This window comes from Marinovum sp., from assembly GCF_048263515.1.
GTDB lineage: Bacteria > Pseudomonadota > Alphaproteobacteria > Rhodobacterales > Rhodobacteraceae > Marinovum.
In genome coordinates, this window is the sequence record NZ_JBLXEC010000017.1 from 1 (window position 1) to 100,496 (window position 100,496).

The 100,496-nt window shown below is 66.9% G+C and carries 81 protein-coding genes and 3 tRNA genes; 40 read left to right on the plus strand and 44 right to left on the minus strand.

Going from position 1 to position 100,496, the window contains the following annotated elements; all coding sequences use genetic code 11:
* Positions 1–356: 356 nt before the first annotated feature.
* Both ACN0SE_RS14960 and ACN0SE_RS14965 read right to left on the minus strand, forming a co-directional pair.
* Positions 357–563 carry a hypothetical protein gene (locus ACN0SE_RS14960; protein WP_417525336.1) on the minus strand — a complete coding sequence of 69 codons (207 nt, stop codon included), beginning with the start codon at positions 561–563 and terminating at the stop codon, positions 357–359.
* A gap of 208 nt (positions 564–771) precedes the next feature.
* Positions 772–847 (minus strand) — tRNA-Thr (locus tag ACN0SE_RS14965).
* Positions 848–971: 124 nt separating this feature from the next.
* On the opposite strand from ACN0SE_RS14965, the gene ACN0SE_RS14970 reads away from it, so the two are divergent.
* The 4 genes from ACN0SE_RS14970 to ACN0SE_RS14985 all read left to right on the plus strand — a co-directional run bounded on the left by ACN0SE_RS14970 (position 972) and on the right by ACN0SE_RS14985 (position 5,953).
* Positions 972–1,853, plus strand: a complete 882-nt coding sequence (locus ACN0SE_RS14970) for a hypothetical protein (RefSeq protein WP_417525337.1) — start codon at positions 972–974, stop codon at positions 1,851–1,853.
* Between the two features lie 104 nt (positions 1,854–1,957).
* Entirely contained in the window at positions 1,958–5,404 is a 3,447-nt protein-coding gene (locus ACN0SE_RS14975) for a pyruvate carboxylase (RefSeq protein WP_417525338.1), read from the plus strand.
* 366 nt (positions 5,405–5,770) lie between these two features.
* A tRNA-Gly gene (locus ACN0SE_RS14980) sits at positions 5,771–5,845 on the plus strand.
* A 33-nt stretch (positions 5,846–5,878) separates the two neighbouring features.
* Positions 5,879–5,953 (plus strand) — tRNA-Gly (locus ACN0SE_RS14985).
* A 44-nt stretch (positions 5,954–5,997) separates the two neighbouring features.
* Here the strand turns inward: ACN0SE_RS14985 and ACN0SE_RS14990 are convergent.
* A complete protein-coding gene (locus tag ACN0SE_RS14990; RefSeq protein ID WP_417525339.1) occupies positions 5,998–6,237 on the minus strand; it encodes an Lrp/AsnC ligand binding domain-containing protein in 240 nt (79 codons plus the stop codon).
* Positions 6,238–6,369: 132 nt separating this feature from the next.
* Between ACN0SE_RS14990 and hisB the strand changes: the two genes are divergently transcribed.
* The 3 genes from hisB (at position 6,370) to hisH (ending at position 8,346) form a co-directional block, all read left to right on the plus strand.
* The gene (gene hisB, locus ACN0SE_RS14995) at positions 6,370–6,957 is read left to right on the plus strand and encodes an imidazoleglycerol-phosphate dehydratase HisB (protein WP_417525340.1); all 588 of its coding nucleotides are present in this window, start codon (positions 6,370–6,372) and stop codon (positions 6,955–6,957) included.
* A 203-nt stretch (positions 6,958–7,160) separates the two neighbouring features.
* Complete coding sequence (locus ACN0SE_RS15000; RefSeq protein ID WP_417525341.1) at positions 7,161–7,643, plus strand: GFA family protein; 483 nt, start codon at positions 7,161–7,163, stop codon at positions 7,641–7,643.
* Positions 7,644–7,707: 64 nt separating this feature from the next.
* Complete coding sequence (gene hisH, locus ACN0SE_RS15005; RefSeq protein WP_417525342.1) at positions 7,708–8,346, plus strand: imidazole glycerol phosphate synthase subunit HisH; 639 nt, start codon at positions 7,708–7,710, stop codon at positions 8,344–8,346.
* Positions 8,347–8,370: 24 nt separating this feature from the next.
* On the opposite strand, the gene ACN0SE_RS15010 is transcribed toward hisH, so the two are convergent.
* Positions 8,371–8,748 (minus strand): DUF2147 domain-containing protein, encoded by a 378-nt coding sequence (locus tag ACN0SE_RS15010; protein WP_417525343.1) that lies wholly within the window; start codon positions 8,746–8,748, stop codon positions 8,371–8,373.
* 59 nt (positions 8,749–8,807) lie between these two features.
* Positions 8,808–9,194 carry a DUF2147 domain-containing protein gene (locus tag ACN0SE_RS15015; RefSeq protein ID WP_417525344.1) on the minus strand — a complete coding sequence of 129 codons (387 nt, stop codon included), beginning with the start codon at positions 9,192–9,194 and terminating at the stop codon, positions 8,808–8,810.
* 134 nt (positions 9,195–9,328) lie between these two features.
* Between ACN0SE_RS15015 and hisA the strand changes: the two genes are divergently transcribed.
* Positions 9,329–10,051: a 1-(5-phosphoribosyl)-5-[(5-phosphoribosylamino)methylideneamino]imidazole-4-carboxamide isomerase gene (gene hisA, locus ACN0SE_RS15020; protein WP_417525345.1), complete on the plus strand. Its 723-nt coding sequence runs from the start codon at positions 9,329–9,331 to the stop codon at positions 10,049–10,051.
* Between the two features lie 80 nt (positions 10,052–10,131).
* Here hisA and ACN0SE_RS15025 read toward each other — a convergent pair whose 3' ends face one another.
* Entirely contained in the window at positions 10,132–11,907 is a 1,776-nt protein-coding gene (locus ACN0SE_RS15025; RefSeq protein ID WP_417525346.1) for a PQQ-dependent methanol/ethanol family dehydrogenase, read from the minus strand.
* A gap of 253 nt (positions 11,908–12,160) precedes the next feature.
* Between ACN0SE_RS15025 and ACN0SE_RS15030 the strand changes: the two genes are divergently transcribed.
* Together ACN0SE_RS15030 and ACN0SE_RS15035 are read left to right on the plus strand one after the other, a co-directional pair.
* Entirely contained in the window at positions 12,161–13,132 is a 972-nt protein-coding gene (locus ACN0SE_RS15030; protein ID WP_417525347.1) for an ABC transporter substrate-binding protein, read from the plus strand.
* Positions 13,133–13,142: 10 nt separating this feature from the next.
* Entirely contained in the window at positions 13,143–13,835 is a 693-nt protein-coding gene (locus tag ACN0SE_RS15035; protein WP_417525348.1) for an ABC transporter ATP-binding protein, read from the plus strand.
* Here the strand turns inward: ACN0SE_RS15035 and ACN0SE_RS15040 are convergent.
* From ACN0SE_RS15040 to ACN0SE_RS15065, 6 genes are read right to left on the minus strand one after another with little or no spacing between them, the layout of a single operon-like run.
* The gene (locus ACN0SE_RS15040; RefSeq protein ID WP_417525349.1) at positions 13,775–14,311 is read right to left on the minus strand and encodes a tetratricopeptide repeat protein; all 537 of its coding nucleotides are present in this window, start codon (positions 14,309–14,311) and stop codon (positions 13,775–13,777) included. The two genes, ACN0SE_RS15035 and ACN0SE_RS15040, sit on opposite strands and share 61 nt — an antisense overlap.
* Positions 14,312–14,371: 60 nt before the next feature.
* Complete coding sequence (locus tag ACN0SE_RS15045; protein WP_417525350.1) at positions 14,372–15,163, minus strand: ABC transporter permease; 792 nt, start codon at positions 15,161–15,163, stop codon at positions 14,372–14,374.
* Positions 15,160–15,876 (minus strand): ABC transporter ATP-binding protein, encoded by a 717-nt coding sequence (locus ACN0SE_RS15050; protein ID WP_417525351.1) that lies wholly within the window; start codon positions 15,874–15,876, stop codon positions 15,160–15,162. The genes ACN0SE_RS15045 and ACN0SE_RS15050 overlap by 4 nt, the downstream gene beginning before the upstream one ends.
* On the minus strand, positions 15,873–16,307 hold the full coding sequence (locus ACN0SE_RS15055) for a hypothetical protein (RefSeq protein WP_417525352.1): 435 nt from the start codon (positions 16,305–16,307) through the stop codon (positions 15,873–15,875). Before ACN0SE_RS15055 ends, ACN0SE_RS15050 begins: the two co-directional genes overlap by 4 nt.
* Positions 16,308–16,330: 23 nt before the next feature.
* Positions 16,331–17,290, minus strand: a complete 960-nt coding sequence (locus ACN0SE_RS15060) for a YVTN family beta-propeller repeat protein (RefSeq protein WP_417525353.1) — start codon at positions 17,288–17,290, stop codon at positions 16,331–16,333.
* The gene (locus tag ACN0SE_RS15065) at positions 17,287–18,459 is read right to left on the minus strand and encodes an ABC transporter substrate-binding protein (RefSeq protein WP_417525354.1); all 1,173 of its coding nucleotides are present in this window, start codon (positions 18,457–18,459) and stop codon (positions 17,287–17,289) included. Before ACN0SE_RS15065 ends, ACN0SE_RS15060 begins: the two co-directional genes overlap by 4 nt.
* Before the next feature lie 148 nt (positions 18,460–18,607).
* On the opposite strand from ACN0SE_RS15065, the gene pedF reads away from it, so the two are divergent.
* Positions 18,608–19,306 (plus strand): cytochrome c-550 PedF, encoded by a 699-nt coding sequence (gene pedF / locus ACN0SE_RS15070; protein WP_417525355.1) that lies wholly within the window; start codon positions 18,608–18,610, stop codon positions 19,304–19,306.
* A 3-nt stretch (positions 19,307–19,309) separates the two neighbouring features.
* A complete protein-coding gene (locus ACN0SE_RS15075) occupies positions 19,310–20,212 on the plus strand; it encodes a substrate-binding periplasmic protein (protein WP_417525356.1) in 903 nt (300 codons plus the stop codon).
* 4 nt (positions 20,213–20,216) lie between these two features.
* Here ACN0SE_RS15075 and ACN0SE_RS15080 read toward each other — a convergent pair whose 3' ends face one another.
* Positions 20,217–21,089 carry an FAD:protein FMN transferase gene (locus ACN0SE_RS15080; protein ID WP_417525357.1) on the minus strand — a complete coding sequence of 291 codons (873 nt, stop codon included), beginning with the start codon at positions 21,087–21,089 and terminating at the stop codon, positions 20,217–20,219.
* On the minus strand, positions 21,086–23,179 hold the full coding sequence (locus ACN0SE_RS15085) for a 4Fe-4S binding protein (RefSeq protein ID WP_417525358.1): 2,094 nt from the start codon (positions 23,177–23,179) through the stop codon (positions 21,086–21,088). The genes ACN0SE_RS15080 and ACN0SE_RS15085 overlap by 4 nt, the downstream gene beginning before the upstream one ends.
* A gap of 136 nt (positions 23,180–23,315) precedes the next feature.
* Here ACN0SE_RS15085 and ACN0SE_RS15090 point away from each other — a divergent pair, with 136 nt between their 5' ends.
* The 4 genes from ACN0SE_RS15090 (at position 23,316) to ACN0SE_RS15105 (ending at position 26,557) form a co-directional block, all read left to right on the plus strand.
* A complete protein-coding gene (locus ACN0SE_RS15090; RefSeq protein ID WP_417525359.1) occupies positions 23,316–24,041 on the plus strand; it encodes an ABC transporter permease in 726 nt (241 codons plus the stop codon).
* Positions 24,042–24,098: 57 nt separating this feature from the next.
* Positions 24,099–24,860: an imidazole glycerol phosphate synthase subunit HisF gene (gene hisF / locus ACN0SE_RS15095; protein ID WP_417525360.1), complete on the plus strand. Its 762-nt coding sequence runs from the start codon at positions 24,099–24,101 to the stop codon at positions 24,858–24,860.
* Positions 24,857–25,165, plus strand: a complete 309-nt coding sequence (locus ACN0SE_RS15100) for a phosphoribosyl-ATP diphosphatase (protein ID WP_417525361.1) — start codon at positions 24,857–24,859, stop codon at positions 25,163–25,165. Before hisF ends, ACN0SE_RS15100 begins: the two co-directional genes overlap by 4 nt.
* A 63-nt stretch (positions 25,166–25,228) precedes the next feature.
* Complete coding sequence (locus tag ACN0SE_RS15105) at positions 25,229–26,557, plus strand: CoA transferase (RefSeq protein WP_417525362.1); 1,329 nt, start codon at positions 25,229–25,231, stop codon at positions 26,555–26,557.
* Positions 26,558–26,607: 50 nt separating this feature from the next.
* On the opposite strand, the gene ACN0SE_RS15110 is transcribed toward ACN0SE_RS15105, so the two are convergent.
* Genes ACN0SE_RS15110 through ACN0SE_RS15125 form a run of 4 tightly spaced genes read right to left on the minus strand, consistent with a single transcriptional unit; the run spans position 26,608 to position 30,053 of the window.
* The gene (locus ACN0SE_RS15110; RefSeq protein ID WP_417525363.1) at positions 26,608–27,441 is read right to left on the minus strand and encodes a metal ABC transporter permease; all 834 of its coding nucleotides are present in this window, start codon (positions 27,439–27,441) and stop codon (positions 26,608–26,610) included.
* Entirely contained in the window at positions 27,438–28,295 is an 858-nt protein-coding gene (locus tag ACN0SE_RS15115; RefSeq protein ID WP_417525364.1) for a metal ABC transporter permease, read from the minus strand. The genes ACN0SE_RS15110 and ACN0SE_RS15115 overlap by 4 nt, the downstream gene beginning before the upstream one ends.
* Positions 28,292–29,182, minus strand: a complete 891-nt coding sequence (locus tag ACN0SE_RS15120; RefSeq protein ID WP_417525365.1) for a manganese/iron ABC transporter ATP-binding protein — start codon at positions 29,180–29,182, stop codon at positions 28,292–28,294. Before ACN0SE_RS15120 ends, ACN0SE_RS15115 begins: the two co-directional genes overlap by 4 nt.
* A complete protein-coding gene (locus ACN0SE_RS15125) occupies positions 29,175–30,053 on the minus strand; it encodes a metal ABC transporter substrate-binding protein (RefSeq protein WP_417525366.1) in 879 nt (292 codons plus the stop codon). The genes ACN0SE_RS15120 and ACN0SE_RS15125 overlap by 8 nt, the downstream gene beginning before the upstream one ends.
* 176 nt (positions 30,054–30,229) lie before the next feature.
* Here ACN0SE_RS15125 and ACN0SE_RS15130 point away from each other — a divergent pair, with 176 nt between their 5' ends.
* The 5 genes from ACN0SE_RS15130 to ACN0SE_RS15150 all read left to right on the plus strand — a co-directional run bounded on the left by ACN0SE_RS15130 (position 30,230) and on the right by ACN0SE_RS15150 (position 39,037).
* Positions 30,230–31,666 (plus strand): pyridoxal phosphate-dependent decarboxylase family protein, encoded by a 1,437-nt coding sequence (locus tag ACN0SE_RS15130; protein WP_417525367.1) that lies wholly within the window; start codon positions 30,230–30,232, stop codon positions 31,664–31,666.
* Between the two features lie 11 nt (positions 31,667–31,677).
* Complete coding sequence (locus tag ACN0SE_RS15135; protein ID WP_417525368.1) at positions 31,678–32,916, plus strand: aminotransferase class V-fold PLP-dependent enzyme; 1,239 nt, start codon at positions 31,678–31,680, stop codon at positions 32,914–32,916.
* Between the two features lie 43 nt (positions 32,917–32,959).
* Positions 32,960–34,594 (plus strand): thiamine pyrophosphate-binding protein, encoded by a 1,635-nt coding sequence (locus ACN0SE_RS15140; protein ID WP_417525369.1) that lies wholly within the window; start codon positions 32,960–32,962, stop codon positions 34,592–34,594.
* 199 nt (positions 34,595–34,793) lie between these two features.
* On the plus strand, positions 34,794–37,736 hold the full coding sequence (locus ACN0SE_RS15145) for an error-prone DNA polymerase (protein WP_417525370.1): 2,943 nt from the start codon (positions 34,794–34,796) through the stop codon (positions 37,734–37,736).
* A 404-nt stretch (positions 37,737–38,140) separates the two neighbouring features.
* The gene (locus ACN0SE_RS15150) at positions 38,141–39,037 is read left to right on the plus strand and encodes a DUF2189 domain-containing protein (protein WP_417525371.1); all 897 of its coding nucleotides are present in this window, start codon (positions 38,141–38,143) and stop codon (positions 39,035–39,037) included.
* Here ACN0SE_RS15150 and ACN0SE_RS15155 read toward each other — a convergent pair whose 3' ends face one another.
* From ACN0SE_RS15155 to ACN0SE_RS15165, 3 genes are read right to left on the minus strand one after another with little or no spacing between them, the layout of a single operon-like run.
* Positions 39,038–40,144 carry a CaiB/BaiF CoA transferase family protein gene (locus ACN0SE_RS15155; protein ID WP_417525372.1) on the minus strand — a complete coding sequence of 369 codons (1,107 nt, stop codon included), beginning with the start codon at positions 40,142–40,144 and terminating at the stop codon, positions 39,038–39,040. It abuts the gene before it with no gap.
* The gene (locus ACN0SE_RS15160; protein ID WP_417525373.1) at positions 40,141–40,815 is read right to left on the minus strand and encodes a DsbA family protein; all 675 of its coding nucleotides are present in this window, start codon (positions 40,813–40,815) and stop codon (positions 40,141–40,143) included. Before ACN0SE_RS15160 ends, ACN0SE_RS15155 begins: the two co-directional genes overlap by 4 nt.
* A 23-nt stretch (positions 40,816–40,838) precedes the next feature.
* The gene (locus ACN0SE_RS15165; RefSeq protein ID WP_417525374.1) at positions 40,839–41,348 is read right to left on the minus strand and encodes a DUF721 domain-containing protein; all 510 of its coding nucleotides are present in this window, start codon (positions 41,346–41,348) and stop codon (positions 40,839–40,841) included.
* An 82-nt stretch (positions 41,349–41,430) separates the two neighbouring features.
* On the opposite strand from ACN0SE_RS15165, the gene mutY reads away from it, so the two are divergent.
* Positions 41,431–42,477 (plus strand): A/G-specific adenine glycosylase, encoded by a 1,047-nt coding sequence (gene mutY, locus ACN0SE_RS15170; RefSeq protein WP_417525375.1) that lies wholly within the window; start codon positions 41,431–41,433, stop codon positions 42,475–42,477.
* A 270-nt stretch (positions 42,478–42,747) separates the two neighbouring features.
* Complete coding sequence (locus tag ACN0SE_RS15175; RefSeq protein ID WP_417525376.1) at positions 42,748–43,875, plus strand: alkane 1-monooxygenase; 1,128 nt, start codon at positions 42,748–42,750, stop codon at positions 43,873–43,875.
* Between the two features lie 39 nt (positions 43,876–43,914).
* On the opposite strand, the gene queG is transcribed toward ACN0SE_RS15175, so the two are convergent.
* Both queG and ACN0SE_RS15185 read right to left on the minus strand, forming a co-directional pair.
* Positions 43,915–44,958, minus strand: coding sequence for a tRNA epoxyqueuosine(34) reductase QueG (gene queG, locus ACN0SE_RS15180; protein ID WP_417525415.1), 1,044 nt, complete (start codon positions 44,956–44,958; stop codon positions 43,915–43,917).
* Positions 44,959–45,045: 87 nt separating this feature from the next.
* Positions 45,046–45,711 carry a glutathione S-transferase family protein gene (locus ACN0SE_RS15185; protein ID WP_417525377.1) on the minus strand — a complete coding sequence of 222 codons (666 nt, stop codon included), beginning with the start codon at positions 45,709–45,711 and terminating at the stop codon, positions 45,046–45,048.
* Between the two features lie 169 nt (positions 45,712–45,880).
* Here ACN0SE_RS15185 and ACN0SE_RS15190 point away from each other — a divergent pair, with 169 nt between their 5' ends.
* Positions 45,881–46,504, plus strand: a complete 624-nt coding sequence (locus ACN0SE_RS15190; protein ID WP_417525378.1) for a trimeric intracellular cation channel family protein — start codon at positions 45,881–45,883, stop codon at positions 46,502–46,504.
* A 123-nt stretch (positions 46,505–46,627) separates the two neighbouring features.
* Here the strand turns inward: ACN0SE_RS15190 and ACN0SE_RS15195 are convergent, their stop codons facing one another.
* On the minus strand, positions 46,628–47,653 hold the full coding sequence (locus tag ACN0SE_RS15195) for an NAD(P)/FAD-dependent oxidoreductase (RefSeq protein WP_417525379.1): 1,026 nt from the start codon (positions 47,651–47,653) through the stop codon (positions 46,628–46,630).
* Positions 47,654–47,709: 56 nt separating this feature from the next.
* On the opposite strand from ACN0SE_RS15195, the gene mnmD reads away from it, so the two are divergent.
* Positions 47,710–48,378, plus strand: coding sequence for a tRNA (5-methylaminomethyl-2-thiouridine)(34)-methyltransferase MnmD (gene mnmD, locus ACN0SE_RS15200; protein WP_417525380.1), 669 nt, complete (start codon positions 47,710–47,712; stop codon positions 48,376–48,378).
* A complete protein-coding gene (locus tag ACN0SE_RS15205; RefSeq protein WP_417525381.1) occupies positions 48,375–49,274 on the plus strand; it encodes a DMT family transporter in 900 nt (299 codons plus the stop codon). The genes mnmD and ACN0SE_RS15205 overlap by 4 nt, the downstream gene beginning before the upstream one ends.
* Positions 49,275–49,589: 315 nt before the next feature.
* On the opposite strand, the gene ACN0SE_RS15210 is transcribed toward ACN0SE_RS15205, so the two are convergent.
* Positions 49,590–51,791 carry a lytic transglycosylase domain-containing protein gene (locus ACN0SE_RS15210; protein ID WP_417525382.1) on the minus strand — a complete coding sequence of 734 codons (2,202 nt, stop codon included), beginning with the start codon at positions 51,789–51,791 and terminating at the stop codon, positions 49,590–49,592.
* A 142-nt stretch (positions 51,792–51,933) separates the two neighbouring features.
* Between ACN0SE_RS15210 and dapA the strand changes: the two genes are divergently transcribed.
* Positions 51,934–52,809: a 4-hydroxy-tetrahydrodipicolinate synthase gene (dapA, locus tag ACN0SE_RS15215; protein WP_417525383.1), complete on the plus strand. Its 876-nt coding sequence runs from the start codon at positions 51,934–51,936 to the stop codon at positions 52,807–52,809.
* Between the two features lie 353 nt (positions 52,810–53,162).
* On the opposite strand, the gene ACN0SE_RS15220 is transcribed toward dapA, so the two are convergent.
* The 8 genes from ACN0SE_RS15220 to ACN0SE_RS15255 form a co-directional block, all read right to left on the minus strand.
* Positions 53,163–54,485 (minus strand): M16 family metallopeptidase, encoded by a 1,323-nt coding sequence (locus ACN0SE_RS15220; protein WP_417525384.1) that lies wholly within the window; start codon positions 54,483–54,485, stop codon positions 53,163–53,165.
* Entirely contained in the window at positions 54,482–55,867 is a 1,386-nt protein-coding gene (locus ACN0SE_RS15225) for a M16 family metallopeptidase (RefSeq protein WP_417525385.1), read from the minus strand. Before ACN0SE_RS15225 ends, ACN0SE_RS15220 begins: the two co-directional genes overlap by 4 nt.
* Before the next feature lie 108 nt (positions 55,868–55,975).
* Entirely contained in the window at positions 55,976–56,512 is a 537-nt protein-coding gene (locus ACN0SE_RS15230; RefSeq protein WP_417525386.1) for a DUF3035 domain-containing protein, read from the minus strand.
* A 55-nt stretch (positions 56,513–56,567) separates the two neighbouring features.
* On the minus strand, positions 56,568–57,077 hold the full coding sequence (lspA, locus tag ACN0SE_RS15235; protein ID WP_417525387.1) for a signal peptidase II: 510 nt from the start codon (positions 57,075–57,077) through the stop codon (positions 56,568–56,570).
* A 33-nt stretch (positions 57,078–57,110) separates the two neighbouring features.
* Positions 57,111–58,709: a bifunctional phosphoribosylaminoimidazolecarboxamide formyltransferase/IMP cyclohydrolase gene (gene purH, locus ACN0SE_RS15240; RefSeq protein ID WP_417525388.1), complete on the minus strand. Its 1,599-nt coding sequence runs from the start codon at positions 58,707–58,709 to the stop codon at positions 57,111–57,113.
* A gap of 18 nt (positions 58,710–58,727) precedes the next feature.
* Positions 58,728–60,476 (minus strand): heparinase II/III family protein, encoded by a 1,749-nt coding sequence (locus ACN0SE_RS15245; protein WP_417525389.1) that lies wholly within the window; start codon positions 60,474–60,476, stop codon positions 58,728–58,730.
* Positions 60,477–60,609: 133 nt separating this feature from the next.
* Positions 60,610–61,200, minus strand: a complete 591-nt coding sequence (locus tag ACN0SE_RS15250; protein ID WP_417525390.1) for a LysE family translocator — start codon at positions 61,198–61,200, stop codon at positions 60,610–60,612.
* A 70-nt stretch (positions 61,201–61,270) separates the two neighbouring features.
* A complete protein-coding gene (locus ACN0SE_RS15255; protein ID WP_417525391.1) occupies positions 61,271–62,530 on the minus strand; it encodes an RsmB/NOP family class I SAM-dependent RNA methyltransferase in 1,260 nt (419 codons plus the stop codon).
* Between the two features lie 73 nt (positions 62,531–62,603).
* Between ACN0SE_RS15255 and ACN0SE_RS15260 the strand changes: the two genes are divergently transcribed.
* Positions 62,604–62,795 (plus strand): DUF1674 domain-containing protein, encoded by a 192-nt coding sequence (locus ACN0SE_RS15260; RefSeq protein WP_417525392.1) that lies wholly within the window; start codon positions 62,604–62,606, stop codon positions 62,793–62,795.
* A gap of 267 nt (positions 62,796–63,062) precedes the next feature.
* Here the strand turns inward: ACN0SE_RS15260 and dapB are convergent, their stop codons facing one another.
* Positions 63,063–63,881, minus strand: a complete 819-nt coding sequence (dapB, locus tag ACN0SE_RS15265) for a 4-hydroxy-tetrahydrodipicolinate reductase (protein WP_417525393.1) — start codon at positions 63,879–63,881, stop codon at positions 63,063–63,065.
* Between the two features lie 82 nt (positions 63,882–63,963).
* On the opposite strand from dapB, the gene rbfA reads away from it, so the two are divergent.
* Both rbfA and ACN0SE_RS15275 read left to right on the plus strand, forming a co-directional pair.
* Entirely contained in the window at positions 63,964–64,359 is a 396-nt protein-coding gene (gene rbfA, locus ACN0SE_RS15270) for a 30S ribosome-binding factor RbfA (protein ID WP_417525394.1), read from the plus strand.
* A complete protein-coding gene (locus ACN0SE_RS15275) occupies positions 64,359–65,096 on the plus strand; it encodes a phosphodiester glycosidase family protein (protein WP_417525395.1) in 738 nt (245 codons plus the stop codon). The genes rbfA and ACN0SE_RS15275 overlap by 1 nt, the downstream gene beginning before the upstream one ends.
* A gap of 3 nt (positions 65,097–65,099) precedes the next feature.
* Here the strand turns inward: ACN0SE_RS15275 and ACN0SE_RS15280 are convergent, their stop codons facing one another.
* Positions 65,100–65,912: a class I SAM-dependent methyltransferase gene (locus tag ACN0SE_RS15280; RefSeq protein WP_417525396.1), complete on the minus strand. Its 813-nt coding sequence runs from the start codon at positions 65,910–65,912 to the stop codon at positions 65,100–65,102.
* A gap of 137 nt (positions 65,913–66,049) precedes the next feature.
* Between ACN0SE_RS15280 and truB the strand changes: the two genes are divergently transcribed.
* From truB to rpsO, 4 genes are all read left to right on the plus strand, one after another.
* A complete protein-coding gene (gene truB / locus ACN0SE_RS15285; protein ID WP_417525397.1) occupies positions 66,050–66,967 on the plus strand; it encodes a tRNA pseudouridine(55) synthase TruB in 918 nt (305 codons plus the stop codon).
* Positions 66,967–67,488, plus strand: coding sequence for a DUF1643 domain-containing protein (locus ACN0SE_RS15290; RefSeq protein WP_417525398.1), 522 nt, complete (start codon positions 66,967–66,969; stop codon positions 67,486–67,488). Before truB ends, ACN0SE_RS15290 begins: the two co-directional genes overlap by 1 nt.
* A 91-nt stretch (positions 67,489–67,579) precedes the next feature.
* Positions 67,580–68,590 (plus strand): calcium-binding protein, encoded by a 1,011-nt coding sequence (locus ACN0SE_RS15295; RefSeq protein WP_417525399.1) that lies wholly within the window; start codon positions 67,580–67,582, stop codon positions 68,588–68,590.
* A gap of 151 nt (positions 68,591–68,741) precedes the next feature.
* Entirely contained in the window at positions 68,742–69,011 is a 270-nt protein-coding gene (rpsO, locus tag ACN0SE_RS15300; RefSeq protein ID WP_417525400.1) for a 30S ribosomal protein S15, read from the plus strand.
* Positions 69,012–69,096: 85 nt separating this feature from the next.
* On the opposite strand, the gene ACN0SE_RS15305 is transcribed toward rpsO, so the two are convergent.
* Positions 69,097–69,942 carry a PilZ domain-containing protein gene (locus tag ACN0SE_RS15305; protein WP_417525401.1) on the minus strand — a complete coding sequence of 282 codons (846 nt, stop codon included), beginning with the start codon at positions 69,940–69,942 and terminating at the stop codon, positions 69,097–69,099.
* A 353-nt stretch (positions 69,943–70,295) separates the two neighbouring features.
* Between ACN0SE_RS15305 and pnp the strand changes: the two genes are divergently transcribed.
* Positions 70,296–72,428 (plus strand): polyribonucleotide nucleotidyltransferase, encoded by a 2,133-nt coding sequence (gene pnp / locus ACN0SE_RS15310; RefSeq protein ID WP_417525402.1) that lies wholly within the window; start codon positions 70,296–70,298, stop codon positions 72,426–72,428.
* A gap of 387 nt (positions 72,429–72,815) precedes the next feature.
* Here pnp and ACN0SE_RS15315 read toward each other — a convergent pair whose 3' ends face one another.
* The 3 genes from ACN0SE_RS15315 to ACN0SE_RS15325 form a co-directional block, all read right to left on the minus strand.
* Positions 72,816–73,601, minus strand: coding sequence for a TIGR00266 family protein (locus ACN0SE_RS15315; protein ID WP_417525403.1), 786 nt, complete (start codon positions 73,599–73,601; stop codon positions 72,816–72,818).
* Between the two features lie 92 nt (positions 73,602–73,693).
* On the minus strand, positions 73,694–74,737 hold the full coding sequence (locus tag ACN0SE_RS15320) for a succinylglutamate desuccinylase/aspartoacylase family protein (RefSeq protein ID WP_417525404.1): 1,044 nt from the start codon (positions 74,735–74,737) through the stop codon (positions 73,694–73,696).
* A gap of 166 nt (positions 74,738–74,903) precedes the next feature.
* Complete coding sequence (locus ACN0SE_RS15325; RefSeq protein WP_417525405.1) at positions 74,904–75,557, minus strand: peroxiredoxin; 654 nt, start codon at positions 75,555–75,557, stop codon at positions 74,904–74,906.
* A 121-nt stretch (positions 75,558–75,678) separates the two neighbouring features.
* Between ACN0SE_RS15325 and ACN0SE_RS15330 the strand changes: the two genes are divergently transcribed.
* Both ACN0SE_RS15330 and ACN0SE_RS15335 read left to right on the plus strand, forming a co-directional pair.
* The gene (locus tag ACN0SE_RS15330) at positions 75,679–77,106 is read left to right on the plus strand and encodes an aldehyde dehydrogenase family protein (protein WP_417525406.1); all 1,428 of its coding nucleotides are present in this window, start codon (positions 75,679–75,681) and stop codon (positions 77,104–77,106) included.
* 472 nt (positions 77,107–77,578) lie between these two features.
* Positions 77,579–77,701, plus strand: a complete 123-nt coding sequence (locus ACN0SE_RS15335; RefSeq protein ID WP_323765941.1) for a hypothetical protein — start codon at positions 77,579–77,581, stop codon at positions 77,699–77,701.
* Between the two features lie 148 nt (positions 77,702–77,849).
* Here ACN0SE_RS15335 and ACN0SE_RS15340 read toward each other — a convergent pair whose 3' ends face one another.
* The 5 genes from ACN0SE_RS15340 to ACN0SE_RS15360 form a co-directional block, all read right to left on the minus strand.
* On the minus strand, positions 77,850–79,502 hold the full coding sequence (locus ACN0SE_RS15340) for an ABC transporter ATP-binding protein (RefSeq protein WP_417525407.1): 1,653 nt from the start codon (positions 79,500–79,502) through the stop codon (positions 77,850–77,852).
* A gap of 5 nt (positions 79,503–79,507) precedes the next feature.
* Positions 79,508–80,569, minus strand: coding sequence for an ABC transporter permease (locus ACN0SE_RS15345; protein ID WP_417525408.1), 1,062 nt, complete (start codon positions 80,567–80,569; stop codon positions 79,508–79,510).
* Positions 80,570–80,581: 12 nt separating this feature from the next.
* Positions 80,582–81,538, minus strand: a complete 957-nt coding sequence (locus tag ACN0SE_RS15350; RefSeq protein WP_417525409.1) for an ABC transporter permease — start codon at positions 81,536–81,538, stop codon at positions 80,582–80,584.
* A 113-nt stretch (positions 81,539–81,651) separates the two neighbouring features.
* Entirely contained in the window at positions 81,652–83,259 is a 1,608-nt protein-coding gene (locus ACN0SE_RS15355) for an ABC transporter substrate-binding protein (RefSeq protein ID WP_417525410.1), read from the minus strand.
* A gap of 628 nt (positions 83,260–83,887) precedes the next feature.
* Complete coding sequence (locus tag ACN0SE_RS15360; RefSeq protein WP_417525411.1) at positions 83,888–84,847, minus strand: sugar phosphate isomerase/epimerase family protein; 960 nt, start codon at positions 84,845–84,847, stop codon at positions 83,888–83,890.
* A gap of 467 nt (positions 84,848–85,314) precedes the next feature.
* Here ACN0SE_RS15360 and ACN0SE_RS15365 point away from each other — a divergent pair, with 467 nt between their 5' ends.
* From ACN0SE_RS15365 to ACN0SE_RS15375, 3 genes are read left to right on the plus strand one after another with little or no spacing between them, the layout of a single operon-like run.
* Positions 85,315–91,449 (plus strand): DUF6531 domain-containing protein, encoded by a 6,135-nt coding sequence (locus ACN0SE_RS15365; protein ID WP_417525412.1) that lies wholly within the window; start codon positions 85,315–85,317, stop codon positions 91,447–91,449.
* Positions 91,449–95,360: a PEGA domain-containing protein gene (locus ACN0SE_RS15370; RefSeq protein ID WP_417525413.1), complete on the plus strand. Its 3,912-nt coding sequence runs from the start codon at positions 91,449–91,451 to the stop codon at positions 95,358–95,360. Before ACN0SE_RS15365 ends, ACN0SE_RS15370 begins: the two co-directional genes overlap by 1 nt.
* Before the next feature lie 10 nt (positions 95,361–95,370).
* Complete coding sequence (locus tag ACN0SE_RS15375; RefSeq protein WP_417525414.1) at positions 95,371–100,236, plus strand: hypothetical protein; 4,866 nt, start codon at positions 95,371–95,373, stop codon at positions 100,234–100,236.
* Positions 100,237–100,496: the final 260 nt, after the last annotated feature.

Below are 100,496 nucleotides of genomic sequence, written 5' to 3' on the forward strand. Positions count from 1 at the left end.
CACATCAGTGTAAGGGGGTCATTTTTGGACGCCGATCACCCCGTTACGGGGTCAAAATTGCACGCCTGTTCACATTCCAGGACTTCGTGACCAGAGTACGCGTGAAGGTGATTTCTGAGGACACGAGGTGGCCCCGGGGAAATCTGTTCCCACGTCGTTCAGCAGAACCTGTTTCGATTGTTGCAGGCGGTCAGCATAAGTCTCTGTCGCAGTGCGAACTGAGGCGCTATCGAGACGCTTCGACCTTCTCTTTCCCCTGAGGTTCATGGCACCAAGATTCGGCGGCGTTCCGTCATTTGACAACGACTTCTGGCTCTGACAGCCCCCAGAAGAACGAGGGTTGTCTGATGTCGTGCCTAAGCTTGGCTCGCAGCTCCTCGAGCTGCGCCGCACTCCGCAAGTCGGCGCATTTTGTCCATGTAGTTTTCGCTGGCTCGCAGCGCCGCGATTTCGGCCTCCAGACGCTCACAGATCGGGAGATACGTTTCTCCGTCGGCACGAGTGGTGATCATCCTTGCCATGATAATCAAGGCGTTTTCCAAGCGTTCGATAGAAGGTTTCATCCGTTTTCTCCAATCCATTGATTGGAGGGAATTCGGTCCGCTGGAGCGAAATGCTGCGCAGGTTTGTTTCACGGTCGAAAGATGACAGTGCATCTCTGGACCGTCGCAGAAACGGCTGCCCGTGTGTGGCAGTTTGTGTGGCAAAAATTTGCAGCAGACAAAGAAAAACCCTCGAAACCTGAAGTTTCGAGGGTTTTTTCTTGACAAGTGGTGCCCCCACACGGACTCGAACCGCGGACCTACTGATTACAAATCAGTTGCTCTACCAGCTGAGCTATAGGGGCACGTCGCAACCCTCTAAATCGTCGCCGCTTGCAGGGCAAGAGGAAATCTGGCGGCCGGGCGGCGGGGCTTTCAACCGCCGGCGGCTCCAGTATAGTGCCGCCAAGCGCAGGAAACGGAGCCCGCATGAAAGTCATTCTCCACGCCGGAGCCCATGCCACCGACGACGGCAAGCTCCTGCGATGCCTGCTGCGCAATGCCGACGATCTCAGGGCCCGCGCCGTCGCCGTGCCGGGGCCCAGCCGCTACCGGCAGCTGCTCAGCGGCGCGCTCAATGCGCTCAGCAAGGCCGATCCGTCGCCCGATGCCCGCGACATCCTGCTGGAAAACGTGCTGAGCGAGGATCCCGACAGTTTCGGCCGCGTGGTCTTCAGCCATGAACACCTGTTCTGCGTGCCCAAGATCGCGCTTGGGGCCGGGCGGATCTATCCGCGCGCCGAAGAGCGGATGCAGAATGCCGCGCGTTTGTTCGAGAGCGACCAGATCGAGCTGTTCCTCGGCATCCGCAACCCGGCGACCTGGCTGCCGGGGGTCTATGCCGAGACGCCGCACCAGAGCTTCGAGAGCTTTCTCAACGGCGCCGAGCCCGCCTATCTGCGCTGGTCGGAGGTGATCGAACGCATCCAGATTGCCCTGCCCGACCTGCCGATCACCGTCTGGTGCAACGAGGACAGCCCGCTGATCTGGGGCGAGATCCTGCGCGCGCTTGGCGGCCTGCCCAGCGGCGCCAAGATCGCCGGGGCCTTCGACCTGTTGTCGCGGATCATGTCAGAGGAAGGGATGAAGCGGTTCCGCGCCTTCCTGCACGAGCATCCCGGCATTTCCGAGCCGCACAAGCGCAAGGTGATGGTGGCCTTTCTCGACAAATACGCGCTGGAGGATGCGGTCGAGGAAGAGCTCGATATTCCCGGCTGGACCGACGACTATGTCGACACTCTGACCGACCTTTACGAGCATGATGTCGAGATCATCGCCAACATGCCGAATGTGACGCTGATCGCGGCATAGGCCCCTCAAACCGATTTGAAGTCACGTTTGAACCCGTCAGGTATGTTTACCTACCGTCGCCGACCGTCTAAGCATGCTGCAATGCAACAAACGGAAAGCCTGCCATGTCCGACTTTCACAAGATCCTGATTGCCAACCGGGGCGAGATCGCCATCCGCATCATGCGTGCGGCCAACGAGATGGGCAAGAAGACCGTCGCGGTCTACGCCGAGGAAGACAAGCTCGGTCTGCACCGGTTCAAGGCGGACGAGGCATATCGGATCGGCGAGGGTCTCGGTCCGGTGGCGGCTTACCTGAGCATCGAAGAGATCATCCGCGTCGCCAAGATGTCGGGCGCCGATGCGATCCATCCGGGCTACGGCCTGCTGTCGGAAAACCCCGATTTCGTCGATGCCTGTGACGCCGCCGGCATCACCTTCATCGGTCCCAAGGCCGCCACCATGCGCGCCCTGGGCGACAAGGCCAGCGCGCGGCGCGTGGCGATCGAGGCCGGCGTGCCGGTGATCCCGGCGACCGAGGTGCTGGGCGGTGACATGGCCGAGATCAAGAAGCAGGCGGCCGAGGTGGGCTACCCGCTGATGCTCAAGGCCTCCTGGGGCGGCGGTGGCCGCGGCATGCGACCGATCGCCTCCGAGGACGAGCTCGAGGACAAGGTGCTCGAAGGCCGTCGCGAGGCCGAGGCGGCCTTTGGCAATGGCGAAGGCTATCTGGAAAAGATGATTACCCGCGCCCGCCACGTCGAGGTTCAGATCCTCGGCGACAAGATGGGCAATATCTACCACCTCTACGAACGTGACTGCTCGGTCCAGCGCCGCAACCAGAAGGTCGTGGAACGGGCACCGGCGCCCTACCTGTCGGAAGCTCAGCGCGAGGAAATCTGCGAGCTTGGCCGCAAGATCTGCGCCCATGTGAACTATGAATGCGCCGGTACCGTCGAATTCCTGATGGATATGGAGACCGGCAAGTTCTACTTCATCGAAGTGAACCCCCGTGTACAGGTCGAGCACACCGTCACCGAGGAAGTCACCGGCATCGACATCGTGCAGGCGCAGATCCTGATCGCCGAGGGCAAGAGCCTCGCCGAGGCCACCGGCAAGGCCAGCCAGTATGACATCCGCCTCAACGGCCACGCGCTGCAGACCCGCGTCACCACCGAGGACCCGCAGAACAACTTCATCCCCGACTACGGCCGGATCACCGCCTACCGCTCGGCCACCGGCATGGGCATCCGGCTTGATGGCGGGACGGCCTATGCCGGCGGCGTCATCACCCGCTACTACGACAGCCTGCTGACCAAGGTCACCGCCTGGGCGCAGACCCCGGAAAAGGCCATCGCCCGCATGGACCGCGCGCTGCGCGAATTCCGCGTGCGCGGTGTCAGCACCAACATCGCCTTTGTCGAGAACCTGCTCAAGCACCCGACCTTCCTGAACAACCAGTACCACACCAAGTTCATCGACGAGACGCCCGAGCTCTTCAACTTCCAGAAGCGCCGCGACCGCGGCACCAAGGTGCTGACCTATATCGCCGACATCACGGTGAACGGTCACCCCGAGGTGCAGGGCCGCCCCAAGCCGCATCCCGACCTCAAGCCCGCGCGTCCGCCGCAGGTGCCCTTCGACGAGACGCCGGCCTATGGCACCCGCAACCTGCTCGACGAAAAGGGCCCCAAGGCCGTGGCCGAGTGGATGGCAGCGCAGAAGCAGGTGCTGATCACCGACACCGCGATGCGCGACGGTCACCAGTCGCTCTTGGCCACGCGGATGCGCTCGATCGACATGATCAAGGTGGCGCCGGCCTATGCCCACAAGCTGCCGCAGCTCTTCTCGGTGGAATGCTGGGGCGGCGCGACATTCGACGTGGCCTATCGCTTCCTGCAGGAATGCCCCTGGCAGCGCCTGCGCGACATCCGCGCCGCCATGCCGAACGTGATGACGCAGATGCTGCTGCGCGCCTCGAACGGCGTGGGCTACACCAACTATCCCGACAACGTGGTGCAGTTCTTCGTCAAACAGGCCGCCGAATCCGGCGTCGACGTGTTCCGCGTCTTCGACAGCCTCAACTGGGTCGAGAACATGCGCGTGGCGATGGATGCGGTGCAGGAGGCCAACAAGGTCTGCGAAGGCACGATCTGCTACACCGGCGACTACCGCGATCCCGACCGGTCAAAATACGACATGAAATACTATGTCGAGATGGGCAAGGAGCTGCGTGATGCCGGTGCCCATGTGCTGGGCCTCAAGGACATGGCCGGGCTGCTGAAGCCCTCGGCCGCCGGCGCGCTGATCCGGACGCTGAAGGAAGAGGTCGGCCTGCCGATCCACTTCCACACCCACGACACCTCTGGCGCTGGCATCGGCACGATCATGGCCGCCGCCGAGGCCGGGGTGGATGCGGTCGATGGCGCGATGGATGCGCTCTCGGGCAACACCTCGCAGCCGACGCTCGGCTCGATCGTCGAGGCGCTGCGCTTTACCGAGCGCGACACCGGTCTGGATGTGGCCGCGATCCGCGAGATCTCGAACTACTGGGAAGCGGTGCGCGGCCAGTATGCGGCTTTCGAGTCGAGCCTGCAGGCCCCGGCCTCGGAGGTCTATCTGCACGAGATGCCCGGCGGCCAGTTCACCAACCTCAAGACCCAGGCGCGGTCGCTGGGGCTCGAGGAACGCTGGCATGAGGTGGCACAGGCCTATGCCGACGTGAACATGATGTTCGGCGATATCGTCAAGGTCACGCCGTCCTCCAAGGTGGTGGGCGACATGGCGCTGATGATGGTGAGCCAGGGCCTGACCCGTGAAGAGGTCGAGGACCCCAAGGTCGACGTCAGCTTCCCCGATTCGGTGATCGACATGATGAAGGGCAATCTCGGCCAGCCCCCGGGCGGCTTCCCCACCGGCATCCTGAACAAGGTGCTGAAGGGCGAGAAACCCAACACCGAGCGCCCCGGCAAGCACCTCAAACCGGTCGATCTCGAGGCCACCCGCGCCGAGCTCTCGAAGGAGCTCGAGGGCTATACGGTCGATGACGAGGACCTCAACGGCTACCTGATGTATCCCAAGGTCTTCCTCGACTACATGGGTCGCCACCGGCAATACGGCCCGGTCCGCGCCCTGCCGACGCATACCTTCTTCTACGGCATGCAGCCCGGCGACCAGATCACCGCCGAGATCGACCCCGGCAAGACGCTGGAGATCCGCCTGCAGGCGGTGGGCGAGACCGGCGAGGACGGCAACGTAAAGGTCTTCTTCGAGCTGAACGGCCAACCCCGGGTGATCCGCGTGCCCGACCGCAAGGCGGCGGCCTCTTCGGCCGCGCGGCCCAAGGCCGAGCTGGGCAACGACAAGCACATCGGCGCGCCGATGCCCGGTGTCGTGGCCACGGTTGCGGTCAAGGCCGGTGACGCGGTCAAGGAAGGCGATCTGCTGCTAACCATCGAGGCGATGAAGATGGAAACCGGCATCCACGCCGAGCGCGACGCGACCGTCAAGGCGGTCCACGTGACCCCCGGCGGCCAGATCGACGCCAAGGACCTGCTGGTCGAGCTGGAGTAAGCTTCGGGACAGTCTTATGCAGGCCCCCTCCTCGCGGAGGGGGCCTTTTTCTTTGCTCAGGGGCTTCGCACAAGCCGCGCATCGCCGCGCCGCGGTGCGGCGATCCTCGATGGGTTCAGTGGCACTTTATATCTGCCACATCCGAAGAAGATCAAATCGACGCGCTGGTGGTTGTCCAATCGCCGTGCCGTGGATGCGGCCCGGCGATGCGCGGCGGCCTTTGGCCGCTGTTAACGCGCTGGGGCGCTTTCATCAGGCCAGGACATCGCCGCCCCACCGGCCCCACGCTCTTTTTTCCGCCAATCCCGCATTTTCCACTTGCAGCCCAGCCCAACACTTTATAAATCCGCCACACCCAATGGATATGCGGGCGTAGCTCAGGGGTAGAGCATAACCTTGCCAAGGTTAGGGTCGGGCGTTCGAATCGCCTCGCCCGCTCCATAGGGACCCCAGGCCAGAGATGGCCAAACGGATGCGGGCGTAGCTCAGGGGTAGAGCATAACCTTGCCAAGGTTAGGGTCGGGCGTTCGAATCGCCTCGCCCGCTCCAAACTCTCTCGATCGGATCAGCAAATTGCCCTGCGGGGCCGAGCCTCAGAACGCCTTGAAGGTCAGCGTCGTGCGCGAGCGTTCGATGCCGGCAATGTCGAGCAGGCGGTCGTTGATGTATTTGCCGACATCCTCATCCTCGGGAATGTAGAGCTTGAGCATCAGGTCGAAATCACCGCTGGTGGAATAGAGCTCGGAGTGGATCTCGCGCAGGACGATCTCCTCGGCCACCCGGTAGGTGGCCCCAGGGGTGCAGCGCAGCTGGACAAACACGCAAGTGGTCATGAGCAATCCTCCCTCGATGTATCGGATGCTGGCACAGTGGCCCGTCGCGCACAAGCGGCGAAAACCGCAGACCTGCCTCTTGGAGTGACGCCGCACCCGGCCTATAAGGCGCTGACTTTGAAGGACGAGCCCATGCGCACAGCCACGATCACCCGCAAGACCGCCGAGACCAGCATTTCCGTGACGCTCGATCTCGACGGCACCGGCACCTATGACAACCAGACCGGCGTCGGGTTCTTCGATCACATGCTCGACCAGCTGTCGCGGCATTCGCTGATCGACATGACGATCCGCGCCGAGGGTGACCTGCATATCGACGATCACCATACTGTCGAGGACACCGGCATCGCCATCGGCCAGGCGCTGGTTCAGGCACTGGGCGACAAGACCGGCATCCGCCGCTACGGCTCTTGCCTCTTGCCGATGGACGACGCTCTGGTGCGATCGGCGCTCGACCTTTCGGCCCGGCCTTACCTAATCTGGAACGTCGATCTGCCGACCCACAAGATCGGCACCTTCGACACCGAACTGGTGCGCGAATTCTTTCAGGCGCTGGCCACGCACGGCGGCATCACCCTGCACATCGACGCGCTGCATGGCTTTAACAGCCACCACATCGCCGAGGCGGCCTTCAAATCGGTGGCCCGCGCCCTGCGCGAGGCGGTGGAAGTGGATCCGCGCAAGGCGGATGCGATTCCCTCGACCAAGGGTGCGCTCTGAACCAGCGGTTCGTGGCACTTGGATTTTCGCCGTGCCTGTGCACGTCGACCGGTTGGGGGGCCAGCCCCCCAAACCCCCCGAGGGTATTTTCAAACAGAAGAAGCAGGGGATCGGGGTATTTGGCCTGCGCTGGGCTTTGGGGGCCCGGCGGGGATGGAAACGTGGTATGGTTTTCCGGGTGACACATCTCGGAGGGACGGGCCATGGGCGAGCATTTCGGCGGCTGTCTCTGTTGTGGGTTGAGGTACAGGGTGACGGCGGCGCCGCTCTGGGTCACGGCCTGTTTCTGCCGGTTCTGCCAGCGGGCCACCGGGGCCAAGGGGATGGTCGAACCGATCTTTGACCTGCCCGCCTTTGCCATGACGCGGGGCACGCCGCGGCGCTACGTGCATGTCTCGGGCGGCAGCGGCAAGCAGGTCTTCGTGCATTTCTGCGCCACCTGCGGCACCAAGACCCATCTGACCTTCGAGCGCTGGCCGGACCGGCTGGGGGTCTATTGCGGCACCTTCGACGATCCCGGCTGGTTCGAGTTCACGCCCGAGAACAGCCGCTATATCTTCCTCGACGAGGCCACCCGAGGCACCCTGGTGCCACCGGGGTTTCCCACCTTCGCCCGCCATGCCGCCATGCCCGATGGCGCGGCGCTGGAGCCCGAGGTGCTGTCGGAGGTGCTGCACATCCGCTAGGCGGGCCTTGACCTCGCGGGCGTTTCGCGCCACGCCACCGGCAGACTTCGGAAAGGCGCGGCCCATGCTCACAGCACTCATCGATTACGAATCCGGCAACCTGCATTCGGCCGAGAAGGCCTTTCAGCGGATGGCCCGAGAGGTCGACGCCGGCGAGATCGTGGTGACCGGCGATGCCGACGTGGTGGCGCGGGCCGATCGCATCGTGCTGCCGGGCGATGGTGCCTTCCCGGCCTGCATGCGCGAGCTGAAGGGCCATTCCGGCCTGTATGACGCCATGGTCGAGGCGGTCGAGGTCAAGGGCCGGCCCTTCATGGGCATCTGCGTCGGCATGCAGCTGATGGCCAGCTGGGGGCGGGAATACGAGGATACGCCGGGGCTCGACTGGATCGGCGGCGAGGTGGTCAGGATCACGCCCGCGGACCCAGCGCTCAAGGTGCCGCACATGGGCTGGAACGACCTGGTGATCGACAACCCGCACCCGCTGCTCGACGGGATCGAGAACGGGCAGCATGCCTATTTCGTGCATTCCTACCACGTTCGCGTCGCCGATCCGGCACAGCGTCTCGCGCACGTGGAGTATGGCGGCGATGTCACCGCGGTGATCGGGCGCGGCACCATGGTGGGCACGCAGTTTCACCCGGAAAAGAGCCAGGGCAACGGGCTGCGGATGATTGGCAACTTCCTGCGCTGGGCCCCTTGAGGACTATTGCGCGCGGAGCCATTTCTATGTCTTGCAGGCCACCGCGGCGCAGCCCTTGACGGTCATCTGGTTGCCGGTGAGCCTGACCTCGGCCGGGAAATCCTTGCCGAAGATCGGCACATGGACCCGGCCGCCATAGAGGCCGCCGCCCTTGGGCTTCATGTCCCAGAGCAGGCGCTTGCCGACGTTTTTCGTGACGATCTGCTTGCCCTTGGGATCAAACGCCTTGATCAGCGTGCCGCAAAAGGCCGGCCCGCAGGGCTTGATCTGGACGATGCCGGTCTGGCCCTTGCCATCAGGTGGCGAGGCCCAGAGGCCCACCAGCGGATCGGCACCGGCCATCCCGGCCAGACCAAGGATCAGGGCGCCGGCAAGGACGGCGCGGATCGGATAGCGGCGCATTGCGCCCTCCTGTCACACGTCGGGAGCGCGCCGATCGCGCCCCCGCCCCATGATGATCATCACTTGAGTCTTGTCCAGACCTGAGAGCTGCAGAGCAGCCCGCCGGCGATGCAGCCGGACATCTTCAGCGTCTTGCCGTTCAGCTCCATCTTGCCGTTGTAGACCTTGCCGTTCGACGGGCGCCAGACCTTGCCGGTATACTTGCCGTTGCCGGTGGGGGTCATGCCCATGACCAGCTGCTTGCCCTTGTTGGGCGAATTGTATTCCGAGCTGCCCTTGAAAGTGCGGCTGATGACACCGCAGAGCTTGTTGCCGCAGGGCGCAATCGTCACATGCGCATAGGCGCCATCGTCGGGCTGGGTCTGCCAGACGCCGGTCGCCGGGTCGGCCGCTGCCGCGCCTGCGGCCAGACCGAAGGCCACGACCGCCAGTGCAAGTCTCTTCATTTCCATCTCCTCCCTGAGTGTGGACAGAGCCTGCGACCCATGGACCCTGCCGCGCAACTGTGACGTCGGGTCCATTGCATTCGCTGACGTTACGTGCCACACGCCGCCGAACTGCGAGTGAAGGTAGACTGCCCATGATCCTCTATCCCGCCATCGACCTCAAGGACGGCAAGGCCGTGCGCCTGCTTCGCGGCGACATGGACAAGGCCACCGTGTTCAACGAAGACCCGGCCGATCAGGCCCGCGCCTTTGTCGAGGCCGGTTGTGAATGGCTGCACCTCGTGGACCTGAACGGCGCCTTTGTCGGCGGCCCGGTCAACGCCGGCGCGGTCGAGTCGATCCTCGCCGCCACCGCCGTTCCGACGCAGCTGGGCGGCGGCATCCGCGACATGAAGACGATCGAAAGCTGGCTCAACAAGGGGCTGGCGCGGGTCATCCTCGGCACCGCGGCGGTCGAAGACCCCAAGCTGGTGCGCGACGCCGCCAAGGCCTTTCCGGGCCAGGTGGCGGTCGGCATCGACGCACGCAACGGCATGGTCGCCACCAAGGGCTGGGCCGAGGAGACCAATGTCGAGGTCACCGATCTGGCGCGCAGTTTCGAAGATGCCGGCGTGGCCGCGATCATCTACACCGACATCAACCGTGACGGCGCCATGCAGGGGCCCAACATCGAGGCCACCGCGGCGCTGGCCCGCGCCGTCTCGATCCCGGTGATCGCCTCGGGCGGTGTCTCGTCACTCGACGATCTGCGGGCGCTGCGCAACTGCGGTGCGCCGCTCAATGGCGCGATCTCGGGCCGGGCGCTTTATGACGGCGCCTTCACCCTGCGCGAGGCGCTGTCGGTGATGGCGGGCTGAGGCCACCTCTCCTGCCCCCCACAACGAAAAATGCCCCCGCCAGTTGGCAGGGGCATCGCAAGCAGCAGTTTTGAGCGCCGTCAGTTGGCGGCAAGCTGTTTCGGCAGACGGAAGGTCCAGAGCGTGCCGCCTTGGTTGAGGTAGTTGACCTTCTTGGCCACCTCGCCGCCCCAGAGCGGCACCGCGCCGCCCCAGCCGGAAATCACCGTCACATATTGCTCGCCGTCCTGTTCCCAGGTGATCGGCTGGCCGACGATGCCGGAGCCGGTCTGGAACGACCACAGCACTTCGCCGGTCTCGTCGTCAAAGGCGATGAACTTGCCTTCGGGCGTGCCGGTGAACACCAGGCCGCCGGCGGTGGTCATGACACCGGCCCAGAGCGGCGCGTCGTTCTTGTACTCCCACTTGATCTCGCCGCTGTCAGGGTCGATCGCCTTGAGGCTGCCGATGTGGTCTTCGTAGTTCGGCTTGATGGTAAAGCCCGAGCCGAGGTAGGCCGCGCCCTTCTTGTAGGTGATCGGCTCGTTCCAGATGTCCATGCCCCATTCGTTCGACGGCACGTAGAACAGGCCGGTGGTCGGCGAATGCGCCATCGGCATCCAGTTCTTGCCACCAAGGAAGGAGGGCGAGGAAAAGACCACTTCGCCTTTCTTGCCGTCGGCCGCCGCCGAGGGATCGCCGGGGCGGTTGTCCTCGACAAAGATCGGACGGCCGGTCTCGTCGATGCCTTCGGCCCAAGTGATGTCCTTGACGAAGGGCGTGGCCGAGACGAAGGCGCCGTCTTCGCGGTTCAGCACGTAGAAGAACCCGTTGCGGTCGGCGGTGGCAAAGCGCTTGTTGCCCTCGCGGTCGGTATAGGCCACGACCTCGTTCACGCCGTCATAATCCCAGCCTTCGCGCGGGGTGGTCTGGAAGTGCCACTTGATCTCGCCGGTGGCCGGGTCGATGCCAAGGCGCGAGGCGGCATAGAGGTTATCACCGGAATTGTCGTCCTTCGGCGTGCCGGCATCGCGCAGGTGGCTGTTCCAGGGCGCCGGGTTGCCGGTGCCGAACACCAGCGTGTCGGTGTCGGCGTCATACGAGCCGCCCAGCCAGGTGGCGCCGCCGCCGGTCTTCCACATGTCGCCGGGCCAGGTGGCGTTGAGCTCACCGGTCATGGTGCTTTCTTCGCCGTTGAGCATGCCCATGTGGCCTTCGATCACCGGGCGTTCCCAGACCAGTTCGCCGGTCTCGGCGTCGCGCGCCTGGACCGAGCCGACAATGCCGAATTCGCCGCCGGAATTGCCGGTGACGACCAGGCCTTTGACGATCAGCGGCGCGGCGGTGTAGCTGTAGCCGGCCTTGTAATCGGCGATCTTCTTGTTCCAGACGGTGTCGCCGGTCTTGGCGTTCAGCGCCACGATCCGCGCGTCGAGCGTGCCGAAATAGATGTTCTCGCCGTAGATCGCCGCGCCCCGGTTGACCACGTCGCAGCAGGGCAGGATGCCCTCGGGCAGGCGGGCGTCATACTGCCAGAGCTCTTCGCCGGTCTTCACGTCGATCGCATAGAGCCGCGAATAAGAGCCGGTGATATACATCACGCCGTCATGCACCAGCGGCTGGGTCTCCTGGCCGCGCTGCTTTTCGCCACCAAGCGAGAAGGCCCAGGCCGGCACCAGGTTCTTGACGTTGTCCTTGTTGAGGATGTCGAGCGGCGAATGGCGCTGCAGATGCCGCCCCATGCCGTTGGTCAGCACGTCACCGGTGGATGCGGTATCGTTGGCCAGCATCTCCTCCGTCACGCCCATGCCGTGACTTTCCGCAAATGCGGATGTCGCCAGCAACCCTGCGGTGACGGCGATGATGAATCTGTTCATGTCAGGTCTCCTCCCATGGCCCTGCACTAGGACCGGATCAGTCGGGCCGCGCCCAAAAGGCGGGCGCAGGGCCCCGCTTCATCATTCTCGCAAAGCCCCTGCGCAGGTATTGGATATTGGTCGTAAGACCCATTGTCCGTTGACAACGTCGAAAATACCCTGTCTCCAAACGCGATTCGCACCGGCGCAAGCCTATGGTCGTATTTGAGGGATCGCCGCTTTCGCTCATCCTGCGACCAAACGGGAGGATCACATGACCATTACACGGATTCTGGGCGGCGCCGCGGCGGCCGTCATCATGGCAACCGCCGCCCTCGCCGAGACCCCGGTGCTGCGCGCCTCGGTGCTCAAGTTCGGCACCGTCAACTGGGAGCTCGACACCATCACCCACCATGGGCTCGACGCCGAACAGGGCTTCGACCTCGAGGTGCAGGGCGTCGCCGGCAGCAGCGCGGCGCAGATCGCCTTTCAGGGCGGCGAGACCGATGTCATCGTCTCTGACTGGCTCTGGGTGGCGCGGCAGCGCGCGGCGGGGCGGGATTACGTCTTCATCCCCTATTCCAAGGCCGTGGGCGGCGTGATGGTGGCCAAGGACAGCCCGGCGCAGAGCCTTGCCGACCTCAAAGGCACCAAGATCGGCATTGCCGGCGGGCCGCTCGACAAGAGCTGGCTGATCCTGCGGGCCTATGCCGAGAAAACCCATGGCATGGATCTCGCCGGTGAGACCGAGCAGGTCTTCGGCGCGCCGCCGCTGATCTTCAAGTCGGCGCTCTCGGGCGAGGTCGGCGCGGCGATCAACTTCTGGCACTTCATGGCCAAGATGGAAGCCTCGGGCATGCGCACGCTGATCGACGTGGCCGAGGCCGCCACCGATCTGGGACTCGACCCGGAGACGCCGCTGCTGGGCTATGTGATCACCGGCGAGATGCTGCGCGAGCAGCCTGATCTGGTGAACGGGCTTGCCGCTGCCTCGCGCGCGGCCAAGGACATGCTGGCCAGCGACGATGCCGAATGGGACCGGCTGCGCGCACGGATGAACGCCAAGACCGACGCCGAGTTCGAGGCGCTCAAGGCCGGCTTCCGCGCCGGCATCCCGGCCCCCGGCCCGGTGGACGAGGCGGCCGCGGCGCGGATGCTGGCGCTGATGGCGGACCTGGGCGGCGAGGCACTGATCGGCGAGGCCACCGAGCTGCCGCAAGGGACCTTCCTGCAAAGTGGCAGCTGAACGGACCCTCGTGCAGGACAGCACAGGCCCGGCCGACCAGCCGGGCCCGTTGCTCGACCTGCATCTCACCCGGCTGGACTATGGCCCCGCGCCAGTGCTGGGCGAAATCACCCTGCAGGTGCGGCGCGGCGAGACGCTCGCGCTGGTCGGCCCTTCGGGCATCGGCAAATCCTCGATGCTGCGGGTGATGGCCGGGCTGCATGACGATTTCAGCGGTCACTGCCATGTCGCCGGCAAAACGGCGATGATCTTTCAGGAGCCGACGTTGCTGCCCTGGCGCAGCGTCCGCGACAATATCCGCATTCCCACCGGCGCCTCGCAGGCCGAGGCCGAAGCCGCCCTGGCCGAGGTTGGCCTTGCCGGGCGCGAGGGCGACTATCCCGGCCAGCTGTCGCTCGGCCAACAGCGTCGGCTGTCGCTGGCGCGGGCCTTTGCGGTCAGGCCGGACCTTCTGTTGATGGACGAACCCTTCGTCTCGCTCGATCCCGAGCTTGTCGAGGAAATGATGGTACTCTTCGCCCGCCTGCGCGCCGCGCATGGCGTGACCACGATCCTCGTCACCCATGTCGAGGCCGAGGCCAAGCGATTGGCCAGCCGCATCGTGACCCTGGGCGGCAGCCCGGCGCGGGTCACCGGCGATGTTCAGAACAGGGGCGCGTATTTCCAGTTGTCGGCGTCCGGCGTCACCTCGTCGGGATCGTAACCCGCCGCCTGCAGCCGCTGCGCCGCCGGCAGACCATCGCGCGCCGCCTCATCGACATAGCGCTTTCCCAGGCCCTGATCCTGCGCCACGCCGTGGCCGCGCAACAGGTCGAGCCCGTAGTTGAACTTGCCCACCGGATCGCCCAGCTCTGCCGCGCGCCGGTCCCATTCGGCGGCGGCGTCGGGGTTGTATTCGCCGCCCAGACCGTTGTTGTCGAGCTGGCTCATCCAGGTCATCGCGCCGGTGTAGCCCGCCGCGGCGCAGTTCTGGAACAGCCGCCGCGCGGCGGCGTGATCGCCGGATTTCGTCAGCATGTAACCAGTGGCGCACAGCACCATGCCGGTCTCGCCCCGCTCGGCGCGTTCGGTGATCGACTGCCAGGTCATCTCGTCGGGATTGAGGGTGCCAAACGGCTCGTCCCCCTCGGCAAGGGCGGGGGTGGCAAGGCAGATCAGGGCGCAGAGAAGCTGTTTCATGCTCTTGAAGCTAGCGCAGAGGCAGTGAATTTTCATCCCTTTATGGTCGTAGACCCGCCCTCAACCCCGCCGCGCGATCCGCGTGCGCGCCGGATCGTAGCCCCAGAGCGCCAGCGCGGTGAAGACCAGCGCGGCCAGCAGCACCCAGATCAGCGCTTTGCCGTTGAACTGCGCATAAAGCGCAAAGCGGATCAGCTCGACCGCATGGGTAAAGGGGTTGGCGGCGCAGATGTCGTGCAAAAGCTTCGAGCTTTCGGCCATCTTCCACAGCGGGTAGAGCGCCGAGGACAGAAAGAACATCGGAAAGATGACGAAGTTCATCACGCCGGCGAAGTTCTCCAACTGCCGGATGAAGCTCGACAGCACCAGCCCCAGCGCGCCCAGCATCAGCCCCGCCACCACCAGCGCCGGCAGCGCGGTGACATAGCCCCAGGCCGGCAGGGTGATGCCAAAGGCTGCGGCGATGGCGAGGAAGGCATAGACCTGCAGCACCGAGATCACGGTCGAGCCCGCCAGCTTGGCAAAGAGCAGCCACCAGCGCGGCAGCGGCGAGGTCAGCAGCAGCTTCATCGAGCCCATCTCGCGGTCGTAGACCAGCGAAAGCGAGGATTGCATGCCGTTGAACAACAGGATCATGCCGCAGAGGCCGGGGACGATATAGGTCTCGTAAGTGATGTAGGTCTGGTAGGGCGGGATGATGCTGAGCCCCAGCGCGGCGCGAAACCCGGCGGCGAAGACCAAGAGCCAGACCAGGGGCCGCACCAGCGCCGCGATGAAGCGCTCGCGCTGGTGGACAAAACGCAGCGCCTCGCGGCCGACAATGGCGCGCAGCGAGGTGAGATAGGCCCTCATGCCGGCGCCCCGGTGAGCGCGAGGAAACGCGCCTGCAACGTCTGGTCACCGGCGATGTCCCGGGCGGTGCCGCTGGCCAGCACCCGCGCGCGGTGCAGCAGCACCAGCCGGTCGTCGGGCCGCACCTCGTCGGTCAGATGGGTGGCCCAGAGCACGGTGACGCCCTCGTCGGCCAGCCCGTGCACGTGATCGGTGATCGCCGCGCGGGCGGCAGCATCGAGGCCAACGGTCGGCTCGTCAAGCAGCAGAACGCTCGGGTCATGCACCAGCGCGCGGGCAATCTCGGCCCGCCTGCGGTGGCCGCCGTTGAGCGCGCGGCATTTCTCGCCGGCGCGCTCCAGCATGCCGAGCCGCGCCAGCGCGGCGTCGATCCTCTGCCGCGCCCTGCGCCCCGAGAGCCCGTGCAGGGCGGCGAAATAGGCAAGGTTCTGGCGCACCGTCAGGTCGAGATCGAGCGTTGTCTGCTGGAATACGATCCCCAGCCGCGCCAGCGCCGCGCGCGGGTTGGCCGCGAGGTCCTGCCCGGCGATGGTGATCCGCCCCTCGGGGCTGACGAACAAACGGGTCAGCAGGTTGAAGAGTGTCGACTTGCCGGCGCCATTGGGGCCCAGAAGCGCGCAGAAAGCGCCGGGCGGCACCTCGAAGGACACGTTGTCCAGCGCCTGTCTGGCACCGTAGCAATAGCTCAGCCCGGCGACCGTCAGCCCGGTCATTCTATCGTGATGTCAAGGCGTTGGGTCTCTCCGGTGGTGCCGGGGATCTTGATGTAATAGCGCCCCGGCTTGATCGCGACAAAGCCGATCTCCATCTCGCCGGCCTCGTCGAATTCGACACTGTCGAGGCCGAGGGGCCGGATCTCCAGCCCTTCCACGACGATCTCGTCGATCCAGATGGCGCGAAAGAACTCTGGCCCCACCAGCGCCAACTCCTGGCTGCCGTCGCCCTGGATCTCGACCTCGTAATAGGTCCCGGATTGCAGCACCCATGGCGCCTCCGACAGGGGTTCGCCGGCCGACAGGATGATCGGCGGCAGGTCCTGCTTGTTCTTGCCCGAGAGCAGCCCCGCCGCGCCAAAGCCCTGGGCCGGCGCGGCCAGCGGTGCAATGACAAGGGTCGCAACAAGGGCCAGGGAACGAAGGGTCATGCGGGTCTCTCCATGTCAGGGGGTCAGTCGGTCGGACGGAAAGCCGCGCCCCAGGGGAAGCGGCCGACCTTGATGGATTTGAGGGCCTTGCGGCTGGCCACGTCGATCACCGTGACATCGCCCGAGACGCCGTTGGTGGTGAACAGCCGCGAGCGGTCCTCGTTGAAGGCCATGTGCCAGACGCGGCGGCCGACGAGGATGTACTCCTCGACCTCGTAGGTCTCGGCATTGACCACGGCGACGTGGTTCGACGGGCCGAGGGCGACGAAGGCATGGGTGTCGCCTGCCGTCAGCTCAAATCCCACCGGCTGCACCCGGTCGGGGTGGACGCCCTGCACCTCGAAGCTGATCTTGGCCTTCTCGGACTGGGTGGCGGTGTCGAACACGGTGAGCGTGCCGCCAATCTCGGAGCTGACCCACATCTCGGCGCCGTCCTTGACGAATTCGGCGTGGCGCGGGCGCGAGTCGACAAGAGTGTTGGCGAAAAGTTCCTGCGTCTCGGTGTCGATCCAATGCGCCATGTTGGTGGTTTCCGAGGTGGTGATGGCGATCTTGCCGTCGGGCGAGACGGCCATGCCCTCGGGTTCGACGCCCACGTCGATCTGGGCGATGACCTTGCGGGTCTCGGTGTCGACGACGGTGGTGATCGCGTCATCCTCATTGGCGATGTAGAGGTGCCGGTCGTTGGGGTGCAGCACGAATTGCTCGGGGTCCTCGCCGGATGGCAGGTCGTGCAGGATCTCGCCGGTCGCCGGGTCCATCACCTGCACCGCGTCGCTGTCCGACGCGCAGATGTAGAGCCGCGAATAATCGCGCGAAAAGGTGATGCCGCGCGGGCGCTCGCCGGTGGGATAGGTGCGGACCACCTCGAGCGTCTCGGTCGAGATCACCGAGACGCTGTCGTCCTTTTCGTTGGTCACCCAGATCTCGCCGGCGGCGAGCGGCTGCGCCAGCAGCAGGGTGGCGATGGCGGTGCGGATCATTGAAAGGCCTCGCATTGGCTTTCGAGGCGGTCGAGCCCCAGGGTGTCGAGCTCGTTGCTCTGGTGCAGGAAGCCCTCGAGCGGCGCCTGCGCCACCAGCGCGCGGGGATGGGCCACGGCGATCGGCTGACGCAGCTGGCCGTTCCAGTCTCGCCAGGTCAGCGGCCGGCCCTTGAAGCCGGCCAGCTCGAAGGCGTCGGACAGGATGTAGGCGCGCAGGGTCTCGGCATCGGTGGCGCCGGTGCGGGTCACGGCCTCGCCCAGGGTGCGCAAGGCGGCCCAGGCGGCGTAGTCCTGCGAGGTCATCTGCCGCCCGTGCTGGTCGCGAAAGCGCGATTGCAGCTGCGCCGCGCCCCATTGCTCGATCACCGGTGCCCAGGTCACGGCACTCAGCCCTTCGGACCCCACAACCGGCCGCGCCGCCCAGGTGTTGTAAAGCACGTAGCGGCCAAAATCGTGGTGTTCGTCGGCGAGGATCAACGCGTCGTAATCACCGAAGCCTTGGGTAAACAGCGGAATTTCCTGCGCAGCGGTGCGGCGCATGTCGGCGTCAAACGCCCACTCTTTTTCATCAGACAGCTTCAGGCCGAACTTGGTGAGCGAGCGGCGCATCGCCTGCGCATAGGCCCGGTCGCGCGGGCGGGTGCCGGCGATCATCACCAGGTCGGTCAAGCGCTTCTGCACCAGCACCTGCGCCAGCGCATCGGTGCGCATGGCATCCGACGGCAGGCTGTGAAACAGGTTGCCGCGGCACTCGGCGTCGCGCAAAGCCACATCGCCGGCACTGGTGTTGAAAAGCAGCGCGCCTTGCGCCTCCGGCAGGTCGGCAATCGCCGTCAGCGCCACGGCGGGTGCGTCGATCACCAGGAAAGGCGTCACCGCCAGAAGCGCCCTGGCGGCGGCCAGCGGGTCTTCGCCCTCGGGCACGTAAGCCTCTGACATCTCGTAGCTCTGGCCCAGAAACTTGCCGGTGGTCTGGTTGTCCTGCAAGCCGGTGCGTGCCCCGGCGAGGCCATTGTCGACAGGCGCAGGGTCAAGGTTCGACAGCACCGGCGGGCGCGGCACCTCGACGCCCAGGTATCCGATCGCAAGCCGCACCTCGGCCCCGGCGGCAGGCGCCTGTGAGAGGGCCAGCAGGGCGAGGCAGGCTGATGCGACAACGGATTTCATGCCGGTGACGCTAGCAAGCCGCGGCGCGCGCGCGGAATGAGACTTTGGTCGCGTTACGCCCCATTCGCAACCAAAGTCCAATATCACCGGCCCCCGGCAGCAGCGTAATTTTCAGCCAACGGACGAGACCAGTTCTGGGAGGAAAACCATGTACTCGACACCGCTCACGGGCCTTTTGACGGCTGCGGCCCTGATCGCCGCCACCACGCTTGTTCATGCCCATGGAGACGTGGCGCCACAGGCGGTCGACACCACCGGCCTGCCCGAAACCGGCGAGGAGTGGCTGACCGAAAACCCCTACCGCGTCGATGACGTTGGCGAAGAGACCTGGCTGCGGGCGATCGAGATCGGCGCCTCGGGCTACAACCAGAACTGCGCGCGCTGCCACGGGCTCGAGGTCGTCTCGGGCGGGCTGGCGCCCGATCTGCGCTTTCTCGAGGCCGAGGAATACGGCGACGAATGGTATGTCGAGCGGTTCCGCACCGGCTATACCCAGAACGGCACCACCAAGATGCCGGCCTTTGGCGAGCTTCTGGGTCAGGACGCCGCCTGGGCGATCCGCACCTATATCGAGACCCGCCCCGACGGTGACCAGATGGAGGAACACGCCGACGAGCTGCGCGCCCTGCGTGACGAGCTGGCGGGCTATGCCGAGGATGCCGGCGGCGCCGATGCCGAGGCGCTCAAGACGCGGCTGAGCGAGATCGCCGAAGCCATCGACACGCTGTCCGGCGCGCCGGTGGCCGACAGCGTGGCCTTTCGCGCCGCCAACCTGATCGACGGCACCCCGGCCTCTTACAAGGCGGCGGCGGAGACCCTGACCATCGGTCTGTCGGCCGCGCACTAGGTCATGTTTCACAGGGCCCTCTCTCTCTCCCTGTTGGTTCTGGGCCTGTCCTTTTCGGGGCAGGCCCAAGCCGCTGATCCCTGCGCCGATTACGTGCCCCAGCCCAAGCCGCAGAACACCGGCCGCGACGTGGTGGGACAGGACCTCGACACCATCCAGGAGCGGGGGCACATGCTCTTTGCGCTCTACGAGGACTACCCGCCCTACAGCTGGGAAGAGGCCGGCCAGCCCCGCGGTGTCGATGTCGAGATCGCCCGGCTGATTGCCGAGGATCTGGGCGTCGAGGCGCGGTTCAACTTCGTCGCCGCCGGCGAGAACCTCGAAGCCGACCTGCGCAACAACATTTGGAAGGGCGCGGTGATCGGCGGGCGGGTGTCCAACGTGATGATGCGCATCCCCTACGACAGCGCCTTCAAATGCCGCGTCGAGCAGGTGGTCTTTACCGGGCAATACGCCGCCGAGAGCATCGCCATTGCCTATGACAGCGCGAGCTATCCCGACGACAAGCCGGTGCCGGCCTATTTCCGCTTCGACACCGTCGGCGTCGAGAACGACTCGATTTCGGATTTCTACCTGTCGGGTTTTGCCGGCGGGCAGATGCAGGCCAACATCCGGCGCTATCCCGACATGGTGCAGGCGATGGCCGCGCTCGAGGCCGGCGAGGTCAAGGCCGTGACCGGCCCACTGGGCCAGCTGGAACACGGGCTGACCGAGGCCTCTGGCGTGCATCAGCCGCCCCTGGCCGGATTTGCCGTCAGCAAGTGGACGCTGGGGGTGGCGGTGAATTTCGCCTACCGGCCGCTGTCTTACGCTGTGGATGACGCGATCAACTATGCGCTGCAGGACGGGCGGATCGCGCAGATCTATGCGGACTATGGCCTGACCCACCAAGAGCCGGAGCGCTGAGCGCTCAGACGGTGATCAGATCACCTGCGGGGTCGACGAGGATCACCCGGCGCAGGCCCGCCGCCCGCCTCAGCTCCCGCACCTGCTCAAAGGGCGCCAGTACCAACGCAGTCGACAGCGCATCGGCCTGCGTCGCCGTCTCGGCCTCGACTGTCACGCTCGACCATTTCGGCGCGGCTTGCTGGTGCAAGATATGGCCCTTGTCGCCCAAGGGGGTCGCTTGCGGGCTCGAGGTCGCGACCGCCCCGGAGGTCAGGCTCAACGCGCCCAGCGCGCCGTGGCGCGGGTCCGACAGGCCAAGCCGCCAAGGCCCGCCAAGCCCGCGATGTTCGCCGATATTGACCAGCGTCTTGGTCACGCCGCGCGCCGCCAACTCTTCGCTCACCAGATCGGTGGCAAAGCCCTGTGCGATGCCGTTGAAGGTCAGCGCCTGACCGGGGGCCAGACGCACCTCCTGCGAATTGAAACGCACGCGGTCCCAGCCGATCAACACCTCGGCTGCGCCAGGGTCTTCACCCCGCGCCAAAGCCGCCCACAGCGGCTGCACCGTGGGATCGAAGAGCCCGCCGGTCAGGTGATACGCCCGGTCCGCCGCCTGCATCAACGCAAGGAACTGCGGGCGCGGCGCAATCCGCCTGTCCCGGTTCAGTCGCACCAGATCGGAGCCGGGATCGAACAGGCTGAACATCCGCTCGACCTCGACAATCCTTTGCCGCGCCGCCGCCAGCGCCGGCTCTGCCAGCGCGGCGGGCCCATGCACTTCGATGCCGATCTCGGCGCCAAAGGCCCGGCCGCGCCAGCTGTGACGGGCGGCCATGGCGGGCGTGGCGGCAAAGGCGGCGGCGATGGTCAGGAAACGGCGACGATTCAGGCTCATTCGGCGGCAAACCCCATCTTGCGCCCCTTGGCCGCGAGGATCAGCGGCACGCACTGGCGCGGGTCGTCATGGATCGTCACGCAGTCAAGGCACTGGAAACACTCGGAATAGGCAATTTCGCCGCTCTTCTTGATGGCGCCGTAGCTGCATTTCACCCGGCAAAGCTGGCAGGGCGACCCGCATTCCGCCCGCCGCGCGATCCAGTCACGGCCGCGCATGAGCCCGCCAATCGCCATCACCGCGCCCAGGGGGCAGAGATAGCGGCAGAAGCCCTTGAACAGCACCATCGACAGCAGCAGCAGCGCCAGTGCATAGGCGACGTAATACCATTCGCGCACAAAGAAGGTGGTGATCGCGGTCTTGAAGGGCTCGACCTCGATCGCCGTATCCAGCGCCGCCGGCGCGGCGAAGAGCAGCGCCACGAGGCTGGCCAGAACCACGTACTTCAGCGCCTTAAGCCGCCGGTCCCAGGCGGCACTCGGCTCGATCTGTGGCAGGCGGAGCAGGCGACCGAGGTGATGGGCAAACTCCTGCAAGGCACCGAAGGGGCAGAGCCAGCCGCAGAACAGCCCCCGGCCCCAGAGCAGGAAGCCAGCGATCGTCACGCCCCAGATCAACAGCGAAAACGGATCGTAGAGCAGGAAGGCCAGGCTGCCGCCGTCAACCGCGGTCCGCGCCACGGCGAGCGGCGTGGCGATGGACAGTTGCCCCTGCCCCCACCAGCCGATGAAGCCGGTGACGAAGGCCAGGATACCCAGCCGGATCGGCGTGAACAGATGATGCCCGGCCAGCCAGTTCATTCCCAACCCCAGCGCCGCCAGCAGCCCCGCAAGGAACACCCCCAGCACGATCAGATCGCCCTGACGGTTGCGCAAGGCGTCCACCCAGGGCGGCACCGGCTTGATCACCTCGGGGCGGGCATAGAACCGCTCGGGCGTCTGGTGCGTGACCTCGAGCGTGACGCTGCCAAGCTCCGGCTGGAACGAGCCATGGGCGCGCAGGGCCTTGATCTGCAGGGTCCATTCCGCCGTCGGGTCAAACCCCAGCCGACGGTCGGTGCGCAGGATCAGCGCCGCGCCGTCATGCAGCGCCTCGGGCAGGGCGTCGTTCAGCTCGATGTAGATATCGGCATCGCGAAAGGCGATGGGAAAGCCGCCCTGCCGGGCACTGATCAGGTCGGGCGAGGTGTTGCGCACGAAGGCCTCGGTCACCAGCCCGTGGCGCGCGGTGTCGATCACCAGCACCGGCTCGTCGGTGGTGGCAATCGCCATCAGGTCCTGCAATTCCTCGTAGCTGCCGGGGCTCAGCACCGCTTCGGCAATCGACGGCGCGCCGAGGTCGACCAGCCAGAGATCGAGGTAAGGTGCCTCGGGGTCGTCGCGCGCCTCGGGGTCGTCATCCTCCCACAGGGTGCCGGCAAAGGCGGCGTCGATTTCGGCATTGCTGACGGTCTTGCGGGTGACGATGCCCTGCGCCACCAGATCGTCCCACGTCAGGTCTTCGCGGTAGTCGCGGTCGGGATAGGCCGGCGGGCCGGTGGAAATGCCGCTCATCTTCTCCCGTGCGACCTGAAGCGCGGCGGCCAGAATGCTCTCATGCGCAATCCTGACCGAGGCGGTGCCCTTGGTCACCCCGTCGAGATAGACCAGCGCCGAGCCTTCGCCGCCGGCTCCATAAGGCGAGCCGACGACCAAGGTGTCCGAGATCGAATGGCCGCGATACTGCTTGAAGAAGTCGTAGAACAGCTTCTCCGGCAGGCCCGAGACAAAGATCGGCTCGTTGTGCGACAGCAGCTGCACGTCGAGGAACCGCCCGTCGAGGTCGAGCACCACCAGCATGTTGATCGCCGCGCCCGAAAACCCCGGCAGTGGCGCCATCGGCTCGGTCTCGAACACATAGCCGGCCTCGGCGCCACCCGAGTTGAGCAATTGCCAGACGCCCTTGTCGTTGATCGGCGCGCCGAGGCTCATCGGCGGCACGATGTAGGACTCAAGCTCGGCCCGGCCCAAGGGTTCTGCCGCAGCGCCAAGCCCCGCGCTGCACAGCGCTATCGCAAGGGCCAGCGCCCTTATGATCCGTCCTCCCGTCATGGGCGATACGCTACGCCCGGCGCGGCCACGGCCCTATGCGACCATGGTATGACCGCGCGGCTTTGCGCTTTGGCACCACTGCCATTTGTGACAGGTTCACCGCATGCAAGAGCCAAGGCCACAGACCCCGGTTGTCGTGATCTCCCTGCTCGGGCTGGTGGCGTTCTGGGCGCTGGCAGCCTGGTGGGGCGATGACCCCTTGGTGCTGCCCGGCCCGGTCGAGGTCTGGCAGATCTTCGAACGCGAAACCGCCTCGGGTGAATTGCAACGCCACCTGGTGGCGACGCTGACCCGGGTGCTGGCGGCCTTTGCGCTGGCGATGGGGTTTGGTCTGGTGATCGGGCTGGCGATGGGGCTGACCCCCTGGCTCAACCGCTGGTTCTCGACCTGGCTGGTGGTGCTCTTGAACGTGCCGGCGCTGGTGGTGATCGTGCTCTGCTATCTCTGGATCGGCCTGAACGAGACCGCGGCGATCACCGCCGTCGCCCTGAACAAGACCGCCATGGTCGCCGTCACCATCCGTGAAGGCGTGCATGCGCTCGACCCCAAGCTGCGAGACATGGCACGGGCCTTCGACATGTCGTTTGCCGCGCGGCTGCGCCACGTGATCCTGCCGCAGCTCTGGCCCTATGTCGCGGCCTCGACCCGCAACGGGCTGGCGATCATCTGGAAGATCGTGCTGGTGGTCGAGTTCCTCGGCCGCAGCAATGGCGTGGGCTTTCAGATCCACCTCTATTTCCAGCTGTTCGAAACCGGCCATGTGCTGGCCTATGCGCTGAGCTTCGTGGCGCTGATGCTGCTGCTGGAGCTGACGGTAATCAACGGCTTCGAGGCGCGGGTCACCCGCTGGCGCCGCGCCTGAGGGCGTCACGTCAACAGCCAGCTTGCCCCGCCCTCTGTCAGGCCGTAAGAGACCCCCATGCTCAAGACCCGCATCATCCCCTGCCTTGATGTCGCCGACGGCCGTGTCGTCAAAGGCGTGAACTTCGTCGACCTGCGCGATGCCGGCGACCCGGTGGAATCAGCCCGCGCCTATGATCTGGCCGGTGCTGACGAGCTTTGCTTTCTCGACATCCATGCCACGCATGAAAATCGCGGCGTGATGATGGAGGTGGTGCAGCGCACCGCCGAGCAGTGTTTCATCCCGCTGACCGTGGGCGGCGGTGTCCGCACCGCGGCTGACGTGCGCAAGCTGCTGCTGGCCGGCGCCGACAAGGTGAGCTTCAATTCCGCCGCCGTGGCCAACCCCGATGTCATCGCAGAGGCCGCCGATCAATTCGGCAGCCAGTGCATCGTCTGCGCCATCGACGCCAAGACCGTGAGCCCCGGCAAATGGGAGATCTTCACCCATGGCGGCCGCAAGCCCACCGGCATCGACGCGGTGGAGTTTGCCCGGCTGGTGACCGAGAAGGGCGCGGGTGAAATCCTGCTGACCTCGATGGACCGCGACGGCACGCGGGCGGGCTTCAACCTGCCGCTGACGCGCGCGATCTCGGATGCGGTCTCGGTGCCGGTGATCGCCTCTGGCGGTGTCGGCACGCTCGATCACCTGGTCGAAGGCGTGACCGAGGGCGGTGCTTCCGCCGTGCTGGCCGCCTCGATCTTCCATTTCGGCGACCACACCATCGCCGAGGCCAAGGCCCATATGGCCGCCGCCGGCATCCCGATGAGGCTGACATGAGCGTTCTCCACGAACTGGCCGCCACCATCGAGGCGCGCAAGAGCGCAGACCCCGAAAGTTCCTGGACCGCCAAGCTGCTGGCCAAGGGCCCCGGCAAATGCGCCGAGAAGTTCGGCGAGGAATCGATCGAGGCGATCATTGCCGCCGCCACCGGCGACCGCGAGAACCTGACCTACGAGGCGGCTGACGTGCTCTATCACCTGCTGGTCATGCTCGCCGCCCGCGACATCAAGCTCGACGACGTGCTGGCCGAGCTGGCCCGCCGTCAGGGCCTGTCCGGTCTGGAAGAGAAAGCCAGCCGCTAGGCGACGCTTGCCCTCCGCCCTGCCCCGCGCCTACCCTGCGCCGAGGCAGCCCCGGAGCCCCAGATGTCCAATCCCTACTGGCCGCAGATCGCGCAAGCGCTGGCCCTCGACCTCGCGCCTTTTGTCGAGACCGGCGAGGGCGATCTCCCCTCGGTCTATGCGGTGAGCGATTTCGCCTCGGCTTGCGTCGCGGCCGCAGGTACCGCCCTTGCCGCGCTGACGAGTCAAGGGGCCGAGGCCGTCACCGTCGACCGCCGCCGCGCCTCTCTCTGGTTCGACATGACGCTGCAACCGCAGGGCTGGGAGTTGCCCTCGATCTGGGATCCGCTGGCGGGGAACTACACCACCGGTGACGGTTTCATCCGCCTGCACACCAACGCGCCACACCACCGCGACGCCGCGCTCTCGGTGCTGGACTGCCCCGCCGCGCCAGAGGCGGTGCGCGCCGCCGTGGCTAAATGGCAGAGCGAGGCGCTGGAAAGTGCCATCGTCGCCGCCAATGGCTGCGCCGCTTTCCTGCGCAGCGCCGCGGACTGGCGGGCCCATCCGCAGGGAAAAGCGGTCAGGGCCGAGCCGCTGGTGCGCTGGCATGCGCCACAGGCGTGCACGCCTGAGCGACAGGGCCTCGCCGGGCTCAAGGTTCTCGACCTGACGCGGGTGCTGGCGGGGCCGGTGGCGACACGTTTTCTGGCCGGGTTCGGCGCGCAGGTTCTTAGGATTGATCCGCCGCATTGGTCCGAACCTGCCGCCGAGGCCGAGGTCAATCTCGGCAAGCGCTGCGCCGGGCTCGACCTGCACCGCGCCGAGGATCGCGCCACCTTCGAGGAATTGCTGGCCTCTGCCGACATCCTGCTGCACGGCTACCGCCCCGGCGCGCTCGAAGGTCTGGGCTACGGCCCCGAGGCGCGTCGCGCGAGGAACCCCGCGCTGATCGACGTCAGCCTTTCGGCTTATGGCCGCAGCGGCCCTTGGGGCGACAGGCGCGGCTTCGATTCGCTGGTGCAGATGTCCTGCGGCATTGCCGCCGAGGGCATGCGGCAGGCCGGTCTCGACCGGCCTTTGCCGCTGCCGGTGCAGGCGCTGGACCACGGCACCGGCTACCTGCTCGCCGCCACGGCGCTCCGCGGCCTCGCGCAGAGGGCCTGGGGCGAAGCCGTCCGCGCCGAGCTGTCGCTGGCGCGCACCGCAGATTGCCTGATGTCCGCGCCCGGGAGCTTGACCCCCGAGACACCGATCACCGCGACAGACGCAGACTATTCGGGCCGCATCGAAGACACCGGCTGGGGCCCGGCGCAGCGCATGCTGCCGCCGCTCACGGTCGCCGGCGAGCCCCCGGAATGGCGGCTCCCTTCAGGCCCCGTGCGCCGCCATTCGGCCAGCTGGACCGCCTGACCCTACGCCAAACGCCGTCCCGGGCTTGACCCGGGACCTATCCTCAGACGTCAAACCGCGCTTTCGCGCCGGGCATTTCGCCATTGCCGCCAGGAGAAGGCCAGGATGAACCAGATCGTCAGCACCAGAATGATCGTCGGCGCCGGCGCGGAATCGAGCCAGAAGCTGGCATAAACCCCGCCGACCATGGCGCTCAGGTTGACCAGCACCGCCGCCGCCAGCATGTGCCGGAACTCGCGCGTGAGAAGAAAGGCCACCGCTCCCGGCGCGATCAGCAGGCCGATGGCGAGGATCAGGCCGACCGCGCTCAGCACCGCGACGATGGTCAGCGACAGGATCGACAGCATGCCGTAATGCAGCCAGCCCACCGGCAGCCCGATGGCCTGGGCCTGCGCCGGATCAAAGGCATGCAGCAGCAGGTCCTTCCACTTCAGCACCAGCACCAGGGTGACAAAGGCGCCGACGATGCCGGCGGTCCAGAGGTCGGCAGAGCCCACCCCCAGCATGTTGCCGAAGAGGATGTGATCGAGGTGCACGTTGGTCCGCACCTTGACGTAGAGCACCATGCCAAGGCCGAACATGCCGGAAAACACCACGCCCATCACCGTGTCCTGCTTGATCCGGCTGTTGGCGTTCAGATAGCCGGTGGCCAGAGCGCAACTCATCCCCGCGACGAAGGCGCCGATGATCAGCGGGATGCCCAGCATGTAGGCGATCACCACCCCGGGCAGCACCGCATGGCTCACCGCGTCGCCCATCAGCGACCAGCCCTTGAGAACCAGGAAACAGCTCAGGATCGCCGTCGGCGCCGCCAGCAGCAGCGCCACGAGAAAAGCGTTCTGCATGAAGGGAAACTGGAAGGGGATCAGCAACTGGTCCATCACGCCGCCTCCTCGAGCGCGCTGGCCGCGCGTCTGCGTGCCGCCAGAAGGCCGTGCTTGGGTGCGAAGAAGAAGGCCAGCAGGAAGACCAGGGTCTGCAGGGTGATGATGATCCCGCCGGTCGCCCCGTCGAGGAAATAGGAGGTATAGGCCCCGACGAACGAGGTCACCGAACCGATGGTGACGCTGATCACCAAGAGCACCGGAAAGCGGTCGGCCAGCAGATAGGCGGTCGCGCCCGGGGTCACCACCATGGCGATCACCAGAAAGGCCCCAACCGTCTGCAATGCCGCCACGCAGGAGGCCGAGAGCAGCACGAAGAAGATGAAGCGCAACCGTTCGGGCTTGAGCCCGATCGACCGGGCGTGGTTTTCATCGAAGAAGGCAACCATCAGGTCCTTCCACTTCACCAGCAGCACCGCCAGCGAGACAAAGCCGATCACCGCCAGTTGCAGCGTGTCCTCGGGCGTGATCGCCAGCACGTTGCCCAGGATGATGGTCTGCACGTCGACCGAGACCGGCGAAACTGACACCATGAAGAGCCCGAGGCCAAAGAAGCTGGTGAAGATGATGCCGATGATCGCATCTTCCTTGAGCCCCGAGCGCTGGTTGAGAAACAGCATCGCCGCCGCCGCCAGCCCGCCCGACAGGAACGCGCCCAGCGCGAAGGGCAGGCCCAGCATGTAGGCGCCGGCGACGCCCGGCACGATGGAATGGCTCAGCGCATCGCCGATCAAGGACCAGCCCTTGAGCATCAAATAGGCCGAGAGAAAGGCGCAGACCGCGCCGACCAGCGCGCTGACCCACATCGCATTGGTCATGTAGCCGTAGGAGAAGGGTTCGAGCAGCAGGCTCATTCCTCCTCCTCGCTCTTGGGGCCGACGGTGCGGGCCTGATCGTCGTACATGACAAAGGGCCGCTCGTCGTCCGACAGGATGGTGATCGCCCGCTCGTCGGCGTCGTCGTGCAGGTCGGTGCCGCCCAGAACGAAGTGCCGCAGCACGCCGCCAAAGGCCGCTTCGAGGTTTGCCTGGGTAAAGACCTCTGCGGTCGGGCCGTAGTTCAGCACCGTGCCCTTGACCAGAACCACCTGGTCGCAGAATTCCGGCACGGAGCCCAGGTTGTGGGTCGAGACCAGCATGACCTTGCCTTCGTCGCGCAGCTCGCGCAGCAGGGCGATGATCGCCTCTTCGGTCTGGACGTCGACGCCGGTGAAGGGCTCGTCGAGCAGGATCACCTGCCCCTCCTGCGCAAGCGCGCGCGCCAGGAAGACCCGCTTGCGCTGCCCGCCCGAAAGCTCGCCGATCTGGCGCTTGCGGTAGGACTGCATGCCGACGCGTTCCAGAGCCCCGGCGACCGCCGCCTTGTCGGCGGCAGAGGGGATGCGCAGCAGGCCCATGCGGCCGAAACGGCCCATCATCACCACGTCCTCGACCAGCACCGGGAAGGTCCAGTCGACCTCTTCCGACTGCGGCACATAGGCGACAAGCCCCTGTTTCAGAGAGGCTTTCACCCCCTGCCCCAAAATGCCGATCTCCCCCCGCGCGGCGGGCAGGAACCCCATGATCGCCTTGAACAGCGTGGATTTCCCAGCGCCGTTCACCCCCACCAGGGCGGCGATCGAGCCGCGCGGCACGGCAAAGTTCGCGGATTTCAGCGCCGTGACCCCGTTGCGGTAGGTCACCGCCAGGTCGCGGACCCAGAGGCCGGCGTCGTCGAAATCCTCGAGCGCGATCTTACCCACCGGTCAGCCCCTTCGCCACGGTCTCGGTCGTCACCCGCAGCAGGTCGAGATAGGTCGGCACCGGCCCGTCAGGCCCCGAGAGCGAATCGACGTAAAGCTCGCCGCCATAGCGCGCGCCGGTTTCCCGGGCGACCTGCTTGGCGGGGTCGGTGTTGACCGTGCTTTCGCAGAAGACAACGGGAATCTCGCGGTCGCGGATGGTGTCGATCATCCGGCGCACCTGCTGCGGCGTGCCGGTCTGGTCGGCGTTCATCGGCCAGAGATAAACCTCCTGCAGGCCGAAATCCCGCGCGAGATAGGAAAACGCCCCCTCGCAGGTCGCCAGCCAGCGCTGGCCTTCGGGCACCTCGTCGATCAGCGCGCGCAGCGGGGCGATGGCCTCGGTGATCTCGGCCTTGTAGCGCTCGGCATTGGCGGCATAGGTCCCGGCGTTCCCGGGGTCATGTTCGGACAGCGCATCGCGGATGTTGTCGACATAGATCAGCGCATTGTCGAGCGACATCCACGCATGCGGGTTGGGCTTGCCCTCGTAGGAGCCTTCCGAGATCGGGATCTCGTCGACCCCTTCGCTCACCACCGCCGAGGGCTTTTCGCCGAGGTTGTCGAGGAACTGCTCGAACCACAGTTCCAGGTTCATGCCGTTCCACAGCACCAGATCGGCATCGATCGCGCCCACCAGATCGCGCGGCGTCGGCTCGTAGCCGTGGATCTCGGCCCCCGGCTTGGTGACCGAGACAACCTCGGCCGCGTCGCCGGCGACGTTCTGCGCCATGTCGGCAATGACGGTGAATGTGGTCACGACCTTGAAGTCCTGAGCGGCGACCGGGCCGGCAAAGGCCAGCACCATCGCGGCAATCGTCCGTTTCAGCATGGAAATCCCCCTGAGATAACGGTTGTGTTGGCCAATATGCGGTTCGCCAGCGGGATGTCAATGAAATTGAGAACCATTCTCATTATAAACCGCGAGCTGCCCGACGTCTGCCCAAGGTCTGCGCTTGCACGGCGCGGCGGCGTCCCTATGCTCCGCAGAAAACGCGAGACGCCAAGATGACCGACACGCTTGACCCCGAGAACTGGGACGATTTCCGCGCCAGCGCCCATGCGCTTCTCGATGCCTGCATCGATCATCTTGCCGATGCCCGCGCCCATCCCTGGCAACCCCTGCCCGAGGAGACCCGTCAGGGCTATGCGCTGAGCGGTGAGGCCCGGGGCGAGGCCGCCACGGCAAGACGGCTGATCGACGACATGCTGCCCTATGGCACCGGCAACACCCATCCGCGGTTCTGGGGCTGGGTGCATGGCACCGGTCTGGCCTCGGGGCTCTTGTCCGAAATGGCCGCCGCCACCATCAACGCCAATTGCGGCGGGCGCGATCACGGCATGATCCATGTGGAACACGCGGTGATCGACTGGGCGCGCGGCATCATGGGCTTTCCTGAGACCGCCTCTGGCGTGCTGGTCACCGGCACCTCGCAGGCCACGGTGATTGCGCTGGCCACCGCGCGGCAGCGGGCGCTGGGGCCGGAGGTGCGCCACAAGGGTCTGAGCGGCCGGCTGACCGCCTATGCCGGCGCCGGGGTGCACAATGCCACTCGCAAGGCGATCGAACTGCTGGGCATCGGCGCCGACAACCTGCGCCGCATCCCCGAAGATGACAGCGGCCTGCAGATCGACGCCCTGCGCGCCGCCATCGCCGAGGATCGCGCAGCCGGTGCCACGCCCTTTGCCATCGTCGGCACCGCCGGTTCAGTGGATTTCGGCCGTTTCGACGATCTGAATGCCCTGGCCGATGTGGCGCGGGACGAGGCGCTCTGGCTGCATGTCGACGGCGCCTTCGGCGCCTGGGCGCGGCTGGCCGAAGACCCCTGGCGCGGGCTGACCGACGGGATCGAGCGCGCCGACAGCCTGGCCTGCGATTTCCACAAGTGGATGTATGTGCCCTATGACTGCGGTCTCTGCCTGATCCGCGATGGCGCCGAGCATTACGCCGCCTTTGCCGCCCGCCCCGCCTATCTTGCCAGCCATGGCGAGGGTCTGTCCGGCGGTGACCCCTGGTTCTGCGATTTCGGCACCGACCTGTCGCGCGGTGCCCGGGCGCTCAAGGTCTGGACCGCGGTCGAGAGCTATGGCGCGGCCGGTTTCGGCGCCGCGATCACCGCCAATTGCCGCGCCGCCGCCCGCATGGGCGCGGCCGTCACCGATGCGCCCGCCATGGCGCTGATGGCGCCGGTGATCTCCAACCTCTGCGTCTTCACCGCCGATGCCAGCCTGCCGGCCGCGGCGCAATCGACCCTCAACAAGGCCATCGCATCGGCGCTGCAGCTCGACGGCACCGCGGTGTTTTCCACCACCGAGGCCGGCGGCATCACCTGCCTGCGCGCCGCCATCACCAATCACCGCACCACGCCCGAGGACATCGACGCCGCCATTGCCGCCGTCGCCGCCCGGGCGCAGGCGCTCTCCCCCCATCCATCAGCCCAGTGACCCGAGGCCCCATGTTTACCGATTCCCTTCTGACAGACGTCCGTTCTCGCTTTGCACATGTCGACAGCTGCCCCTTTCAGGGACCGCGCATCTTCTTTGAAAACGCCGGTGGCGCGCTGACGCTGAATTCCGTGGTCGAGACCTCGACCAGGTTCGCCGCGATCCCCGACAACCAGGGCCGCGACAACCCTGCCGCCCATGCGCTTGTCGATGCGATCAACCGCGCCAAGGCCGACATGGCGACCTTCTTCGGGGCCTCGTCGGGCCAGTTCTTTGTCGGCGAAAGCGGCACCGAACTGACCTTCCGCCTGTTGCGGGCGATGATCCTCGGCGCCCACCCCGGCCCGGTGCTGGGCTCGACCGTCGAACACCCGGCCTCGCGCTCGGCGGCTGGCAAATGGGCGCATGTCGCGGGCCGCGACTACATCTCGGTACCGCATGACGATGCCACCGGTCTGGTGACCGCCGAGGCCTATGCCGCCAAGGTCACCGCCGACACCGCCGTTGCCACCATCCTGCACACCTCGCCAGTCACCGGCATGGCGATGGACCTCGCGGCCATCACCGCCGCGATCCGCGCCAAGGCGCCCGACTGCCTGATCTTTGTCGACGGCATCCAGCATGCCAGCCACGGCTTGATCGACATCGACAGCTACGACATCGACGGCTACGTGATCTCGCCCTACAAGGTGTTCTCGCGCCATGGCTATGGCATCGCCTGGGTCTCTGACCGGGTGTCGAAACTGCGGCTTGAGGGCCTGCAGGGCGGCCCCGAGGAGAACTGGGAGTTCGGCACCCGCGACACCGGTGCCTATGCCACCTTTTCCGATGTGGTCAGCTACTTCGACTGGCTCGGCGGCGAAGTCTCCGAAGAGACCCACCGCCGTGCCCGCATCCTCGCCGCCGGCGCCGCGATCCACGACCATGAACAGGCGCTGACCCAGGCCATGCTGCACGGCACCGGCAACCTGCCCGGCCTGTCGGAACTGCCCGGCGTGCAGATCGTCGGCGGCACCGACAACCCTGCGCGCGAGGGCCTCGTCAGCTTCTGGCGCGAGGGCACCCCGTCGGAAGAGATCGTCGCCGCGCTGAATGCCCAGGGCATCCGCACCCATACCCGCAAGGCCGATCACTACTCCGGCAATATCCTCGACCCGCTGGGCCAACCCTCCTGCATCCGCGTCTCGATGTGCCATTACAACAGCCTGGCCGAGGTGGCCGCCTTCCTCGCCGCGATGAAGGACATGTAAGCCCCGCGCCCGCGCCCCTTCTGCAACCAAACGGAGCCTCCCCATGCCCCACGGCGGCCAAATCCTCGTTGACGCGCTCAATGCCCAAGGCACGACCCGGGTCTTCTGCATCCCCGGCGAAAGCTATCTCGCCGCGCTCGACGGGCTCTACGAGTCCGGCATCGACACCGTGGTCGCCCGGCAAGAGGGCGGCGCGGCGATGATGGCCGAGGCGCAGGGCAAGCTCACCGGTCGCCCCGGCGTCTGTTTCGTCACCCGTGGCCCGGGGGCCACGAACGCCAGCGCCGGGGTGCATGTGGCGATGCAGGACAGCACGCCGATGGTGCTCTTCATCGGCCAGGTGGCCAGCGACCAGCGCGACCGCGAGGCCTTTCAGGAGGTCGACTACCGCGCCATGTTCGCGCCGCTGGCCAAGTGGGTGGGCGAGATCGACCGGACGGAGCGCATTCCGGAATATGTCTCCCGCGCCTTCCACGTGGCGCAATCGGGCCGCCCCGGCCCGGTGGTGCTGGCGCTGCCGGAAGACATGCTCTCGGCCGCCTGCGAGGCCGAGATCGTGCCCGCCGCCAACCCGCCCTCGGGCCGCGCCGCCGAGAGTGACATCACCGCAGTGCTCGACCTGCTGGCCGAGGCCGAGCGCCCGCTGATCCTCGCCGGCGGCCCGCTCTGGTCGGAAGAGGCGCGGCTGGCCCTGCAGAGCTTTGCCGAGACCGCGCAAATTCCCGTCGCCACCTCGCTGCGCTGCCAGGACTACTTCGACAACACGCACCCCGCGTATGCCGGCGACATGGGCATCGCCGCCAACCCGGCGCTGGCCACCCGGCTACGCGAGGCCGACGTGCTGCTCTGCCTCGGCGCGCGGCTGGGCGAGATGACCACCGCCGGCTACACCCTCGTCACCCCGCCGGTGCCGGCGCAAAAGCTGATCCACGTGCACCCTGACCCCAGCGAACCGGGCCATGTCTATTACCCGACCCTCGCCGTCGCCGCCCAGGCCGGCGAGGTCGCGCAACAACTGGCCGCCGCTGCCCGCCCCCCGGCGCAGGACCGGCGCGCCTTGATCACCGAGGCCCACAGCGCCTACCTGGAATGGCAGGCGCCCGAGGAAACCCCCGGCACGCTGCACATGGAACAGGTCCTAGTGCACCTGCGCGACACCCTGCCCGAGACCGCGATCCTCACCAATGGCGCCGGCAACTACTGCGGCTGGCTGCACCGCTACTATCGCTGGCGCCGCTACCGCACCCAGCTGGCCCCGACCTCCGGCTCGATGGGCTACGGGTTGCCCGCCGCTGTCGCCGCCGCGCTGGAGCATCCCGACCGCCCGGTGATCTGCTTCGCCGGCGACGGCTGCTTCCAGATGACCATGCAGGAATTCGGCACCGCCTGCGACTACGGCGCCAGGGTCATCGTCCTGCTGGTCAACAATGGCATGTACGGCACCATCCGCATGCACCAGCAGGCACATTACCCCGGCCGGGTCTCCGGCACCCGGCTGAAGAACCCCGACTTCGCCGCCTGGGCCCGCAGCTACGGCGCCCTCGGCCTCACCGTCACCCGGGACGCGGAATTTCCCGAGGCCATCACCCAGGCCCTCGCCGCCGAGACCCCCGCCCTGATCGAGCTCAAGACCGACCCCCGCGCCCTCTCCACCAGGCTCATCCTCAAGGATCTCTGACCCCCCTTCGTCTTTCCTCTTGCGCCAAATACCCTCGGGGGAGTCGCCAAAGGCGACGGGGGCAGAGCCCCCAAAATCCGCCCCGGCGCTAGCGCCGCCGCCCGAACCCCGGCGCGCGCGCCAAGCGCCATTTCCGGACTCCCCCCAAGAACAAAACGTGAATATACTGGCGGTCCTTCCCGGAGATTCGCCCCATCCCATGTTCGCCGAGCTGTCGATCACCTCGAATTTCACCTTCCTCACCGGGGCCTCCCACCCCGAGGAGTTCATGCAGCGTGCCGCAAGCGTCGGCCTGCCGGCGATTGCCATCGCCGATGACAATTCCGTCGCCGGCATCGTCCGCGCCCATACCCAGGCGCGCGAGATCGCCCGCGCGGTCCGCGAACGTCAGGCCTTCGACGCCGCCAACGGCCTGATCGGCCCGCCGGCGCCCGATCCCGCGCCCCCGGCCCCCCTGCTCAGCGCCATGCCGCGACTGATCCCCGCCGCCCGGCTGGTCTTCACCGATGCGCCGCCGGTCACGGCCCTGGTGCAAAGCCGCCGCGGCTGGGCCCTGCTCTGCCGCCTGCTCTCGCGCGGCCGGCTCAGGGCAGACAAGGGCAGCTGCCTCCTGCACCTCGCCGACCTCATGGAAAGCGGCGCCGAGGGTCTTCACCTGGCCCTGCACGGCCCGCCAGAGGCACAGGCCTCACCGCCCGGCGCGGGCACATGGGCGACAGCGGCGCAGCGTCTGACGCGCCGCTTCGGCGGGCAGATGTCGCTCTTGATGACGCCGGCCTATGACGGCGCCGATGCCGCCCGCTTCGACCATCTCGCCGGTCTCGCCGCGGAACTGGGCCTGCCCACCCTGGCCTCCGCCGCGCCGCTGATGCATGCCGGTCCGCGCCGTCGGCTGGCCGATGTGCTCAGCGCCATCCGCGAGGGCACCACCGTCGAACGCCTCGGCGCCCTGGCCCAGCCCAATGGCGAGCGTCGCCTGCGCTCGGAGGCCGAGATGCGCCGGCTGTTCCGCGGCCACGAGGAGGCCGTCAGCCGCGCCGGCGCGCTGGCCGCCGCCTGCAGCTTCTCGCTCGACGCGCTGCGCTATGAATATCCGTCAGAGATCGCCGAGGGCGAAACCCCGGCCGGCCGGCTGGCGCGGCTTGCCCACCAGGGGCTGCGCTGGCGCTATCCCGACGGCGCGCCTGACAAGGTGCGCGCCATGCTGGAACATGAGCTGCGGCTGATCTCCAAGCTGAAGTACGAGCCCTATTTCCTCACCGTCCGCGACATCGTGGCCTTTGCCCGCGAACGCAACATCCTCTGCCAGGGCCGGGGCTCTGCCGCCAATTCCGTGGTCTGCTTCTGTCTCGGCGTCACCTCGGTCTCGCCCGAGATCGGCACCATGGTCTTCGAGCGGTTCGTGTCAGAGGCGCGCGACGAGCCGCCCGACATCGACGTCGATTTCGAGCATGAGCGCCGCGAAGAGGTGATCCAGCATATCTACGAACGCTACGGCCGCCACCGCGCCGGTCTCTGCGCCACGGTGATCCATTACCGCGGCAAGCGGGCCATCCGCGAGGTCGGCAGCGCCATGGGCCTCAGCCAGGACACCATCGGCGCCATGTCCTCGCAGCTCTGGGGCTTCTGGGGCGCCGACGGGTTGCAGGACCAGCGGCTGCGCGAGATCGGGCTTGATCCGCAGGACCCGCAGATCCGCCTGACGCTGTCACTGATGCAGGAGATCATCGGCTTTCCCCGGCACCTGAGCCAGCACGTCGGCGGCTTCATCGTCACCGAGGGCCGGCTCGACGAGCTGGTGCCGATCGAGAATGCCAGCATGGAGGACCGTACCGTCATCTGCTGGGACAAGGACGATATCGACAGCCTCGGCATCCTCAAGGTCGACGTGCTCAGCCTCGGCATGCTCACCTGCATCCGCAAGGCCTTCGACCTGTTGCAGCAGCACAAGGGGCAGGAGTGGCAGTTGGCCACCCTGCCGCCGGAGGACTCGGCGGTCTATGACATGCTCTGCCGCGCCGATACCATCGGCGTCTTCCAGGTGGAATCACGCGCCCAGATGAACTTTCTGCCGCGGATGAAGCCGCGCTGTTTCTACGACCTGGTGATCGAGGTCGCCATCATCCGCCCCGGTCCGATCCAGGGTGACATGGTGCATCCCTACATCCGCCGCCGCAATGGCGAGGAAAAGGTGCAGTTTCCCTCCGATGCGCTGGGCGAGGTGCTGGGCAAGACGCTGGGCGTGCCGCTGTTTCAGGAACAGGCGATGCAGATCGCCATCGTCGGCGCGGGGTTTTCCCCGGAAGAGGCCGACCGGCTGCGCCGGGCGCTTGCCACCTTCAAGAAGAACGGCAATGTCAGCGAGTTCCGCAGCCGTTTCATGCGCGGGATGAAGAAGAACGGCTATGACGAGGAGTTCTCGGAACGCTGCTTCTCGCAGATCGAGGGCTTCGGCTCCTACGGCTTCCCAGAAAGCCATGCGGCAAGCTTCGCGCTGCTGGTCTATGCCTCGGCCTGGATCAAGTGCCACCACCCCGGGATCTTTGCCTGCGCGCTGCTGAATTCCCAGCCGATGGGCTTCTACGCCCCGGCGCAGATCGTCCGCGACGCCCGCGAGCATGGCGTGGTGGTGCGCCCGGTCTGCATCCAGTCCAGCTACTGGGACAACGTGATGGAGCCCGACGGCCGCGGCGGGCTGGCGCTGCGGCTGGGGTTTCGCCAGATCAAGGGTCTGGCCGAGGAGGATGCCGGCTGGATCACCGCCGCGCGCGGCAACGGCTATCGCTCGGTCCGCGATGTCTGGCGGCGGGCCGGGCTGACCGCGCCGGTGCTGGCGCGTCTGGCCGAGGCGGATTGCTTTGCCGAGCTGATGCGCCGCCGCGAGGCGCTCTGGGAAGCCAAGGCGCTGACCGCCGCCAGGCCGCTGCCATTGTTCGAGGGCGATCTCGACGGCGAGGCGATCGACGAGCCCGCGGCCAGCCTGCCGGCGATGACCCTTGGCGAGGAGGTCGTCGAGGATTACGTCGCCCTGCGCCTGACCCTGCGCGCCCATCCGATGGCCCTGCTGCGCGACCGGCTGACCCCCCGCGATCCCGTCGCCGGCCTGCGCGTCACATCGGTGCCAGTGCCGTCCCGGACCTGATCCGGGACCTCGCCCTCAACCATTCGCACAAGCCGCGCCATCGCCGACCCGTGGGGTGGCGATCTGACACTCGTTCGGCAGTGCTTTATTTCGGCCAAATCCGAAGAAACTCGGAGCGAAGCGCAGGTATCAGCCAAATCGCCGCCCCGGGGGGCGGGTCGGCGATGGCGCGGCGGCCTGCGGCCTTGATTCCGCGCCTTCAGCTCCCCTACCCCCACACCCCGCACCACCGCCGTTCCGGACCTCCTCACCCCGCCCGCACCCGCAAGCAAACCTTCGTGACACCGCCTGCAACACCAGACAAACCCCTGAAAACCTGCTACACTTCCCCATGCTCCCAAGGTTTCGGACACCGAAACCACTTGTCCGAACCTCCTGTTTTCAACCGGCGGAAGGACAAGATCATGACCCAAACAATCGGCAATCCCCTCTCATGGTCGGCGCAGGCCCTGGGCAAGGGCCTCACGTCGACCGGCGACATCGTCGAGGAACTGCACCCGCACGAAGCCAGCCCGATCGTCATCCGCGACATCGAGATCGCCGACCTGCGCCATGCGCTCTCCAAGGGCTACGAGGATTTCCTCGCCATGCGGACCGACGTCATGTGGATGGTGCTGATCTATCCGGTCATGGGCTTTGTCATGGTCTGGTTCGCCTCGACCCAGAGCCTGCTGCCGCTGCTGTTTCCGCTGGTCTCGGGCTTTGCCCTGTTGGGCCCGGTCGTCGGTGTCGGCCTCTACGAAATGAGCCGCCGCCGCGAGGCCGGGCTCGAGACCCACTGGAGCGATGGCTTCAACATCGCCTTCTCGCCGGCGGCCGCCCCCATGGTGGTGCTCGGCGGCTATCTCATGGTGCTCTTCGTCGGATGGATGATGACCGCGCTGGTGCTCTACAACGTGACGCTGGGGCCGGCGGCACCGGTCTCGGCCAGCGCTTTCCTCGATGACATCTTCACCACCCCGGCGGGGCTGCAGATGCTGGGCTTCGGCGTGGCGCTGGGCTTTGTCTTTGCCGCGCTGGTGCTGACCACGGCGCTGATTTCCTTCCCGATGCTGGTCGATCGCCGGGTCGGCCTGCCGCTGGCGGTGGCCACCTCGGTCGAGGTCGCCTGGCGCAACCCGATGACCGTCGCGGTCTGGGGGATCATCGTGGCGGCCCTGCTGGCGCTGGGCTTTGCCACCTTCTTTGTCGGGCTGATCTTCGTGCTGCCGATCCTCGGCCATGCCACCTGGCATCTCTATCGCCGGGCGGTGGCCCCGGCCGGTCCGGCGATGCCCGAGGCCGAGATCCTCGAGCCCTGATCAGCCTTCGCCCAGCTTCGGCGCGCCCTTGCCCAACGCAAGCTCCGCGCCGGAGAAGCGGAAGGGCGAGCGTACGCCCGGCACGCCATCGGCCTCGATTTGCAGGCCGCGCGCCTGCACCTGCGGATCGGCCATGACCTCTGCCAGGTCATTGATCGGCCCCGCCGGCACGCCCTGCGCCTCGCAGGCCGTCAGAAGTTCGCTCTTGGACCATTGCGCCGTCGCCGCGCCCAGCAGTTCGGTCAGCACCTCGCGATGGTCGAGTCGGTCGGCATTGGTGGCGAACCGCGGATCGCTCCCCAAATGTGCCAAGTTGAGCAACTTGCAGAACCTCCGGAACTGCGCGTCATTGCCCACCGCGATGATCAGGTAGCCGTCAGAGCAGTCGAACACCTGGTAGGGCGCGAGGTTGGCATGGGCATTGCCCATCAGCCCCGGCGCCCGGCCGGTGCTGAGATAATTCATCGCCTGATTGGCGGTCACCGCCACCGCGCAATCAAGCAGGCTCATGTCGATCCACTGCCCCTCGCCGGTCACGCCGCGCTGGTGCAGCGCCGCGAGGATCGCGGTGGAGGCATAGACGCCGGTAAAGATGTCGGTGATTGCCACGCCGGTCTTCTGCGGCTGGCCGCCCTTTTCGCCGGTGACCGACATCAGCCCGGACATGCCCTGGATGATGTAGTCATAACCTGCGCGATGGGCATACGGCCCGTCCTGGCCGAAACCGGTGATCGAGCAATAGATCAGGCCGGGATTCACCGCTTTCAGACTGTCGTAATCCAGCCCGTATTTCTTCAGACCGCCGACCTTGAAGTTCTCGATCAGGATATCGGCGTCAGACACCAGCTCGCGCACCCGGGCCTGGCCCTCTTCGGTGCGGAAATCGACGATCTCGCTGGTCTTGCCGCGGTTGCAGGCGTGGAAATAGGCCGCCGAACGGTCGCCCTCGCGCTCGATGAAGGGCGGCCCCCAGCGGCGGGTGTCATCGCCTTCGGGGCTTTCCAGCTTGATCACCTCGGCGCCGAGATCGGCAAGGGTCTGACCGGCCCAGGGGCCGGCCAGGATACGCGCAAGCTCGATGACCTTGAGCCCGGCGAGTGGGCTCATGCGTCGTCCAGCTTCTTGTCGAGGATCGCCTTGAACTCGGAATACGGCATGTTGGTATAAAGCTCGCCGTCGATCACGAAGGAGGGCGTGGAGCGGATGTCATCCGCCTTGGCGTTCTCTTCGAACCAGGCCACTAGGGTGCGGGCCTTGTCGCCGTCCTGCAGGCAGCTTTCCAGCGTCTCTTCGGTCAGGCCGGCCAGACGGCCGATCTTGCGCAGTTCGCCCACGATGGTGGCCGGATCGCCCGAAGCCACCCAGTCCTTCTGACCCTTGTAGATCAGGTCGGTGATGCCGAAGAACCGCTCTTCGCCGCCGCAGCGCGCGATCATCGAGGCCCAGAGACCGTAGCGGTCGAAATAGACCTCGCGGTAGACGAACTTGATCTTGCCGGTGTCGATGTAATCGGCCTTCAGGTCCTTGTAGGTGCCGGCATGGAAGTTGGCGCAATGCGGGCAGGTGTAGCTGGCGTATTCGATCACCGTCACCGGCGCATCCTCGGCGCCTTGCACCATCTCGACGATGGAGGAGGTGTCGACCTCTTCAGAGGCTTCCTGAGCATCGAGCGCCCCGGCGGGGATCTGCGTGCTGCCGGCGCCCTGGTTGAGCAGCCACCAGCCGCCACCGGCCAGCAGCACCAGCGCCAGCAGCGCGGCAGGGATCATACGCTTCATATCTTGTTTCCTCTCGGGGTCAGTCATGTCTTCGCCTTGGATAGAACGTTCCGGGCGAGGGCTTCAAGCGCCCCCTTGAGGCCTTCATCGGTCACATTTTCGGCATAAGCCCGCGCTTCGGCAAGGATTTCCGGGTCCGGCGGCGGCGGCGCCTTGGGCTTCTGGTTGTAGGTGAACTGCGCCTGCCCCTCGGCAAAGCCGGTGGGCGCGGTCTGGGTGATCTTGACCCGGGCGATGGCATTGTAGCCATAGACCGCGTTGACCCGCTCGCGCAGCTTGTCCTTCTGCATCTCGAGCATCGGAGCATTGGCACCGGTGGTCAGCAGGGTCAGCGTCGCGCCCAGGCCGCCCCGGCCGAAGGAGACATTCACCGGTCTGGCGATCTTGGCGATGTCTTCGCCGGCGACCTCGGGCCAATGGGTCAGCAGCCGGGTCTCGGCAAAGCCCCGGCTTTCGCTGGCCCGCTGGATGCGCTGGCTCAGAAGTTTCGAAGTGCGGGCAAAGCCCCGTGTGGTCGGTCTCCGCTGCGGCACGATTGACTCCCTCTCTCTGGCGCTATTCTAGTGGCCCGCGCGCCCTGCGCCAGCAAAACCCGACAACATCCGGCATACACTCTTGCGTGACCCTGACCTCCTCAGCTCGGACCTTCTGACCTGGTACGACCGCCATGCCCGCGCCATGCCCTGGCGCGTCGGGCCAAAGGCGCGTCAGGCCGGTGTCTTGCCCGATCCCTACCGCATCTGGCTGTCAGAGGTGATGCTGCAGCAGACCACCGTGGCCGCCGTGCGCGACTATTTCACCCGCTTCCTCGCGCGCTGGCCGACCGTCGCCGATCTGGCCGCCGCCGAGGATGGCGACGTGATGGCCGAATGGGCGGGTCTGGGGTATTACGCCCGCGCCCGCAACCTGCTGAAATGCGCGCGTGCAGTGGTGGCCGATCATGGCGGGGTCTTTCCTGCCGACCACGCCGCCCTGCTGGCCCTGCCCGGCGTCGGGCCTTATACCGCCGCCGCCGTCGCCGCCATCGCCTTCGACCTGCCGGAGACCGTGGTCGACGGCAATGTCGAGCGGGTCATCGCCCGGCTGCGCGACGTGCATACGCCGCTGCCACAGGCCAAGCCCGAGCTGACCGAACTGGCCCGCGCGCTCACCCCCGAGGCCCGGCCCGGCGATTACGCCCAGGCGATCATGGACCTCGGCGCCACCATCTGCACGCCGCGCAATCCGGCCTGCGGGCTCTGCCCGTGGCGCGACGATTGCGCCGGCCGGCTGGCGGGCACCGCCACCGAGCTGCCGAAGAAGACCCCGAAGAAGCCCAAGCCCGTCCGCCACGGCATCGCCTATATCGCCCGCCGGGTCGACGGCGCCTATCTTCTCGAGCGCCGACCCGACAGCGGGCTTCTGGGCGGTATGCTGGGCTGGCCGGGATCTGACTGGAGCGAGGCACCCGGAGAAGACCCGCCGATCCGTGCCGAGTGGAAGGCGCTGAACACCGAGGCACGGCACACCTTCACGCATTTTCACCTGCGGCTGACGGTCAAGACCGCGCTGGTGCCGATGGACCGCGCGCCGAAGCGGGGGGATTTCCTGCCGGAAAAAGAGTTCAACGCCTCGGACCTGCCGACGGTGATGCGCAAGGCGTATGATCTGACGCAGGGGTGAGGTCTGCCGCGTGGTTCTGACCGGCACCGCGCCCTGCCGCACCGCGCCACCGAAGCCCCGGACCTGATCGGATACCCAAGCGGCAGAGCGAATGAAAGGACACGCCTCCCAGGCTCTGCTAGAAAGTGACGCCGCGGGATGCTTCGCGTCAAACCCCCGCCACGATGCAGGGACACCTTGCGGCCCCGCGCGCCCGGGGCGATACTCCTCGCCGCAGAACTGCCGCAATGCGCAGGCAGGATACGACAGAACAGGCAATATCCCGGGCCCATGACCGCCAAATTCTCCGCCTTGCAAAATGCCCTGCCGTTCTGGGCCTCGTTCCTGCTGATCCCGCTGGCCTGGCTCTCGGCGCTCTGGGGCGGCTGGTGGGTGCTGCTGCTGCCGCTGTGCACCTGGTACCTTTTCTCGGCGCTCGACGCGCTCACCGGGCTGAACCTCGACAACCCAGATCCCGCGACGCCGGAGGCGCAGCTCACCTGGTACAAGCGCCTTACCGCGCTCTGGGTGCCGGCGCAGTTCGTCACCCTCTTTGCGCTGATCTGGTACGCCCCGCGCGCTGACCATCTGGGCACTTGGGAGCTCATCGGCCTGTTCTTCGGCGTCGGCGTGCTGACCGGCACCATTGGCATCAACTACAGCCACGAGCTGATGCACCAGCGCAACCGGCTCGAGCGCTGGCTGGGCGATCTCCTGCTCGCCATGGTCCTCTACAGCCACTTCCGCTCGGAGCATCTGCTGGTGCATCACCGCTACGTCGGCACCCCGCGCGACCCGGTGACCGCGCGTTACAACGAGAACTTCCACCGCTTCTTCCCGCGCGTGCTGCGCCAGTCGCTGGTCTCGTCGTTCAAGGCCGAGGCCGCGCTGCTCGCCCGCAAGGACAAGCCCTGGCATGACCGCACCAACCCCTTCTGGCGCTACTGGGCGCTGCAGGGCGCGATGCTGGCGCTGGCCGCGGCCCTGTCCGGCTGGGCCGGCCTCGGTCTCTTCCTCGTCCAGGGCCTCACAGCGATCTGGCAGCTGGAGCTGGTGAACTACGTCGAACACTACGGTCTGACCCGCAAACACCTCGGAGACGGCAAATACGAACACGTCCAGCCCCGCCACTCCTGGAACGCGGCGCATCGCGCCTCGAACTGGCTGCTGATCAACCTGCAGCGCCACTCCGATCACCACTACAAGCCCGACCGCCGCTTTCCGCTGCTGCAGACCTATGACAACGACGAGGCGCCGCAACTGCCCTTCGGCTATCCGGTAATGACGGTGGCAGCGCTGATCCCGCCGCTCTGGCGCCGGGTGATGAACCCCCGCGTGCGCGCCTGGCGGGCGCAGTTCTACCCCGAGATCGCCGACTGGACGCCCTACAACAAGGCGCAGCACCCCCTGCCGCGCTAGGCGTCCCGCCGTCCCGGACCCCGCTCCGGGACCTCGCCCTCAGCGCTTCAGCCGGTCCACCGCCCAGCGCGCCGCATCCGCCACCACTTCATCCTCGTCGTCGCAAAGCCCCTGCGCCACCGGCACAAGCCGCGCCTCGCCGGAATTGCCGATGGCATAAAGCACGTTGCGCACGAACCGCCCCCGCCCGATCCGCTTGATCGGCGAGCCCGAGAACAGCGCCCGGAACCCGGCATCGTCCAGCCCCGCCAGATGCGCCAGCTCCGGCGCCAGCAGGTCCTCGCGCGCGTGGTACTTCACCTCCGCCGCCCGCTCGGCAAACTTGTTCCAGGGACAGACCGCCAGGCAATCGTCGCAGCCATAGATGCGATTGCCCAAAAGCGCCCGCAGCTCCTCTGCCACCGGCCCCTTGTGCTCGATCGTCAGGTAGGAAATGCAGCGCCGCGCATCGAGCTGATAGGGCGCCGGAAAGGCCGCCGTCGGACAGACATCGAGACACTTGCGGCAGGACCCGCAGTGATCCACCTCGGCCGCATCCACCGGCAGCTCCAGCGTGGTGAAGATCGCCCCGAGGAAGAACCAGGACCCCAGCTCGCGGCTCACCAGGTTGGTGTGCTTGCCCTGCCAGCCCAGCCCCGCCGCCTGCCCCAAGGGCTTTTCCGGCACCGGCGCGGTATCGACAAAGACCTTCACCTGCGTTTCGGGCGCGCCACCGGCCGCGGCAATCAGCCAGCGCGCCAGCCGCTTCAGCCGTTTCTTCACAACGTCATGGTAATCGCGGTGCTGCGCATAGACCGAGATCGCCGCCCGGTCGCGCGCCTCCAGCACCGCCAGCGGATCATGCGCCGGGCCATAGTTCTCCGCCAGCATGATCACCGACCGCGCCTCCGGCCAGAGCGCCTTCGGATCCCCCCGCCAATGCGCCCGCTCCCCCAGCCAGCCCATCTGTCCGTGATACCCCGCCGCCAGAAAGGCCCCCAGCCGCTCCGCCACCTGCGGCACCGCCTCCGGCCGACAGATCCGCGCGGCGGAAAACCCCACCTCCCGCGCCTCGCGCAGCAGATCGCCTTTCAGCGCCTCCATTTCGGTCAGCGCATCCATGGCTTCTTCTGTTCGTAAATACCCTCGGGGGTTCCGGGGGCAGAGCCCCCGAAATCGCAACGCCCGGTCTCAGAAATCAAGGTCATTGTAATGCCGCGGTGGCGGGAACCCCGGCACCTGGTCGGCCAGGATGCGGCGAAAGGCGGGGCGCGACTTGATCTTGGCGTACCAGTCCTTGACCACCGCCGAGCGGTTCCAGTCGACGTCCGAGATGTAATCCAGCGACGACAGATGCGCGGCGGCGGCGAAATCCGCCAGCGTCATCACGTCGCCCGCCAGCCAGCGCCGGTGGTCAAGCAGCCAGGTCATGTAGTCAAGGTGATACTTGATCGCCTTGGCCCCGGCCTTGACGTTCTTGCTGTCGGGAAACCCCTTGCCCTGCACCTTCTTGTTGACCCGCTCGTAGAGCAGCTTCGAGGTCACCTCGTTGTGGAACTTGTCATCGAACCAGGACACCAACCGGCGCACCTCGTAGCGCGCATCGGCCGATTTCGGCATCAGCGAGGGTTCGGGATATTTCTCTTCCAGCCATTCGCAGATCGCCGCGCTCTCGGCCATGGTCTTGCCGTCGATGCGCAGCACCGGCACCTTGGCCGCCGGGTTGCGGCGCAGGAAATCCGGCTCCTGTTCCCAGTAGCGTTCCTCCACCAGTTCACATTCGATCTTCTTCTCGGCAAGGCTGAGTCGGACCTTGCGGCAAAACGGCGACAGGGGAACGTGATAAAGCTTGGCCATGAAGGGGTGGCGTCCTAAAGGGGAGGTGCTCGACTTCTTTGCCGTGAAACCGGCGGCAGTTCAACCACCCTGACCCCGATCGGCAAAGCCCCGCGGCCCGGGCCGGTGCCGGTGACAGGCCAAATCCGCCAGGGCCCGAGGCCCGCTCTGCCCTGCAAGGACCCCGCCGATGATCCTGACCCTGCTCGATTATGCCGCCGTCGTGGTCTTTGCCCTGACCGGTGCTTTGGCCGCCTCGCGGGCGCAACTCGACATCGTGGGCTTTGCCTTTCTCGCCTGCCTGACGGCGGTGGGCGGCGGCACGCTGCGCGACCTGCTGCTCGACCGCAACCCGGTGTTCTGGATCGCCGATCCCGGCATCATCCTCACCGCCTGCGGGGCCGCCTTCTTCGTCTTCTTCACCGCGCATCTGGTCGAGAGCCGGCTGCGCTGGCTCTTGTGGCTCGACACCTTCGCGCTGGCCGTCGCCGTCGCCGCCGGCACCGGCGTGGCATTGAAGCTCGAGCAGCCGGCGCTGATCGTGCTGATCATGGGGGTGACGACCGGCACCTTCGGCGGGCTGATGCGCGACGTGGTGGCGAACGAGGTGCCGGTGATCCTGCGCCAGGGCGAGCTCTATGCCACCGCCGCTCTGGCCGGTTCCGGTGCGGCGCTGGTTCTGCTGGAATTGGGCCTCGGGTCGGATATCGCGCTTTTGGGGTGTGCCGCGGTCACCTGGGCCCTGCGCGCCGGCAGCCTGCGCTGGGGCTGGATGCTGCCGGTCTACAAGAGCCGCCCGCCACGGGAGAAGTAGCGCCACAGACCACCCTCACTACGCCGTCCCGGACCTGATCCGGGACCTCCCACTCGATGTTATCCCAAGCCGCGCCAGCGTCAAATACCGACGCCGCCGCGAAAGGTGGGTTGCAAACCCACCCTACTCGGGACGAAAGCCCGCCGGCACCCGGTCCCGTCCCTCCAGCACCAGGTCGGCCATCACTTCGCCCACCAGGGGCGCCATGCCGAAGCCGATCTTGAACCCGCCGTTGGCGATCCACGCCCCCTCTCTCAAAGGATGCGCGCCCAGAATTGGCGCCCGGCTCCCCGTCCTCGGCCGCACACCGGCCCAGCGCTCAACCACCTCGGCGCCCTCCAGCACCGGAAAGGCTGCCAAGGCCCGGGCGATTACATCGTCGAGTTGACCGTCCACCGCCGCGCCGTCCGCATACTCCCGCTCGGACGTCGACCCGATCGCCACCGTTCCGTCACCATGCGGCACGATGTGCAGAGCATCGGCAAAGAGCTGCGGGCGCTCCCGTGCCTCGAACCGCAGGAGCGCCGCCTGCCCCTTCACGCCAGCGCCCAGCGACCGTCCCGCCGCCCGGCTCATCTCTTCCAGATCCTGCACCCCGGTGGCCCAGACCACCGCGCCGCGGTCTTCGCCCTCGGGCAGCACTTCGACCCCGCGCGCCGCCAAGGCCGCCACCAGCGCGGCGCAGGCCTGGCGGGGATGCACCCGCGCGCTCAAAGTGTCCTCGACCAGCAGACCTGTGGGCGAGGCCGGCGCCCAGGCGCCGAAGCCCTCGGCCGGCACAACCCGCCAGACCGCCTTGCCCTGCCAGAGCTCAGCCGCCGTCTCCGCCCGCTGCCGTGCCAGCGCCACGGCGCGATCATCTGCCAGGGGCTGCAAGCGGCCGGAGCGAAGATAGCCCGGATCGCGCCCGCCGACCTCGGCCACCTCGGCCCAGAAGCGCTCGGCCATCATCAGGCTCTCGAACTGGAAGGCCTTCTTGTCGTTCCAGTTTTCCGGCACATGCGGCGCCAGCGCGCCGACGATACCGCCAGAGGCGCCGGCCGCCGGGCCATGCGGGTCGATCACCCGCACCCGCGCCCCGCGCCGGGCACAGGCCCAGGCTACCGAGAGCCCGAAGACCCCCGCGCCGCGCACTGTCACGTCGTCCATTGCATCACCCTCCGTCTGGCAGTAGGCCACGGAGGCAACCCTTAAGGCAGGCGAAAATGACAGACCAGAGCGCAGAGCTGGAATGGCGCGACGGGCGCGTGCCTGTCTCGACCCGGTTCGACGATCCCTATTACTCGCTCGACAACGGTCTGGCCGAAACCCGGCATGTCTTTCTCGCCGGAAACGACCTGCCGACGCGCTTTGCCGCGGATTTCCACATCGCCGAACTGGGGTTCGGCACCGGGCTCAACCTGATTTGCGCGCTGCAGGCGTTTCGCGCCTCGGGCACGCCGGGCCGTCTGCGCTTCACCAGCTTCGAGGCCTTCCCGATGGCCGCAGACGACATGATCGCCGCCGAGGGGGCCTTTCCCGAGCTGGCCGATCTGGCGGCCGAGCTTGCGCCGCTTTGGCTGGCCGGAGAGACGACCTTCCAGACCGACGACCTCACCTTCACGCTGATCACCGGCGATGCCCGCGAGACCCTGCCGGACTGGCCGCACAGGGCCGACGCCTGGTTCCTCGACGGCTTTTCGCCGGCCAAGAACCCAGAGCTCTGGGGCGAGGCGCTGATGGCCGAGGTCGCCCGCCACACCGCGCCGGGCGGCACCGCCGCGACCTATACTGCCGCCGGCCACGTGCGCCGGGCGCTGGCGGCGGGCGGGTTCACCGTCAGCCGCATCCCCGGCTTCGGCCGCAAACGCCACATGACGAAAGCCATCCTATGACCCAGAACGACACGGTGCGCGGCATCTGGCTGATGGTCGCGACCACCTTCATCTTTGCGGTGCAGGACGGGCTGAGCCGGCATCTCGCCTCGGAATACAACGTCTTCCTCGTGGTGATGATCCGCTACTGGTTCTTTGCCGCCTTCGTGGTGGCGCTCTCGGCACGCAAGGCCGGCGGGCTGCGCGACGTGGCGCGCACCGAGCAGCCGCTGGTGCAGACCTTCCGCGGCGTGCTGCTGGCGCTGGAGATCTGCGTCATGGTCGCCGCCTTCACCTATCTCGGACTGGTCGAGAGCCATGCGGTCTTTGTCAGCTACCCGCTGCTGGTCGCCGCGCTCTCCGGCCCGGTGCTGGGCGAGACGGTGGGCTGGCGGCGCTGGCTGGCGATCGCCGTGGGCTTTGTCGGGGTGATGATCATCATCAACCCGGGCGCCGGGGTGTTCTCGGTCTATGCGCTGATCCCGCTGGCGGCGGCGGCGATGTTCGCGCTCTATTCACTGCTCAACCGCTATGCTGCGCGGCGCGACACCGCCGAGACCTCGTTCTTCTGGACCGGCACGGTGGGCTGCGTGGTGATGACCGCGATCGGAATCTGGTTCTGGGAGCCGATGACCGGGCCGGACTACCTCTGGATGGCGGCGCTTTGCGTCACCGGGGTGGCCGGGCATTACACGATGATCAAGTGCTACGAGGTGGCCGAGGCCAGCGCGGTGCAGCCTTTTGCCTATCTGCAGATGCCCTTTGCCACGGCGATAGGGCTCGCCGTTTTTGGCGAAGATTTGCGGGTGTCGGTGGTGATCGGGGCGGCGTTGATCGTGGGCGCGGGGCTCTTCACCCTGTGGCGCGAGCGGCAGAGACGGCGGGCAGAGCGCAGGCGTGCGGCGGAGGTGGGTTGAAAACCCACCCTACGCGAACCATCGACTTTTGCCCCGGCCCGGAATCAAGGGCGTAAGCCCGCCGGGCCAGCGGCGGCCCGCCCCCCGGGCTGCCGCTTGGGTGACGTAGGCGCGCCGCTCTGATGTTTTCCGGACTTGGCCGGGATAAAGCGCTGCAGACCTGAGTTCGCGGCGGCATCCCGCGGGCCGCCGCTGGCCCGGCAGGTTGCGCTTGCTTTCGGGCTTGGCAGACATGCTCTTCCGAAAGCGGCGCCGGATAGGTGCACTACCAAACGCCATCGTTGGCCCGAGAGCGCCTCCCCCGGAACGCCGCGTCTACTCCGGCAGCACCGTCGAGCCGACAAGCTCCTTCGAGAACGGCACCGGATGCGGCTCTTTGCCGAGACGCGCGCGGTAGACCGGCAGGCTCTCCGACACCCGCATCACGTAGTTCCGGGTCTCGTTGAAGGGGATCATCTCGATCCAGTCGACGATGTCGATCTCGCCCTTGAGCGGGTCGCCATAGGCGTTCTTCCAGCTCCGCGGCCGCCCCGGACCGGCGTTGTAGCCGGCGGACATCATGATGACATTGCCGTCGAACTCTTCGGCCAACCCGCGCAGGTAATCCGCCCCGAGCTTTGAATTGTAGAGCCAGTCGCCGGTCAGCCGCGACTCGCTGTAGGACAGCCCGACCCGCCGGGCGACAAGCTGCGCCGTGGCCGGCATCACCTGCATCAAGCCGCGCGCGCCGGCGTGGCTTATCACCGTGTGGTCGAACTCGCTCTCGCGGCGGGCGATGGCCAGCACCATTTCGGTGGGGACCGGGTGATCCCGCTTGGCCACCGGGTGGATGGCATAATAGGGCGCCGCGATCTCGAGCCCGGCCTGCGCGGCGCGCTTGCCCAGCATGACGCCCAGATGTGGCTGGCCCAGATCCTCGAGCATCTTGCCCATCAGGTGCAGGTTGTCTTCGTCCTGGCTCTCGGCGAGATGGGTCCAGAACCGTTCGGCCAGCCAGGTTTCGCCGGCCGCGAGCAGCAGCAGCGCCGCCTCGTGCACCCGCGACTTCGTGAATGCGGCCTCGCGCCAGTCGGCCTCGGGGCGGAAACCGCCGAGATTGCTGTTGAAGGGAAAGCCGCCCCGCTCCGCCGCCAGCAAGCCGTAGAAGCTGGTCTGATAGGCGGCGCCCAGCGCATAGGCGCTCTTGGCGGCATCGGCATTGCCCAGTGCCTCGTAGGCGCGGCCCAGCCAATAGCCGGCGCGGCCGAGCGAGATCGGCGTGTAGACGTCGCCCTTGAATCGGGTGAAATGCGCCAGCGCGCGGCTCGGGTCCTTCTGGAACCTGAGGGCCAGATAGCCCGAGAGCCACTCCAGCTCGGCAAAGTTGCGGCCGGTGACGGTGTGATGGGTCGAGGCGATGCGATAGGCCAGCTTGGGATCGCCGTTGCGCATGGCGCGATGGGCCATGGAATGCCGCCGGTCAGTCCAGAACTCGGGCTCGCCCAAGCTTTCGGGGCTGGTGGAACGCTCCAGCAGCAGTTCGATAGCGCTGTCGCGCAACCCCTTCTTCATCCGCCATTCATAGCGCTCGTAGGCGAGGCCCGGGTCATTGGCCAGCGACTTCGGCACCGCGGCGATCAGCGGGTCGGGGTTGCCGTTGCCAGACCGCAGCGCCATCCGCGCGGTGGCCAGTTTTTGCCAGCCGTCTGAGACCAGCGGCAGCATCCGCGTTGCGTTGAGCTCCCAGCCTTCCCAGAGCATGCGGTCGAGCCGCGCCTCGTGGTGCGGCTTGAGCAGGCTGGCATAGCGGACAAGGAAGCGGGTCTGCTCGGTGTCGGACAGCGCCATGGTGCGCCAGGCCTTGACGATGCCGGCCTGCGCCGCACCGCTGTCGCCCTTGGCCTCAAGCGCCTCGGCATAGGCCAGCGCGCCGGTGCCGGTCTCGGGCTCGTGGTCCTTGAAAAAGGCCAGCCGGGTCTCGACCGGAGCCTCGGCCAGGGTGTCTTCGGATTTCTCGCGCAGATAGGCCAGGCCGGGCCAGTCGCCGGAGCGGTCGAGAAAGGCCATGACGTCGCCGTAGCTGCCGCTGCCGCCGCGCAGGAAGTGCCACAGGATCACGTCGCGCCCGGGCGAGCCCTCGGGACCGGCGCGGCGAAAGGCCTCGTCCCAGTCGCCGGCGCGCATCGCCGCCAGCGCGGCCTTGAAGCCGGGATCGGCGGGCGGCACCCGGGCCGCCAGTGGCTCGGTATCCAAGCCCTGCGGCCTGACCCTGGGGCGCAGCCCGGCCAGTTCGGCGTCGAACTCTTCCAGCGGTTTCGGCACGGCGGCATCCTCGCCCGCCGGGATCGCCTCGGGCTCGATCACCGCGGCGGCATCCTCGGCCTCGGCGGCAGGCTCGGCGTCGCCCTGCGCGCCAGAGCTTCTGGCGCGGGGTCGCAAGCTTGTCGTCACATCGAGCGCGAGGGCGCTGTCCGAGGATTGCTGGGCGGGAACCGGCTGAGCGGCCAGAACCAGGAGGCAGAGGAGGGCACGCATCATCACTTGCAATTTCTGTTCTGAAAAGGAATAGACACGATCCAGAAGATAACCCGTCCGCCGCATCCTTCAACTCACGATGCTGACACCGGCGGACATGCGTCCCGCCACGGCGGCCGCCTCATGACAGAAAAGGAGCGTCACCATGTTCAAAGGGTCCTTGCCAGCCCTGGTCACGCCGTTCAAGAACGGTGAGGTCGATCTGGAGACGCTGCGAAAACTCGTCGACTGGCATGTCGATCAGGGCAGCCACGGTCTTGTGCCCGTCGGCACCACCGGCGAAAGCCCGACCCTGACCCATGCCGAGCACGAGCTTGTGGTGTCAGAGGTGGTCAAGGCCGCCGCCGGCCGCATTCCGGTGATTGCCGGTGCCGGGTCGAACAACACCACCGAGGCGATTCGCTTCATGGCCCATGCCAAGGCGGTGGGCGCGGCTGCCGGTCTCGTGGTGACGCCCTATTACAACAAGCCGACCCAAGCCGGTCTGATCGCGCATTTCACCGCGATCACCGAGGCCGTCGACCTGCCGATCATCATCTACAACATCCCGCCGCGCTCGGTGATCGACATGTCGCCCGCCACCATGGGCGAGCTTTCGAAACTGAAAAACATCATCGGCGTCAAGGATGCCACCGGCGATCTGGCCCGCGTTTCGGCGCAGCGGATCACCTGCGGCACGGATTTCGTGCAGCTGTCGGGTGAAGACGCGACGGCGCATGGCTTCAACGCCCAGGGCGGCGTCGGCTGCATCTCGGTCACCGCCAACGTGGCGCCGGCGCTGTCGAGCGCCTTGCAGACCGCCTGTCTTGCCGGCGACTATGCCAAGGCGCTGGAGATCCAGGACAGGCTGATGCCGCTGCATCAGGCAATCTTTGTCGAGCCCGGGCTCTGCGGTGCGAAATACGCGATGTCGCGGCTGGGGCTCTGCGAGGAAGAGGTGCGGCTGCCGCTGCTGCCGGTCTCCGGCCCGACGCGCGAGCGGATCGATGCCGGCCTGCGGCACGCGGGCCTGCTGAACTGAGCGCGGCGGAGTTTTATCGAGAAGGCCCGGCAGCACATCGCGCCGGGCCTTTTTCGTTTCTCAGGTCGCTTCACCTGCGCGGGATCAATGCCGAAGGCCATCGCGCATCGTCATGCCTCCGGCATGACGCGCCCCCACGCTGGCGATGCGAGGCTCCGTCGGTCACCTCACCCAGCGCGGAATCAAGGCCGCAAGGCCGCCGCGCATCGCCGGCGCGCCCCCACGCGGCGGCGATACTTCGACGTAGGCGCTCCGAATGGATGTCGTCCGGAGACGTCCGGGATAAAGCGCGGCAGAACCGCCGGCAGGATCGCCACCGCGCGCGCCGGCCATGCGCGGCTCCAGGTTCCGATCTACTGGCTCTCCAACCCCTCCGGCTGACCCACCACGACGAAATGCAGCTTCTCCGGATCATAGAGCTCTGCCGCCACCCGGTTCACCTCGTCCAGCGTCAGCGCCTCGATCATCGCGTTGCGCTCGGTCACATACTCCGGCCCCAGCCCGTCCATCTGCATCCCGACCAGGATATTGGCAATCGGCCCGTTGCCGTCGAAGCGCAGCGGATAGGCCCCGGTCAGATAGGTCTTGGCCGCCGCCAGTTCCTCTTCCGTCAGACCCTCGCGACCGATCTTCGCCCATTCCTCGCGGATCACAGAGATGGTCTCGGCCACCCGGGCATTGGCCGAGGCCACCGATCCCATCAGCAGCGCCGCGTGATCCTTGGGCACGAGGTAAGAATAGACGCCATAGGCCAGCCCGCGCTTCTCGCGCACCTCGTTCATCAGCCGGCTGGTCAGCCCGCTGCCGCCGAAGACCTCGTTGATCACGTAGGCCGCAATGAAATCCGGGTGATCGCGCTCCAGACCTTCCTGGCCGAACAGCACCACCGATTGTGGCGTGTCGAAGGGCTCGACCGTCAGGCCCCCTTCCAGCAGGAAGGGCGCGGCACCGGGCAGCGGCGCGTTGCTCTCAGGCAGATCGCCCAGCAGGGTGTCGAGCAGCACCGAGAGCTCCTCGGCCGTGATGTCGCCCACGGCGCTCGCGTAAACCCGGTCGCGGGTAAAGGCGGCCTGATGGGCGGCGACGATATCCTCTCGGGTCAGCGCCGCGACGCTCTCTCGCGTACCCTGGATGGAGGTCGCATAGGGGTGGTCGCCAAAGGCCAGCCGGTCGAAGGTGCGGCTGACGATCTTGTCGGGATCGGTGGCGTCGGAGGCCAGGCCAGAGAGCACCTGCGCCCTGACCCGGTCGATCGCCACCTGGTTGAAGGCCGGCTCCACCAGCGAGCCGCGCAACAGCGCCATGGCCTCGTCGGTGGTGTCGGTCAGGAACTTGGCCGAGACCGAGATCGTGTCGTCGAAGGTGTCATACTCGAAGGACGCGGCAAGGCTTTCGAGCGCCCGGGCAAAGGCGCGGGCATCCATCTCGCCGGTGCCTTCCTCGAGCAGGCCAACCATCAGGTTGGTCGCCCCGCGCTTGCCCGGCGCATCGAGCGATCCGCCGCCCTTGAAGCGCAGCTCCAGCGCCACGAAGGGGATCGACGGCTCCTCGACCAACCAGGCCGAGATGCCGCCCGGCGTCGTCACTTCCTGGATCTCGATCTCGGCGCGGGCGGGCAGCGCCGCCGTCACCAGCGCGGCGGCAGCAAAGGCCAGGGCCTTGAGCGAAACGGTCATTGGGTCACCTCCTGCGGACGCATGAGCCAGCTGGTCACGCTGGCCTTCCTGTCGAACACCTCTCGCGCGGCGGCGAGGATATCCTCTTCGGTCACCGCCGCGATCACCTCGGGCCAGGCGTGGATGTCCTCGATGGTCAGCCCCGAGGTCAACGCCCGGCCGTATTCATTGGCCAGCCGCTCGACATTGTCGCGGGCATAGATCCGGCTGGCCTCGATCTGGCGCTTGATCCGGGCCAGTTGCTCGGCATCGACACCTTCCTCGATGAACTCGGCCACCGCGGCATCCATCGCCGTCTCGGCCTGCTCAAGGCTCACGCCCTCGGCCGGCACCACGATCAGCGAAAAGGTGGTGTCATCCAGCGAGACGCCGCCATAGCCGGCACCGGCATAGACCACCAGCTTCTGCTCGAACTGCAGCTTTTCGTTCAGAACCGAGGTCTGACCGCCGCCCAGCACCTCTGACAGCAGCATCAGCGCCGCGGCCTTCTCCTGCGCGCCGGGGTCACGCTCGGGCGCGAGATAGGTACGGAGCACATAGGGCTGCGAAACCCGCGGATCCTCGAAGACCAGCCGGCGCGGCGCGCTCTGCGGCGGCTCCTGCGGACGCTCGCGCGGGGCGAGATCGGGGTTGGGTTCGAGCGGGCCGTAATGTTCGCGGGCCAGCGCCAGCACCTCGTCGGGGGTGACATCACCGGCGACGATCAGGATGGCGTTGTTGGGCGCGTAATAGGTTTGGTAGTAGTCCAGCGCCGCCGCGAGATCGAGGCGCTCCATCTCGTGCCGCCAGCCGATGATCGGCACGCCGTAGCGGTGGTTGAGGTATTGCGCCGCGCGGGCCTGTTCGCGCATCAGCGCGCCGGGGTCGTTTTCGGTGCGCATGTTGCGCTCTTCGATGATGACCTCGCGCTCGGTGCGAATTTCCTCGGGGCCGAGCTGCAGGTTGACCATGCGGTCGGCCTCCATCTGCATCATCAGCCCCAGCCGGTCGGCGGCGACGCGCTGGTAATAACCGGTCTGGTCATAGCTGGTGAAGGCGTTGTCGGTGCCGCCGTTCTCGGCCACCACGCGGCTCAGCTCGCCGGGGGCCATGTTCTCGGTGCCTTGAAACAGCAGGTGCTCGAGGAAATGCGCCACGCCAGAGACGCCGGGCTTTTCGTCAGCGCTGCCGGCGCGATACCACAGCATGTGCACCACCACGGGCGCGCGGTGATCCTCGATGATCACCACCTCCATGCCGTTGTCGAGCCAGGCGGTGGTCACCTGGTCCTCGATCGACGTCTCGGCCAATGCGGCCCCGGCCCAGAGCAGGGCGATGCCGGCGCCAACGGCACGCAGGCGGCTCAGGCAGGCAGTCAATCGGTCAATGGGGTGTCCGGTCATGAGGCTCTCCTGAATGGGTCTGGCCTACTAATGGCCGCTCCCACCGGGAGTTCAAGAAAAACCGCGTGACAGTTGCGTGAGACAGCGCAGGCTGCCCCGACGCAGGGCCTAGTTGTCGCCCGGCGGATCGGCGGCGGGCGTGCGCACCCCGGCGCGGCGGAAGCGGCGCAGCACCTCGTAGGGGTCGATCGCAAAGCGCTCGTAGGCGTCGTAATACTTGTCTTCGCGCATGATCTGCCAGGTGAAGATCGAGGCGCGCTTGCGGAACTCGAGGTCCTCGGCCGCAAGCTGCGCCCGGATGCCGGGCTGCACGCCCTTGCGCGCGGCGTAGTTCACCAAAGCCCCGTCGCTGGCCGGAGCACCGGCGCCCTGCGGGCTGGCCCGGCGCGGATCGCCGCCCAGCGCCGCCACGGCATCGGCCTCTGGCGTCGGATCGGTGCGGTTGGCTGCGCCCGGTGTCGGCGGCGGCAGTTCGGAAAAGCTGTCAGGGGTCTGCAGCGGCTTCGGCGGCACGATGGCAAACTCCTCGGGGCCGTCGCCACGCACCCTGAGCTCGTGCAGGGTGATGTCACGCTCGCCACATGCCGCAAGCCCGAGGGCCAGCGCCAGCAAAACGCCATGCTTTGCAAAGGGCGGGATAGTCATGCGTCGTCACTCCACCTGCACACCGGCCCAGACTTAACGGATTGTTCCAAAGAGGTCACGTGCCCTTTTTCCGCTTTGGCGAGGCCTTGCCGCCAGAGCTGCCCGCACCGTTCCCGGAAAACAACACCAACCCGAAGGCGCCGGCAAAGATCGCGATATCGGCGACGTTGAAGGCGTAGGGATTGTCGATGCCGCAGCAGGACATGTTGAGGAAATCCGCCACCGCGCCGTAAAGCAGCCGGTCGACCACGTTCCCCAGCGCGCCGCCGACGAGGATGCCGGCGGCGATGCGCCCCACCCGCCCCGGCGGATCCCGCCAGACCCAGACCAGCACGAAGCCCACGATCACCAGAGCGATGGCGATCAGGATCATCCGCGAGGCCTCGGTATGGCTGGAAAACAGGCCGAAGTTGATGCCTGCATTCCACGCCATGCGCAGGTTGAGGAAAGGCGGCAGGACCTCGATCTCGCCCAGGGTCCGCAGATCCATCAGATGCACGATCGCGATCTTGCTGATCTGGTCGAGCAGAAACACCCAGACCGCTGCCCAGAACACCGTTCGCATCCGCTCTCCTTTCGCCGCCTCTCGCCGCAGTCTTCAGTGCCGGAAGTGGCGCATGCCGGTAAAGACCATGGCCAGACCGGCCTCGTCCGCCGCCGCGATCACGTCGGCATCGCGCATCGAGCCGCCCGGCTGGATCACGCAGGTGGCGCCCGCCGCCGCCGCTTCCATCAACCCGTCTGGGAAGGGGAAGAAGGCATCCGACGCCACCGCAGAGCCCTTGGTCAGCGGTTCCGCCAGGCCCAGCGCCTCGGCCATGCGTTCGGCCTTTTTCGCCGCGATCAGCGCCGAATCCACCCGGCTCATCTGGCCCGCGCCGACACCGACGGTGGCGCCGTCCTTGACGTAGACGATGGCGTTCGACTTGACGTGTTTCGCCACTTTCCAGGCGAACAGCAGATCGCGCATCTGCTCTTCGGTCGGGGCCACCTTGGTCACCACCTTAAGGTCATCGAGACCGACAAAGCCCACGTCCTTGTCCTGCATCAGGAAGCCACCAGCCACCTGCCGCAGGGTCTGGCCACCGGCGCGCACGTCGGGCAGGCCCTCGGTGGTCAGCAGGCGCAAATTCTTCTTCTCTTTGAAAATACGCATTGCGCCCTCAGAGGCCCCGGGCGCGATCACCACTTCGGTGAAGATGCCGGTGATCTCCTGCGCGGTTTCCTCATCCAGCGGCTGGTTGAAGGCGACGATGCCGCCGAAGGCCGAGGTGCGGTCGCAATCAAAAGCCGCCTTGTAGGCCTCGATCAGGGTCGCGCCCTTGGCCACGCCGCAGGGGTTGGCGTGCTTGATGATGGCACAGGCCGCGCCGTCCTCGGGCGCGAACTCCGCCACCAGCTCGAATGCCGCGTCGGTGTCGTTGATGTTGTTGTAGGACAGCTCCTTGCCCTGGTGCTGCACTGCGGTGGCCACGCCGGGGCGGCCGGTGCCGTCGGTGTAGAAAGCCGCCTGCTGGTGCGGGTTCTCGCCATAGCGCAGGGTCTGCTTGACCTCGCCGGCCACGGCACGGCGGCGCGGCGCGGTCTCGCCCAGCGCATCGGCCATCCAGTTCGACACCGCGGCGTCATAGGCACCGGTGCGGGCATAGGCGGTCTGCGCCAGCCGCTGGCGGAAGGCATAGGATGTGGCGCCGGAATTGGCGCTCAGTTCCATGAGCAGCGCCTCGTAGTCCTGAACGTCGACCACGGTGGTGACAAAGCCATGGTTCTTGGCCGCCGCGCGGATCATCGCAGGGCCGCCGATGTCGATGTTCTCGATGCAGGTGTCATAGTCGCCACCCTTGGCCACGGTCTCCTCGAAGGGGTAGAGGTTGACCACCAGCAGATCGATGCCGCCGATACCATGCTCTTCCATCGCGGCCACATGCGCGTCGTTGTCGCGCAGCGCCAGCAGACCGCCGTGCACCATCGGATGCAGCGTCTTGACCCGGCCGTCCATCATCTCGGGGAAGCCGGTCACCTCGGCCACGTCGCGAACCTCGAGGCCTGCGTCGCGCAGCGCCTTGGCGGAACCGCCGGTCGACAGAAGCTCGACCCCGCGCTCGGCAAGGGCACGGCCCAGCTCGGTCAGGCCGGTCTTGTCGGAAACTGAGAGAAGCGCGCGCCGGATCGGCACAAGGCGGGTGTCATCGGTCATATCGTCTGGGTCCTGCGGTCAGCTGTCAAAATCGTATTCGTCGTCCGTGGTCAGGTCGCGCACCGCCACCGCGGTGTCATGCGCCTTGGCCAGAGACCAGCGAATGCGCGTCGCATACTCCATTGCCCGGTGAGTTAAAACGATCTGTTTCGTCGCGCGCGGCTGCAAACGCCCCATTTCGAGGTAAACCGAGGGCTCGAGCGTCATTTCCAGCCCGCCTTCGTGGCGAAACACCCAGACTTCGCCGGAGCGCAGCGCCAGCGACACCGCCATGCCGCCCATGTCGACCTCTGCATCGACATCCGGGTGCAGGTGAAAGCGCACGTGATAGGGAATGCCGGCGGCGCCCGCCGCGTGGCGCACCCGGTCGAATCGCTTGCGATCCGCGGCCTTGAGCGCCAGCAGCATGTCCTCGCCCACCAGCCCGCGACCGTCGAAGGTCAGCTCCAGAATGCGCGCATGGGTCAGCCCGTGGGTGTTCACATAGCCATCATGGCCCGCCTCGAGCTTGAGCCCGTCAGAGGCATGGCCGATCTCGACCGGCACCTCTTCGGGCGCATCCTCGAGCATCTCGCGTCTTGCACCGGCCACCCGGCCCTCGCGGCCCAGCCGGGCGCTGGAATAACCTTCGAGCGCCAGCGTCGAATGCGACGGCGTGGCGCGCCCGGCGCGGCGCCAGTCCTCGCCGAAATAAGCCCCCGACCCGCAGGAGACGATCAACGGCCGCCGCCCCGAGGTCAGCTCGAAGGCCAGGGTCGAAGCATGGGCATTGAACGAGGCCGGTCCTTCGGGCGGCGGGCTGGCGTCGACGATCACCGAGGTGCGCCCGGCCGAGAGCCGCGCAAAGCCCATCGCCAGCCCCTGCGCCCCCTTGCGCACGCCAGAGGCCGACAGCGCCTGGTCGAGCCGCCCGTCAAGGCCCCGTCCGCCGCCGTGAAACCGCGCCAGCCCGCCGTCGCTGTGGCGCAGGGCCCTGAGCGTGGGTGCGATCCGGGTGATGGCGTCGCGGTGGCCCGGTTCGACGCTGTGGCCGGTCTCCTCCAGCGCCGCCGCGGCCCAGGTCAGCAGGGTGAAGACCTCGAGCAGTTCCTCGGGATTGCGGGTCGGAATGCCGCCCTGTTCGTCGATCTGGCTGGCGCATTCCCGCGCCAGCGCCGCCCGCGCCATGCCGAGGTATTGCTCCATGCCGCTCAGCGACAGCCCGGCATATAGCAGCCCGGTCAGCGCCTCGAACCGCGGCAGGCCGGGGGCGGCCTTGTGCCAGCGCCGGCCGAGAAACCGGGTCTGGTGCGCCAGCGACTGGAAATAGCGCGCCGATTGCCCCGGCTCGAGCGCCCTGAGCAGAAAGATCGCGTGGTGGGTCCAGCGGATCAGCCGCCGCCCGGTCAGGTCCGGCGTCCAGCCCGGCCCCTGGCCCCGCCCGTAGTGATCGATCCAGCCCCAGAGCCAGCGCTGCGCCACGCTGCGCGCCCGCAGGTCGCCCACGGCGGCCAGATCGTCAAGCCAGCCAAACCCGTGGATCTGTTCGAGAAAGGCCTGGTCCGGCGGATCGAGGTCCCAGAGCATGGCATCGCGGGATTCGATCAGGTGACCGGCAAACATCAGGTTGCCGGCGATCAGCTGCCGTCCGCGGTTGAAACTGCCGATGGTGCGGAGCTCTGGCTGCGACACGAACGCCGTGGCCGCCCGCGCCCGCGCGGCCAGCCGCGCATGAACGCGGTGCATCAGGCGCGTGTGACGCGCTGACCAGCTGTCGTTCTCGGTCATCTGCACTGCCTCTGTCCGCACTTCACATGCGTTATAGGAGGCCGATCATAGCCTTGCCAACGTGCAAAGTCACCTCGCAATCAAAGCGGGGGGCCCCGACCGGCCCCCCGACTGCCCCCCTGCCCCGGGTCGCTCACCGCGCCAGGGCCATCCAGAGCGCCACCGAGGCCAGCATCAGTGCCAGCCCGCGGTTTGCCATCTGCGCCGCCGCGCCCTGCCGCAGCCGTGCGCCGATCCGCGCCCCGGCCAGCGACCACAGGGTAAAGGCCAGCAGGTTGTTGAGGGTAAAGACCGAGGCGATCCAGACCACCACCCAGGCACCGGTCTCAGGCGCAGTGAACTGGGTGAACATCAGCACGATGATCAGATAGGCCTTGGGGTTGAGCAGCAGGAGCAGCGCGCCGCTGCCGAACCCGGCCCGTTGCGCCCGGGCCTCCTCTGCCGCCCCGGCGTGCCAGAGCCCCCAGGCCAGCCAGAGCACATAACCCGCGCCGACCCAGGCCATCACCGACAGCGCCAGAGGCGCCCGCGCGCCGATCTCGGCAAAGCCGAGGCCGATGGCCAGCGTCACCGCCCAGGTTGCGGCGTGGTAGCCGACATTGGCCGGCAGGGTCGCGCGCAGCCCGAAGCGTGCGCCATAGGCGGCAAAGAACAGGTTGCCGGGCCCCGGTGAATAGGCCAGCGGCAGCAGGAACAGGATCAGCGCCAGGGTCAGGTCGGTCATCGGGCGGCTCCGGTCAGGGGCCTCAGTGTTCGCCGGTTGCGTCGCTTAAGCCGACCCGATTGTTGCGCTTTCAGCGGGTGAGGCAGGCCATGTAGAAGCCGTCCATGCCGCCGCGCGCGGCCCAGTAATCCGGCCGCAGCCGCAGCCCCCCCTCGGCGCTGCGCCACTCCGGCGCGACGCCCGGCAGATCAAAGGCCTCTGGCAGCACCCGCAGCCCGTCATGCCGCACCAGCGCCTCGTCAACCTGGCATTCGCCCTCGTCGGGCAGCAGCGAACAGGTGCAATAGATCAGCCGCCCGCCGGGCTTCAGCAGCGCCAGCGCCCGGTCGATCATCGCCGCCTGCAACTCGATCAGCCCGCCGATCGCCTCGCCGCGCTGCACCAGCGGCAGATCGGGGTGCCGGCGAATGGTGCCCGTGGCCGAACAGGGCGCATCGAGCACGATGGCATCAAACGGCCCGCCGTCGTACTCCAGCGCATCCGCCGCCACGACCTCGGCCTCCAGCCCGGTACGTGTCAGGTTCTCGTGCACCCGCGCCAGCCGCCCTTCGGAGATGTCGAGCGCCGTGACCTGCGCGCCGCCAGCCGCCAGCTGCAGAGTCTTGCCGCCCGGCGCCGCACACATGTCCAGCACCGCGCGCCCCAAAACATCCCCCAGCCCGCGCACCGGCATGGCGGCGGCCGCATCCTGCACCCACCAGTCGCCACTGTCGAACCCCGGCAGTGCCGAGACCTGCCCCGGCGCGGTCAGCCGCACCGACCCGCTGGGCAGCGCCTCGCCCCCCAGCCGCTCCGCCCAGCTTGCGGCATCCTGCTTTACCGTCAGATCGAGCGGCGCACCGGCGAAATGCACCGCCTCCATCGCCGCCACCGCGTCACCGCCCCAGGCCTCGGCCAGCGGCTGGCGCAACCATTTCGGCAGATGCGGCACCCGCAGCTCGGCCCATTTCGCCGCGCCCTCAACAGCCACCTTGCGCAGCACCGCATTGACCATGCCGCCATAGGCCCCGGTCCGCTTGCCGCGCCGCACGTAATCGACGGCGTCATTCACCACCCCATGGGCGTCGCCACCCTGGCAGAGCTCGACCGTGGCCAGCCGCAGCACGTTGCGCACCGCCAGCGGCGGCATCTTGCGCAGATAGGGCTTCAACACCCTGTCGGCCTTTTCCAGCCCGCGCAGGGTTTCCAGCGCCAGCCGCTGCGCCCTTGCGCGCTCGGCGGGATCAAGCTTGAGATGCTGCGCACTGCCGGTCAGCTCGGACAAGAGCCGCCCTTCGGCCAGAACCTGCCCAAGAAGCCAGAGCGCCCCCATGCGTGCCGTTGCTGCCATCCCGCGACCTCCAGACCGCTTGTACCCGTCAGGCTCCGGCGTATATCTGGAGGGAGGAAAAGAGGAAAGCCCGATGGACCAGACCGAAGCCCAACGCCGCGCCGCCCTGCCAGAGGCCGCCCGCCGCGCCCTCGAAGAGGCCGACGCCCGCCGCATCGAAGAGGCCAAAAAAGCGCCACTGCCCACCGAGCTTGGCGGCCGCGACGGCCCCGAACCCGTCCGCTACGGCGACTGGGAAAAGAAGGGCCTCGCCATCGATTTCTGACCCCGCTCCGAGAGTCAGACCACCCCTGATCCTTCTTCTGTTTGAAAATACCCTCGGGGGTTTGGGGGCAGAGCCCCCAATTCAAGCTGCGGGTTTGGGGGCAGAGCCCCCAATTCAAGGTGCGGGTTTGGGGGCAGAGCCCCCGATCCACAGAAGAGCATAAGCGCAACGCCTGAAGGATAAGCCGGGGGTTTGGGGGCCCCGCCCCCAACGCCTCCGTGGCGTGAACGGAAACCGACCTGCGCGCGTCAGCGCCCCGCCAAAGCCCTACTCGCGCAGCCCAAGCACATCGATCATGTCGTATTCGCCGGGCGCCTTGTCCTGCCCCCAGAGCGCCGCCTTCAGGGCACCGCGGGCAAAGACCCGGCGGTCGGTGGCGACATGGCGCAGGGTGATGCGCTCGCCTTCGGCGGCGAACATCACGTCGTGCTCGCCGACGATGTCGCCGCCGCGAATCACCGCGAAACCGATGTCGCCGCGATTGCGCGCGCCGGTGATGCCGTCGCGGCCGCGATCGGCCACCTCGCCCAGCTTGACGCCACGTCCTTTCGCCGCCGCCTCGCCCAGCATCAGCGCGGTGCCGGAGGGCGCGTCGACCTTGCGGTTGTGATGCGCCTCGATCACCTCGATGTCGTAATCTTCGTCCAGCGCCCTTGCCACTTTCTCCGCCAGCAGCGTCAGCAGGTTCACCCCGAGGCTCATATTGCCGGCCCGCACGATCACCGCGTGGCGGGCAGCGGCCTGGATCTTGGCCAGGTGTTCCTCTTCCATGCCGGTGGTGCCGATCACATGGACCAGCCGCGCCTGGGCGGCCAAATGGGCAAATTCCACCGTGGCGGCAGGCGCCGTGAAGTCGATCACCGCCTGCGCCCCTGCAAAGGCCTCGAGCGCATCGTCGGTCACCTGAACGCCCAGCGCCGCGCCTCCCATGGCCTCACCCACGTCGCGGCCGACCCAGTCGTGGCCCTTGCGTTCGACCGCGCCCGCCAGCCGCATCCGGTCGTGTTCCGCCACGCTGCGGATCAGCATCTGGCCCATCCGGCCCGATGCGCCGGTGATCACAATGCCGGGAAGGGGTGCGCTCATGTCTCTGTCTCCTGCGGTTTGGCTTCACATACCGCCTGCCGCCCGTCTTGGCAAAGCCCGCGCGAAGGCGTATCTGCGAAGGATGGCAAAGAACAACATACCAGACGGTCAGGGCGCCTCGCAGCGCCAGCTTCGGGTCGGCGAACTGATCCGGCGCACCCTCTCCGAGCTTCTGATGCGCGGCGAAGTGCATGACCCCGATCTCAACCGCGTCTCGATCACCGTGGGCGAGGTGCGCATGTCCCCCGACCTGCGCATCGCCACGGCCTATGTCTGCCCGCTGGGTGGCCAGGGCGGCGAGGATGTGGTGGCGCTGCTCGCCCGCAACAAGGGCGAGATCCGCCGGCTGGTCAACAAGCAGCTGACCATCAAGTTTTCGCCCGACCTGCGGTTCCGGCTGGATGACACCTTCGACCGGCTCGAAGACACCCGCCGGATGTTTGCCCAGGACAGTGTCCGGCGCGATCTGGACGAATGATGCTGCGTGGCGGACTGACAGCCCTGCTGCTCTGGCTGGCGGCGCCTGCCATGGCGGTGACCTGCTCGGACGAGCGGCACGAAGGCAACCGGTTCACCGTCTGCAAGGTGAAGCCCGGCGAGGAGGAGTTGCGGCTCTACCGCGCCGACGAGGCCGGTGCGCCCTATGGCACCTTCGCCAATCTCGAACGCGCGGTGCAGGCCGAGGGCAAGCAGCTGCGCTTTGCCACCAATGGCGGCATGTACCATGACGACCGCGCGCCGGTCGGCCATTACATCGAGAACGGCGAAGAGCAGATGCGGGTGATCGCCAACGAGGGCCCCGGCAACTTCGGCCTGCTGCCCAATGGCGTGCTCTGCCTGCGCGAAGGCCGGGCGGACGTGATCGAGACCCGCAAGTACCTCGACGAGACGCCGGAATGCCGATACGCCACGCAATCCGGCCCGATGCTGGTGATCGACGGCGCGCTGCACCCGGATTTTCTGCCCGACGGCACCTCGCGCTACATCCGCAACGGCGTCGGCACCTCCGAGACCGGCGACACCGCCTATTTCGTGATCTCCAACAATACCGTGACCTTCTGGGAATTCGCCAGCTTCTTCCGCGACGTGCTGGGCACGCCGCAGGCGCTGTTTCTCGACGGCAATGTCTCGCGGCTGCATGCGCCAGACATCGGGCGCAGCGATCTGGGCTTTCCCATGGGGCCGATCATTGCCGTCGTCGAACCTGACGCCTGAGGCCTAGCGCCGCGCGGTCACCACGTGACCACGGATCGGCGCCACCACCTCTCCCTCGCCATACCGCCGGGCGACCAGCGCCTCGGCCCGTGCCGTCGCCTCTTCCAGCCGCGCCGGACCCCGCGCCTCGATCTCGGAGCGGAGCGGCGTGCCCTGACAATAGGCCAGCGCCACGTCACGGGCGCTGGGGGCGCGGCTCTCGCCCTCGATGGTCTCGATCTCCACGTCTTCGAAACCCGCCCGTCTCAGGTCGGCCCGGATTTCGTCCGGGTCGTGATAGCCATGCGGCACCCTGGCCATGAAGCGCGGCGGATCCTCGGCAAAGACCTCGGCCAGCGCTTCGGTCACGCAGGCGGCAAAGCCGTTGCGCGCGATCTCGTCCCAGGTGCTGAAGATATACTGCCCGCCCGGCCGCAGCACCCGCCGGGCCTCGGCATGGCCTATTGCCCTGTCGGGAAAGAACATCACCCCGAACTGACAGCAGACCACGTCAAAGCTGGCATCGCCGAAAGGCAGGTGCAGCGCATCCGCCGGCTGCCAGTGCAGACCGGTGCTCTCGGGCTGTCGCGCCGCCGCGCGGGCCAGCATCGGCGGGTTGAGGTCGGAGACCACGTAGCGCGTGCCGGGCTTGAGCAGCGGCGCCAGCATCCGCGCCACCACGCCGCTGCCAGCGGCCGTCTCCAGCACGTCATTCGGGGCCAGCGCCGCCACGCGGCGCGCCATGTCCCTTGCATGCGCCTCGAAGATCAGCGGCACGAGACAGGCGTCATAGACATCCGGGATCGAACCGGCAAAGACCTTGTCGCTCTCCGCCATCGGAGTCTCCCCCCTCCTGTCAGGCAGGTCTCCAGTCTACCACAGATCAGCCGCGACCCGCCGTTTTTCTCGGCCCCTATTGACGGCTGCGCCGGCGTTTCCTATCCCCCGCGCTTCAATCACATCGCGGGGACATCATGGGACGCAAACGCAAGGGGCGCGACATTTCGGGCTGGCTGGTGGTGGACAAGCCCGCCGGGCCGACCAGCACCGCCGTCGTCAACAAGGTGCGCTGGGCGTTCCAGGCGAAAAAGGCCGGCCATGCCGGCACGCTCGACCCCGAGGCGACCGGCCTCTTGGCCGTGGCGCTGGGCGAGGCGACCAAGACGGTGCCATACGTGACCGATGCGATGAAGGCCTATGAGTTCACCGTGCGCTGGGGCGCGGCCACCAACACCGACGACGCCGAGGGCGAGGTGATCGAGACCTCCGACCTGCGCCCCAGTGACGACGAGATCAAGGCCGCGCTCGGCCAGTTCGTCGGCGACATCCAGCAGGTGCCGCCGCAGTTCTCGGCGGTCAAGATCGACGGCGAACGTGCCTACAAGCTGGCCCGCGACGGCGAGGATGTCGAGATCGCCGCGCGGCCCCTCTGGGTCGAGGAACTGCTGCTGGTCGACCGGCCCGATGCCGATACCGCGGTTCTGGAAATGACCTGCGGCAAGGGCGGTTACGTCCGCTCGATCGCCCGCGATCTCGGTCGGGCTCTGGGCTGTCTCGGTCATGTGGTCACCCTGCGGCGGGTCTGGTCGGGGCCCTTCGACCTCGACAACGCGGTGACGCTGGCGCGGGTTGAGGAACTGGCGCAGACGCCAGAGCTCGACGCGCTGCTGCTGCCGCTCGAGACCGGTCTGGGCGAGCTGCCAGAGCTGCACTGCGGTGTCGAGGCGGCGACCCGTCTGCGCAACGGCAACCCGGCCGAGGTGACCGGCGGCGGCGATGTCGACTTTGGTGAGACCGCCTGGGTCAGCCACCAGGGCACGCCGGTGGCGGTCGGTGAATATCGCGGCGGCAAGCTGCAACCCTCGCGCGTCTTCGTTCTCGACCAGGGCTGATGCTCGTCACCCGGACACATGACACGCCCGAGTGCCGCTCGGAGGCGATCTACAGCGATTGCGGGCTCTACCGCTATCGCCTGACCCGGGTCTGGGATGAGTCGGCGGGGCGGCTGGCCTTTGTCATGCTCAACCCCTCGACCGCCAGCGAAAAGGTCAACGATCCGACCATCGCGCGCTGCGAGAAACGTGCGCGGCTGCTGGGCTATGGCGCGCTCGACGTGGTCAATCTCTTTGCCTTTCGCGCCACAGCGCCCGAGGATCTGCGCGCCGCCGAGGCGCCCATAGGGCCCGAGAACGACACCTTTCTGAGCCGCGCCTGCGACGAGGCCGACATGGTGCTGGCGGCCTGGGGCGTGCACGGCGCCCACCGCGCCCGCGACACCGAGGCGCTGGCGCTGCTGGCGCGGGCGCAGGCAAAACTCTTTACCCTCGGGCTCACCCGGCACGGGCTGCCACGGCATCCGCTTTATGTCTCCTACGCCCAGAAACCACGGCATTTTGTGGTTAATGGCAGGTAAACACCTGTTTCCGTTAACCATTTACCTCGAATTGGTTTGCCCGAACTGCCCTGTCGCGGGATACTGACCCCGGGAAAGAGGGTGAGTTACCATGTTGCTGATCGCAGGCCTGCTGGGCATGGCGGCCATGGGTTCGGTCATGATGATCGGATCAGGTGGCGAAGATGACGATGACGCGGCCGGTCCCGCACGGGCGGCCGAGCTGACCGAGGACGAGCTCGGAACAACCGGCATGATCGAGCCGGCGGAAGAGCCGGAGGTCGGTGACGCGGATGAGTCGGAACTCGTCGGCAGCGACGACAATGACACCCTCGCCGGGGGCAATGGGCCTTCGGTGATTTCCGGCGGTGCCGGAAGCGATGCGATCGACGGCCAGGGCGGCGACGATCTGCTGATGGGCGAGGCCGGTGAAGACTGGATCTGGGGCGGCGACGGGGATGACACGCTGTCCGGCGGCGAGGATGACGACACACTGCATGGCGAGGCGGGCAATGACAGCCTGTCCGGCGATGCCGGCAATGACGAGCTTTTTGGCCATGTCGGCGGAGACCTGCTGCAAGGCGGCGCGGGTGACGACCTGCTGACCGACGGCATGGGCGAGGACACGCTCTACGGCGGCGCCGGCGATGACGGGCTGCTGGGCGGGCATGACGACGACAGTCTGTCGGGCGGGCTGGGCGGCGATTCGCTCTTCGGCGGCCAGGGCAATGACCTGCTCGACGGTCACGGCGGCCACGGGGACGGGGTCGATTACCTCAACGGCAACGCCGGCGATGACACCATCCTGGCCGATGGCGGCGATATCGTCACCGGTGGCGAAGGCGCGGATGACATCGTTCTGGGCGACACCAGCGGCGGGCCGGTCACGGTGATCGACTTTTCCCCCGGCGAGGATCAGATCCTGGTAATTGCCGAGGATCCGGGCTTTGGCGTCGATGTCGAACTGCTGCCGGACGCCGAGGACCCCGACCTGCTGCACATGACCGTCGATGGCGAGGAAGTGGCCCTGCTGCGCGGCGCCGAGGGCATGACCATGGCCGATATCCTGCTGGTGACCGAGGCCGAGGCGGCCTCCTGGCAGGTGCTTCCCCCTGCCGCATAGGCCGCCCGACGCGGCCTCTTTCCAAAACGACGAAATTGCCCTATAGGGCGCTCTTGGCCCGGCCTTTCGGTCGCGCTGCCATCTCCACGGGCCCTGCTGGACGACATCCCGGCTTGCGCCATAACCCTCAGATTTCCGAAAGGAGACCCCGATGTCGATTACTGTGGAAGAAAAAAGCCGTGTGATGAAGGAATTCGCCACGAAAGAAGGCGACACCGGTTCGCCCGAAGTTCAGGTGGCCATCCTCACCTCGCGCATCCGCACGCTGACCGAGCACTTCAAGACCCACAAGAAGGACAACCACTCCCGTCGTGGTCTCCTGAAGCTCGTCGCACAGCGCCGGAAACTGCTCGACTACCTCAAAGGCAAGGAAGAAGCGCGGTATCAGGACCTGATCAAGCGCCTCGAGATTCGCCGCTAAGGTTTCAGGCTCCGCAAGGACCCGAAGCGCCCGCCAGTGCAAACCGGCGGGCGTTTTTCGTTTACCGACCCGGTCTGTCAGCCGCTCAGGCCACGGCAACCCGCCCCGCCACGGCCTCTTGCAGCACGCCCTGTGACAGCGGCCGGTCAAAGATCACGCCGCAGTAGTGGCTGTTGGCCCAGACCACCCGCCCGGCGGTCTCGAACCCAGCGGCCTTGATGTCGACCTGCTCGGAATTGCCCTCGAGCCCGATCTGCAGCTTGGCACCGGCGGCGCTGATGTCGACGATGCGGCTGTCGCGGGTGGCGCCCTTCTGGGTGACCTGACAGGGGATGTCGCAGACAAAGCGCTGGTCGTTGCGCTTGCGGAACCGGGTCCAGCGCTCGGCGAGCAAGAGCCCGGCCAGCACCCCGACGCCCAGCAGAAGCGCCAGCATCACCGACCAGTCAATGCTCAGCCGCATGCCGTTGCCGCCGCTGGCGCCGGCGGTCTTGCTGCCATCGAGCGCTGCGGCGCGGGCCTGCTGCGCGTTGCGAGAGGCACAGTCGATGCGGGTGACCGCCGCCAGCAGTTGCGCGGTGCTGGCGGTCAAGGCCCGCACCTGTTCCGCCCGCGTACTGCCCCGCGTCGTGCCGCCCAAGAGCGCCCGGGCCGTTGCCACATGCTGGCCGACCAGCGTTTCGTAATCCTCGTAACCGTCCTGCACCATGGCGCGGCGCAATCCCGGCCCCTCGATCGCCTTGAGCGTTGTGGCAAAGCTGGTCTGGTGGCGCGACCTGCCCCCCGCCGCGAAATCGGCGACCACGGTCTCGGTCTGATAGGCCATGCGCAGCAGCCATTCCTCGAAGCGGCAACTGTCCTCGGCGGCCTGAACCGCGGTGGAGGAGGCCAGCAAAGCGCCGGCGGCGAGTGTGATCTTGAAATCGGACATGCGCCCTGTCAGCCCCGTATCGCCCCTGTGAACCCTGTCGCCGGATGGCACGCCGGCGACCGGCGGCCAATCCTTGCCGGGCCGCCCGCCCCCCTTTGCGGTGAGGTCCTCCAAGTCCTAGCACCGTGGCTTTACGAAAGGCTTAAGCCCGACAGGCAAGCGGCGGCCGGGAACGGGGCGTTATCCACATGCCGTCTTCCAATGTGACCAGAAACCCTGTATGTCCCCGGCCATCTGAGACGTGACGCAGGGACCCCGGCGCATGGAATGATGACAGGGGTCGGCGGCAATGGGGCCGCCATTCAAACGGGGACCCGGGATACGCCCGGGAGTGCCCCATACAGGATACGATGATGTTCAACATTTCGAAGAAAAGCATGCAGTGGGGCGAAGAGACGCTCACACTGGAAACCGGCAAGGTCGCCCGTCAGGCCGACGGCTCGGTCATCGCCACGCTGGGCGAGACCTCGGTCATGGCCAACGTGACCTTCGCCAAGGAGCCGAAGCCGGGTCAGGATTTCTTCCCCCTGACCGTGCATTACCAGGAAAAATACTACGCTGCCGGCAAGGTCCCCGGCGGCTTTTTCAAGCGCGAGGCGCGTCCGACCGAAAAAGAGACGCTGACCGCACGCCTGATCGACCGCCCGATCCGCCCGCTGTTCGTCGACGGCTTCAAGCATGAAGTGCTGGTGATGTGCACCGTGCTCAGCCACGATCTGGTCAACGACCCCGACATCGTCGCTATGATCGCCGCCTCGGCCGCGCTGACGATTTCCGGCGCGCCCTTCATGGGCCCGATCGCCGGCTGCCGCGTGGGTTACGTGGATGGCGAATACATCCTCAACCCCGAGGTCGAGGACATGCATGACCTGCGCCTCAACCCCGAACAGCGTCTCGACCTTGTCGTCGCCGGCACCAAGGACGCCGTGATGATGGTCGAATCGGAAGCCTACGAGCTGACCGAAGAGGAAATGCTCGGCGCGGTGACCTTTGCGCACGAGCAGATCCAGCCGGTGATCGACCTGATCGTGTCGCTGGCCGAAGAAGCGGCGAAAGAGCCCTTCGATTTCCAGCCGCCGGATTACTCCGAGCTCTACAACGCGGTCAAAGCCGCCGGTGAAGAGCAGATGCGCGCAGCCTTTGCCATCACCGACAAGCAGGAGCGCACCGCAGCGGTTTCCGCCGCCCGCACCGCGATCAAGGAAAAGCTGACCGAAGAGCAGCTCGAGGATTCCAACCTCGGCGCGGCGATGAAGAAGCTCGAAGCCTCGATCCTGCGTGGCGACGTGGTCAAGGGTGGCAAGCGCATCGACGGCCGTGACACCACCACCGTCCGCCCGATCGAATGCGAAACAGGCCTGCTGCCGCGGACCCACGGGTCGGCGCTGTTCACCCGTGGCGAGACCCAGGGTCTCGTGGTGACGACGCTCGGCACCGGCGATGACGAACAGTTCATCGACGCGCTGCACGGCAACTTCAAATCGAACTTCCTGCTGCACTACAACTTCCCGCCGTACTCGGTTGGCGAAGCCGGTCGCGTGGGCCCTCCGGGCCGTCGTGAGATCGGTCACGGCAAACTGGCATGGCGCGCGTTGCAGGCGGTTCTGCCGGCGCCGACCGACTTCCCCTACACCATTCGCGTGGTGTCCGAGATCACCGAATCGAACGGCTCCTCCTCGATGGCATCCGTCTGCGGCGGCTCGCTGTCGATGATGGACGCGGGCGTTCCGCTGAAATCGGCGGTTGCCGGTGTGGCCATGGGCCTGATCTTGGAAGATGACGGCGATTATGCCATCCTGACCGACATCCTCGGCGACGAGGATCACCTCGGCGACATGGACTTCAAGGTGGCGGGTACCGAGAACGGCATCACCTCGCTGCAGATGGACATCAAGGTTGCCGGCATCACGCCGGAAATCATGAAGAACGCCCTGGCCCAGGCCAAGGACGGTCGTCTGCACATCCTGGGTGAGATGAACAAGGCGCTGACCGGCGCTGCGGAATTCTCGATCCACGCGCCGCGCATCGAGACCATGCAGATCCCGACCGACAAGATCCGGGAAGTGATCGGCTCCGGCGGCAAGGTGATCCGCGAGATCGTCGAGCAGTCGGGTGCCAAGGTCGACATCAACGACGACGGCATCATCAAGATCGCCTCGCCGGACGGTGAAGCCATCCAGCGCGCATATGACATGATCCATTCGATCGTGGCCGAGCCCGAGGAAGGCAAGATCTACAAGGGCAAGGTCGTGAAGATCGTCGACTTCGGCGCCTTCGTGAACTTCTTCGGCAAGCGTGACGGTCTGGTGCACGTGTCCCAGATCGAGAACCGCCGCCTGAACCATCCGTCGGATGTGCTGAAGGAAGGCCAGGAAGTCTGGGTCAAGCTGCTGGGCTTCGACGATCGCGGCAAGGTGCGCCTGTCGATGAAGGTCGTCGATCAGGAGACCGGCGAGCCGGCGAAGAAAGAGGAAGACGCGGAGTAATCCGACTGTCTTTTGGACAAGGAAAGCCCCGGCGGAGACGCCGGGGCTTTTTGCTTTTGTGGTGTGTAGGGTTTCGCGCGCCGCAGTCCCGGACTTGATCCGGGACCTCATGGGCTGGGGGCGGGGACGAGGTCCCGGATCAAGTCCGGGACGCGATGGGCCTTGGAGACTCGTGTCGCCACTAAGCCGAAACGGAGGAGCAACTTCCCCGGCGCGGAATCAAGGCCGCAGGCCGCCGCGCCATCGCCGACCCGCCCCCCGGGGCGGCGATTGGTTTAGGTAGGCGCATCGCTCGGAGGTCTTCCGGATTTGGCTGGGATAAAGCGCTGCCGAACGAAGGTCGCATCGCCACCCCGCAGGTCGGCGATGGCGCGGCTCAGCAGCCGCTCAACGATCCCCGAACATGTCACCCAGCCCGCCGAGAACCGAGCCTTCGCCCTTGTTGCCGCCGATCCCGCCCGCCTGCAGCACCCGGTCTGCCAGGCGCGAGAACGGCAGGCTCTGCAGGAACACCGTGCCCGGCCCCCGCAAGGTGGCCAGAAACAGCCCCTCGCCGCCAAAGACCATCGACTTCAGGTTTCCCGCCCGCTCGATCGAATAGTCCACACCGGCGGTGAAGGCGGCGATGCAGCCGGTGTCCACGCGCAGCACCTCACCCGCCTGCAGATCGCGGCGGATCAGGGTGCCGCCTGCGTGGACAAAGGCCATGCCATCGCCGGTCAGCCGCTGCAGGATGAAGCCCTCGCCGCCGAAGAACCCGACGCCTAGCTTCTTCTGAAAGGCGATGTCGGTGCGGGTGCCGAAGGCCGCGCAGAGAAAGGCGTCCTTCTGGCAGATCACCTCGCCACCCAGCTGCGCCATGTCCATCGGCACGATCCGCCCAGGGTAAGGCGCGGCAAAGGCCACCCGGCGCTTGCCCTGCCCCTTGTTGGTGAAATGCGTGAGAAAGATCGATTCGCCGGTCAGCACCCGCTTGCCGACGTTCATCAGCGCGCCCATCACCCCGCTTGTGGGCGTCGATCCGTCGCCCATCCGGCTCTCGAAGGTGATGCCGTCTTCCATGTAATTCATCGCACCGGCCTCGGCGATCACCGTTTCGCCGGGGTCGAGCTCGACCTCGACGATCTGCATGTCGTCGCCGAAAACCTCGTAGTCAACCTCGTGGCACTGCATGGCCCAGGTCCTTTCATGAGTCCCCTGCCCCGATCCTAGACCCGAGGCACGGCCAACGAAAAGCCCGGTATTCCCGCCCTTTGCCCGGCCGCCTAGATAATCTCGTCCTCGTCAAACAGTGGCGCCGCTTCGCGCTGGTGCGACATGCCGTCGACCACCGCCTCGGCCACCTTGGTCGACGGCGTGAGCGCAATATGGAACAGCGCGTCGCCCTCGTTGACCACCGGCATATTGGTGCGGCCGATGATGATGCCCTCGATCTCGCTCAGCACCTCTTCTTCGACATCGCCGGTGGGGTCGGCCACCACGCCCAGCACCTCGCCCTCGGTGACGTAATCGCCGATGGTGCGATAGGTCCGCAGCAACCCGCCCAAGGGCGCGCGCTGCCAACTTGACCGCTCCGACAGCAGCGGCGGTGTCTTGACCTGCGGCACGCCGCGAGACCCGATCATGCCGAGGTGATGCATCACCCGCAGGATGCCCGACAGGCCTGCGCGGGCGGCATATTCGTCAAAGCGCAGCCCCTCGCCCGCCTCGTACAGCAGGATGTCGCAGCCCACCTCTTCGGCGGCATGGCGCAGAGAGCCGTCGCGCAGCTTGGATTGCAGCATCACCGGCGCGCCGAAGGCCTGACCCAGCTTGGCCAGCCGCGGGTTGCCGGGGGTCAGACGGATCTGCGGCAGGTTCTCGCGGCGGATGGCGGCGGAATGGAGGTCAATGCCCAAGTCGGAGCGGGCGACGATCTCGGTCATGAAGATATGCGCCAGCCGCGCCGCCAGCGAGCCCGAGGGATGGCCCGGGAAACAGCGGTTGAGATCGCGGCGGTCCGGCAGATAGCGCGAATGGTTGATGAAGCCGAAGGAGTTGACGATCGGCACCGCCAGGAGCGTGCCCGCCAGCCGCTCGATCGGCTTGGCGCGCAGCAGGCGGCGCACCACCTCGACGCCGATCACCTCGTCGCCGTGGATCGCCGCCGAGACAAAGACCACCGGGCCCGGGCGCTTGCCGTGAAAGACATGCACCGGCATGGTGACCGGCGTGTGATCGGGCATCTGGCTGACTGGCAGTTCGACGATCCCCTCGCTGCCCGGTTCAATCCGCGTGCCGCCGATTTCGAATGCTTCGCGCCTGGTCATGATCGCCCTCCGCCGCTGCTGTCTTTCGGCGATAGGAAAAACCGGCGGGCTTGTCCATTGCGGCGGTCGGATTGGCCGCACGGCAGCGGCAACCGCCGCAGCGAGGCCACAAAAAACCCCCGAAGCCGGGCTTCGGGGGTCTGTCGGGCCCGAGATCAGCGCAGGATCAGCTCGGCGCCTTGGTCTTGCGCAGATAGGGCAGCACGGTCTCGAACTCGCCGAATTTCTCCTTGGCGGCCTCGTCGTTGACCGCGGTCGGGATGATCACGTCCTGGCCCACCTGCCAGTTTGCCGGGGTGGCGACGCCATGCTTGGCGGCGGTCTGCAACCCGTCGAGCGCGCGCAGCACCTCGGCGAAGTTGCGGCCGACGTTCATCGGATAGGTCATCGACAGCTTCAGCTTCTTGTCCGGCCCGATGATATAGACCACGCGCACGGTGGCGCTGTCATTCGGGGTGGCGTTCTCGGGCAGGTAGAACTCGGCCGGCAGCATGTCGAAGGCCTTGGAGACCGCGAGGCCGTTGTCGGCAATGATCGGGAAACCGGCCTTGGTGCCGGCGACCAGTTCGATGTCCTTCTTCCAGCCCTTGTGCTCTTCGACGCCGTCGACCGAGATGCCGATCACCTTGGTGCCGCGCTTTTCCCACTCGTCCGAGAGCTGCGCCACGGCGCCGAACTCGGTGGTGCAGACCGGCGTGAAATCCTTCGGGTGCGAGAACAGGATCGCCCAGCTGTCACCGATCCAGTCGTGAAAGGTGATGGTTCCCTGGTCGGTCTCGGCGGTGAAATTCGGCACGGTATCGTTGATGCGCAGTCCCATGACAGCTCCTTCGGTTTGACGCTCCGGCAGCGCCGGATAATTTGATCAAATTATGATTGCGGTCTCTTGTGACCGTACTGATGTGGTGACACAGTGCCGCTAATCCAAGGGAGGTCAACCAATGATCGAGAAACGCCAGTTCTACATTGACGGTGCCTGGGTGGACCCCGCCGCACCGAAGGATCTTCACGTCATCGACCCGTCCACCGAAGAGCCCTGCGCGGTGATCTCGCTCGGTGATCAGGCGGATACCGATGCCGCTGTCGCCGCCGCCCGCGCCGCGTTCGACGGCTGGGCCGCGACCCCGCTCGACGACCGGGTGGCGCTGCTGCGCAAGCTCTACGACGTCTACAAGGCCCGCGCCAAGGAGATGGGCGCAGCCATCAGCAAGGAGATGGGCGCGCCCATCGACTATGCCAATGCCAACCAGGTCGGCGCCGGCACCTGGCACATGAGCGGTTTCTTCAAGGCGCTCGAGGGCTTCAGCTTCGAGAGCGATTTCACCGCCACCGAGAAGCACCTGAAAGAGCCGATCGGCGTCTGCGGGCTGATCACGCCCTGGAACTGGCCGATGAACCAGGTGGTGCTCAAGGTCTTTCCGGCGCTGGCCGCGGGCTGCACCGTGGTGCTGAAACCGTCCGAGGTGGCGCCGCTGTCGTCGCTGCTCTTTGCCGAGTTCGTCGACGAGGCGGGCTTCCCCAAGGGGGTGTTCAATCTGGTCAACGGTGACGGCCCCGGCGTCGGCACGCAGCTTTCGGTGCACCCGGATGTCGACATGATCTCCTTTACCGGCTCGACCCGCGCCGGCATCGCGATTTCCAAGGCGGCGGCAGACAGCCTGAAGCGGGTGTCGCTGGAGCTGGGTGGCAAGGGCGCCAACATCATCTTTGCCGATTCCGACGAAGACGCGGTCAAGCGCGGCGCGCGGCATTGCTTTGCCAACTCGGGCCAGTCCTGCAACGCGCCGACCCGGATGCTGGTGGAACGCTCGCGCTATGACCAGGCGGTGGAGATCGCCGCCGGGGTGGCCGAAGCCACCCGCGTCGGACCGGCCTCGGAGCCCGGCAAGTTCATAGGCCCCGTGGTGTCGGAGGTGCAGTTCGAGAAGATCCAGAAGCTGATCGAGACCGGCATGCAGGAGGCGCGGCTGGTCGCCGGCGGCCCGGGGCGGCCCGAGGGGCTGAACCGCGGCTATTTCGTGCGGCCGACGGTCTTTGCCGATGTGACCAATGACATGACCATCGCGCGGGAAGAGATCTTCGGCCCGGTGCTGTCGATCCTGCCCTTCGACAGCGAGGAAGAGGCGGTGGCGATTGCCAATGACACGCCCTACGGGCTGGCGGACTACGTGCAGACCGAGGACGACGAGAAACGTCGCCGGGTGGCACGGCGGCTGCGCGCCGGGATGATCGAGACCAACGGTCAGGGCTTTGCCCAGGGCTCGCCGTTTGGCGGCTACAAGCAGTCCGGCAACGGCCGCGAAGGCGGAAAGCACGGGCTGGACGAGTTTCTCGAGGTCAAGGCGGTGTCCGGCTGGGCCGCCGAGTGAACCGGGGGCGGCGGTGAAAACCGCCGCCTTTTTTGATACGGGCGCAAGCCGCACCATCGCCGACCCGTGGGGTGGCGATCCGACTTCGGTTCGGCGGCGGTTTATCTCAGCCAAATCCGAAGATGATCTGATCGGTGCGCTCAAGGCAGCCAAATCGCCGCCCCGGGGGGCGGGTCGGCGATGGTGCGGCGGCCTGCGGCCTTGATTCCGCACCGTGGCATTTGGCCGGGGCTTTGCAACAGATCGGCCATGGCCCGTTTCGCGTCTGACAGGCTGTCGACGCCTGTTTGCGACCGAACTATTCCGGAAGCGTCACACCCCACCCCGGTATGCGCAAAACGCAATCCGGGTATGCAAATTTCACATTGAGATTCAACAAACTGCGCTTGTCCGACTCGGATGCATCGCCTACCTGCGATTCATGGCCAAGCGCCATTGGATGCCAACCGCTCAACCCCCGAGGAGTGGACCAATGATGACACGTGACGAAATCATCCGCGATGCGCGCAGCCGCGCCGGCACCCTGCCGGCCGTGTTCATCGTCTATGGCGTCCTTCTGGCCACCATGGTGGCCACCGGGATGGCGATGACCTGAGGTCAGCCGCGACCTGTCTACCCCCTGCGCCTTCGGGCTTCAACCGCAGACCGCCGTCCCGGGCCTGACCCGGGACCTCACGGCGTTGCAAGGACGCGTCTGCCGTGGAGGCCCCGGATCAGGTCCGGGGCGCGCGTCGCGCATGGCGTCAGACGTCGGCCGCTTCACCCACGTTGTCGACACCCCGCTCTTCGAGCAGCGTGGTCAGCCAGTTCGGGTCCATCTCGGGCACCGAGCTGAGCAGCAGGTCGGTGTAGGGATGGTGCGGCGGGGTGAACATCTCGTCCTTGGGCCCCTGCTCCACCACCTTGCCGTATTGCATCACCACCACCTCGTCGGCGATCGAACGCACGGTCGCGAGGTCGTGGGTGATGAACATGTAGGCCAGGTCGAGCTCGTTCTGCAGCCGGTCGAGCAGCTTGAGAATGCCCTCGGCCACCAGCTGATCGAGCGCCGAGGTGACCTCGTCGCAGATGATGAAGGTGGGCTCTGCCGCCAGCGCCCTGGCGATGCCGATGCGCTGCTTCTGGCCGCCTGACAGCTCTGGCGGATAACGGTTGTAGTACTTCGACGGATCGAGCTCGATCAGGTCGAGCAGCTCGTCCACCCGGTGCTTCAGATCAGCGCCCGACAGGCAGGAATAGAACTGCGCCGGCCGGCCGATGATCTCGGAGATCCGCACCTTGGGGTTCAGCGCCGTATCGGCCATCTGATAGATCATCTGCGCCTGGCGCAGCTGGTCCTTGGAGCGGTCCTGATAGCGCGGCGGCAGCGGCTCGCCCTGAAACAGCACCTGGCCGTTCGACGGCGGCAGCAGACCTGTGATCACCCGGGCGGTGGTCGATTTGCCAGAGCCGCTTTCGCCCACCACGGCGACGGTCATGCCCTTGTAGATGTCGAAGGACACGTCATCGAGCACCTTGACGCCGCCGGTATAGGAGGCGTCGACGTTCTGCACCGAGATCAGCGGCGTCTCGCCCTTGGGCCGCGGCTTCTGCGGCCGCTCGAAGCTGCGCACCGCCCAGAGCGACTTGGTGTAATCCTCCTGCGGATTGTCCAGCATCTCTTCGGTCGGCTGCTGCTCGACCTCTTCGCCCTTGAGCAGCACCTTGATGGTATCGGCCATCTGCGCCACCACGGCGAGGTCATGGGTGATGTAGATCGCGGCGGTGTTGAACTGGTCGACGATGTCACGGATCGCCGCCAGAACCTCGATCTGGGTGGTCACGTCGAGCGCCGTCGTCGGCTCGTCAAAGATGATCAGGTCCGGCCGGCACGACATCGCCATCGCCGTCATCGCCCGCTGCAACTGCCCGCCGGACACCTGGTGGGGATAGCGAAAGCCGATCTCCTTGGGGTTGGGCAGGCGCAGACGCTCGTAGAGGTCCATCGCGTCTTCCTGCGCCTCGATCCGCTTCTGGATGCGGTAGTGCAGCGGCGCCTCGGTGTGCTGGTCGATGATCTTGTGCGCCGGGTTGAAGCTGGCGGCCGCCGACTGCGCCACATAGGCGATACGGCTGCCCCTCAAAGCGCGCCGCTCGCCCTCGGTGGCGGTGGTCAGCTCCATGCCGTCGAACTCGATCTTCGAGCCTTCGACAATGCGGGTGCCGTCGCGGGCATAGCCCATGGCGGCGGCGCCGATGGTGGACTTGCCGGCCCCGGATTCGCCGATCAGCCCCATCACCTCGCCGCGGTGCAGGGTCAGGTCGACGCCCTTGATGATCGGCACCCAGGTCTCGCCGGTGTAGCCCTCGATCTTGAGGTCCTTGATCTCGAGCAGAACGGATTTGTCGTGTACCATCTAGCTTACTCCTTCAGTCCGGAGGACCGGAACAGCATCCAGTCGACAACGAAGTTGACCGCCACGGTCAGCAGGGCGATCGCCGCCGCCGGGATCAGCGGGGTGATGTCCCCGAACGAGATCAGCGTGGCGTTTTCCCGCACCATCGAGCCCCAGTCCGCGGTCGGCGGCTGGATGCCGAGGCCCAGGAACGACAGGCCCGCCACCAGCAGGAAGACAAAGCAGAACTCGAGCCCGAATTCGGCGATCAGTGGCGCGGTGGAATTGGGCAGGATTTCCTTGCGGATCAGGTAGCTGTCCTTTTCGCCGCGCAGCTTCGCCGCCTCGATATAATCCATCACCACCACGTTGCCAGCCACCGCCCGCGTCAGGCGGAAGACCCGCGGCGCATAGATGATCGCGACGGCAATGATGATGACATAGACGTGCGGCCCGAAGATCGACAGCATCAGCAGGGCAAAGATCAGCGAGGGGATCGACATGATCACATCGGCAAAGCGCCCCATGGCCTGGTCAAACCAGCCGCCCTTGGTGGCGGCCAGCAGACCGCCGATCGCGCCAAGCGCAAAGGCGGCAATCGTCGCCGCCAGCGCCAGCCCGACCGAGTTGCGCGCGCCGTAAATGATCCGGCTGAACATGTCGCGGCCCAGCTGATCGGCGCCCAGCAGCATGTTCTCGTCCGCCGGGGCAAAGGACGAGGCGATGACCTCGCTCTCGCCGAAGGGCGCGATCCAGGGCGCGAAGATCGCGGCGATGGCATAGGTGAAGATCACGAACATGCCGAAGGCCGCGGTCAGCGGCGCGGTCTTGAGCTCCTTGCCGAGGTTGGTGGGCACCAGCAGCACGAGGAATTCGCGGAAGCTGTAGGACACCCCCGCCGCGAATGCCAGCGCCGCCGCCGCGGTGGCGACGAAGCGCAGCGCGCCGGTGCCGCCGACGATGCCCAGGATGAAGCTGATCAAAGTCAGCGAGAACAGCAGGATGAAGGGCCCCCGCTTTTCGTAGAACGCCGCCAGACATGATGCGATGATCAGGCAGGCGAAGTAGAGAATGACGAATACGCTCATGGTCTCTCTCCCTTACTTCGGATGCCGCAGGCGCGGATTTGTGAGGATTGCGCCGACATCGGCTGCCAGATTGAGCAGGATGAAGGTCGCCGCGAAGATCAGGCAGCAGGCCTGAACGATGGGGAAGTCACGCTTCGACACCGCGTCGACCAGCGCCTGGCCGATGCCGGGATAGACAAAGACCACCTCGACCAGCACCACGCCGGTAATCAGGTAGGCCAGGTTCAGCGCGATGACGTTGATGATCGGCGCCCAGGCATTGGGCAGCGCGTGTTTCACGATCACCTTCCAGGGCGGCGTGCCTTTCAGCCGCGCCATCTCGATGTAGGGCGAGGCCAGCAGGTTGATGATCGCCGCCCGGGTCATCCGCATCATGTGCGCGGTGACCACCAGGACCAGCGTCAGCGCCGGCAGGAAGGTGCGGTGCAGCAGGTCGAGAAAGGACATGTCGGCGCGCAGGCTGGCGATCGCCGGGAACATGCCGGTCTTGACCGAGAGATAGAGGATCAGGATGTAGCCGAGAAAGAACTCCGGGCTAGAGATCGAGGTCAGCGTCAGCACGTTTGCGACCCGGTCGAACAGGGTGTTGCGCAGAAGCGCCACGATCACGCCCAGGGTGATGGCAAAGGGCACGGCGATCACCGCGGCATAGGCCGCGAGAAACAGCGTGTTGACGAAACGCTCGGTGATGATCGAGCTGACACGTTCGCCGGACACGACCGAATTGCCGAAATCGCCGACGACGGCACCGCCCAGCCATTCGAAATAGCGCACGAAGGCGGGTTTGTTCAGTCCCATCTCCTCGCGCAGGGCGGCCAGGTTCTCTGGCGTGGCACCCTGGCCCAGAACCGCTTCGGCGATGTCACCGGGCAGCAGTTCGACCATGAAGAAGATGATGACGGATATGACCAGAAGCGTGATGAGGCCAAAGCCCAGACGCTTCAGGACGAGGCTCAGAATGTCCCCCATTGAGGCTCTCCCTTTGCTTTTTATCCCGCGCCAGGCGTGGGTCTTTGGGCCCGGTCAGGGGCCGGTGCGATGGCCCGGGACGCGCCCGGGCCACCACCTCTGTCAGGGTCGGCTCAGCCGTCGAACCACCAGCGGCTGGCGGCGCGGCAGCCGTCCATTTCCCAGCTCGCGGCCAGTTCGCCGCTGTTCTGGACGTTGGACCGGCGGCCGTAGACGAAGTTCCGGAAGAACGGGATGATCGTGCCGCCATCGTCGCGGGCGATCTCGGCCATCTCGCGGTAGATCTCGGAGCGCTTGGCATCGTCCAGCTCGGACTTGCCCTGCAGCAACAGCTCGTTGAAGCGCTCGTTGTCCCAGAAGCTCTCGTTCCAGGCCGCGTCGTTCTTGTAGGCCAGGGTGTACATCACGTCCGGTGTCGGACGCGCGCCCCAGGCCACGGCGCAGAACGGCTTTTTCAGCCAGACGTCCGAGTAATAGCCATCGTTGGGCTCGCGCACGACGGTGATGTCGATGCCCGCCGCCTTGGCCTGCTCGGAGTAGAGCACGCACATGTCGACCGCGCCCGAGAATATCGATTCCGCCGAGGACAGGTTGATCTTGAGGTTCTCGTGACCGGCCTTCTTGAGCAGCGCCTTGGCCTTGTCGGGGTCGTAGCTGAGCTGGTCGAGCCCCTCGGGGTAATAGGGCTGCGCCGGCGAGTGGTGGAAATCGTTGCCGGGCGTGCCGGCGCCAAAGGCGATCTTTTCGACGATCTCCTCGCGGTTCATCGCCAGTTTCAGCGCCATGCGCACGTCGACATTGTCGAACGGCGCGGTGTTGCAATGCATCGGCATGGTGATCGCCGAGGCCGAGGGCACGTTTTCCACGATCAGCTGCGGATTGCGCTGCATCAGCGCCATGGTCTTGAGGTCGATGGCCGAGACCGCGTCGACATCGCCGGTGACTAGGGCGGTCTGGCGGGCGTTGGGATCGTTGATCGCGATCATCTCGACCGCGTCGAAATAGGCGCCTTCGCCGTGCCAGTCGTCATGCCGCTCGAGCTTGAAGCCGACGCCGAACTCGCCATCGACGATCTTGTAGGGGCCGCAGCCGATGCCGCTCTGCCAGTCGATGCCGTCCTCGGTCGCCGGCTGGATCGTCAGGTGATAGTCGGTCATCAGCCAGGGCAGGTCGGCGTTCGGGCCGGTCAGCTTGAAGACGACGGTCAGATCGTCGGTCTTGGTGATGTCCTCGACATCCGCGAGCAGTGCCTTGGCCGCCGAGGTGGAGTTTTCGCCGCGGTGGAAGTTCATCGAGGCGATTACGTCATCGGCGGTACATTTGCGGCCGTCGTGGAAGGTGACGTTGTCGCGGATCTTGAAGGTCCATTCCGAAGCATCCTCGGAGCCGGTCCACTCTTCCGCCACGTCGCCGCCCAGGGTCTGATCGGTGTTGATCAGCGTCAGATAGGCGCGGTGGGTGTGGGCCAGGAAGATCTGCTGGATCGACAGATAGGTGCCGGGATTGTGGGTGTCGGACGAGTTGTTGTCATGGATGCCCACCCGGAAGGTGCCGCCGGATTTGGGCTGCGCCTTGGCCTCGGTGGTCCAGAGACCGGTGGCGGCAGCGGCGGTCACGCCGGCGGCGGCCGAATGGCGCATGAAGTCGCGCCGCGACAGGCGACCGAGGCGCGCCTCGTGCGTCAGCCGGTCCATCAGGCTTTGGTCTTTTTTGTTACGCATGGTGTGTTCTCCCTGTTGTCATGCGAGGGCCCGCCGTTTGCGGCGGGTCATGCCGTGGCCCCCTGCGGGGCCATCGACCGAGGTCTTGGCTGTCGGGCCGCCGTGGCGGCAGAACAGGTCGGTCGGTCGACGCATTCCGAAATGCTTTTTCCTGTTTCCCTGCGTGGCATCCGCCCAGGCGCGCGCATCATCACGCCGGCCTTTGTGCCACGCGGGCCGGTCTCCGGTGCGACGTTCGCTTGTGCGAAAACGACACCTCCATCGAAACATGATCACCGGCGCTAATCCACTCAAATTCTCGAAATCTCTTGTCTTTTTCGCAGACAGGCCCCGGGGCCAGCCTGCGCGAAATGAACCGGAAACGACAGAAATGTCGTTTTCGCACGCCGAGCACCGGCTTGCAACCAAGCGGCCCGGTGCCGCGCCACGGCCGAAGCGCAGCGCGGGCTCGTCGGAGAGGGCGCGCCGGTGCCCTTCGGCGGGCGCGGCCCTGGCCCCGACGCCTGCTGGCCGCAGCTGCCTAGATGGTATCACTTTCCCTGTCATCGCCCCCGAGTGTGCGGGCGAGACCGGCGGATCCCGGGCCGAAAACCGAAGGTTTGGCGGCCGAATCCGACCTCTGCCGCGGTCAGTCGTCGTCCGGCAGCCACTCGCAGGGCACCGCTGGCATCACCGAGCGCAACAGCGTCACCGCGGACTCGAGCCCCTCGCCCGCGTCGATCAACCGGTCCTGTGGCTGGATGCTGAGCCAGCCGTCATAGCCCGCCATCCGCAGCCGGTAGCAGAACTGCCGCCACCAATCCGCGCCATGGCCATAGCCCGGCGTCACCGGAGACCAGGCTCGCGCCGGCACATCGCCCAGCGCACCGGTCTCCAGCCGCGAGGTGGTGGCCAGCACCGACGCGTTGAGCATCACGTCGCCCGCATGCACATGGTGGATCGCCTCGCCCAGCGCCTCGGCCGCGACCAGCGGATCGGCCCCCATCCAGGCCAGTTGCCCGGGATCGAGGCTGGCGCCCAGCATCGGCCCGACCAGTTCGCGCAGCTTCAGCAGGCTGGGAACGTTGTAGACACATTGGTTGCCGTGCAGCCCCAGAGCGATCTGCCGCACACCGCTGTCGCGGGCGACGGCGACCGCCGCCTCCCAGAAGGGCAGAAGCACCTCATCCCACTGGAACCGCAGGATATCCTGCGTCTCCGGCGGCCAGGACGAGACCACCCAGTTGGGCATGGTGTCGGTGGCGGTGCCGGCGGGCAGGCCCGACATGGTGCAGACCGTGCCGATCCCCATCTCGCCGGCCAGCCGAATGGTATCGAGCAGGCAATCGCCCTGCGCCCGGTCGGTGGGATGCAGCGGGTTGCCGCTGGCATTCAGACTGACGATCTCCAGTCCCCGGCTCTCGAATGCGCGGCGAAACCGACGCCGCGCCTTGGGGTTGCCCTTCAGCTCGGCCAGATCGACATGGGGCGCCTGCGACCAGCCGCCCGTCGTTACCTCGACACCCTTGAGCCCGAGCGCCGCCGCCCGGTCTAGCATGGCGTCGCGCGAGAGATCCGCCATGCAATCCGACACACAGCCCAGCTTCATGCGCGCGCCCCCATGGGTGCGCTGCGCGGTTCATCTGAAATCATTCCAAGGCTCCACACGCGGCCCGGCCCCGACCGCATGTCAACGCCCTGCGCCGCGCTCATTGATGCGACCTGCGCAGCATGGCCCGGAATGGTTGCCAGAAGGCTAACGGGGACAGGCGGCCTGTGAATGCGCCAGACGAGCGGGGGCCAACTCACCCGGTCGCCAGCCGTCAGTGAAGGGTGAAACCGGACCAAGGAACTCGGGAGACCTGGCCCTTGCAGAAAGCCAGCCAATCCAGTCACTTCGCCGAAATCCGACGCCCCGGGCCCCTCCCGTCAGGCGCGCAAGTTGACGAATGCCACCGCCCAGAGCTGAGAGTTCCACGACCTCCGCAGCGCGCCGGCTCGGGCCGCCAATTTGTCCCGAATCGGCATTTCAGGTAGATTGGGCAAGCGCTATTCAGGCGCCACAGAGTGGCTTTTATGCCTTTACGCATACCCCTCGACCGAACTGCCCTTGTCCGTCTGATAGCCACGGCGGCCTGTTGCCTCGCCCTGCTCCTCGCCCTTCCCGCGCTTGCCGAGGTCGGCTCGGCGCTTCGCCTGAGCACGGATGTCCGGCGCGGCGATGCGCCCCTGACCGTGCAGTTCAGGCCGCTCGCCCGCACCTATCCGGCCGGCAAGATCGCCCGGGTCGAGATCGATCCCGGCGACGGCTCCGGCGCGATCGTGCTGCACACCGGCCGTGGCTGGTTCCGGCCGCGACCGCGCCATTCCTATGGAACGCCGGGCACCTATTCGGCCAGGCTCACCATGCTGACGGACGACGGCCAGCGGTTGACCACCCGCACAAGGATCACGGTCCTGCCAGCGACCCCGGCCGATCCTTCTGAGTTGCTGACGGCCACGCCGGTGACCGGCGATGCCCCGCATGAGGTGACCTTCAAGATCGGTGGCGCCACGTTGCCCTTTACCGCGCGCAGGGGCCGGCTCAGCTTTGGCGACGGTCAAGCGATATGGGTCATGCCGCATGAAACGGTGACCCACAGCTATGCCCGGCCGGGGCGCTATGCGGCGCGTCTCGACATTCGGGGGGATCGCGGCAACCGCGCACGGGCGCTGCGGGTGATCACGGTCGCTGAACAGGCGCGGCTGCGGTTCACCGTGGCGCCCGCCAGTGGTGTGGCGCCGGTCGAAGTGACGCTCCGGGCCAATGTCCCGCGGGGCGATGTCCAGCGCGCCGGCGTCCTGCAGGACGGGCGCGAGATTCTGGGGACCCAGGCCATCACCGGCCGCGCCGAGGGCCACCTGCGCCTCACCCTGACCGAGCCCGGCACCTACCGTTTCGAGCTGCGTGTGATCACCCGCAACGGCCGGCGCCACCGCGAGTTGAGAACCGTCACGGTCCGACCGGCAAATCTGGCCGACGCGGGGCCCACCTTCTATGCCCACGATGGCGGTGTCGTTCAGATTGTCCAGCAGGGCGGCTCCTTCGAGGCGATCATGCGGGCGCCGACGGTCGATCAGGCGCGCAAGGGATACGATATCCACACGGTCCTTGCGCGCGGCGCCTTTGCCAACCGGGCCTATTCAGCACTTCGACCGCTCGATCCCGACAATCCCGACAGCCCGCGCCGCCGGTTCTACGAAAGCCATCCGGTGCAGATCGCGGGCGGCACCTATCTCATTCGCGATGAGGATTGCCCCGATCAATGGGGGCAATACGCCTTTCACATCAATTACGACCCGGCCGGCAAGGCGACGGCGATTTCCGGCCCGGTGACCTTTGCAAGCTACACCACCCGCAGCGACCGGGCCCATGCGCGGCTCGGCCTGCCGCCGGGGTCGCCCGGGATTGTCGGCAATATCGCCTGGGTCAACCACCTGATCTCCATCATGCGGGCCGCCGGCGATTACAGCGACCGCCCGCATGAATGTGTTGCCTCGGATGCCGCCGACGACATCCGCCCCGCGGTCTTTACCCGGATTACCGAGGAAGAGGCCCGTGCGATTGCGCGCGAGAACATCGGCGCCACCCGTGATTTCGCCCAGATTGCCTATGACACCAGCGACCGGAGCGTCCCGGGCGATGGCACGCCGCGAAACCGCGACGCCGAAAGCGGCGAGACCGCCGTCAGCAGCGACCCGGTGATCCTGGCCAGTGGCGAGTTCATCGAGACCGCCACCGATCTCGAAGGGCCGGCGCCGCTGGGCCTGGGCTGGCGGTTCCAACGCACATACCGCAGCCAGTCGCTGAACCACACAAGCCTGGGCCATGGCTGGACGCACAATTATCAGCTCGCCCTGACCCGCGACAGAGAGGGCTGGCGGCTGCGCGACGAAAACGGCGCGCATGCGCTTTATGTGGCGTCGGGCGATGGCAGCTTTGCAACTGCCGACGGATCGCGGCTCGACATCGGCGAGACCCGGCGCCGGATCACCTTTCCCTCGGGCCGGGTCTACGACTTCCAGCCGGTGACCGAAGATCCCGACCGCTCGTATCTGGAGGCCATCGAAGACCCGACCGGGGCGCGGATGTCGATGGACTACGATCTGCTCGGGCGACTTGTCCGTGTGACCGATCCCGCCGGGCGGCAGGCGCGGTACAGCTATGACAGCAATCGCGGCTACCTTGTCGGGGTGACAGCGCCCGATGGCCGCGCGGTGCACTTCGACCATGACGCCCAAGGCAACCTGACGCGGGTCGCGCAGGTCTCGGCGGTCACCGGCGACACGCTTGCGGAAACCCGGTTTGGATATGCCGCGGTTGATGAGGCGGCCGAGGCCGCGCTGCGCCACAACCTGACCGAGATCAGGCTGTCGCCCGGCAGCGGTGGCGGCTGGGGCGTGATCCGGCTGCAATACGGCGCGGACCCCGAGGCGCTCGATTTCGACCGGGTGATCTGGCAGCAGACCGACACGCTTGTCGAAACCTTCGCCTATCGGCGGGGCGCGGACCCGGAGCAGGAGACCTTTGCCACCACCCTACAGGCCCCGGGGCGCGCCACCGAAGAGCATGTCTTTGCCCCGGACGGACGGCACCTTGGCACCAGCTATGTCCTCCCGGACGAGACCCTTCTGGAGACGCTGTTTCTGTATGACGCAGAAGGGCGGCGGAGCGGGCAGCAGTTCGCGGATGGATCGCGGATCGAGATCCTGCCCGGCTCCGATCCGGATGTCAGCGTGTTGCGCGAAACACCCGCCGAGACGCAGACCGGGGCGACAGACAGGCTGTGGCTCTATCAGTCGGAGCCGCGCTTCGGCCAGTTGCGGGCGATCTACGGGCCGTTCTCGGGCACCGTGCCGACCTTGGCCGAGGCCGCCCCGGCGCTGCAGATGCAGCGCGTCTTCGACTACGAGAGCGACGGCGGCGGCAGTCTCGGGCGGATCGTGAGCGAAGAGCGGAAAGGCGCAGACGGCACCACCCGGCGGATCGAGTACAGCTGGAACGAGGACGGGTCTCTGGCCGAGATGCGCCTGCCGGGAACGGCCCGCCGCACTTATGCCTATGACACATCGGGCGCCCTGCAGGAGGTGACGGATCACCTTCAGGATGGCAGCGCCTGGACCATCGCACGTTATGACTGGGACGACGCCGGTCGGCTGATCGGCGCGCAGCAGGGGGATGGCGTCTTTACCGGGTTCGAGTGGGACGCCGACGGGCGCATGGTCCGAAGCCTCGGGGCCGACGGTACCGAACGCCAATTCCACCATGACGGCGCCGACAGGGTGATCGCAGAAGACCTGAACGGCGCGCGGCGGGCCGAGTACGCTTATGATGCCTTTGGCCGGCTCAAGACGCGCCGGCTTTTTCGCGCCGAAGGCGAGCCCGTCGAAGAGCATTACGTCCACGACGCCTTTGGCCGCCTGATCGCCATGGAGGACCCGGCCGGGCGCTGGGAGCGTGACCAAGACCCCCTAGGCAGGACAATCGCCGAGCGCCTGCCGGACCGGCCGGAACGGCGATTTGCCTATGACGTCCTGGGGGCGCTGGTGCGCGAGGAAGGCGAGGGATGGTGGCTGACCCACCGCCACGACCGCGACGGACGACGGATCGAGACGCTGTTCCACGACGGCACCCGCACCAGCTTTGACCATGCCGCCGGGCTGCCGGTCCGCCAACAGAGCTTTTCGGCCGACGGCAGGCTGCTCGAAGACCTGCTGATCGATCCCGGCGATGCGACGCTGGGGGTCGCGCAGGCGCTGGGCGAGGCCGCGATCTGGAGCGGGCCGCCCGGTCGCGCCGCCCCTGCCCTGACGGCTTATGCGCTCTCCGATCTCGACATCGGGGTCGACGGCCGGCTGACGCGGTTCAAGCTGCAGGACGGGGCCGAATGGCAGATCAGATACACGCCGACCGGGCAGATGGCCTCGCTGGCGCGGAACGGCATCGAATATTTCGGCGCAAGCTTCGACGCGGCAGACACACCCACCTCGCTGCATTTCTACGGTTTCTCACCCCGTCAGATTGCCCGTGACGGGGGTGAGGTCGTCACCATCGACGGCCGTGGGGCGATCCTCCGCGACCGTCAGGATGTTTTCGGCAACCTCATCAGCCGGACCGCTCAACTGGGTGAGGCCGTGCAAACGCTTGATTTCGAGCGGGACGCGCTTGGTCGGATGATCGCACACAGCCGCGATGGCGTCAGGTGGCAGCGAGAATTCGGCGACGGGTCCGCGACCCGCGAGACCCTGACGCTGCCGGACGGTGCGCGCTATCACCTGACCCGGCGCCTCGATGACCGGGGCCGGTTGGTCGAGCGTGTGCTGCCGTCGGGACTTGCCCTGACCTTCCACTATCCGGATGAAGACCAGGTTGAGCTGTCGGTCAACGACGATGTGCTGAGCCTCACCTACGACGGCTCCGGCGCCCTCACCCGTGCTGCGTTGGGCACGGCAGAGATCACCTATGCCTATCCGGCGGCCCAGGCTCGGGACGGTCGCTTTTCCGTCGCGGTCAACGGGATGGTACTCCAGTCGCTTCAGATCGACACCGGCCGCGTGCGCGGCATCCATGATCCGATCAGCGACGAGGTCAGACCGTTCGCGCATGATACCGCCGGACGGCTGACGGCCGCCTTTGTGCCGGGCCCTGACTGGATGTCGGCGGACCGGTTCGCCTATGACGCCCTGGGTTCGCCGCTCGGCACCTCTGGCGAGACGATGCTGCCCGGGCATGGCGAGATGACGCATGCGGCGGCGCTGGACCCCGACGGACGGGTGCTTGGCATGACCGAGCGGAGCTTCCGGCGCGATGCCTTTGGTCAGGTGAGCGGCGCCGAGACCGGCGGCACCGAAAGCCGATATCTGCGCGACGCACAGGGCCGGGTTGTCTCTCTGACCGGCGCCGGCCTGCGCCATGACATCCTCTACGACGGCGGAACCATTGCCGAAGTGCATGGCGGAGATCAGGGGCCGGTGACATACATCGCCGACGCCAACGGCCTGCTGATCGCGCGTCACGTAGGTGGCACGACGGAGCTTCTGGCGCTCGACTACGGCGGCGCGCCGATTGCGGCAGTCAACGGCGACGGGACGATCACCGAACGGACCTATCTCTCGCCCTTTGGCCGGATCCTCGACGGCAGTTTCAGCGCCCTGCCCCCCGAGATGCCGCGCCCCTTGTTCCACGGCATGCTCTTCGATCCGCGACAGGCGCTCTACCTGACGCCTTACCGGGCCTATCTGCCTGAACTCGCCCAGTTCCTCGCGCCGGAACCGCTCGGGCCGCTGGCCTCGGTCCATCCCTATCTCTACGCGCAGGGGGATCCCTTCACCTATCGCGATGCCACCGGCGCTCAGAGCAGCGGGTCGATGCAGACCAACACCGACGGCGACGCGGCCCGAGGCTTTGTCACGGCAGGGCAGGATGCGCTTAACGCGGTTCCCAATAAGCTCAAAGAAGAGCTGAACGGGCGTATGGCTGACGCCGACCCTGGCAGGCGCAACCGGCAGGCCGGCGGCACACCGCCCGGCCAGGGCGAGAAACGGCGCGCCCGCCAGCCGGGACCGGACAGCTATACTGTCCCGCCGTCGCCACCGGAAACTCCGGAACAACGCCGCCAGCGCCGCGAACGCGAGGCCCTGCGGCAAGCCGCGCTCAGCGATCTGCAGCGCAACATCGCCGAACAAGAAGCGCGCGACCGTGCTGCGAATGCAGCGTTCAAGCGCAATGTCGGACATGCGCGCCACGTGCTTCCCGAGGGCATCGCGCAACGCTGGCTGCAGGCAGACGAGGTCTTTGCCCGGTCGTTCCCCCGTCTCTGGAAGGATGACGAGGTCCCCTGGGGAGAGCATGCCACCGGCCCGGTCTCAGGCAGCCCCGGCGATCCCCACGGGCTGTTGCGCGCCACCCTCGGCGGCGACCACCGGGTGCAGGGCCGGCGCGGTGATCGCCTGCGGTATATCTTCCGCAACCAGCTGGCGGTGCAGGCCCCGGTGCCCACCCCGCGCGAACAGGCCCGCCAGCCGGACCGCATTCCGCGACCGGGGGGCGTGTCAGGGCATATGTCGCCGCCAAAGCCCGCCGGCACCGCCCCGGAACCGCCCATTGCCCCGCCGACACCGACCCCCCGGCAGCCGAGAAAACCCGGCGGATTGCTCGGAGGGCTCTTCTGATGCGTCGCCGCCTCGCCATCGCTGCGCTTGTCATCTCCCTCGCCGGGGGCTCGGTGGCGGCGCAGGCGTACAGCGAAGTGGCGGTCGACAGCGATCCGCCGGGGGCCAGCGTCTTTCTGGGGACCGAGTTTCTTGGATTTGCGCCCGGCAAGGTGATGCTGCCGTCCGGATCGGGCAGTGCGGACCTCGTCATCCTGCACCCCGGCTTCGAGACGTGGACCCGCGAACTCGACCTCGCCGCTTTGCCCGGCACGGTCATGGCCAAGCTGGCTCCGGCTCCGGCGCGCATCCCGGTCACCGTCGCTGACGACCGCGACCCCGCCGCCGACGGCGAGATCACCCTGCGCGAGGCGCTGCTCTATGCCTCGGGCGTGCGCCAGCCGCAGGGCACCGACCAGGCGCGGATCGAGGGCACCCCGGGCGCCGGCCATGCCGACGAGATCGTCTTCGCCATCGCCGGTCAGGGCGAGGCCCCGGTCGTCACCGTCGAGCGACCGCTTCCCGCCCTGTCGGACGCCGGTGACAGCCTCACCGGCCCCTCGGGGCTGGCCAGCATTGCCCCCCACCCGGGCACCGAGGTGCGCGGGGCTGGACTGACGCTGCACCCCATGACCCGGGCCGAGAACCTGGTACTGGATGGGTTCGACATCGGTCTGCTGGCAACTGGCGATGGCACCATGACGGCCTCTGCCGTCTCGGCCCAGGGCGGCTTGGTCGGCTTTCATGCCACCGAAGGCGCGGAACTGCTGCTTGGCGGCGCCACATCGCTCAGCGCGTTCAGCGATGCCATGGCGACCCACGACGCCGTGATCGACGGCTTTGTCGAGCCGATCGCACGGACTGACACCACGCGGATCACCCTGCTGTCGGGCACCGCAGGATCCCCCGATGACACGATTGTCGAAGGCTGGTTGCGGCCGGGCGGCGACACGCATCTCTTTGTCAGGCGCCCCGATCCCATCCCCCTGACCGAGGTGCAGGGCCTGGAAGCCGAGACCTCGAGCTACGATCTCTTTCACATTTTCGGTCACGGCCAATCCGACCAGCGCTGGCCGCGCCATGTCTACGACGGGCTGGACGGCGACTATTTCCAATGGGACTTCAAAGGCGATCCAAAACGCGAATTCATGCGCGTGCAAGGTTTGCGACCGATGCGCAGCAGCGCCTTTCGGCTGCATCATCTGCAGGAAGGCAGCACGCTGCACCGCTACGCCTTTCTGCTGACCGACCGATATGGCCGCGAGCTCTGGTCGACCGAGGTCGCGTCTGACGGCGTCGAGGACCTGATCGAGATCGACCCCGGGCTGGATTTCTTCGGCTTCCGGATCAATGTCCTCGACGCGACCGGCAACGGCCCCGGCTTTACCGAGATCGAGGCGATGATCGAAGACACGGTCGCCTATCCGCCGCGCAGTTTCAGCCGGGGCCGGATTGTCTTTCCACGGCCGGTCTCGGGCACGCGTGGCATCCTTGAGATACGCGGCCAGCTCTTGATGCTCGAAGAGGCGCTCTTTGACGCCTTCGGCCAGCACGCGTACCGCCAGTCCCCGCTCCCGGTGAAAGAGCCCGGCGAGCCAAGGACCCAACGGTTGCCCGACACCGCCACCGGCGCCGACCTGACGCAGGCGATTGCTGCACTGGCGGGCGCGGGCCGCGGCATCGTCGAAATTCCCGGGACACTGACGATCGATGCTGCCACCGATCCGATCACCGGGGCAAACCTGACACTGACCGGAGGCGGCACACTCCAGAGCGTGGACGGAGCGCCGCTCAGGGTGACGTCGGCGGTACATCTGGCGCTGCATGACCTCGATCTGCAATCCGTTCCGCTGGTTTTTGACCGGGCCTATTCCGTTTCGCTGTCGCAGGTTTCGATCTCGGACGTCGATACCGGCATCACGGCGCAGACCTCGGATATCTCGGTCATTGAAAGCGAAATCCGGGGGGCCAAGACGGCTGTTCACCTGACCAACACCGCCTTCTTCATGACCGGGACCCGGATCGCGGATGTCGATCTGGGCGTCAGCGCGCATCGCGCCCAACCCGTGACCTTGCTCGACAATGACATCGCGGCCCGGCTGCGCCCCTTCGAGGTCCGCCCCGAAGGCTACGGTCAGTCCTATGTCAATCTGATCGGCAATCGTGGCACGCCGGCGGAGCCCGTCGACCCGGCGCCGGACGTGTCCTATCACCTGGCCGCGTCGCTGGTGGCGGAGAACGATCCGCCGTTGCTGAACTTCACCGAGGGACGGTTTCAGAACATCAGCCGACCGGATGGGATGGGCTGGAGCGTCGTCGACCTGCGCAATGGCACCGCCTCCTCGACCCTCCGGCTGATCGTGACCGACGACCCCCGGCTGCGCTGCCTGGCTCTGGCCAGCCTCGATCATCCGCCGATCCGCGCGCCGCGCGATCTGCCGCCGGGCTACGGCGTGGTGCTGCACGACAGGCCGGTGACACTTCATTGCACCCGCGGCAGCGAGAGCGCGACGGCGGTCCTGCCTGTCACCGGTTCGGATATGGCCAGCGTCGCCGAGGTCCGACTGTCGTTCGAGCCCGGGTTCGACACCCCCGAAGAGGGGCTCGCCTCGTCCGGCCTGCTGACGCTGGAGACGCGCGCCATCGGCCGGGGCGCTGCGCTGCCGCGTCTCGGAGGCCACACCCTGCATCGCTCACTGCGCAGCCTTGTGGACGCGCTGATCGACCTCGGTGATCCCGGCCGCGCCTTTGCCGAAAGCTACGCGGCGTTTGAGCTCAGCCCGGCCGACCGCATCCTCGCCGATCTTGCCCTCTACAGCGGCGACGCCTGGGCCAAGGCGTTGATGGCCGCGGATGACACCGACGGTGCGCTGCTGCTCTACCAGGACATCGCGGCCCTTGATCCGCCTTTGCCCGGGGCCGATGGCCTGTTCGACGCGATGCTGGCTCAGGTCGCCTTCACGCGTCTGGAAGCCGGTGACCGCGCCGGGGCCCGGCGGCTCTATCGCCGCTTGAGCGAGCGGCAGCCGGGCGACGAAGTGGCCCTGAAAAACATCCTCTACAGCTACCAGGAAGAGGCCCGCGCGATCCTCGAGGCCGAGGGCGTCGACGCCATGCTGGCCTGGACCAAAAAAGAGATCGGGGCGCAGCCGGGTGACCGTGACACGATCCTCGAGGTTGCGGGGGTATTGCTGACAAACGCCGCGATCGAGGCCTATGATACCGGCGCTTTCGAGCGCGCCATGGGGATGGCCGCGCAGCTATACCGTTGGCAGCCCAGTGCCGACGCGGGCAACATTCTGGCGGCCTCCTTTCAGGCCTTTGCGCTCGCGGCAGTCAAAGATGGCCATATCAGCACGGTGCTGTCCCGCTTCAGGGAGCTCGACGACGAGTTCGGCGACCAGGTCGACCTGGCCACCGCGGTCGAGGCCGCCTTTCTGACGGAAACACAAGAGGCCATCGCGCGCGGCGACATCGATTCTGCGCTGGCGACTGTCAGGGCCCTGCACGAGGTGGCGCCGACACAGCAGTCTGAGGACTTTCTCGTCTGGGCCTACCAGGAAAAGGCGATGCAGATCGCCGACCGCGACGGGCCAACCGCGGCGCTCGACTTCATCGCCGCGCAGACAACCACCCTAGCCGTCGGCGCCGCGCTGGCCGAGGCCGCCCGCGTGATCGGCAACAACAGCTGCATCGCTCTGATGGAAGCGGGAGATTTCGACGCGGCAGAACAGGTCCTCCTCAAGGCTCTGGCCATAACAGGCGCCGACGTATCACTCGAAGCGCTGCATCGGGTGGTTCTGGCGAACTGGGCGGTGGAAGCCGCCAACGGCGGTCGTCCCGAGGAAGCCCGCGCCGTCGCGTTGCGGGGGCTCGCGCGGTTCCCGCAGGAGCCGATATTTCAACAAGTCTTGGATTTCATTGCGAATTGACAGGAGCTGAGTGATGGTCAAAAGAACGCTGAACCTCGTCGTTGCAGCCATTTCCAGCGCAAGCCTGGTCCTGTCCTCCACGCCGCTCCCCGCCCAGCCCGCCACGCCCGACCGCGACGAGGCGAAAGCCGCGCTGGCGGCGGTGTTCCTGCAGATCGATGACATGCGGCGGCGGGTCGATGACAGCGCTTTCGATCCCGATGCCATGGCCTATGCCTTGGGCGACGATCCCGGGGCGCTCTTCGACTTTGTTCAGAACGAGATCGCCTATCACCCCTACCCCGGCCTGCTGCGGTTCGGCAGTGGCACCCTGATGAACCTGGCCGGCAACACCTGCGACCAGGCGCTCTTGCTGGGCGAGATGCTGGACGCGGCAGGCGAGACGGTGCGCTACGCCAGCGCGCCGATGACGCCGGAGGTGCAGGAGCGGCTCATGGCGCTGGCGCATCTGCCCGCGACCGCCTTGACGGCCCCTGCGGCCTTCGAGCTGCCAAGCTTCCAGGACCAGAACGACCTTTATTGGCTGGGGTATTCCGACGAGATGATCGACGAGGCGGTGGCGGAAAGCGTCTTTCAGACCTACGCGTTCAGCCAGGAACTCGACAGCCTGTTTGCGATCAGTGAAGAGTTGATCGGGCCGCAGCTCGATGCCGCTCTGGCCGGCGCCACGAGGCCGGCGCGGCCGGTCCAGCAGACCCATTGCTGGGTGCAGCACCAGTCCGGCGACAACTGGCGCGACCTCGACCCCGCTGCCTGGTGGATGCCCGAAGGGCAGGCCGCCCTGACCGCAGCAGAGGTCCACGCCGAGGGGCTGCCCCTCGATCTGGCGCCGACACTCTCGGTTGTCATCGAGGTAGAGCGCATCCGGGCTGACGGCACGCCGGGGACCATACGGATCCTCGATGTCTCTTCCTCGCTGTTTCGGCAGGTCAACGAATTCTCGCTCGTGGTGATCCCGACGCTCCTCGAAGAAGGCGCGCCCGATCCAGAAGGCGGCCATTCCGCCTTTTCGCTGATGGCCTCGCTCAACGGCCGCACCGCGACCAGCGCGCCGTTTGATCTGTCCGGCAATGCACCACCGCCAGAGCTGGCGGCGCCGCCCTCCGCAATGGATGTCATCGGAGGAACGATTGACTGCCTCTTCGGGTGCCCGAGCGAGGACCCGCCCCCTTCGGAGGGGGGCGGCGGTGGATTGTTCGGCGGTGGCGGTCTTCTGGGTGGGGGCACCCCGCCGCCGGAGCCCGAGGCCGAGGCCGATGCCGAGCCCGAGACACCAGAACTGGCGCAGGGTCTGCTCGGGCTTACCATGACCATCGGCCTGACCAACGCCGCCGGCGATACGGTCACCGAGCAACGGGTCCTGGCCAGCCACCACCCGGGGCTCGACGCCGAGGCTGCGCTGGCTGACCTGCAACGCCAGATGTCGCAATCCTACGAGGCGGTGATCTGGGGGGGCCGCATCGAGACGGATTACCTGAACGCGGTTGAACTGGACGCCCTGCTCGAAGCGCGGACAACGCTGGAAATTCTGCTCGACGCTCAAGGTGATGAGGCACCCTCGCACGACATCGAAGCTCTGATCACCGACCTTGATCTGCCGAATGTCGGCCTGCTGGAGTTTGCCAGGTTGCGCGGCGCGCTTGTCGAACAGGCCGCCATGCGCGACCTCGGCACCCAAGTGCACGTCGGTTTCCCGCAGATGTTCGCCCAGCGGATCGGCGGGTTGCCGGAGGCCGGCCCCTCCGGCTTTGGCCAGAGCTTCGACATCCTGTCCAACGGGTTGGTTGTCGACGGCCCCGACGCTGCGCTGAAACACGCCCGGTTCGGGATCGCCGACACCCTGATCGAATACCTCGGCACCGGCGGCGGGGATGCCGCGAACTTCTACCGTCAGCTGGTGGCGGCAGTGGATGCCGGCGCAGCGCTTGGCCTGAGGACCGCCGAAGACAGCGAGGCGCTGGCCGCCGCCGATCTCGATCCGACGACGCGCCGCATGCTGGCGGATGATCTGTCGCGGGGATATTCCATCCTCGCGCCCCCCCGGGCGCAAACGATCGCAGACAGCCCCCGGTTTGCCTGGCTGCGCATTGATCCGGTCACCGGCGAGACCCTGGGCCGTGGGGCTCATGGCGGTGCCGCCGGGTCCGAAACAGCCGTGGTCAACGCCGAGCCGGCGCAGCGCGCCAAATGGGTCACTCTGCTGATCCATGCCGGGATCGCAGTCGGTGTTTGTGCGGCCATGCATGTCGCCACGCCCTATCTCAGCCAGGCGTCGGCCTGGATGGCGAACGAGCCCGGCGGCCCGCTGGAGGACCCCCGAAGCCCCGCCCGCCAAAGGGCCGACTTCATTCTTTGCCTGGGTCTGGCCGTCGCATTGACCGGGGCTTTCACCCTGGTGCGTATTTTCGGGCCGCGGCTGGCAGCCACGCTCGGCATCGGCTCCGGGGCGGGCCTCTCGGCGGCCGCCAGAGGAAGCGGACGGACCCCGCCACCCTCGGGGGCACGGCCGCAATCGATGCCGCCGCGCCCTTCGGCCCAGGGTGGGCGTTATGCCAGGGTCACCCCCAATTCGGCGCCCGAGGTCGGTCAGGGCACCAGCGGACGGCCCAGCGGCAGCCGCGCCGGCAGCGGCCACAGCGCGCGCCCGCCAGAGGGACGTCGCAGCGGCAGCACCATCGTCGACGTGCCGCAAGGCCGACGCTCCGGCAGCACGATTGTCGACCAGCCGGCCCGTGGCACCAACCCGCGGTCCGGCGCATCGCTTGACGGAAATCCCGGCCCGCAGCCGCCGCGAAACAGACCGCCGAACCAGCGCACGCCCAGCGAAAACTTCGACCTTGTCGTCGAAACGCTCTTCGGCCGTCGCGCTGTCGCAAGTCACGACATGTCGGTGGCACGCGGTCGCTGGCACGCCATGTCTCCGGCACAGCGACGTGCGGCCTATGACACCTTCCGTCGACTTCAACGCGCTGATCCTCTCGGCCATCCGCAAAGGCAATTCCAGCGTGCCATGGAAACCGGCCACAACCCGCATGCCTCGCCCGCCGCGCAACTGGCCAACGTGGCGATGGATGTCGGACTGGCAGAAGGAAGCGCCGCCCCCAACCTGGGCATCCACCTGCGATCGCTGGCCCGCGAAGCCGGGGTCAGCCCGCAGCAGATGCGCAGCCTGCTGGAAGCGCGATTCGTCGAACGGGGCGGCGCGCCGCACCGGGTGCAGGTCGGTCCGGACGGCTTTGTCAGGCTCATCGAGCCACAACCCCACTACGAGCGCCTGACTCCGCATGAACGTCAGCTGGCCGAGATGTCACCGCAGCGCAACCCGCGCAACGCGGCAGAGGACGCAAGGGTTCGCGCGGCCTTTGACAAGGAGCGTGGCCTGACCCTGGAAGAAAGCGTTGCCGGCCAAGCCCACCACAACGAAGTCCCGCCGCAGGAGTATCTGAACCGCAGCGGCCTGACGCGGGCCGAGGGCGAGGCGCATGTCATCCGCTACCTTGAGAGCCGCAACCTGAGCCCGGCGCAGGCACGGGCCGAGGCCAAGGCCTATTTCGATCAACTGCCGCCGGAGACGGGGTCCGCAGCGCCCCGAGGGCCGTCGCGTCCGCCGGGTGACGGCCCGCCGCCACCGGGCAGCCAGACGCCGCGTGGCGACCGGTCCACCCCGCCACCTGAACGCGGTGCACGGTCACCCTTCGAGTCGGCCGACCGCGCCCCCGACCAGGCCCGCTACAGGCCTGATCAGGTGCGCCGCGCCAATGCCGAGGCCAATCGCGTTGCGCTCGAGCCCGAGCAAATGTCCCAGATGGCCGCGAGCGGAGAGACCATCCGGATGACTCCGGCCGAACTGCGCGCCGTTGCCGAGCGCACCGATGCCCTGCGCCTGACGCCAGAGCAGCAGCGCCTGGCGGCCGACGGCGCCCCCTCGGTGCCCCTGACAGAGGGACAGGTCCAGCAGATGGCCCGCTCCGGTGAAACGGTCCGGATGTCGCCGACCGAGCTGCGTGCCGTCGCCGAACGCTCTGACACCCTGCGCCTGACACCCGATCAACGGCAACAGATCACCAATCTCGAAGGCGCCCCGCCGCCAGCGCGCACGCCGCGACCGACGGCGGCGCAGGAGCGGCGCAACCCGAACCTGCCGCCGGAGCGCGAGTTTCAGACCGCCGAGGCGGCAGAACGCGCCCAGTCCCCGGACGGTCTTCTCGCCTCGGAACGGCTGCGCATCGAGGACCTCAACCGCAGGATTGTCGACAATCAGATCGAGATGGTTCCCGACACACACCAGACCGCGCATCTGGCCGAGCGCACCTTCCTGAGACACGAGCGCAGCATCGTGCAGAGCCGCGGTCAGGCGTTTCGCGACCGGCTCGCCCTGCGTGAACGGCAGGCCTGGGCCGGCCGGCACGAAATTCCCGCCGGCAGCCGTCAGGCCGGGCGGTCACAGCAGCACGTGAACGGTGGCAGGCTGCCGCAGCGCGAACTGGTGGTCGGTGACAAGGACTACCTCGGGAGCATCATGGGCGACACGCGGTTTCAACCGACCCAACCAGAGGTCTTTGTCGACACGATCAACGGGCATGTCCGGACGATCCTGCAACAGGGCCGCTTTCCCGCCTCGGGCAACAACAGGCCGGTGATGCTGCACGAAGTCTCGCCGGGGAGGTTTGTCGTGCGTGACGGCCGCCACAGGCTTGTCGCGTCGGAAATCGCGTCCCGCCTGACCGGGCGGCCGCTGTTGCCACGCGACGTGGTGCCAGGCTCGGGGCTCGAGCCGATCATTCCCGCCGAGCATCTTCTGCTGACGAAAGCCGGCGACAAGCGCGTTGCCGTGACCCGGAGCGAGAAGTCCTGGAGCCGGCTTGGCGTGCAGTGAAGGGACCCTGCCCTGTCGAGATCGGCCAGCAGACGGGGCGATAACAGGTTGCAGAGGTACCGGCGACCCCGAATGGCAGGGGTCAAGGGCATCGTGTGTTCATCAACGGTGAGGAATATGCTACAGACACAACAGACCAATATCCCGGATTGCTTGCGTCAATCAAATGTCGGGGGAATTGGTTGTGAACAGGCGTGCAATTTTGACCCCGTAACGGGGTGATCGGCGTCCAAAAATGACCCCCTTACACTGATGTGGAT

Bases quoted from the DNA above. Each gene is read 5' to 3' on its own strand.
- ACN0SE_RS14960 (WP_417525336.1), bottom strand. From the start codon at position 563: ATGAAACCTTCTATCGAACGCTTGGAAAACGCCTTGATTATCATGGCA.
- ACN0SE_RS14970 (WP_417525337.1), top strand. From the start codon at position 972: ATGAAAGTCATTCTCCACGCCGGAGCCCATGCCACCGACGACGGCAAG.
- ACN0SE_RS14975 (WP_417525338.1), top strand. From the start codon at position 1,958: ATGTCCGACTTTCACAAGATCCTGATTGCCAACCGGGGCGAGATCGCC.
- ACN0SE_RS14990 (WP_417525339.1), bottom strand. From the start codon at position 6,237: ATGACCACTTGCGTGTTTGTCCAGCTGCGCTGCACCCCTGGGGCCACC.
- hisB (WP_417525340.1), top strand. From the start codon at position 6,370: ATGCGCACAGCCACGATCACCCGCAAGACCGCCGAGACCAGCATTTCC.
- ACN0SE_RS15000 (WP_417525341.1), top strand. From the start codon at position 7,161: ATGGGCGAGCATTTCGGCGGCTGTCTCTGTTGTGGGTTGAGGTACAGG.
- hisH (WP_417525342.1), top strand. From the start codon at position 7,708: ATGCTCACAGCACTCATCGATTACGAATCCGGCAACCTGCATTCGGCC.
- ACN0SE_RS15010 (WP_417525343.1), bottom strand. From the start codon at position 8,748: ATGCGCCGCTATCCGATCCGCGCCGTCCTTGCCGGCGCCCTGATCCTT.
- ACN0SE_RS15015 (WP_417525344.1), bottom strand. From the start codon at position 9,194: ATGAAGAGACTTGCACTGGCGGTCGTGGCCTTCGGTCTGGCCGCAGGC.
- hisA (WP_417525345.1), top strand. From the start codon at position 9,329: ATGATCCTCTATCCCGCCATCGACCTCAAGGACGGCAAGGCCGTGCGC.
- ACN0SE_RS15025 (WP_417525346.1), bottom strand. From the start codon at position 11,907: ATGAACAGATTCATCATCGCCGTCACCGCAGGGTTGCTGGCGACATCC.
- ACN0SE_RS15030 (WP_417525347.1), top strand. From the start codon at position 12,161: ATGACCATTACACGGATTCTGGGCGGCGCCGCGGCGGCCGTCATCATG.
- ACN0SE_RS15040 (WP_417525349.1), bottom strand. From the start codon at position 14,311: ATGAAACAGCTTCTCTGCGCCCTGATCTGCCTTGCCACCCCCGCCCTT.
- ACN0SE_RS15045 (WP_417525350.1), bottom strand. From the start codon at position 15,163: ATGAGGGCCTATCTCACCTCGCTGCGCGCCATTGTCGGCCGCGAGGCG.
- ACN0SE_RS15050 (WP_417525351.1), bottom strand. From the start codon at position 15,876: ATGACCGGGCTGACGGTCGCCGGGCTGAGCTATTGCTACGGTGCCAGA.
- ACN0SE_RS15055 (WP_417525352.1), bottom strand. From the start codon at position 16,307: ATGACCCTTCGTTCCCTGGCCCTTGTTGCGACCCTTGTCATTGCACCG.
- ACN0SE_RS15060 (WP_417525353.1), bottom strand. From the start codon at position 17,290: ATGATCCGCACCGCCATCGCCACCCTGCTGCTGGCGCAGCCGCTCGCC.
- ACN0SE_RS15065 (WP_417525354.1), bottom strand. From the start codon at position 18,459: ATGAAATCCGTTGTCGCATCAGCCTGCCTCGCCCTGCTGGCCCTCTCA.
- pedF (WP_417525355.1), top strand. From the start codon at position 18,608: ATGTACTCGACACCGCTCACGGGCCTTTTGACGGCTGCGGCCCTGATC.
- ACN0SE_RS15075 (WP_417525356.1), top strand. From the start codon at position 19,310: ATGTTTCACAGGGCCCTCTCTCTCTCCCTGTTGGTTCTGGGCCTGTCC.
- ACN0SE_RS15080 (WP_417525357.1), bottom strand. From the start codon at position 21,089: ATGAGCCTGAATCGTCGCCGTTTCCTGACCATCGCCGCCGCCTTTGCC.
- ACN0SE_RS15085 (WP_417525358.1), bottom strand. From the start codon at position 23,179: ATGACGGGAGGACGGATCATAAGGGCGCTGGCCCTTGCGATAGCGCTG.
- hisF (WP_417525360.1), top strand. From the start codon at position 24,099: ATGCTCAAGACCCGCATCATCCCCTGCCTTGATGTCGCCGACGGCCGT.
- ACN0SE_RS15100 (WP_417525361.1), top strand. From the start codon at position 24,857: ATGAGCGTTCTCCACGAACTGGCCGCCACCATCGAGGCGCGCAAGAGC.
- ACN0SE_RS15105 (WP_417525362.1), top strand. From the start codon at position 25,229: ATGTCCAATCCCTACTGGCCGCAGATCGCGCAAGCGCTGGCCCTCGAC.
- ACN0SE_RS15115 (WP_417525364.1), bottom strand. From the start codon at position 28,295: ATGAGCCTGCTGCTCGAACCCTTCTCCTACGGCTACATGACCAATGCG.
- ACN0SE_RS15125 (WP_417525366.1), bottom strand. From the start codon at position 30,053: ATGCTGAAACGGACGATTGCCGCGATGGTGCTGGCCTTTGCCGGCCCG.
- ACN0SE_RS15130 (WP_417525367.1), top strand. From the start codon at position 30,230: ATGACCGACACGCTTGACCCCGAGAACTGGGACGATTTCCGCGCCAGC.
- ACN0SE_RS15135 (WP_417525368.1), top strand. From the start codon at position 31,678: ATGTTTACCGATTCCCTTCTGACAGACGTCCGTTCTCGCTTTGCACAT.
- ACN0SE_RS15140 (WP_417525369.1), top strand. From the start codon at position 32,960: ATGCCCCACGGCGGCCAAATCCTCGTTGACGCGCTCAATGCCCAAGGC.
- ACN0SE_RS15145 (WP_417525370.1), top strand. From the start codon at position 34,794: ATGTTCGCCGAGCTGTCGATCACCTCGAATTTCACCTTCCTCACCGGG.
- ACN0SE_RS15150 (WP_417525371.1), top strand. From the start codon at position 38,141: ATGACCCAAACAATCGGCAATCCCCTCTCATGGTCGGCGCAGGCCCTG.
- ACN0SE_RS15155 (WP_417525372.1), bottom strand. From the start codon at position 40,144: ATGAGCCCACTCGCCGGGCTCAAGGTCATCGAGCTTGCGCGTATCCTG.
- ACN0SE_RS15160 (WP_417525373.1), bottom strand. From the start codon at position 40,815: ATGAAGCGTATGATCCCTGCCGCGCTGCTGGCGCTGGTGCTGCTGGCC.
- ACN0SE_RS15175 (WP_417525376.1), top strand. From the start codon at position 42,748: ATGACCGCCAAATTCTCCGCCTTGCAAAATGCCCTGCCGTTCTGGGCC.
- queG (WP_417525415.1), bottom strand. From the start codon at position 44,958: ATGGAGGCGCTGAAAGGCGATCTGCTGCGCGAGGCGCGGGAGGTGGGG.
- ACN0SE_RS15185 (WP_417525377.1), bottom strand. From the start codon at position 45,711: ATGGCCAAGCTTTATCACGTTCCCCTGTCGCCGTTTTGCCGCAAGGTC.
- ACN0SE_RS15190 (WP_417525378.1), top strand. From the start codon at position 45,881: ATGATCCTGACCCTGCTCGATTATGCCGCCGTCGTGGTCTTTGCCCTG.
- ACN0SE_RS15195 (WP_417525379.1), bottom strand. From the start codon at position 47,653: ATGGACGACGTGACAGTGCGCGGCGCGGGGGTCTTCGGGCTCTCGGTA.
- mnmD (WP_417525380.1), top strand. From the start codon at position 47,710: ATGACAGACCAGAGCGCAGAGCTGGAATGGCGCGACGGGCGCGTGCCT.
- ACN0SE_RS15205 (WP_417525381.1), top strand. From the start codon at position 48,375: ATGACCCAGAACGACACGGTGCGCGGCATCTGGCTGATGGTCGCGACC.
- ACN0SE_RS15210 (WP_417525382.1), bottom strand. From the start codon at position 51,791: ATGATGCGTGCCCTCCTCTGCCTCCTGGTTCTGGCCGCTCAGCCGGTT.
- dapA (WP_417525383.1), top strand. From the start codon at position 51,934: ATGTTCAAAGGGTCCTTGCCAGCCCTGGTCACGCCGTTCAAGAACGGT.
- ACN0SE_RS15220 (WP_417525384.1), bottom strand. From the start codon at position 54,485: ATGACCGTTTCGCTCAAGGCCCTGGCCTTTGCTGCCGCCGCGCTGGTG.
- ACN0SE_RS15225 (WP_417525385.1), bottom strand. From the start codon at position 55,867: ATGACCGGACACCCCATTGACCGATTGACTGCCTGCCTGAGCCGCCTG.
- ACN0SE_RS15230 (WP_417525386.1), bottom strand. From the start codon at position 56,512: ATGACTATCCCGCCCTTTGCAAAGCATGGCGTTTTGCTGGCGCTGGCC.
- lspA (WP_417525387.1), bottom strand. From the start codon at position 57,077: ATGCGAACGGTGTTCTGGGCAGCGGTCTGGGTGTTTCTGCTCGACCAG.
- purH (WP_417525388.1), bottom strand. From the start codon at position 58,709: ATGACCGATGACACCCGCCTTGTGCCGATCCGGCGCGCGCTTCTCTCA.
- ACN0SE_RS15245 (WP_417525389.1), bottom strand. From the start codon at position 60,476: ATGACCGAGAACGACAGCTGGTCAGCGCGTCACACGCGCCTGATGCAC.
- ACN0SE_RS15250 (WP_417525390.1), bottom strand. From the start codon at position 61,200: ATGACCGACCTGACCCTGGCGCTGATCCTGTTCCTGCTGCCGCTGGCC.
- ACN0SE_RS15255 (WP_417525391.1), bottom strand. From the start codon at position 62,530: ATGGCAGCAACGGCACGCATGGGGGCGCTCTGGCTTCTTGGGCAGGTT.
- ACN0SE_RS15260 (WP_417525392.1), top strand. From the start codon at position 62,604: ATGGACCAGACCGAAGCCCAACGCCGCGCCGCCCTGCCAGAGGCCGCC.
- dapB (WP_417525393.1), bottom strand. From the start codon at position 63,881: ATGAGCGCACCCCTTCCCGGCATTGTGATCACCGGCGCATCGGGCCGG.
- rbfA (WP_417525394.1), top strand. From the start codon at position 63,964: ATGGCAAAGAACAACATACCAGACGGTCAGGGCGCCTCGCAGCGCCAG.
- ACN0SE_RS15275 (WP_417525395.1), top strand. From the start codon at position 64,359: ATGCTGCGTGGCGGACTGACAGCCCTGCTGCTCTGGCTGGCGGCGCCT.
- ACN0SE_RS15280 (WP_417525396.1), bottom strand. From the start codon at position 65,912: ATGGCGGAGAGCGACAAGGTCTTTGCCGGTTCGATCCCGGATGTCTAT.
- truB (WP_417525397.1), top strand. From the start codon at position 66,050: ATGGGACGCAAACGCAAGGGGCGCGACATTTCGGGCTGGCTGGTGGTG.
- ACN0SE_RS15290 (WP_417525398.1), top strand. From the start codon at position 66,967: ATGCTCGTCACCCGGACACATGACACGCCCGAGTGCCGCTCGGAGGCG.
- ACN0SE_RS15295 (WP_417525399.1), top strand. From the start codon at position 67,580: ATGTTGCTGATCGCAGGCCTGCTGGGCATGGCGGCCATGGGTTCGGTC.
- rpsO (WP_417525400.1), top strand. From the start codon at position 68,742: ATGTCGATTACTGTGGAAGAAAAAAGCCGTGTGATGAAGGAATTCGCC.
- ACN0SE_RS15305 (WP_417525401.1), bottom strand. From the start codon at position 69,942: ATGTCCGATTTCAAGATCACACTCGCCGCCGGCGCTTTGCTGGCCTCC.
- pnp (WP_417525402.1), top strand. From the start codon at position 70,296: ATGTTCAACATTTCGAAGAAAAGCATGCAGTGGGGCGAAGAGACGCTC.
- ACN0SE_RS15315 (WP_417525403.1), bottom strand. From the start codon at position 73,601: ATGCAGTGCCACGAGGTTGACTACGAGGTTTTCGGCGACGACATGCAG.
- ACN0SE_RS15320 (WP_417525404.1), bottom strand. From the start codon at position 74,737: ATGACCAGGCGCGAAGCATTCGAAATCGGCGGCACGCGGATTGAACCG.
- ACN0SE_RS15325 (WP_417525405.1), bottom strand. From the start codon at position 75,557: ATGGGACTGCGCATCAACGATACCGTGCCGAATTTCACCGCCGAGACC.
- ACN0SE_RS15330 (WP_417525406.1), top strand. From the start codon at position 75,679: ATGATCGAGAAACGCCAGTTCTACATTGACGGTGCCTGGGTGGACCCC.
- ACN0SE_RS15335 (WP_323765941.1), top strand. From the start codon at position 77,579: ATGATGACACGTGACGAAATCATCCGCGATGCGCGCAGCCGCGCCGGC.
- ACN0SE_RS15340 (WP_417525407.1), bottom strand. From the start codon at position 79,502: ATGGTACACGACAAATCCGTTCTGCTCGAGATCAAGGACCTCAAGATC.
- ACN0SE_RS15345 (WP_417525408.1), bottom strand. From the start codon at position 80,569: ATGAGCGTATTCGTCATTCTCTACTTCGCCTGCCTGATCATCGCATCA.
- ACN0SE_RS15350 (WP_417525409.1), bottom strand. From the start codon at position 81,538: ATGGGGGACATTCTGAGCCTCGTCCTGAAGCGTCTGGGCTTTGGCCTC.
- ACN0SE_RS15355 (WP_417525410.1), bottom strand. From the start codon at position 83,259: ATGCGTAACAAAAAAGACCAAAGCCTGATGGACCGGCTGACGCACGAG.
- ACN0SE_RS15360 (WP_417525411.1), bottom strand. From the start codon at position 84,847: ATGAAGCTGGGCTGTGTGTCGGATTGCATGGCGGATCTCTCGCGCGAC.
- ACN0SE_RS15365 (WP_417525412.1), top strand. From the start codon at position 85,315: ATGCCTTTACGCATACCCCTCGACCGAACTGCCCTTGTCCGTCTGATA.
- ACN0SE_RS15370 (WP_417525413.1), top strand. From the start codon at position 91,449: ATGCGTCGCCGCCTCGCCATCGCTGCGCTTGTCATCTCCCTCGCCGGG.